The 89,790-nt window shown below is 32.6% G+C and carries 81 protein-coding genes, 5 tRNA genes and 1 pseudogene (1 of these 87 running past the window's edge); 7 read left to right on the forward strand and 80 right to left on the reverse strand.

Going from position 1 to position 89,790, the window contains the following annotated elements; genetic code table 11:
• The 13 genes from DFR78_RS00805 to DFR78_RS00865 all read right to left on the reverse strand — a co-directional run.
• Nucleotides 1–607: the 5' portion of a TIGR00282 family metallophosphoesterase gene (locus DFR78_RS00805; RefSeq protein WP_114456945.1), read on the reverse strand. 170 nt of this gene lie to the left of the window's left edge; the window shows 607 of its 777 coding nt (coding positions 1–607); the start codon lies at nucleotides 605–607; its stop codon lies beyond the left edge, outside the window.
• An 88-nt stretch (nucleotides 608–695) separates the two neighbouring features.
• Complete coding sequence (gene rny, locus DFR78_RS00810; protein WP_114456946.1) at nucleotides 696–2,240, reverse strand: ribonuclease Y; 1,545 nt, start codon at nucleotides 2,238–2,240, stop codon at nucleotides 696–698.
• A 219-nt stretch (nucleotides 2,241–2,459) separates the two neighbouring features.
• The gene (locus DFR78_RS00815) at nucleotides 2,460–2,909 is read right to left on the reverse strand and encodes a regulatory protein RecX (RefSeq protein ID WP_114456947.1); all 450 of its coding nucleotides are present in this window, start codon (nucleotides 2,907–2,909) and stop codon (nucleotides 2,460–2,462) included.
• Nucleotides 2,910–2,914: 5 nt separating this feature from the next.
• Nucleotides 2,915–3,955 carry a recombinase RecA gene (gene recA, locus DFR78_RS00820; protein WP_147267741.1) on the reverse strand — a complete coding sequence of 347 codons (1,041 nt, stop codon included), beginning with the start codon at nucleotides 3,953–3,955 and terminating at the stop codon, nucleotides 2,915–2,917.
• 94 nt (nucleotides 3,956–4,049) lie between these two features.
• Nucleotides 4,050–4,616 (reverse strand): RNA 2',3'-cyclic phosphodiesterase, encoded by a 567-nt coding sequence (gene thpR / locus DFR78_RS00825; RefSeq protein ID WP_158531683.1) that lies wholly within the window; start codon nucleotides 4,614–4,616, stop codon nucleotides 4,050–4,052.
• A 25-nt stretch (nucleotides 4,617–4,641) separates the two neighbouring features.
• Nucleotides 4,642–5,805 carry a tetratricopeptide repeat protein gene (locus tag DFR78_RS00830; RefSeq protein ID WP_114456949.1) on the reverse strand — a complete coding sequence of 388 codons (1,164 nt, stop codon included), beginning with the start codon at nucleotides 5,803–5,805 and terminating at the stop codon, nucleotides 4,642–4,644.
• Between the two features lie 38 nt (nucleotides 5,806–5,843).
• Nucleotides 5,844–7,064 carry a competence/damage-inducible protein A gene (locus DFR78_RS00835; RefSeq protein ID WP_114456950.1) on the reverse strand — a complete coding sequence of 407 codons (1,221 nt, stop codon included), beginning with the start codon at nucleotides 7,062–7,064 and terminating at the stop codon, nucleotides 5,844–5,846.
• A gap of 78 nt (nucleotides 7,065–7,142) precedes the next feature.
• Entirely contained in the window at nucleotides 7,143–7,364 is a 222-nt protein-coding gene (locus DFR78_RS00840) for a DUF2905 domain-containing protein (protein WP_114456951.1), read from the reverse strand.
• Between the two features lie 72 nt (nucleotides 7,365–7,436).
• Nucleotides 7,437–7,883 carry a phosphatidylglycerophosphatase A gene (locus tag DFR78_RS00845; protein WP_114456952.1) on the reverse strand — a complete coding sequence of 149 codons (447 nt, stop codon included), beginning with the start codon at nucleotides 7,881–7,883 and terminating at the stop codon, nucleotides 7,437–7,439.
• 12 nt (nucleotides 7,884–7,895) lie between these two features.
• Nucleotides 7,896–8,435, reverse strand: coding sequence for a CDP-diacylglycerol--glycerol-3-phosphate 3-phosphatidyltransferase (pgsA, locus tag DFR78_RS00850; RefSeq protein WP_114456953.1), 540 nt, complete (start codon nucleotides 8,433–8,435; stop codon nucleotides 7,896–7,898).
• Complete coding sequence (gene rimO / locus DFR78_RS00855; RefSeq protein WP_114456954.1) at nucleotides 8,419–9,765, reverse strand: 30S ribosomal protein S12 methylthiotransferase RimO; 1,347 nt, start codon at nucleotides 9,763–9,765, stop codon at nucleotides 8,419–8,421. Before rimO ends, pgsA begins: the two co-directional genes overlap by 17 nt.
• A gap of 67 nt (nucleotides 9,766–9,832) precedes the next feature.
• Nucleotides 9,833–9,909 (reverse strand) — tRNA-Pro (locus DFR78_RS00860).
• Between the two features lie 125 nt (nucleotides 9,910–10,034).
• Nucleotides 10,035–10,328: a DUF2103 domain-containing protein gene (locus DFR78_RS00865; protein WP_114456955.1), complete on the reverse strand. Its 294-nt coding sequence runs from the start codon at nucleotides 10,326–10,328 to the stop codon at nucleotides 10,035–10,037.
• 408 nt (nucleotides 10,329–10,736) lie between these two features.
• Here DFR78_RS00865 and DFR78_RS00870 point away from each other — a divergent pair.
• The 3 genes from DFR78_RS00870 (at nucleotide 10,737) to DFR78_RS00880 (ending at nucleotide 12,588) form a co-directional block, all read left to right on the forward strand.
• Nucleotides 10,737–10,812: transfer RNA gene (locus tag DFR78_RS00870), tRNA-Trp, on the forward strand.
• Between the two features lie 8 nt (nucleotides 10,813–10,820).
• Nucleotides 10,821–10,896 (forward strand) — tRNA-Thr (locus DFR78_RS00875).
• A gap of 288 nt (nucleotides 10,897–11,184) precedes the next feature.
• Nucleotides 11,185–12,588 carry an NAD(P)/FAD-dependent oxidoreductase gene (locus DFR78_RS00880; protein WP_114456956.1) on the forward strand — a complete coding sequence of 468 codons (1,404 nt, stop codon included), beginning with the start codon at nucleotides 11,185–11,187 and terminating at the stop codon, nucleotides 12,586–12,588.
• 76 nt (nucleotides 12,589–12,664) lie between these two features.
• On the opposite strand, the gene DFR78_RS00885 is transcribed toward DFR78_RS00880, so the two are convergent.
• The 3 genes from DFR78_RS00885 to surE all read right to left on the reverse strand — a co-directional run bounded on the left by DFR78_RS00885 (nucleotide 12,665) and on the right by surE (nucleotide 15,468).
• Nucleotides 12,665–13,948 carry a DUF362 domain-containing protein gene (locus tag DFR78_RS00885; RefSeq protein WP_114456957.1) on the reverse strand — a complete coding sequence of 428 codons (1,284 nt, stop codon included), beginning with the start codon at nucleotides 13,946–13,948 and terminating at the stop codon, nucleotides 12,665–12,667.
• 169 nt (nucleotides 13,949–14,117) lie between these two features.
• On the reverse strand, nucleotides 14,118–14,687 hold the full coding sequence (locus tag DFR78_RS00890) for a class I SAM-dependent methyltransferase (RefSeq protein ID WP_114456958.1): 570 nt from the start codon (nucleotides 14,685–14,687) through the stop codon (nucleotides 14,118–14,120).
• On the reverse strand, nucleotides 14,680–15,468 hold the full coding sequence (gene surE, locus DFR78_RS00895; RefSeq protein ID WP_114456959.1) for a 5'/3'-nucleotidase SurE: 789 nt from the start codon (nucleotides 15,466–15,468) through the stop codon (nucleotides 14,680–14,682). Before surE ends, DFR78_RS00890 begins: the two co-directional genes overlap by 8 nt.
• A 193-nt stretch (nucleotides 15,469–15,661) precedes the next feature.
• Between surE and DFR78_RS00900 the strand changes: the two genes are divergently transcribed.
• Both DFR78_RS00900 and DFR78_RS00905 read left to right on the forward strand, forming a co-directional pair.
• A tRNA-Glu gene (locus DFR78_RS00900) sits at nucleotides 15,662–15,737 on the forward strand.
• Between the two features lie 4 nt (nucleotides 15,738–15,741).
• Nucleotides 15,742–15,826, forward strand: a tRNA-Tyr gene (locus tag DFR78_RS00905).
• A 68-nt stretch (nucleotides 15,827–15,894) separates the two neighbouring features.
• On the opposite strand, the gene DFR78_RS00910 is transcribed toward DFR78_RS00905, so the two are convergent.
• The 13 genes from DFR78_RS00910 to DFR78_RS00970 form a co-directional block, all read right to left on the reverse strand.
• Nucleotides 15,895–16,962 (reverse strand): helix-turn-helix domain-containing protein, encoded by a 1,068-nt coding sequence (locus DFR78_RS00910; protein WP_114456960.1) that lies wholly within the window; start codon nucleotides 16,960–16,962, stop codon nucleotides 15,895–15,897.
• Between the two features lie 22 nt (nucleotides 16,963–16,984).
• Nucleotides 16,985–17,764: a DUF3388 domain-containing protein gene (locus tag DFR78_RS00915; RefSeq protein WP_114456961.1), complete on the reverse strand. Its 780-nt coding sequence runs from the start codon at nucleotides 17,762–17,764 to the stop codon at nucleotides 16,985–16,987.
• A 194-nt stretch (nucleotides 17,765–17,958) separates the two neighbouring features.
• On the reverse strand, nucleotides 17,959–18,885 hold the full coding sequence (locus DFR78_RS00920; RefSeq protein ID WP_114456962.1) for an ABC transporter permease: 927 nt from the start codon (nucleotides 18,883–18,885) through the stop codon (nucleotides 17,959–17,961).
• Complete coding sequence (locus DFR78_RS00925) at nucleotides 18,875–19,975, reverse strand: ABC transporter permease (protein ID WP_233486926.1); 1,101 nt, start codon at nucleotides 19,973–19,975, stop codon at nucleotides 18,875–18,877. Before DFR78_RS00925 ends, DFR78_RS00920 begins: the two co-directional genes overlap by 11 nt.
• Nucleotides 19,965–21,488 carry an ABC transporter ATP-binding protein gene (locus DFR78_RS00930; protein WP_114457028.1) on the reverse strand — a complete coding sequence of 508 codons (1,524 nt, stop codon included), beginning with the start codon at nucleotides 21,486–21,488 and terminating at the stop codon, nucleotides 19,965–19,967. The genes DFR78_RS00925 and DFR78_RS00930 overlap by 11 nt, the downstream gene beginning before the upstream one ends.
• A 53-nt stretch (nucleotides 21,489–21,541) precedes the next feature.
• Nucleotides 21,542–23,797 carry a DNA translocase FtsK gene (locus tag DFR78_RS00935; RefSeq protein WP_114456963.1) on the reverse strand — a complete coding sequence of 752 codons (2,256 nt, stop codon included), beginning with the start codon at nucleotides 23,795–23,797 and terminating at the stop codon, nucleotides 21,542–21,544.
• A 36-nt stretch (nucleotides 23,798–23,833) separates the two neighbouring features.
• A complete protein-coding gene (locus tag DFR78_RS00940; RefSeq protein WP_114456964.1) occupies nucleotides 23,834–24,616 on the reverse strand; it encodes an undecaprenyl-diphosphate phosphatase in 783 nt (260 codons plus the stop codon).
• A 115-nt stretch (nucleotides 24,617–24,731) separates the two neighbouring features.
• The gene (locus tag DFR78_RS00945) at nucleotides 24,732–26,408 is read right to left on the reverse strand and encodes a ribonuclease J (protein ID WP_114456965.1); all 1,677 of its coding nucleotides are present in this window, start codon (nucleotides 26,406–26,408) and stop codon (nucleotides 24,732–24,734) included.
• Between the two features lie 179 nt (nucleotides 26,409–26,587).
• The gene (locus DFR78_RS00950; RefSeq protein ID WP_114456966.1) at nucleotides 26,588–27,604 is read right to left on the reverse strand and encodes an aspartate-semialdehyde dehydrogenase; all 1,017 of its coding nucleotides are present in this window, start codon (nucleotides 27,602–27,604) and stop codon (nucleotides 26,588–26,590) included.
• Between the two features lies 1 nt (nucleotide 27,605).
• Nucleotides 27,606–28,532: a DMT family transporter gene (locus DFR78_RS00955; protein WP_233486927.1), complete on the reverse strand. Its 927-nt coding sequence runs from the start codon at nucleotides 28,530–28,532 to the stop codon at nucleotides 27,606–27,608.
• A 17-nt stretch (nucleotides 28,533–28,549) separates the two neighbouring features.
• A complete protein-coding gene (locus tag DFR78_RS00960) occupies nucleotides 28,550–29,689 on the reverse strand; it encodes a class I SAM-dependent RNA methyltransferase (RefSeq protein ID WP_114457029.1) in 1,140 nt (379 codons plus the stop codon).
• A 3-nt stretch (nucleotides 29,690–29,692) separates the two neighbouring features.
• Nucleotides 29,693–30,298 (reverse strand): bifunctional nicotinamidase/pyrazinamidase, encoded by a 606-nt coding sequence (pncA, locus tag DFR78_RS00965; protein ID WP_114456968.1) that lies wholly within the window; start codon nucleotides 30,296–30,298, stop codon nucleotides 29,693–29,695.
• A 49-nt stretch (nucleotides 30,299–30,347) separates the two neighbouring features.
• On the reverse strand, nucleotides 30,348–30,629 hold the full coding sequence (locus tag DFR78_RS00970; protein WP_114456969.1) for an acylphosphatase: 282 nt from the start codon (nucleotides 30,627–30,629) through the stop codon (nucleotides 30,348–30,350).
• Between the two features lie 190 nt (nucleotides 30,630–30,819).
• Between DFR78_RS00970 and DFR78_RS00975 the strand changes: the two genes are divergently transcribed.
• On the forward strand, nucleotides 30,820–31,170 hold the full coding sequence (locus DFR78_RS00975) for a YlbF family regulator (protein ID WP_114456970.1): 351 nt from the start codon (nucleotides 30,820–30,822) through the stop codon (nucleotides 31,168–31,170).
• Nucleotides 31,171–31,208: 38 nt separating this feature from the next.
• On the opposite strand, the gene DFR78_RS00980 is transcribed toward DFR78_RS00975, so the two are convergent.
• The 51 genes and pseudogenes from DFR78_RS00980 to DFR78_RS01230 all read right to left on the reverse strand — a co-directional run bounded on the left by DFR78_RS00980 (nucleotide 31,209) and on the right by DFR78_RS01230 (nucleotide 88,043).
• Nucleotides 31,209–32,438, reverse strand: a complete 1,230-nt coding sequence (locus DFR78_RS00980; RefSeq protein ID WP_114456971.1) for an NAD(P)/FAD-dependent oxidoreductase — start codon at nucleotides 32,436–32,438, stop codon at nucleotides 31,209–31,211.
• A 48-nt stretch (nucleotides 32,439–32,486) separates the two neighbouring features.
• Nucleotides 32,487–33,296, reverse strand: a complete 810-nt coding sequence (locus tag DFR78_RS00985; RefSeq protein ID WP_114456972.1) for a M55 family metallopeptidase — start codon at nucleotides 33,294–33,296, stop codon at nucleotides 32,487–32,489.
• Between the two features lie 4 nt (nucleotides 33,297–33,300).
• Complete coding sequence (locus DFR78_RS00990) at nucleotides 33,301–34,506, reverse strand: MalY/PatB family protein (protein ID WP_233486928.1); 1,206 nt, start codon at nucleotides 34,504–34,506, stop codon at nucleotides 33,301–33,303.
• 31 nt (nucleotides 34,507–34,537) lie between these two features.
• Nucleotides 34,538–35,827, reverse strand: a complete 1,290-nt coding sequence (locus tag DFR78_RS00995) for a M18 family aminopeptidase (protein WP_114456974.1) — start codon at nucleotides 35,825–35,827, stop codon at nucleotides 34,538–34,540.
• Nucleotides 35,828–35,883: 56 nt separating this feature from the next.
• Nucleotides 35,884–37,278 carry a dipeptidase PepV gene (gene pepV, locus DFR78_RS01000; RefSeq protein WP_114456975.1) on the reverse strand — a complete coding sequence of 465 codons (1,395 nt, stop codon included), beginning with the start codon at nucleotides 37,276–37,278 and terminating at the stop codon, nucleotides 35,884–35,886.
• A gap of 129 nt (nucleotides 37,279–37,407) precedes the next feature.
• Nucleotides 37,408–39,204: an oligoendopeptidase F gene (pepF, locus tag DFR78_RS01005; protein WP_114456976.1), complete on the reverse strand. Its 1,797-nt coding sequence runs from the start codon at nucleotides 39,202–39,204 to the stop codon at nucleotides 37,408–37,410.
• On the reverse strand, nucleotides 39,197–39,736 hold the full coding sequence (locus DFR78_RS01010; protein WP_233486929.1) for a methylated-DNA--[protein]-cysteine S-methyltransferase: 540 nt from the start codon (nucleotides 39,734–39,736) through the stop codon (nucleotides 39,197–39,199). The genes pepF and DFR78_RS01010 overlap by 8 nt, the downstream gene beginning before the upstream one ends.
• Nucleotides 39,720–41,567: an FAD-dependent oxidoreductase gene (locus tag DFR78_RS01015; protein WP_114456977.1), complete on the reverse strand. Its 1,848-nt coding sequence runs from the start codon at nucleotides 41,565–41,567 to the stop codon at nucleotides 39,720–39,722. The genes DFR78_RS01010 and DFR78_RS01015 overlap by 17 nt, the downstream gene beginning before the upstream one ends.
• Before the next feature lie 19 nt (nucleotides 41,568–41,586).
• Nucleotides 41,587–42,978, reverse strand: a complete 1,392-nt coding sequence (asnS, locus tag DFR78_RS01020; RefSeq protein ID WP_114456978.1) for an asparagine--tRNA ligase — start codon at nucleotides 42,976–42,978, stop codon at nucleotides 41,587–41,589.
• 203 nt (nucleotides 42,979–43,181) lie between these two features.
• Nucleotides 43,182–43,307, reverse strand: coding sequence for a desulfoferrodoxin FeS4 iron-binding domain-containing protein (locus DFR78_RS01025; RefSeq protein ID WP_114456979.1), 126 nt, complete (start codon nucleotides 43,305–43,307; stop codon nucleotides 43,182–43,184).
• 87 nt (nucleotides 43,308–43,394) lie between these two features.
• On the reverse strand, nucleotides 43,395–44,618 hold the full coding sequence (locus DFR78_RS01030) for an aspartate kinase (protein WP_114456980.1): 1,224 nt from the start codon (nucleotides 44,616–44,618) through the stop codon (nucleotides 43,395–43,397).
• Between the two features lie 96 nt (nucleotides 44,619–44,714).
• Nucleotides 44,715–45,989, reverse strand: coding sequence for a homoserine dehydrogenase (locus tag DFR78_RS01035; RefSeq protein ID WP_158531684.1), 1,275 nt, complete (start codon nucleotides 45,987–45,989; stop codon nucleotides 44,715–44,717).
• Nucleotides 45,990–45,991: 2 nt separating this feature from the next.
• Nucleotides 45,992–46,927 carry a homoserine kinase gene (gene thrB, locus DFR78_RS01040; protein WP_114456982.1) on the reverse strand — a complete coding sequence of 312 codons (936 nt, stop codon included), beginning with the start codon at nucleotides 46,925–46,927 and terminating at the stop codon, nucleotides 45,992–45,994.
• 88 nt (nucleotides 46,928–47,015) lie between these two features.
• Nucleotides 47,016–47,969, reverse strand: a complete 954-nt coding sequence (locus DFR78_RS01045; RefSeq protein ID WP_369834873.1) for an alcohol dehydrogenase catalytic domain-containing protein — start codon at nucleotides 47,967–47,969, stop codon at nucleotides 47,016–47,018.
• Nucleotides 47,970–47,981: 12 nt separating this feature from the next.
• Nucleotides 47,982–49,022 carry an S-methyl-5-thioribose-1-phosphate isomerase gene (mtnA, locus tag DFR78_RS01050; RefSeq protein WP_199505516.1) on the reverse strand — a complete coding sequence of 347 codons (1,041 nt, stop codon included), beginning with the start codon at nucleotides 49,020–49,022 and terminating at the stop codon, nucleotides 47,982–47,984.
• Between the two features lie 111 nt (nucleotides 49,023–49,133).
• Nucleotides 49,134–49,571, reverse strand: coding sequence for a dUTP diphosphatase (gene dut / locus DFR78_RS01055; RefSeq protein ID WP_114456985.1), 438 nt, complete (start codon nucleotides 49,569–49,571; stop codon nucleotides 49,134–49,136).
• On the reverse strand, nucleotides 49,568–49,786 hold the full coding sequence (locus DFR78_RS01060; RefSeq protein WP_147267742.1) for a polysaccharide deacetylase family protein: 219 nt from the start codon (nucleotides 49,784–49,786) through the stop codon (nucleotides 49,568–49,570). The genes dut and DFR78_RS01060 overlap by 4 nt, the downstream gene beginning before the upstream one ends.
• Before the next feature lie 10 nt (nucleotides 49,787–49,796).
• On the reverse strand, nucleotides 49,797–50,708 hold the full coding sequence (locus DFR78_RS01065) for a cell wall hydrolase (RefSeq protein ID WP_114456987.1): 912 nt from the start codon (nucleotides 50,706–50,708) through the stop codon (nucleotides 49,797–49,799).
• Nucleotides 50,698–53,169 carry a helicase C-terminal domain-containing protein gene (locus DFR78_RS01070; protein ID WP_114456988.1) on the reverse strand — a complete coding sequence of 824 codons (2,472 nt, stop codon included), beginning with the start codon at nucleotides 53,167–53,169 and terminating at the stop codon, nucleotides 50,698–50,700. Before DFR78_RS01070 ends, DFR78_RS01065 begins: the two co-directional genes overlap by 11 nt.
• Before the next feature lie 2 nt (nucleotides 53,170–53,171).
• Nucleotides 53,172–53,360 (reverse strand): annotated as a pseudogene (locus DFR78_RS01075) (endonuclease); the annotation flags it as partial.
• Nucleotides 53,361–53,410: 50 nt separating this feature from the next.
• On the reverse strand, nucleotides 53,411–55,501 hold the full coding sequence (locus DFR78_RS01080) for a polyribonucleotide nucleotidyltransferase (protein ID WP_114456990.1): 2,091 nt from the start codon (nucleotides 55,499–55,501) through the stop codon (nucleotides 53,411–53,413).
• 160 nt (nucleotides 55,502–55,661) lie between these two features.
• Nucleotides 55,662–55,928 carry a 30S ribosomal protein S15 gene (rpsO, locus tag DFR78_RS01085; RefSeq protein ID WP_114456991.1) on the reverse strand — a complete coding sequence of 89 codons (267 nt, stop codon included), beginning with the start codon at nucleotides 55,926–55,928 and terminating at the stop codon, nucleotides 55,662–55,664.
• A 100-nt stretch (nucleotides 55,929–56,028) separates the two neighbouring features.
• A complete protein-coding gene (locus tag DFR78_RS01090; protein ID WP_114456992.1) occupies nucleotides 56,029–56,952 on the reverse strand; it encodes a bifunctional riboflavin kinase/FAD synthetase in 924 nt (307 codons plus the stop codon).
• A 41-nt stretch (nucleotides 56,953–56,993) separates the two neighbouring features.
• Nucleotides 56,994–57,890, reverse strand: a complete 897-nt coding sequence (gene truB, locus DFR78_RS01095; protein ID WP_114456993.1) for a tRNA pseudouridine(55) synthase TruB — start codon at nucleotides 57,888–57,890, stop codon at nucleotides 56,994–56,996.
• Nucleotides 57,883–58,845, reverse strand: a complete 963-nt coding sequence (locus DFR78_RS01100; RefSeq protein WP_114456994.1) for a bifunctional oligoribonuclease/PAP phosphatase NrnA — start codon at nucleotides 58,843–58,845, stop codon at nucleotides 57,883–57,885. Before DFR78_RS01100 ends, truB begins: the two co-directional genes overlap by 8 nt.
• Entirely contained in the window at nucleotides 58,835–59,209 is a 375-nt protein-coding gene (rbfA, locus tag DFR78_RS01105) for a 30S ribosome-binding factor RbfA (protein ID WP_114456995.1), read from the reverse strand. Before rbfA ends, DFR78_RS01100 begins: the two co-directional genes overlap by 11 nt.
• Before the next feature lie 12 nt (nucleotides 59,210–59,221).
• Nucleotides 59,222–61,234: a translation initiation factor IF-2 gene (gene infB, locus DFR78_RS01110; RefSeq protein ID WP_114457031.1), complete on the reverse strand. Its 2,013-nt coding sequence runs from the start codon at nucleotides 61,232–61,234 to the stop codon at nucleotides 59,222–59,224.
• Nucleotides 61,235–61,264: 30 nt separating this feature from the next.
• Entirely contained in the window at nucleotides 61,265–61,525 is a 261-nt protein-coding gene (gene rnpM / locus DFR78_RS01115; protein WP_114456996.1) for an RNase P modulator RnpM, read from the reverse strand.
• Between the two features lie 2 nt (nucleotides 61,526–61,527).
• On the reverse strand, nucleotides 61,528–62,697 hold the full coding sequence (nusA, locus tag DFR78_RS01120) for a transcription termination factor NusA (RefSeq protein WP_114456997.1): 1,170 nt from the start codon (nucleotides 62,695–62,697) through the stop codon (nucleotides 61,528–61,530).
• A 17-nt stretch (nucleotides 62,698–62,714) separates the two neighbouring features.
• Nucleotides 62,715–63,185, reverse strand: a complete 471-nt coding sequence (gene rimP, locus DFR78_RS01125; protein WP_114456998.1) for a ribosome maturation factor RimP — start codon at nucleotides 63,183–63,185, stop codon at nucleotides 62,715–62,717.
• Between the two features lie 227 nt (nucleotides 63,186–63,412).
• Nucleotides 63,413–64,228 carry a ZIP family metal transporter gene (locus tag DFR78_RS01130; protein WP_114456999.1) on the reverse strand — a complete coding sequence of 272 codons (816 nt, stop codon included), beginning with the start codon at nucleotides 64,226–64,228 and terminating at the stop codon, nucleotides 63,413–63,415.
• Nucleotides 64,229–64,432: 204 nt separating this feature from the next.
• Complete coding sequence (locus tag DFR78_RS01135; protein ID WP_114457000.1) at nucleotides 64,433–68,662, reverse strand: PolC-type DNA polymerase III; 4,230 nt, start codon at nucleotides 68,660–68,662, stop codon at nucleotides 64,433–64,435.
• Between the two features lie 24 nt (nucleotides 68,663–68,686).
• Nucleotides 68,687–69,322, reverse strand: a complete 636-nt coding sequence (locus DFR78_RS01140; protein ID WP_114457001.1) for a glycosyltransferase family 2 protein — start codon at nucleotides 69,320–69,322, stop codon at nucleotides 68,687–68,689.
• 474 nt (nucleotides 69,323–69,796) lie between these two features.
• Nucleotides 69,797–70,849 (reverse strand): flavodoxin-dependent (E)-4-hydroxy-3-methylbut-2-enyl-diphosphate synthase, encoded by a 1,053-nt coding sequence (gene ispG / locus DFR78_RS01145; RefSeq protein ID WP_114457002.1) that lies wholly within the window; start codon nucleotides 70,847–70,849, stop codon nucleotides 69,797–69,799.
• 27 nt (nucleotides 70,850–70,876) lie between these two features.
• Complete coding sequence (gene rseP, locus DFR78_RS01150; RefSeq protein ID WP_114457003.1) at nucleotides 70,877–71,953, reverse strand: RIP metalloprotease RseP; 1,077 nt, start codon at nucleotides 71,951–71,953, stop codon at nucleotides 70,877–70,879.
• Complete coding sequence (locus tag DFR78_RS01155) at nucleotides 71,944–73,089, reverse strand: 1-deoxy-D-xylulose-5-phosphate reductoisomerase (RefSeq protein WP_114457004.1); 1,146 nt, start codon at nucleotides 73,087–73,089, stop codon at nucleotides 71,944–71,946. Before DFR78_RS01155 ends, rseP begins: the two co-directional genes overlap by 10 nt.
• A 4-nt stretch (nucleotides 73,090–73,093) precedes the next feature.
• Nucleotides 73,094–74,155 carry a sporulation integral membrane protein YtvI gene (gene ytvI / locus DFR78_RS01160; protein WP_114457005.1) on the reverse strand — a complete coding sequence of 354 codons (1,062 nt, stop codon included), beginning with the start codon at nucleotides 74,153–74,155 and terminating at the stop codon, nucleotides 73,094–73,096.
• Between the two features lie 3 nt (nucleotides 74,156–74,158).
• On the reverse strand, nucleotides 74,159–74,971 hold the full coding sequence (locus tag DFR78_RS01165) for a phosphatidate cytidylyltransferase (protein WP_114457006.1): 813 nt from the start codon (nucleotides 74,969–74,971) through the stop codon (nucleotides 74,159–74,161).
• Entirely contained in the window at nucleotides 74,971–75,687 is a 717-nt protein-coding gene (locus DFR78_RS01170) for an isoprenyl transferase (RefSeq protein WP_114457007.1), read from the reverse strand. The genes DFR78_RS01165 and DFR78_RS01170 overlap by 1 nt, the downstream gene beginning before the upstream one ends.
• A gap of 81 nt (nucleotides 75,688–75,768) precedes the next feature.
• Complete coding sequence (locus DFR78_RS01175; protein WP_114457008.1) at nucleotides 75,769–75,963, reverse strand: hypothetical protein; 195 nt, start codon at nucleotides 75,961–75,963, stop codon at nucleotides 75,769–75,771.
• A gap of 1 nt (nucleotide 75,964) precedes the next feature.
• Nucleotides 75,965–76,522 (reverse strand): ribosome recycling factor, encoded by a 558-nt coding sequence (gene frr / locus DFR78_RS01180; RefSeq protein ID WP_114457009.1) that lies wholly within the window; start codon nucleotides 76,520–76,522, stop codon nucleotides 75,965–75,967.
• Between the two features lie 23 nt (nucleotides 76,523–76,545).
• Nucleotides 76,546–77,265, reverse strand: a complete 720-nt coding sequence (pyrH, locus tag DFR78_RS01185) for a UMP kinase (RefSeq protein ID WP_114457010.1) — start codon at nucleotides 77,263–77,265, stop codon at nucleotides 76,546–76,548.
• Between the two features lie 114 nt (nucleotides 77,266–77,379).
• The gene (tsf, locus tag DFR78_RS01190) at nucleotides 77,380–78,282 is read right to left on the reverse strand and encodes a translation elongation factor Ts (RefSeq protein ID WP_114457011.1); all 903 of its coding nucleotides are present in this window, start codon (nucleotides 78,280–78,282) and stop codon (nucleotides 77,380–77,382) included.
• Nucleotides 78,283–78,356: 74 nt separating this feature from the next.
• Nucleotides 78,357–79,091, reverse strand: a complete 735-nt coding sequence (gene rpsB, locus DFR78_RS01195) for a 30S ribosomal protein S2 (protein ID WP_114457012.1) — start codon at nucleotides 79,089–79,091, stop codon at nucleotides 78,357–78,359.
• A 194-nt stretch (nucleotides 79,092–79,285) separates the two neighbouring features.
• A complete protein-coding gene (gene codY, locus DFR78_RS01200) occupies nucleotides 79,286–80,068 on the reverse strand; it encodes a GTP-sensing pleiotropic transcriptional regulator CodY (RefSeq protein WP_114457013.1) in 783 nt (260 codons plus the stop codon).
• Between the two features lie 27 nt (nucleotides 80,069–80,095).
• Nucleotides 80,096–81,496 carry an ATP-dependent protease ATPase subunit HslU gene (gene hslU / locus DFR78_RS01205; protein ID WP_199505517.1) on the reverse strand — a complete coding sequence of 467 codons (1,401 nt, stop codon included), beginning with the start codon at nucleotides 81,494–81,496 and terminating at the stop codon, nucleotides 80,096–80,098.
• Nucleotides 81,486–82,061 carry an ATP-dependent protease subunit HslV gene (hslV, locus tag DFR78_RS01210; protein ID WP_114457014.1) on the reverse strand — a complete coding sequence of 192 codons (576 nt, stop codon included), beginning with the start codon at nucleotides 82,059–82,061 and terminating at the stop codon, nucleotides 81,486–81,488. The genes hslU and hslV overlap by 11 nt, the downstream gene beginning before the upstream one ends.
• A gap of 210 nt (nucleotides 82,062–82,271) precedes the next feature.
• The gene (gene topA / locus DFR78_RS01215) at nucleotides 82,272–84,350 is read right to left on the reverse strand and encodes a type I DNA topoisomerase (protein ID WP_114457015.1); all 2,079 of its coding nucleotides are present in this window, start codon (nucleotides 84,348–84,350) and stop codon (nucleotides 82,272–82,274) included.
• Between the two features lie 24 nt (nucleotides 84,351–84,374).
• The gene (locus DFR78_RS01220) at nucleotides 84,375–84,863 is read right to left on the reverse strand and encodes a DUF494 family protein (RefSeq protein WP_114457016.1); all 489 of its coding nucleotides are present in this window, start codon (nucleotides 84,861–84,863) and stop codon (nucleotides 84,375–84,377) included.
• A gap of 69 nt (nucleotides 84,864–84,932) precedes the next feature.
• Nucleotides 84,933–86,072: a DNA-processing protein DprA gene (dprA, locus tag DFR78_RS01225; RefSeq protein ID WP_233486930.1), complete on the reverse strand. Its 1,140-nt coding sequence runs from the start codon at nucleotides 86,070–86,072 to the stop codon at nucleotides 84,933–84,935.
• 66 nt (nucleotides 86,073–86,138) lie between these two features.
• Nucleotides 86,139–88,043 carry a molybdopterin biosynthesis protein gene (locus tag DFR78_RS01230; protein ID WP_114457017.1) on the reverse strand — a complete coding sequence of 635 codons (1,905 nt, stop codon included), beginning with the start codon at nucleotides 88,041–88,043 and terminating at the stop codon, nucleotides 86,139–86,141.
• A gap of 191 nt (nucleotides 88,044–88,234) precedes the next feature.
• Here DFR78_RS01230 and DFR78_RS01235 point away from each other — a divergent pair, with 191 nt between their 5' ends.
• Nucleotides 88,235–89,698, forward strand: a complete 1,464-nt coding sequence (locus tag DFR78_RS01235; RefSeq protein ID WP_114457018.1) for a TrkH family potassium uptake protein — start codon at nucleotides 88,235–88,237, stop codon at nucleotides 89,696–89,698.
• Nucleotides 89,699–89,790 lie beyond the last annotated feature (92 nt).

Here is an 89,790-nt window from a genome sequence, read left to right on the forward strand (position 1 = left end):
TAACAGCGCCTGTTAAACCTGCATCTGTAATATAAGCTGTTCCACCAGGTAGTATCTGTGCATCTGATGTCTGAACATGTGTATGGGTACCAACAACAGCTGCAACCTTTCCATCAACTGAATGAGCAAAGGTCAATTTTTCTCCAGTAGCTTCAGCATGAAAATCAACAATAATAATATCTGAATTATTTTTAATATCGCTAATTTTTTTCTTAAAAATATGATAGGGAGAATTGTAATTATTCATATATACCTGACCGATTAAATTTACAACGGCAATTTTTAAACTGTTTTTTTCTATAACAGTCCAGCCGTAACCGGGATTGTCAGGAAAATAATTAAGCGGTCTTATAATGCGTCTTTCTTTATCAATAAAATTGAAAACATCTTTGTTATCCCAGGTGTGGTTGCCCATAGTTAAACAGTCTATACCATATCCAAACAGCTCATCGGCAACTTTTTTTGTTATTCCAAATCCACCAGCCGAATTTTCTCCATTGGCAATGACAAGAGATATATCATATTCTTCAATAATTTTATTCAAAAATAGTCTGACTGCTCTTCTACCGGATCTTCCTACAATATCGCCTATAAATAATATGTTCATTTTATCATTCCTCTGTTTAATTTATATATTTTTAATAATATGAATAAAAGGCCCCTCAAATGAGGAGCCCTGTTGTTTTCAGATCTAATTATTTAGCATAATCAACTACCCTGGTTTCTCGAATTATTACCACCTTGATTTGTCCAGGATAATCAAGGCTATTTTCAATTTTCTTTGTAATATCTCTAACCAGTTTACTGGTTTCAATATCATTTATTTTATCCGGTTCAACAATTACTCTGATCTCTCTACCTGCTTGAATTGCGTAAGCTTTTTCTACACCAGAAAAAGATTCACCAATTTTTTCAAGTTCTTCAAGTCTCTTAATATAAGACTCTAAGGTTTCTTTTCTTGCACCTGGTCTAGCTGCGGAAATTGCATCTGCTGAAGCTACCAGAACTGCTTCAATTGAATGGAATTCTACATCACCGTGATGTGCTTCAATAGTATGGAGAACTTTTTCGCTCTCACCATATTTTCTAGCAGTATCAACACCGATTTTGACATGTGGTCCTTCTACTTCGTGATCTATAGATTTTCCAATATCATGTAAAAGTCCACCTCTTTTGGCAAGATTTACATCTGCGCCTAGTTCTGCTGCCATAATTCCTGCTAAATATGAAACTTCAAGTGAATGTTGAAGAACATTCTGGCCATAGCTTGTTCTAAACTTCAAACGGCCAAGTAGTTTAACAAGTTCAGGATTTAAACCATGAACTCCAGTATCAAATGTTGCCTGTTCTCCAATTTCTTTTACATGTTGGTCCAGTTCTTCGCGGGCCTTTTCAACCATTTCTTCTATTCTAGCAGGATGAATCCTTCCATCAATAATTAATTTTTCTAAAGCTATGCGGGCTATCTCACGTCTTATTGGATCAAAACCAGAAATAACAACAGCTTCAGGAGTATCATCGATGATAAGATCAATACCTGTTAGGCTTTCTAATGCTCTGATGTTTCTGCCTTCTCTACCAATTATTCTTCCCTTCATATCATCATTGGGTAAGGATACAACAGAAACAGTAGATTCTGTGACATGGTCTGCAGCACATCTCTGAATAGCAAGAGAAATAATTTCTCTTGCCTTTTTTTCTGCTTCTTCTTTGGCCTGTGCTTCTTTTTCCTTAATCATTTTTGCAAATTCATGATCAAGTTCAGACTCAACTTTGTTAAGAAGATAATCTTTAGCTTCATCCTGTGATAAATCAGAAATTTGTTCCAGTCTTTTTATCTGTTCTTCTTGTAATTTTTTAATTTCCTGTTCATCACGGCTGATATTTTTTTCTCTATCTTTAATACTCTGCTCTTTTCGATCCAGATTTTCAGCTTTTCTATCAAGGTTTTCTTCTTTATGCATCAAGCGATTTTCGAGTTTTTGCAATTCGTCACGTCTTTTTTGGCTTTCGCGATTAGCTTCTTCTCTGATATTATGAGCTTCCTCTTTTGCTTCAAGAGTAATCTCTTTTTTCTTGGCTTTTGCCTCTCTTTCAGCAGTTTCAAGAATTTTTTTGGCTTCTTCTTCTGCTGATTGAATACGAGCCTCAGCAATATATTTTCTAATAAAATATCCTATTAGTAATCCAAGAGGTAGGGCTATTATTAAATACAAAACACCTCCGTTAATATTATTCACCCCCTATTCTATATTCAATTTTTAGTTTTTTTATTTTCATTTACTAATAATATTTTAACTTTTTTATATGTTTCTGTCAAGAAAGTAGAATAAAAGGCGTTTCCTTTAAATTATTTTTTGTAGCATAATTTAAAAAATGAGGAAACTCCTTAGTAAAATAAAGAGCATTATTTAAAATAAAAAAGGACTGTATTTTAAATACAGACCCTGTTATTTACATTAATCTGTTGTTTTATTGATTATATCATATGAAAAACCTTTATTAGAAAGGTAATTTTTAAGTTTTAGGCTGCCTTTATCTTCCTCTTTATGTTTTCTAAGCCATTTTTTAATAAGTGTTTTGGCCATTTCAATTTCCTGTTCTGGGCTTAAATATTTATTTAATGCTTTATCGATTAAACTTCTATTTAACCCTTTTTTTAGCAGTTCTCTATAAATTAATTTTTTCCCCCGCGGATGGTTATTTATTCTGGATCTAATCCACTGTTCTGCAAATCTATCTTCATTGATTAAATCATTTTCGAGCAGATAATTGATTGTCTGTTCAATAACGTCATTATTAAATCCTTTTTTAAATAATCTATCCTGCATTTCCTTTACAGTTCTTTCTCTATATGTGAGAAGATGAAAAGCTTTGTTTTTAGCTTTCTGAATTTCATTTAAATCCATATAATTTAATCCTCTTTTTCTTCTGATTCATCTTCGTTTTCTTTCTCATCACTTTCAGCAAGACCGACTTTTACACGTATTTTATGATCTATTTCTTCTTTGATTTCGGGATTATCATTCAGAAAATCTTTAGAGTTTTCCCGACCCTGACCAAGCCTGACATCACCATAAGAATACCAGGATCCAGCTCTATCAATAACTCCAATTTCTTCTCCCAGATCTATCAAAGATCCGGCTTGAGAAATACCAGTTCCATACATGATATCGAATTCTGCTTTTCTAAAAGGTGGGGCAACCTTGTTTTTAACTACCTTAACTCTGGCTGTACTTCCGATTATTTTGTCTCCATCTTTTATAGTTTGAGAGCGGCGGATTTCGATTCTAACTGAAGAGTAAAATTTAAGTGCACGTCCACCTGGAGTTACTTCTGGATTTCCAAACATAACTCCAACTTTCTCTCTAATTTGATTAATAAATATACAAGCAGTTTTAGATTTACTTATTGCACCAGACAGTTTTCTCATAGCCTGTGACATTAGTCTTGCCTGCAGACCGACATGTGTGTCTCCCATATCACCTTCAAGTTCCGCTTTTGGAACAAGAGCAGCTACGGAGTCGACTATTATCAGATCAACAGCATTACTTCTAACCAGTGCTTCAGTTATTTCAAGAGCTTCTTCTCCATTATTGGGCTGAGATATCAAAAGATTATCTATATCCACCCCTAAATTTTCTGCATAACGCGGGTCAAGTGCATGTTCAGCATCAATAAATGCTGCTATACCATCTAATTTTTGTGCCTCTGCTATAATGTGAAGTCCTAGAGTAGTTTTACCAGAAGACTCGTTACCATAGATTTCAATTATTCTACCTCTTGGAATACCCCCCACTCCTAATGCCAGGTCAAGTGGTAGGGATCCTGTAGGAATTGATTCAACATTTAGTGATGTAGTATCACCCAGCTTCATTATTGAACCTTTACCAAACTGTTTTTCAATCTTTTTTAAAGCCATGTCCAGAGCTTTTTCTTTGTCTTTATTTACCAATATAATCTTCCTCCTCAATTGCTGTTAATCGTTTATCTGTATATTTTATATTTCTAATTCTATTATAGAACAGATGTTTAGTTTTTGCAAGTAATTATTGTAATTTTTTGGAAAATATTTTTTTGTATTCTGGACCTGATGGTTTTAATATGCTTTCATAAAGTGTTACTGTATTTAATTTACTAAAAACATTTATATAATTTTCATCCAGAAATTTTGAATTTTTGTCAGTTAGTTTTTTAATTTGTCTGTTATTTTTTTTGCGGGCTAAAGTTAAATGGGGAATAAATTTTCTCTTTTCTTTTTTAAATCCAATTTTCTGCATAGAATTTTCAATACTATTATTTAATCTGATAAGAGAATTTTTGCCCTGGAAAACACTGACAAAAAGAACTTTAAATGTGCCTAGTTCAGGAAAAGCTCCCAGTTTTTTAAACTGAATATAATTGTGCTGGCAGCTAAAGTCTAATTTCTGCAGCTGTTTTATAACTGCATCAGTTTTATTTTTATCATTTTCCCCTAGAAATTTAACAGTTAGGTGAAAATTTTCTTTTTCCACCCATTTTATATTCTCATTAATTTCTTTTTTTAGCTTTGTTACTTTTTTAAAAATAAGTTCTCGTGCACGTTCAGTTAAATCAACTGCGATAAACAGACGCATAAACCAGTACCTCCAGTGAAAATTATTATTGTTTTTCAATTTCATTCAGCAGTTTTCTTGCGTTTGGATATTTATTGTTTAAATGTAAAGTTCTTTTTAATTCTGCTACAGCAGCTTCTTTCATATCAGCACCATAATAGGCTAAGGCAAGATAATAATGGCTTTCGGCATGTTTGGTGTTTTTCCCAACAGCAATGGAAAATTTAGAAATTGCTTTATAATATTCTTCCCTATTCAAATAAATTTTTCCCTGTTCAAGATAGGCATTTACATAATCTTCATTATATTTAATTGCCTGATCATAATAGTCTAGGGCTGTATCATAATCTTCTAATTTTCTATTTATCATTCCCAGCAGAAAATAGGAGTAATAGGAATGACGATTTATTTCTATTACCTGTTTAAGTACATTTTCTGCTTCATTGTACTTTTCTAAAGCTATATAACTTTCTCCCAGACCTACATAAAATGGTGTAAAATTTTTCTGCAGTTTTATTCCCTGTTTGTAGATCGAAACAGCAGCATTATAATTATCTAATTCCTGATAAAGGTTTCCCAGGTTAAGATAAATAGTCTGTCTGGTCGAATCAATATCAAGAGCAGACTCATAATATTTTACTGCTGTTTCTAAATTACCTAGCTCTTTGTTTAATAAAGCGAGATTTAAATAATCATCAACTGTAGGATTAATTGAAATTATTTCTCCATAAAGTTTTTTAGCTTTTTCTTTTTCATTTAATCCAGTATATGCTGCTGCAAGATCTCGTTTAAATGGGATAGAATTCACTCCAAGTTTTGAAGCTTTTTGTAAATTTTCCAGTGCACTGTCAAAAGAAGCACTGTCAAACTGATGATCTTTGTTCAAAAATAAAGCGCCCAGTTTCCAGTAGAGCCTACCGTTTTCATATCCAAGCTCTTTTAATGTATTAATCTGCTCTATTGCAAGCTGTGTATGGTTATTATCTAAAGCAGTTAATGTATAATAATAAAGAGTATCATGTTTAAGTTCATGATTAATGGAGGGATCATTTAGTATTTCAGAAAAAATTGCTTCTGCTTCTGAATATCTTCCCTGATAATATAAATTGACTCCTCCAGAAAAGTTGTTATAGTTTACATTTTGAGCTTCAGCACTAAAACTGAATACAAAAAATAAAATAATTAAATAAATGCAAAGTTTTTTGTTCATTATTTATACCTCCCTGAATAATATGCGTTACGTCAAATCTAATAGTTTTCCAGCAGTTTCATAATTTTAAACAAAATAATCTGTGTTGCATACCATCTATTCAGTTTTCGATTATAATTTTTGTTCAATTTAAAGGAAAATAATCGCGAAAAATATTTAATTCCAACAAACATTGTTCCTGCTTTTTTTCCTTCCATACTGTCCGGGCCAGCAACACCGGTGGTGGAAACACCTATATCTGCAGCAAAAATATCAGCAATATTACCTGCCATTGCCAGAGCAGTTTCATGGCTTACAGCACCATATTTTTCAAGAATATTAGGATTAATTTTTAAAATATTTTTCTTTGCTTTACTGCTGTATGCAATAATTCCACCTTTAAAATAAGCTGAACTTCCTTCCAGTTCTGTTAGTCTCTTGCCGAGAAGACCACCAGTAAATGATTCAGCAGTAGCGATAGTTAAACCACTTTTTTTGAGTCTGTCACAAAAAATTTCCAGCAAAGACATGTCTCCAGTACCATAAAAGTAATCAGTAAATTTAGTGGAGATGAGATTATCAAAAAATTCAATTGTACTTTCAGCATCATCATTTTCCACCTTCAACCTCAGTTTAACCTCTCCCCGGCCTGCCTGGTAGCTTAAGACAGCATTTTCTGGAATGGTTAATTTTTCAATTTTGTCTGCCAGGGTAGATTCACCAATCCCAATAAAATTATATTCTTTAAAAAAAATGCTGTTATTATTTATCTTTTTTAAGTCTGGATAGATTTGTTCTAAAAACATAGACCGCATTTCGGACGGAACACCAGGCATTAAATAAAAAGTTTTATTATTATGATTTAATTTTATTCCCGGTGCAGTTCCATTATCATTAAGTACTGCTTCTGCATTTTCCGGCAAATAGGCCTGTTTTAAATTATTTTTAGTCATTTTAGAGCTGCTGTTTTCAAAAAAAGAATGAAGGCGCTCGGCCAGCCTATCAGAAAATTTGAGTTTAAGATCAGCAGCTTCTGCAAGTGCATCTCTAGTAAGATCATCTTTAGTTGGGCCAAGACCACCTGTTATAAAAATTAAATCAGTATTTTTAGCAGCAAAATTCAGTTTTTCTTTGATATCAGACTTTTCATCACTGCAGACAATTATATTTTTAATATTCAATCCTATATCAGTTAATTTCTGAGCTAAAAACTTAGAGTTAGTATCCTGTACTTTTCCATATAAAATTTCAGAACCTGTCACAATAATTGAAACATCCATAAACTCACCTCTAAATTATTATATCACAGAGTTGAACAAAAGAAAATCGGCCTTTAGGGGCCGATTTGGTTAAAAATATTATTTAAAAAATTTAAATATCCAGTAAACAATATTTAATATAATACTTATAATAAGCATTGATGTTATAGGAAAGTACAGTTTATAATTTTCTTTTTCTATCTTTATATCCCCTGGAAGACTGCCAAACCAGGAAAAAAATGGTTTGAAAAATAGAGATACAGCTCCAGCTGTGATTAATATCAATCCAATTATTATTAGTATTTTGGAAAATGAATTCATTATCAAAATCACCACTGTATTCAACTTCAGTATTTTAAATTTTTTCTAAAAAATATTACAAAAGGCCAGTTATTATAAGATTCCAAAGTATACTGCTGTTTTCAATATAATTAGAGAAAAAATGCCGGCTGCAATATCATCAGCTATAACTCCCCAGCCAGAGGGAAGTTTTTCTAACTTTTTAATAATTAGAGGTTTTGTAATATCAAATATTCTAAATAAAATAAAACCACTAATCAGTAAAGGTATACCTGTATTTAATGTCATAAAGGTTATCAGCTGGCCGGCAGCTTCATCAATAACTATTTTGCCGCTGTCTTTGACTCCAGTCATTTTTTCTTCATAACTGCAGATGAAAACACCAGAAATTGTTAAAAAACTTAAAAAATAAACATTATTAATGACAGGAAAAACCATTATAAGGACTATCATTAATAAAGAACCCCATGTTCCAGGAGCAAAAGGCAGATATCCTGAAAAAAAACCTGTTGCAAAAAAATGATTTATTTTCTGAAGCATAATTTTACCACCTTAACTGTAATCTACATCAGCTGATGCAAAATAAACATATCCAGAGTAAATAGTGATTAAAACTGCTGCCCAGACAAGAGATGTTATCAAAACAGACGGCAGATTAAACAATATAGGATCAATGATTAGTGCTATTATTGTAATAATTTGAATAGTAGTTTTCCATTTACCCCACATATTGGCTGGAATGATAATTCCCTGTCCTGCAGCAACAACTCTTAAACCTGTAACTGCTAGTTCGCGCCCTATAATAACCAGGGCAACCCAGGCAGATATTTTCCCCAGATCTACAAAAGCTACTAAAGCTCCTGAAATTAAAAGCTTATCTGCAAGTGGATCTAAAATTTTTCCCAGCTGTGTAATCATGTTATATTTTCTTGCATAATAGCCGTCATACTTATCAGTAAGTGCAGCAGCTGAAAATATAATTAAAGCTGTCAGATCACCATAAAACGGGAAATTTGCACTGTAAAGTAATAAAGCAACTATTATTGGAACTAAAAAAATCCTCAACATTGATAATTTATTCGGTAGATTCATTTGAAATCTCTCCTATCAAATCATATTCATAAGCTTCTTTTATTTTACAAATAACAAAATCACCAATTTTTAACCTGCTGTGCTGGTTTGAATTTTTTTTAATATAAATTTGATTATCTATTTCTGGAGCATCATACTTAGAACGGGCAAGATAGTATTCATCTTCGATATCTTCAATAATCACCTCCAGAGATTCACCGATTAGTTTGCGATTTTTTTTTAGAGCAATCTGCTGCTGTAATTCCATTATTTCTTCATAACGTTTTTCTTTAACCTCTTCTGATACTTGATCTGAAAAATTATAGGCAGCTGTATCTTCTTCTCGAGAAAATTTAAATACTCCCAATCGATCAAATTCGTGTTTTTTGATAAAATTTTTTAGCTCCAAAAAATCTTCTTCTGTTTCACCTGGAAATCCAACGATTAAAGAAGTTCTAATAACAATATCTGAAATATTATTCCTCAGTTTATTTATTAAATTAGAGATATCTTCACTTTTTCCTCTGCGGTTCATTAATTTTCTTATTTTATTTACAGAATGCTGGATGGGGAGGTCTAAATAGCTGCATAGTTTATCTTCTCTGGAAATAAGATTTATAAGATCATCTTTAATGAATTCAGGGTAGCTGTAGAGTATTCTAATCCAATGGATTCCTTTTACTTTGATAAGTTTTTTTAGAAGAGGAGTTAGTGCAGAATCTCCATAAATATCAACTCCATACTGTGTTGTGTCCTGAGCTATTATAATTAATTCCTTTATACCTTTTTTGGCAAGTTTTTCTGCTTCCGTTACTATATCTTCTATTTTTCTACTTTTAACTGGCCCTCTTATTTTAGGTATACTGCAGTAAGTACAGTTATTATTACATCCTTCTGCAATTTTTAAATATGCAAAATAATCGTTATTAAGCTTCCGCGGCAGTTCAGAATAATATTCAAATCCCGGTTCTGATACACCTTTATTTTTCTTTCCGGAAAGACTGTTTTTAATTACTTCTACAATTCTGTCAAAATTTCCCGTTCCCAAAACTGCATCTATTTCTGGAATTTCTTTTATAAGATCACTGCTGTATCTTTGAGTAAGGCAGCCTGTAACTATTAAAGATCTGCAGGAATGGTTATCTTTGTATGATGCTGCATTTAAAATAGTTTCAATTGATTCTTCTTTTGCATCTTGTATAAATCCACAGGTATTTATAATAATTACTTTAGCTTCCTTAAAGTCATCAGTTTCTATAAATTCACTGTAATCAGATAAAAATCCTTTCATATGTTGGCTGTCAACTTCGTTTTTAGGACAGCCAAGAGTTATTAAACTGTATTTTATCATTAATTTCTATGCTCCTTTGTTTCTATAAATAGAAAAAAGCCCTGGTGGGCTTTACAAATTCTTTAAATGGTCGGGTTGCCGGGATTTGAACCCGGGACCTCACGCCCCCCAGACGTGCGCGCTACCTAGCTGCGCTACAACCCGCTGTCAGTAGACAATATTATATAAGAAAAATAACTTAATGTCAATGTCAAAATTTAGCAGCTAAGAGTTTTTTATATAATTTCTTTCAGATTAAAAAATATTAAATAAAAAATGATATAAGATTTTCAGTCAACAAAGTCTAATTTTTTGAGATAATCCATAGTTTTATCCGGGTAATCTGTTACAATAAATACTTCCTGCAGAGAAGAACTGTTTTTTGCAATTATTTTTATACCACTTGTAGTATTGTATTTTAGCTGCAGGTAAGCTGGAACACCACTTCCCTTTCTTCTACTAATCCTACCTGGAATTATACTTTTAATTAATTTAGAACGAGAAATTTCCAGTAAAAAAGGAAAAATATCTTCAATTATTGTATGTTCCTGTTTTATTTTATTATCTCTGTATTTATTACTCATAACATCACATCCTTATTACATTATAACACTGACAAAATTTTAAGGCAAATAATAACAATATGGTTTCCTCAAATTCATTTTAAATATGTAAAAAAATTTTTATCAGCACCTAAATCTTTAGATTCATTTAAAGATCAATCCCTTTTTTTATCTTTTTCTTTTTTATAATATAAAATATTATAAAACTTTTAAAGAAATAAAGTATTCTGCTGTAATTATTTAAATATATTAATTATTTTAGTAATAATTGATGACAGAAAACAGTTTAAATTAAAGATATTATAAGAAAAATAAAGAATAAAATGTTTAATTTAATTTCAGCACTAATATAAACAAAAAAAATACTTGACCTATCGATAGTACTTGGTTATAATAAGTAGTGCTTGAGCAAAAAGCTCAATAATATTTAGGGGAGTAGCTCAACTGGCAGAGTAGCGGACTCCAAATCCGTTGGTTGCGGGTTCAATTCCTGCCTCCCCTGCCAAAATATAGGCTGATGTAGCTCAATTGGTAGAGCAGCTCACTTGTAATGAGCAGGTTACCAGTTCAAGTCTGGTCATCAGCTCCATTGAATTTTACAGGAGTCGATTTTTTCGGCTCTTTTTTTAATTTATCAGCATTTATTTATCAATCGATTATTTAAAAAATTAAAAGAAAATTTTTCTTATTACTTTATTGTGATTTTAAAGAGAGAAGTTTAAAATATATTTTGTATAATATTAAGTTTTCTCACATTTTTTTATTTAAAATGAGAAAACTATTTTTTTGCAGTATAACTTGAAATAAATTAGATTATGTATTATTATTATAATATCGTAATATCCAAATATAATGATATAAATAAGGTGGTTATAATATGAAAAAGTATGATCTTATTGTTATTGGTATGGGTCCTGCTGGAATGGCAGTAACTGCTATGGCTTCAAATATGGATTTAAATGTTTTAGCCATAGAAAAGCATAAGGTTGGTGGAGAATGTTTAAATTACGGCTGTGTGCCGAGCAAAGCACTTCTTAAAGCCGGAGAAGTAAATGAAATTACCGAAAACTTGCGTCAGTTCGGTATTCAATTTAATGGTGATACTGAAATTGAAAATCCCCTTGAAATTGTTAGAGAAAAAGTGGGAGAAATAAGTGGAAATAAAACAATGAAAGCCTTTGAAAGAGCTGATTTGATAATAGATAAAGGGGAAGCAAAATTTGTTGATAAAAAAATTGTAGAAGTTGATGGAGAAAGATATACTGCAGATAAGATTTTTATTGCAACAGGAACTGAACCACTTGTACCTCCTATTCCAGGTCTTAAAGATGTATCTCTATTAACAAATTTAAATATATTTGCACAGGAGGATATTCCGAAGAAATTAACCATTATTGGTGGTGGGGCAATTGGTTCAGAAATGGCTCAGGCTTTTTCCAGACTTGGTTCTGAGGTAAATATGTTTCAGATTGATGATCATCTTGTTCCTATTGGTGATGAAGAAGCCGGACGGGTGCTGGAAGAAAAGTTTAAAAAAGAAGGTATTGGTGTATATAATAGTACAGGTATCAATAAAGTGGAAGAAAAAGATAGGAAAATAATTATACATACTGAGGCTGGAGTTTTTGAATCTAATGAAATTCTTGTTGCTACAGGTAGAAAAATAGTACTGGATTCTTTAAATCTCGAAAATGCCGGAATCGAATACGGTAAAGGTGGAATAAAAGTTAACCGAAGATTGGAAACAAATGTTAAGGGAATATATGCAGTTGGAGATTGTAATGGAAAAGCTCTCCTCTCACATGCAGCAATGCATCAGGGGATGATTGCTTTAATGAATGCCATTAATCCTACTCCAATAAAACAGTTTAATTATGATGACTTTTTAGTACCCTGGTCTGTTTTTACAAAACCCGAAATAGCTCAGGTTGGAGTTACAGAAAAAGAAGCTGAAGAAAAAGGTCTGGATTATCAGATAGTAAAAGAAAATTATTCTGATTATGGTAGAACGATTGCAGATGGGAAACCTGAAGGTTTTGTCAAAGTTATTACAAATTCAAAAGGAAAAGTCTTTGGAGCTACCATTGTTGGGGAAGCTGCAAGTGAATTGATACATGAATGGATTCTGGCCATACAGCATGATATTGGACTATTTGATATTATGATGACACAGCATTCATTCCCAACTATTTCTTTAATGAATAAGCGAGTTGCAGAAAAATGGATGATGGGTAAAACTAATTCTGGTTTTATTTCTAAACTTGCTAAAAAATTTATATAAAATAAAGTTCAAATAATTTATAATTGGAATTATTAAAAAAAGAGGGGTAAGCTACCCCTCTTTTTTATGTTCAATATTACAGTGCCTGCAGATCAGTATTAAGCTGAGCAAAAACATATATTGGTGCACAGCCAGGATATTCTGTCACAGTTTTTGCAGCTTTCATTGCTTTTTCAACTTCTTCTCTGGACTCAAACTTTTTCCAGCAGTCTCCTACCACAAAAAGATGTTTTCCTTCTGCATCAGTATAATCTAATGATGGAACCCCTCCAGCAATTATTAGTGTCTCTCCTTTTTCTTCCACAAATTTTTTAGTATCAATATCCAGCTTAAAGCTGTCTAAAGCACCGCGGATATATTTATAACAGCCAGGACATGTCTGCTGAATTAAAACATTTATTCCAGGGATAAGGCCAACAGGATTGTTGGCTGGTCTTTTAAAGAATGTTCTTACACTTTCAGCAGATACTCCCTTAACTTTAATTTTATCAAGACACATTTCTCCTAAACCCTCTGAAAAAGCAATCTGAGTGGAAGGAACTTCATGTGGTTCATATCCCATTATATAAGAAGTTAAAGCATCAACTGCTACAGTATCCTGTCCGGCTATAAGTAAATTCATTTCTTTTGGAGTGCCGGCATGGGGACCCTGCCCTTCCATAGCAATAATACCGTCTATTAAAGTTAGGTCAGCTTTTCTTATTCTTAAAAGATCCGAAATCTTCTGGTCTAGATCAATTCTATGGGTATCCTGCTGTTGACCTGATGGATGAACATTGGGAATAATGCCCTGCCAGTTTTTAAGTCCTAAAGTAACCGTTCCACCCAAATGAGTTTTCATTTTGGGAAGATTTATTAGTACATCAGCATCCAGAATAGGTCTAAACACAGAAGCTTTTTTAAATACTTTAGCCATTGGAATATCAACTTCTATTGAAGATTCTTCATCAAAATATAGGACTTTGTCAGCACCACCTCTATAAGCAGCCTGTTCCATTTCTGCTGCTTTAAATGCAGGTCTTGCTCTTCCGACATGTTTACCTAGTGATGGATTGTCTCCAACCCAGACTTCACCTGCTTTAGATTCCTCTTTTAGAAAAGAAACCAGTGCTTCTATTACTCGTGGATCAACTACAGAAAAACTTTCTGGTGGAGCTAAAAAAGCAAGATTAGGCTTAATTAAAACTCTATCACCCTTTTTAATAAGATTATCAATATCTCCAACAGCAAGGCTAATAACTTCTCGCAAAGAATCTTTAATCTCTTTAATATCCTGCTCATGTCTTTCAAAATGGCCGTCTATAAATTCTTTATTACCTTTTAAATTATCAACTTTTACAATAGATACATCTGTACTCATTTTAATCCCCTTTCTAGTTATGTTATTAGAATTTTTCGACAACTAAATATAAAGCAGTATTTATTCCTATTTTCACCTCCCTCTTTAAGTGAAAGAATAAAAAGACATACAACCACACTCATCTTTGTATGTGAAAAACATCAGCAAAAAAGTTTATTCAGTAAAAATTTTACCTTTTTATTAAAGCAAGTAATTCCGGTGAAAAATCAGGTTGATTAAGATAAGAATACTTAATAACATTATATCTTTTGTAATTAAGATCTTTAAGAAAGTTTAAGACAGCTTCTTTTTCTTCTACTCCTCCTCTATGTCCACTGTAGACTACTAAAACTATTATACCACCTTTTTTTAAAAAATTCATACTTTTCTTTACTGCAGTAACTGTAGAAGAAGCTTTAGTTTTAATAGTTTTATCTCCGCCCGGAAGGTATCCAAGATTAAATATAACAGCCGATACATTGGTCTCTTCAAGATAATTATCTATATTTTCATGACTGTCATTAAATATCCTAACTCGATCTAAAAAAGAATAATCATTAAGTAGTTTAATAGTGTTTGCAACAGCTTCATCCTGAATATCAAAAGAGTAAACTGTACCTTTTTCTTTAACTAATTCTGCCAGAAATAGAGTATCATAACCATTTCCAGCAGTTGCATCTACAGCAGTGTCTCCCGGCTGAACATGTTTATTTAAAAGAAAATGAGAAAATTCTACCGGTGTCAAAAAATCATTATTCATGATTTTCACTTCCCTTTCTGTAGTTTTTCAGAAAGTTTTCTTGAAGGTAAATCAACTGCTTGCTGTCAGTTAAATCAATTTTCAGTGGGGTAATAGATATATTTCCGGATAAATAGGCTGCAATATCAGTTCCATCATCTTTTATATCCTTATTACTTCCTGACAGCCAGTAATAAGTATTGCCCATTGGGTCAGTACGTTCATCGAATGTATCACTGTAAAGGGTTTTACCCAATTTTGTAATGCAAATTTTACTGTTATCATCAAGCTTTTCTGGGAAATTTATATTCATCAAAAAACAGCTGTTTAATTTAAATACATCCTTTGATTTAATAAATTTTGCAATATATTCGGCAGCTTTTTTGAAATTATTTTCTTCATTATATGCCATAGATACTGCCATAGAAGGATAACCAAGCATCCATCCTTCTATGGCCGCTGAAACTGTTCCAGAATAGAAAATTTCAAAACCAAGATTTGGACCATGATTAATGCCGGAAATTACTAAATCAGGTTCAAAATTTATCAGTTTTTCTAAAGCAAGTTTTACACAATCAGCTGGAGTTCCACTCACTCTAAATAATGGCACATCAGGAAGAGCTGATCGCACAATTTTTCTGGCACGCAGGGGGTCGTTAATTGTTATTGCATGACCTGAAGCACTTCGTTCTCTGTCCGGTGCCACAAGCACAATAGTATGTCCTTCATCTACCAGTTTTATTCCTAATTCTGTAATTCCATCAGCATAAATACCGTCATCATTAGTTAATAGTATTTTCATTTTACCACCTCACTCCAAATATATCGTTAATTTATATTTTGAGATTAAAACATGAAATATTATGGTGAATATTTATTTAAAACGGAGTATAAAAGATTTTATTTTATATAAAGATTAAAAAAAGCAAATAAATACAATTGACGAATTTATTTATTTAATATATACTAATTCATGTGCTTACGAAAAAAAGATTGCCCTCATCGTCTAGGGGTCCAGGACACCAGGTTTTCATCCTGGCGGCAGGGGTTCGAATCCCCTTGAGGGTGCCAATATGGAGGGGTGCCCGAGTGGTTAAAGGGAGCAGACTGTAAATCTGCCGGCGATGCCTACAAAGGTTCAAATCCTTTCCCCTCCACCATTTTAAACAAAAAGAACACCTTTAAAAATGTGGTCTTTTTTTTAATGAACAATTTTAATGAACAATATTTAATCACGAAGATTATCAACTGTTATTTCTCCATCTTTTATTTTTATTTCAGCTTCAGCAATTTCACCACTACCGCCCCAGGGACCGTAGTCTGTTCCTTCAACTTCAGCTGTTACAGCTGCACCATTACCAATTTTTATATATAGATTATCATTAGGAAAAAATTTTCTTTTATCTCCTTCTTTTAACAGACCTCTAAAAATATTTTCTCCATCAACATCTACCCTAACCCATGCTAAATCTGATGCTTTAATTATAACTGGAAGTTCTAATGTTTTATCTGTTATTTCTGAATCAGTAGTTTGCTGTTCTTCTAAATTAAGCTGGTTTGTGTTATCAGTACTGCTGACAGCGGTTTCTTCATTTACGGCAGTCTCTTCAGTTTTTGAAACTGTTTTTTGATCTGTAAGCAGTGTTTCATTTTCACTATTTTCTACACTATCTTCAGTATTTGTACTATTTTTACCATCGGAATCCGTACTTTCTTCACTTTCTTCCGGTATTTTCTGTGGATCAACTATATTTAGCTCATTTAAGCTGCTCTCTTCAGCAGCTGAGGGAGAAATGGTTTCTTCTTCCGATATGTTATTAGTACTGTCATTTGATTCAGAAACAGTATACTGACTGCTGTTTGACATATTATTAACAACATTATTAATACTATCCGAAAGAAAAAAATACTGATATATAAAAAAGGCGGTAGCTGCCGCAAAAAGTGAAATAAATATTATGATTATAATTTTTAAAAATTTTGATTTTTTCTTGTTGTGGAAGGGCTGATATTTAAATTTTCCATCTGGTAGAAGATCTTTGTTGAACGATGTATCAGCTTCACTGTTTTCCTTTAAAATTTCGTATTCTTCTATTAAAGAACTGTAGTCAAGACCTACCTGTCTTGCATAGCCTTTTATGAAAACCTTTACATAAACATTTCCAGGTATAATATCGAAATTATTATTTTCTATTGCTTCAAGATATTTTTTGCGGATCTTGGTCTGCTCCTTAATATCATCTAGAGTAAGGCCTTTTTCCATTCTAGCTTCTTTTAATAATGTCCCAAGCTCCAATTTTTAGCCTCCTTCAAAATTATTAACCTATGTCAAAACTTGAATAATTGTGCAGATATCTGTTTTTGTCATTACTGCTGTGATCTGGATTAATAATTTCAATTAAAAAATCAAAATCCAACCAGGTATATTTGCTTTCTCTTACCAGAACATCCGGATGTTCTATAATAAGTAAAAGTTTTTTTTCCAGAATATTTTTTATAAATTTAATATGTTCTGCACGTGAGCGGTGAAAAGTTGTAAGAGCATCGATAATAAAAACAAAATTTTTATTAAGATAATCATCTGAGATTCTTGTTCGTGTTATTTTTCTTAAAAGAGTTGTAGATAAAAGCTGCCAGTATTTATTTGCGTGAACTGAAGCACTTATTGCTGTTTCTGTTTTTCCTACTCTTGGTTCACCTATTAAACCAATAAAACAGGAGTCTTTAGTTTTTAAATGAGCACTTAAAAAATCAATTAAAAGGTCGAGGTCTGTTTTTTGAAAACGGTAATAATTTTTGTTTTCATAAATATCTGTTTTTCTGGAAATGATTTTTTTGCCGTGTTTCATTGCCAAAAAATCATTGAGAGATGGTTTTCGAATTGAACATAAATCTATATTTTTTACGGTTTTTAGAGAATTCATTATTATATTTTTTTGTTTTTCATTTTTAATTTCAATCAAAAATCCTCTTAGATTACCTTCTATACTGGCAATTTTCAGTATATTAATATCCATTAATCCCAGCAGTGAAGCAACATCTCCCAGTAATCCAGTTCTGTTTTTTATAATCTTATATTCTAAAAAATATACTGACATAGAGACTCCTCCATTATTAAATTCTATAAGAAAATACAAATACCTTTTTTAATAAAAAGTTTCCCCATTTTTTAGTTTTAGATGAATTTAAAAATCTTATTTATGACGAAACTTTTTTGTAACTATAAAAATAATTTTCGGGGAACTCTTTTTTGTTTAATATATTGAATTTAGTGTTTGGAAAATTAAAACCGCTATTCTTTTTCATATGATTCTCCATCTGCTGCAGGAGGATTGGCACTACCTATTACCCCTGCCAGGGCCAGTATTGTAAGAATATATGGAGCCATCAGTAAAAACTGCCTAGGAATAAATGATAATCCCATTGTTTGAGCCAGCATCTGTAATGCATCTGCAAATCCAAATAAAAGGGCAGCCAGCAGTGCTCCCTGAGGTGTCCACTTACCAAAAATCATTGCCGCTAGAGCAATAAATCCTCTACCTGATGTCATATTTTCTACAAAAAGATCAAGCAGTCCAATCGAAAGGCTTGCACCTGCCAGGCCGGCAAAAAGTCCACTCATAATTACAGCAATATACCTAATTTTGTAGACATTTATACCAACACTGTCTGCTGCAGCAGGATGTTCTCCTACAGATCTAACCCTGAGGCCAAATGGTGTTTTAAACAGCAGCCAGTAAGAAAATACAACCAGAATTAAAGATATATATACAAATGGTGTATGTTTGCCCAGAATATCTCCTAAAATGGGGATATCATTAATTATCGGCAGAGTCCAGTCTTTAACTTTAGTAACACTTGGAGATTGGCCCGCACTTTCGAACATAACCCTCAGCATAAAGCTTGTAACTCCTGCTGCAAAAATATTGATAGCTGTACCGCTAACAACCTGATTAGCTTTTAAATGTATAGAAACAAAGGCGTGTACTGCTGCTACAAGACCACCAAAAAATACAGCGGCCAATACCCCAATCCATGGGTTTCCAGTTAGATAAGAGCCTACCATAGCCATAAATGCACTTATGAGCATAATACCTTCCAGGGCAATATTTATAACACCTGACCGTTCGGAAAAAACTCCTCCCAGAGCTGCTAGTATAAGTGGAGCTGCCATTCTTAAACTTGTATTCAATAAAGAAATAATATTATTAATTAACATCTGAAGTCTCCTTTCTGTATTTTTTAATTCTATTAGAAAGAAGTGTAAATAAATATTCTGCAGCTACAAAGAGTATAATAATTGCCTGTATTATTTCAATTACTTCTTTTGGAACTCCTGCAATACTCTGCATCAGCATTGACCCCCGCTGCAGTATACCAAAGAGAAATGCTCCCAGGACCACACCAGCAGGATGATTTTTACCCAGCAGTGCAACTGCTATACCTGTAAAACCATAACCAATAAATCCAAAAGGCTGGTAGGCTCTAAATTCCAAACCAAGTGACTGGGTTACACCTGCCAGACCGGCAAGACATCCACTTATAAACATAGCCAGTATCATGTTTCTGGCAGCTTTAATTCCTCCATACTCAGCTGCATTAGGATTTAATCCAACAGCTCTAATTTCGTAACCTAAAGTTGTTCTCCACAAAATATAATAAACTATATAAGCAGCAACAAGAGCCACAATAAAACCTGCATTTAATCTTCCAAAAGGAAGCAGACGCATTAGTTTGGCTGTATCAGCTATTTTAGGAGTAGCCGGCATAAATCCACTTGCTTTTAGTGGACCACCGGTTAAATAAGAGACAAGATATAAAGCTATATAGTTCATCATAATAGTTGTTATAACTTCATGTACGCCCAGCTTTGCTTTAAGTAAACCTGCAAATCCTCCCCACAGTCCTGCTGCTACCATTCCACCAAGTAGAGCCAGAGGAAGATGTATAAATAAAGGCAGCTGAAAGAAAAAGCCCAACCAGGTAGATGCGATATATCCGATTAAAAACTGACCATCACCACCAATATTAAAAAGTCCTGTGCGGAAGGCAAATGCTACCGCAAGGCCTGTAAAAATTAGTGGTGTAGTATTAACAAGTGTTTCTGCAAATCCGTTTAAACTGCCAAACGCACTGTTAAAAAGAACAATATAAGCCTGGACAGGGTCTCTTCCAATTGCAAGCATAAATATAGCACCGACTAAAAGGCCTGTAATAACAGCCAGTACAGGAATAATCATACTGGCCAACCATTTATAATAGCGGTTTTCTTCTTTTTTTTCTGCCACTATTTTATCATTATCGGCCATCTGTATCATCTCCCTTAGCTTTATCATTTTCTGCTCCGGCCATCATTAGACCAAGTTTTTCTTCTGTGGCTTCTTCTTGCTCAAGGATATCAACAATTTCACCTTCATATATAACTGCAATTCTATCACAAAGTGAAAGAATTTCATCAAGTTCCAGAGATATAAGAAGAACTGCCTTTCCTGCATCTCTCTGTTCTATTAATTTGCTGTGGATAAATTCTATTGCACCTACATCAACACCTCTTGTTGGCTGTGCAGCCAGTAGAAGATCAGGATCTCTGGCAAATTCTCTTGCCAGAATAACTTTCTGCTGATTTCCTCCAGAAAGAGATTTTGCCATTACATTTTCACTAGGAGTCCTAATATCAAAATCTTTAATTAATTTTCGGGCAGATGCCTTAATTTTATTGTAATTCATTTTTCCATTTTTTGCATAAGGGAATTTGTAATGATTACCAAGTATTAAATTTTCAAAAATAGTAAACTCCAGTACAAGTCCTCTTTTCTGACGGTCTTCAGGAATATGCCCCACACCATTTTCAATAATATCTCTAGTACTAAAACTGGAAATATTTTTTCCTTTTAATTTTACAGCACCTTTTTCTAGTTTTCTTAAACCTGTTAAAACTTCAGTGAGCTCACTCTGACCGTTTCCTTCAACACCAGCTATCCCCAGAATTTCCCCTTTATGTACATTAAAAGAACACCCATTTAAAGCAGTAAGACCTCTATTGTTTTTGGCATACAGATCAGCAGCCTCAAGAATGACTTCCCCCGGTTCTGCTTTATCTTTATCAACTTCTAAAATTACTTCTCTTCCAACCATCATTTTCGCAAGTTCATTAGTAGTAGTATCTTTAGTATAGACAGTATCTATTAATTTTCCGTTTCTAATTACTGTAACTCTATCAGCAATAGCTTTAACTTCTTTAAGCTTATGGGTAATAAAAATTATAGATTTTCCTTCATCTGTTAGGCTCTTCATTATATCTATTAGTTCATCTACCTCCTGGGGTGTTAAAACTGCTGTTGGTTCATCTAGTATTAGTATATTTGCTCCCCTGTAGAGGGCCTTCAAAATTTCAACTCTCTGCTGCATTCCAACCGAGATATCCTGTACAGCTGACTGAGAATCGACATTTAATCCGTACTGTTTTGAAAGAGAATTAACTTCTTCAACAGTTTTTTTTCGATCTATCATAAAATTTTTTGTAGGTTCACTACCCAGTACAATATTTTCAGCGACTGTAAATGGAGGTACAAGCATAAAATGTTGATGAACCATACCAATTCCATATTTAATTGCAATATTGGGTGAACTTATCTCCACTTTTTTGCCGTTAATAAATATCTGACCTTCATCATGCTGATAAAGTCCATAAAGACATTTCATTAATGTTGATTTTCCTGCACCATTTTCCCCGAGTAAAGCATGAATTTCTCCTTTTTTTAACTGAAAATTAATTTTATCATTTGCTGTGACACCCGGAAATCTTTTTGTGATATTTATCATTTCAACTGCAAAATTAGCATCTTCATGCACTAAAATCCCCCCTCAAAATTGAATTAGATATTGTTAAAATTATCTTCTATTATTTGATCCAGATCATCTTCCTCTATTAGTACTTCACGTGGTTTACTGCCAGCATAAGGGCCGACAATACCGTCTTCTTCCATTTGATCTATTAATCTAGCTGCCCTGGAATGACCGATATGTAATCTCCTCTGAAGCATGGAAATAGAAGCTCTATATTTTACCACTAATTTAACCGCTTCTTCATATAATGCATCCTGTTCATCATCTAAAGAAAGTTCAACATCCTTTATATCTTCAGTTTCTATTTTATAATCTGCTGAAGCCTGATTTTTTACAAAATTAGTGATTTTATTGATTTCTTCATTTGTTAAAAAAGCCCCCTGTATGCGGAGCGGTTTCTGTATTCCTACAGGGGCAAAAAGCATATCACCTTTACCCAGCAGTTTTTCTGCTCCCCCCATGTCCAGAATAGTTCGAGAATCAGTTTGAGAAGATACTGCAAAAGAAATTCTGCTCGGTATATTAGCTTTTATTAATCCAGTAATTACATCAACTGAAGGCCTCTGAGTTGCAATAATCAAATGAATGCCGGCCGCTCTGGACATTTGGGCAAGCCGACAGATATTGTCTTCTACCTCACCGGGTGCAGCCATCATTAAGTCAGACAGTTCATCTATAATGACAACAATATAAGGGAGTTTTTCTTCTTCAATTTCACACTGTTTATTATATGATTCTATACCCCGACTGCCTGTTTCAGAAAACAGCTCATAGCGGCTTTCCATTTCATCGACCACCAGTTTTAGAACATTTGCTGCTTTTTTCGGATCGGTTACCACTGGTGTCAGCAGATGGGGCAGCCCTCTATATGTATTTAATTCTACTTTTTTAGGATCAACCAGCAGCAGCTTAACTTCATCAGGATGCGATCTGTACAAAATACTGCTTATCATTGTATTGATACATACACTTTTTCCTGAACCCGTAGCACCAGCTACCAGCAGATGAGGCATTTTACTTAGATCAAAAACTATTGTTTCCCCATCTATACCCTTACCCAGAGCTAAAGTTAGCTGTGCATCTGCATTTTGAAATTCATTAGAAGCAATTACATCTCTAAAAGATACATTTACATTTTTACCGTGGGGTACCTCTATTCCAACAGCAGCTTTACCAGGAATAGGTGCTTCAATACGTACATCACGAGCCGCTAAAGCAAGAGCTATATCATCTGATAGATTTACGATTTTGCTTACTTTGACTCCTGTAGCAGGCTGTATTTCGTATCTTGTAATTGTTGGACCGTGATTTACATTAATTACTTTTGCATTAACTCCAAAGCTTGCCAGAGTTTCTTCTAAAAGTTTGCTTTTATTTTCAAGTTTAATTTTTTTCTTGCCACTGCTGTTTAATAGTGAAATCCCCGGAAAATTATAATTTCCTCTTTTTTCTCCCTTTTCTTTAATGTTTTTAGACTGATCTTTTGTCAAATCAAAGTCTTCAATCAGTTTCTTTTTTGATAATGTTTTTTTAGGCTTAATTTTATTTTCTTCTTCCATTACATCAGAATTGTTATAAGATTCCAAACTACTTTCAGAAGTATCTTCTGTAATATCTAAACTATCTCTGTTAATTTGATTTTTTTGTCTGTTATCTTCCTTTTTCTTCCTACTTTGAGATATATTTTTAATTTTATTCATTGTATTATAATAAAATATTTTTAAACTGTCGGCTTCATTTAAAAATTTATTTTTTATTTTTGCAGATAATTCTAATGGAAATAAAAATGCTTTTTTAATTTTTGCAAATAAGCTGTCCAAAAATATATCAAACCAGAGAAGTATACCTGTAAAAAGAACTATTGAAAGAACTGTATATGCTGCTGTTTTCCCAAATAATTTAAATAAAAACCAGCTTACAGATTGACCAATAATACCACCACTGCTGTCAGCAGCTTGTTCGATATTATTAAAATTTCTGTCAGTTAAATTTATTATACTAATTACAGCTATTATAGTTATAAAAAAACCGGCAGAACGGAGAGAAAATTTAATTTTTTCCGATTTAATAAATTTAATTCCAAGATATACAAAAATAATGGGAACTGTATAGGCTCCATAGCCGAGCAAATAGTAATATAATCTGGAAATAAAACTTCCGAGCATTCCTGCTGAAGAGCTTAATAGAGAAATTCCGCTGATTATACCCAGGGTAATAAAAAAAATGCCCAGAATCTCGTTTTTTCTTTTTTCTATATGATTTTTGTTGTTGGTGTTTCGGCTCACCCTGAGTCCTCCCTTCTATCAATAATAATTCTTTAATTACTTTAATAATCCTGCAGATATAATTACAAATATACCTATTATCCAGCAGTAATAACTAAAATAGACCAATTTTCCTTCTTTTAAAATTTTTAATAAAAATTTTATGGCAAAAAAGCCTGATAATGCAGCAGAAATAATACCTGCCAAAATTGGGATAACATTTAAGCTGCCCAGTCCAGCTGTAGGAATATCCTTAAGCTGTAAAATTCCTGCACCGGCAATGACAGGTATAGAAATAAGAAATGAAAATCTGGCTGCAGATGTTCTGTTTAATCCCTGTAGAAGTGAAGCAGCAATTGTAGAACCAGAACGAGAAATTCCAGGAATTATTGCACCTGATTGAGCCAGTCCAACAATAACAGGCTGCCAGAATTTAAGATTTTCTATCTCTTTATCACCACTACTGTATTTTTCAGTAATATATAAAATAATTCCAGTAATTATTAGCATAAATCCTGTTACAATAGGATTGGAAAATAAGCTTTCAAAAAAATCTTCAAATAAAATGCCGATAATTCCTGTTGGTATTACTGCCAATAAAATAAAAATAGTTTCTCTGTGTCGATTTTTTTTTAATAATAATATTTCTTTTATTTCAGTCCAAAAAATAATAAAAATTGGTATGAGTGTACCTAAATGTAAAAAAACATTAAAAAGCATCTGCTTTTCTTTTATTTGAAAAAAATACTGAAATAATACAAGGTGACCTGAACTGCTGATAGGCAAAAATTCTGTTAATCCCTGTATTAATCCCAAAAAAACTGCCTGAAAAAATGACATTTATTCTCCAACTCCTCAAAATTTATTTACTTATCTATTATTCTATATTATGCAGTAAATATGTGCAAACATATAAAACCAGCTGTTTTTAAGCAGCTGGTTAAAATCAAAATAATTATACTTCCATTATTATTGGTAAAATCATTGGATTTCTCTTAATTTTCTTATATATATAATTATTTAATGAATTGCGGATAGTATTTTTAAGCACAGACCATTCTGTAATATTTTTTTCTTCACATTCTTTTAGAGAATCCTCAACACGCTGTGTTGCTGCTTCGATTAGTTCTTCAGATTCCCTAATATAAACAAATCCTCTTGTTATAATATCCGGTCCAGCAAGTATATTACCTTTTTTGTCGATTGTAACAACAACAATGATAATACCGTCCTCAGATAAAAGTCTTCTGTCTCTCAGTACAATATTTCCGACATCTCCAATACCAAGACCATCTATTAGAACATCCCCGGACTGAACACTGCACTCTTTACTGACCGAACTGTCAGTAAATTTAATTTTATCACCAATTTCTGCAATATAGATATTCTCTTTAGGTATACCATTTTTCTCAGCTAGGTCTGCATGTTTGTAAAGATGTCTAAATTCTCCATGTGTTGGCACAAAAAACTTTGGTTTAACAAGATTTAACATTAACTTAAGTTCTTCCTGACTGGCATGTCCGGAAACATGGACACCGGATACATTTTCATAAATAACATTTGCTCCGCGCTTAAATAATTTATTTATAGTTTCACCTACAAATTTTTCGTTGCCCGGTATTGCTGAAGCAGAGATCATAACTGTATCACCATCTTTAATATTTATATGGTAATGATCACCTCTTGCCATTCTAGTTAAAGCAGCCATAGGTTCTCCCTGACTCCCTGTTGTAAGCAGTGTAACTCTACTGTCAGGCAGATTTGAACATTCTCTAATATCTACAATCATGTCATCAGGAATCTGCAGATATCCAAGTCGACGGGCAATATCAACATTGTTTATCATACTTCTGCCGGTAAAGGCAATTTTTCTATCATATTTAAAAGCCGCATCTACAACCTGCTGTACACGGTGAATATTAGAAGCAAATGTTGCAACAATAATCCTTTCTCGCGCCCCTCTAAAAATTTCATCTACTGTTTTACCGACAACTCTTTCAGAAAGAGTATATCCTTCTCTTTCAACATTGGTGCTGTCAGAAAAGAGGGCCAGCACCCCCTGCTCACTATCACCAAGTTCTGCAAGTTTGTGATAATCAGCAACTTCACCATCTATAGGAGTCTGATCAAATTTAAAATCACTTGCATAGATAATTGGACCTAAAGGAGTATGAAGAGCCAGTGCACATGTATCAGCAATACTGTGATTTACCCGTACAAACTCTACAGTAAAACTGCCGACATTGATTTTTTTACCTGGATGCACAACTTTGAGCCTTCTATCCTTTAACAGCTGATGTTCTTTTAACTTCCCTTCCAGAAAACCGAGAGTTAATTTAGTTCCATAAACAGGGACATCCAGATCCTTAAGCAGATATGGGAGTCCTCCTATATGGTCTTCATGTCCATGTGTTAAAACAATTCCATTAACCCTGTCTTTATTATCCAGGACATAACTGAAATCAGGAATAACTAGATCAATCCCTAAAAGATCATTTTCCGGAAATTTAACACCTGAATCTACAATTAACATTTCATCCCCGATTTCAAGTACCATCATATTCTTTCCAATCTCTCCCACTCCACCGAGAGGAGTCATCGTAACTTCACTTATTTTATTTTTCTTACTCATTTATAAAACAAAACACCTCCAAAATATTTAAAAAACAAACATTTTCATCAAATTAAAACAACAACTACCATACTTAAAATAAAATATAATTAACGACAAAATAATACATATCCGTTCTCAAAGCGTTATTACTATTATACATTGATGATGATAAAAAAACAAGTGGCCAAATAGTTTTCTTAACTTATTAAATTATTTTCAATTAAGTATTCAGCAATCTGAACAGTATTTAAAGCAGCACCTTTGCGGAGATTATTAGCAGCTATCCAGAGATTAACAGAATTTTTTTGAGAATAATCTCTTCTAATACGTCCCACCAAAATTTTATCTGTTTTTTCAGTATCAGTCTGCAAAGGATAAAGTTCTTTTTCTGGATTATCTACTACTTTAATATTTTTAAAATTATTTAATTCATTTTTTAATTCCTCAAGATCAAATTCGCGTTTAAGTTCCACATTAACTGATTCAGCATGTCCGAATATTACAGGAGTTCTTACACAGGTTGCTGTAATGGACAGTTTGTTCTCATTTAAAATTTTTCTGGTTTCATTTACCATTTTTATCTCTTCTTTTGTATAATTATTTTCCAAAAAATCATCAATTTGAGGAATAGAATTAAACGCTATCTGATGGTTAAAATTTTCTTTTTTAATTTCTTCATTATTTAAAAATGATCTACTCTGAGAAAGCAGTTCATCTACTGCCTTTTTACCGGCTCCAGAAACAGCCTGGTATGTACTTATAACCAGTCTTTTAAGACCATATTTTTTTAATAGTGGCTGTAAAACAACTACCATCTGTATGGTAGAACAGTTTGGATTAGCAATTATTGACACCTTATCAGTAAGTATACTGCCGTTTACTTCAGGTACTACCAATGGAACATCTTTATTCATCCTAAAAGCACTGCTGTTATCAATAACTACACCACCATTTTTTGTAACTAGAGGTGCAATTTCTTCAGCAGCACTGCTGCCTGCACTAAAAAGTGCTATGTCGATATTTTTAAAAGAATTTTCCTCTACCTCTTCTACTATTATATCTTTCCCTAAAAATTCTAATTTTTTTCCTGCAGAGCGGCTGGAAGCAAATAAGCGGAGAGTATTTATCGGGAAATTTCTTTCTTTAAAAATTTTAAGCATTTCTCTGCCAACAAGTCCAGTGGCACCAACTACAGCTATATTATAATTTTTCAAATTATAATTCCTCCTTCTTTAATTTTACAGGTTTTGCAAAATAATTTGTTCCCCAAACTCCAAGTATAATCATAAAAGCACCAATACCCTGAAAGAAATAAAAACTTTCATCTCTAAAAAAAACACCGGCAATTATTGAGACAACTGTAGTTAAATTGGCAAATACAGCAGCCTGAGCTGCATTGATTCTCGAAAGAGTGTAATTCATCATAAAAAATGCAATTACTGATGAAAATATACCAAGATATATAACAGCACTTAGCACCTTTATATTGGTTAATGGAGTAAAATAATTGCTTAAAGAAAAATTTTTATTAACTAAAGATATAAGATTAAATAATATGGCTCCAAACCACATCATAATATAAGTAATTTCTACCGGACGAAAATGTAGTGATAATTTTCGCGAAAGGACATTGTATAAGGCACCTGCAGTAACAGCACCACATAATAAAGCCAGTCCTAAAAAATTACCTTCTATTTTACTGCTGCCTCTGTTTAATACTATAAATAACACACCGGCCACAGATAGTATGACAAATAATATCTGCTTGAAAGTGGGTTTTTCATCTAAAAAAATGGCACCTATTATAGTTACAATAACAGGAATTAGTGCGATCATCATTCCGGCTTCTGAAGAAGTAGTATACATTATTCCACTTGTTTCAAATATAAAATAAAGGCCGGGCTGAAACAGTGCCAGAACTAACAGCATTTTAATATTTTTTCCTTTAAAGCTGATATCAATAAATCCAGCTATTTTTAAAATAGTCAGGGAAACTGCTGCAAGTGCAAAACGAAAACCAAGCAGGTGAAAAGGAGATATTATCTCCAGTCCCTCCTTGGTGAACAAAAACGAAAATCCGAATATTATGCTGAAAATAGAGCCTGAAATATAAGGTAAATATGATTTTATATTTTTAAACAAAATTAAGCTCCTTTCAACTAATTTCTCGGCGGCCAGGGGCCGTAATATTGATAATACTGACATTCTATACCACCATTGTATAGTTTGCGTCGTTTGCTGGCTTTTTTTCCGAAAATATCTTCAAAATTAGAGTGTGATGATAGAATATAATAGGACCAGGTTTCAAGAGGAAGAAGTTTTTCTCCCATCTGACGGTAAAGTTCTTCTACCTCTTTACGTTCTGACAGCCTTTCCCCATAAGGTGGATTACAGATAATATAGCCGTACTTTCGACCTGTAGAAAAGTCTTTAAAATCTTTTTCCTGAAAGTGAATCAGATCAGATACTCCAGCATTCTCAGCATTATAACGCGCTGCACTTACAGAATCCGGGTCACTATCATATCCCATTATTAATCTAGCATCTGCAGAATGGTTTATTTTTTCTTCAGCCTCTTTTCTTACTTTCCCCCAGAGTCCATTTTCAAAGATGGACCACTTTTCTGCTGCAAAATCCCTATTTAAACCTGGTGCAATGTTTTTTGCCATCATGGCAGCTTCTATAGGTATGGTACCTGATCCAGCAAAAGGATCAATCAGTATGCGATCTCTGTCCCATCTGCTTAGATAAATCATACCTGCTGCAATAGTTTCCTGCAGGGGAGCTGCTACAGAAGCTTTTCTGTAGCCTCTTTTGTGGAGTCCTGTTCCAGAAGTGTCAATTGTAAGTACTGCTTTATCTTTATAAAGTGCCACTTCTATTGGAAATTCTGCTCCATCTTCTTCAAACCAGCTGATATTATATTTTTCTTTCATACTGTCTACGACAGCTTTTTTGGTGACAGACTGACAGGCAGGTACACTGTCAAGTTTTGAATCAATAGATTTTCCACTGACAGGAAATTCAGCGTTTTTAGGAAGCCACTCACTCCAGGGAAGATTTTTTACTCCTTCATAAAGCTGATCAAAGTTCTCCGCTTTAAATTCTCCCATTTTAATTAATACTCTTTCTGCTGTTCTCAACCAGAGATTGGCTTCTGCTGCTGCCTTTAGATCTCCTTTAAAAGTTGTTCTACCGTTTTTTACTTCAGTAATTTCATATCCTAATTTTTTTATTTCTTTTTTTACAAGTGCTTCCATTCCAAAAGTACTTGTAGCTGTGATTAATATATCATCCAACAATTAAACCTCCCTCTTTAAATTAACACCATTTTCTTTTAAATCATCTGCATGCTGATTAAAATTTTTTTTATCTACAGCTTTTACAGCCGGTAGAAATATATTTGTTTTAAAATTATTATTTACTGCATCTAAAGCCGTATATTTTACACAGACATCAAATGCAAGGCCGCAGATATCTATTTCTTTAATATTTAATCCCTTTAACAGTCCATTTAAGCCCAGGTCTGTACCATCATTATCCTGAAATGCAGAATAACTGTCAACATCATTTTCGGTACCTTTACGCAGTATATAATCAAATTTATTGCTATCTATATCCGGGTGAAAATCAGCCCCATATGTGCCCTGAATACAGTGATCAGGCCATAGTACAGGACCAATTCCCTTTTCTTTTTCATAAGGTGTAAATGCTTCCATATTATGAGTGGAGGCAAAACTCCTGTGGCCGGCAGGATGCCAGTCCTGTGATGCTATAACAATATTATAACTATTATTAGATAGCAGTTTATTTACAGCAGGATTAATTTTAGATGCTTCAGAAACTGCAAGATTACCATTTTCATAAAAATCATTCTGAAGGTCAACAAGTAATAAGGCTTTACGCAAAGTTTTTCCCTCCCTTTTAATCTGTATCTTGATATTTAAGATTTTGTTTTTAAAATCTTATTTCAAACTGTTCAAATTCACCGAGATTTTCATCCTGAATTTCAATATGCTTAACATCTGCAAATGAAGGTCCTTCTTTAATAAAAGAAATCATCTGTTTTATTTTTTCTTTTTCTCCCTGAATTACTATTTCTACTCTGCCATCACGGAGGTTTTTAGCCCATCCTTTTATTTTAAGTCCGGCAGCCTGACTGCGCAAAAAGGCTCTAAAACCAACCCCCTGTACTCGTCCTGATACAAAAATGTGTTTCTGAACAATATTACTGCTCAATTAATACACCTCCATCAGCTTTTCTTTAATCTATTATAATCAAAAATTTATTATATATGCAAATAAGATTTTAAGATATTTTTAGCTCTATTATACTCTATTTTTTTATCGAATACTGCTAATTTGACATTGGCTTATGCAGATGTTAACATAAGTATTGGTTGATAAAACTAAAAAATGAGGTGAAATAATGGCAACAGTAATGAATCATGCCGAAAAACTGGCAGATGCAATTGTAGAATCAAAAGAATTTCAGGACCTGAAAGAAAAGGAATCTAACATGGTAGAAGATAGTGAGGCAAAAGAAATGTTAGATGAGTTAAATGCCAAATATCAGCAGGTACAGATGATGCAGCAGAATGGTAAGCAGATAACTCAGGATCAGCAGCAAGAATTAGCTGCAATGGAACAAAAAATGCAAAAAAACGAACTTATCTCTGATTTTAATGAAGCACAGAAACATTTTAATCAGTTGATGAATTCTGTAAATCAGGTTATTACTAACAAACTGCAGAATTATGACAAAGAAAATGCTGAATAACTCATGCTGAATATAAAGCCACAGCTTTTTAGCTGTGGCTATTCTTTTGCGTTTCTGCCTGCTTTATAGCCTGTTGAAAAGGCAATCTGCAGATTAAAGCCACCGGTTAAAGCTGCACAATCTATTATTTCTCCTGCAAAATAGAGATTTTTAATCAAATTTGATTCCATAGTCTGAGGATCGATTTCTGCAGTAGATACTCCTCCCCTTGTTATAATAGCTCTGGAAAAACTAAATTTGTCCGTTATTGTTAAATTAAAATTCTTTAGCAGATGAACAATTTTTTCTCTTTCCAATACAGTTATCTGGCTGCACTTTTTATCATATGGAATTTTTGATAATTCTACAAAAGTTGGTATCAGTTTCTGTGGTAGTAGAGCATCAAGACCGTCTTTAAATTTTTTGCTGCCATATTTTTTAAAGTCCCTAATCAGTCTTTTATTCAACTGTTCAGTAGTTAGAGCAGGTTTTAAATCTGCTGAAAATGTGTATTTTGGAGATTTGCTGAAATCAATATACATACTTGCTGACAGAACAATCGGGCCGGAAATTCCACCTTTTATAAATTCCATTTCCCCAAAATCTTCATATATTTTTTCTCCACTGTTGCCGTATACATAAACAGCAGTATTTTTTAATTTTAAACCTTTTAAATATTTTATCCACTTTTCTTGTGTGCGCAGCGGTACTAAGGCAGGTTTTGGAGTAATAATTGTATGGCCTAATTTCTCAGCAGACGCAAATCCGTTACCATCTGAACCTGTTAAAGGATAAGCAGCTCCACCAGCTGCGAGTATAATTTTATCTGCCTTTAAGTAACCTCTTTTTTTTAATTTAACTCCGGCAACTTTTTTGTTTTTTACAGTTATTTCTTCAGCAAAATCATTTATTACGGCAATATTGTTCTTTTTAAGTTCTTTTATTAATATATTTTGAACATCCCTGGCTCGATCAGAAGCTGGAAATATTCTGTTGCCTCGCTCTATTTTTAGTTCAAAACCAAGTTTGGAAAAAAAGGAAAATAAAGAATAAGCATCAAATTCAGCAAGAGAGCTGTATAAAAATCTGGCATTATCAACTATATTGTTTATATGTACATTAATATCCGAATAATTACTAATATTGCAGCGGCCTTTTCCTGTATAGAGAATTTTCTGAGCAGGTTTTTTATTTCTCTCTATTATTTTTACATCACTGTTATTAGAAACAGCCTGCAGTGCAGCCATAATACCTGCTGGTCCACCGCCGATAATAATTATCTTTTTCAAATTAATCCTCCTACAAAATTGCTGTTATTCAGCATATTTTTAAATTAGTCAGCTGTTTATATTAATAACTGCTCTAAATAGTTTAAAGACATCTATATAATCTTCATCTTTTATTCTAATTGTTCTCGTATCTAGTTTTTCAATACCAGGTATTACAGCTGCTCTCTCTGCAAATATTGATTTGCTGAATTCAACATCAAAATTAATTTCTCCTTTTTCCATAGTTGGTTTAAATTCATCTATTTGGGATATTGCTTTAGAAATTCCACTTTTTATTTTTTTAGCTACTGCGGAAAAGTCAGATACTATAGCACACTCTCTGCCCAAAGATTTTTTAACTATTATTCCAATATGATCATTTATTTCACTTTTTGCAGTTCTGATAGCAGATTGATCACCGGTCACAGCAATTACAGGCACAGAAAAATATCCTGCTATCCTGGCATTAATTCCTATTTCGCCCATCAATTTTCCATTGACTTTAATATTATGTATTTTACCTGTATAAGTATGATCTAAAATTGCTTCAGATGTTCCAGCTCGCGCGTGATAACCCACAAAAATTGCACCATCAAAGCTTTCATCTATACCTTCCATCATACTCAGTGATTTTTCATTACCAGTAATTAATTCAGCTGCAGAAGAAAGTTCACTGCGTTTGATGTTTTTCATATCACCATGTGAGTCATTGACCAGGATTTCATTAACCCCTTCAGCCTGCAGATATTCTATTACTTTATTAACTTCTTTAACCATTTTCCTGCAGGCAGCAGGATATTTTTTATTTTCTCTGTATGTCTCATCGCCAGAATTTATACTGGAAATACCCTCCATATCAGCAGATATATATATTTTCATAAAATCATCCCCTAATTTTTTTAACAGCCTTATTAATCCTATCCAGCCCTTTTTTTAAAATTGATCTTGGACAGGCTATATTCATTCTCATAAATCCGCTGCCGCTTTCTCCAAACCAAATGCCTGGGTTGAGTCCAACCTCAGCTTTATTATTGAAAAAGTCAATTAAATTTTCATTGTTTTCAAACCCCAAATCTCTGCAGTCAAGCCAGAGCAGATAAGTTCCTTCTGGATAGATCAATTTTATTTCTGGAATCTCTTTTTTTAAATAATCAGCTGTATAATCCAGATTTCCTTTTAAATAATGCTGCTGATTATTAAGCCAGTTATCCCCTTTATTATAGGCAGTTTTTAGTGCATCCAGGCCAAAAGGACTGTTTCCAGAAGAAAAACCGTGTTTAATATCAGTATATTTATCACGCAGCTTTTTATTAGTAATAATTGTATATGAAGTATGTAGTCCTGCAATATTAAAAGTTTTACTGGGAGCCATATAAGTAATAATTTTTTCTCTGTAATTTTCACCTATAAGTGCGGTAGGAAAGTGTTTGATACCTGGATATGTTAAATCACAGTGAATTTCATCTGATAATATATAAATGTTTTCTTTTTCTGCAATTTTTATTAATTTATTTATTTCGTTCTTATTCCAGACTCTTCCTACTGGATTATGTGGGCTACATAAAATGACCGCTTTGACAGTTTTATTATTATTTTTATAATCATCTATTATTTTCTGCAGATTATTAAAATTCATCTCATATTTTCCATTTTTGTAGATTAGGTTATTTTTTATCAGTTCACAGTGATTGTTATCTACTGCTTCAAAAAAGGGCCGGTATACAGGTGGCTGAATAATAACTCCGTCTGATGGATCTGTAATCATGTTTAGAGTAAAATTAAGTGCAGGCACAACCCCTGTATCAAATACAATCCACTCTTTTTTTATTTTCCAGTTATATTTTCTTTCTATCCAGTTTATAATACTTTCTTTTATTTTGTCATCTGCATAGCAGTAGCCAAAAACTCCGTGTTCAGCTCTGCTTTTCAATTTTTCAATAACCTCTGGAACGGTTTTCCAGTCAGAGTCAGCCACCCACATTGGTAAAATATCATCATTATTAAATATTGACTGGCAATTATCCCATTTGACCGATAAAGTATTTTTTCTTTCGACTATTTTATCAAATTTATCAAAAGAATTCTGCAAATATATCATCTCCCTAAATTATTCAAAAATATTAAATATCATAAAAGTTCTGCATAGTTTTAATTATATAGTAATGATCACTACTTCCACCCATTTCTCTAATAGAATGCATGGCCAGTAATGGGCTGCCTATATCTATGCTTTTTATGTTTACCTGAGTTGCTGCAAGTGGACCAATAGTTGAACCTCCTTTTTGATTAGATCTATTAGCAAATGTCTGAAATGGAATATTATTATTTTTCATAATATCTATTAAAACAGCAGCTGTTTCTGAATTGGTGGTATAATTCTGATTTGCATTATATTTTAATACAGATCCTCTATTTAAAAGTGGTTTATTTGTTTCATCATATTTTTTTTCAAAATTGGGATGAACAGCATGAGCCATATCTGCTGATATCAAAAAAGATTTTTCCATAATTTTGTAAAAATCATCACTTTTATTAAGGCTTTTCAGAATTCTATTTATTGTATCAAGCAAAAAAGGAGAATCTGCTCCCTGACGGGTTCTGCTGCCAATCTCTTCATTATCATATAAAATGAGCATTTTAGAACACGACTGATTTTTACTTTCCAGCAGTGCGGTAAGTCCTGCATGTACCATGGACAGATTATCCTGTCTGCCAGCAGAAATATACTGATCATCTGTTCCACAAAAACTTCCCTTCAGCCTGCTGTACAAAAATAATTCAAAATCCAGTATTTTATCTATTTTTTTATCAATTTTTTCTGCAATAATTTCTTTCAGATAATCAGGATTTTTTTTGCTTGCTAAATCAATTACTGCTCTTAAATCTTTCTGCTTATCTATTTTTATACCATTATTAATATCTCTATTCAGATGAATAGCAAGATTGGGAATTACAGCTATGTTTTTTTCTAAATCAATAAGAGAAACTTCTGCTTCAAAAGTAGATTTCCCCTTTGTTACAACTTTGCCTGCAGCTGATAATGGTCTGTCAAACCAGGTATTAAGTATTGGACCACCATAAATTTCTGTATTAAGAAGAATATAATTGTCACTGCTCTGATATATTGGTTCTGGTTTTAGTTTTAAAGATGGACTGTCAGTATGAGCGGAAATCATTCTAATCCCCTCTTCCAACTCATCTTTACCTATGGTAAAGGCTATTAAAGCTGATTTGTTCCTGCTCAAAAAATAACTTTTTCCCGGCAGTAGATCCCAGTCAGATTCTGGATTCAGCTCAAGAAATCCAGCAGCCTTAAGTTTTTCTTCAGTATTTGCAGCAGCATGATATGCAGTAGGTGATTGATTCAAAAAAGAAATTAATTTTTCTGCATATTCTTTTTTCAGGTTCATAATAATCCCTCCTCTGTTTTTAATAAACCTAAAAAAACATTGAATTTTAAAACCAACTATTTTGCACCAGCAATGTCAATTATTGACTTAGCATAAATTGCAGTACTTTTAATTAAATTATCAATGGAAATAAATTCGTCTTTTTGGTGGGCCAGCTCTTTTTCACCAGGAAATAGAGGTCCAAAGGCAACTCCTTTTTTCATTTTTCTAGCATATGTTCCTCCACCAATTGCAATAGGATCTCTATCATCACCTGTAAATTCTCGATAGGCATTCATTAAAGTTACAATAAATGGATCATCTTTTTCTACAAATAGAGGTTTTGCTTCACTATATTTTTTGACAATTAATTTTTTCGGGATACTTTCTTTAATATCATTAATAACTTTATCTCCATCTGAACTTACAGGATATCTAATATTTACATAAAATTTAACTTTATCAGTATCAAGATCAATAACTCCAACATTAAAAGTAAGATCACCGGAAACCTGATCATTATCAGCACAGCCGATTGACTTACCATCAGATTCTAATCCAATTTTTTTGTTGTAAAAATTGATAAATTCAGCAGCAGGGTTGTCATCATTTACTAAAACAGGCAGTAGTCTTAGTAATCTAGAAATAGCATTAACTCCTTCTTGAGGAGTACTTCCATGGGCTGAAACACCTTTATAGCTGGCAGTTAAAATAGAATTGTTTTCTTCTAAATTTAAAGCACCTTTATCATAATCAAGATCTGATAAAAGATTTTCAGCTGTTTTTTTATCAATACCTTCCAATTTTACTTCACAGAAGTCAGGTACCATATTTCTGGCACTACCACCTTTTATAGATAAAATACTGACACTGGAATTACTTTTTTTCAGGGGGTACGTAAATTCAAGATCAAGTATTCCTTTTTCAGCATATATAGCAGGAAAAGTTGCATCAGGACTAAAGGCAAGGTCAGGCATTTTTTCTTTTTTTAGATAATAATCAATTCCTTTCATTCCTGATTCTTCGTTTGTACCAAGTATAAGTCTTACTTTTTTATTTAATTTTATATCCAATTCATCTACAATCTTTAGTGCATATAATGCTGCCACAGCAGGTCCTTTATCATCTATTGTTCCGCGACCGTATATTTTCCCATCATGTATTTCAGCTGCATATGGCGGATATGTCCAGCCACTTCCTTCTGGAACTACATCCAGGTGGCAGAGGACTGCAAGTATATCTTCTCCTTCACCAATTTCTATATGTCCAGCATAATTATCTACATTTTTCACTTTAAATCCCAGCTCTTCTCCTTTTTTTAAAGCAGCTGTAAGAGCTTTGTGTACTTTCTTACCAAACGGCATATTATCAGCTGGTTCACCTTCAACACTTGGGATTTTAATCCATTCCTGAATAGTTGAAACAATATCTTCACGTAAATTTTCAGCTTTTTTTGTAATTATTTCTTTCATATTAATCACTCCTCTATAATTTTACGTTACGTCAAATCTAATAGTTTTTCTAAATCTTGCGAAAAATAATTTATAAGTCTATTTTGCAAAATGCCTGGCTGAATAATCACAGGCCAGGCACGACATGTTTTATATTAATTCCTTAAGCATTTTTAGATAGTGTTCAAATCGATTTACGGATTTTTTGATAGGATCAGGAACTGTCATATCGACTCCTGCTTTTTTTAAAATATTGAGCGGATAATCACTTCCACCTGCTTTTAAAAATTTTATATATTTTTCAGATGCATTTTTACCTTCATTAGATATCTTTTCTGCCAGCGCAGCTGCAGCTGAATATCCTGTAGCATATTTATAAACATAAAAGTTGTAGTAAAAATGAGGAATTCTGGCCCATTCTACATCGAGTTCTTTATCTGTGGTTAATACTTTTCCAAAATATTTTGTATTGAGGTTTTTATATAAATTTTTTAGACTCTGGGCAGTTAATGGTTCAGATGCTTCTACCATCTCATGGATAATTTTTTCAAATTCTGCAAACATTGTCTGCCTGTAAACAGTACCTCTATATCCTTCTAAAAAGTGATTTAAAAGGTACAGTTTTTCTTCTTTTTTATCGGCATTATCAAGCAGATAATCAACAAGAAGATTTTCGTTTAAAGTTGAAGCCACTTCTGCAACAAATATTTTATAATTTGAATATATATAAGGCTGATTTTTGTTGGAATAATAGGTGTGTACTGCATGTCCCATTTCATGAGCAAGTGTAAATAAATTGCTTATATCTTCAGTATAATTTAGCAAAATATAAGGGTGTACACCATAACAGCCACTTGAATATGCACCAGATCTTTTGCCTTCATTTTCATAAACATCAATCCATCTGCTGTTTAACCCATTTTTAACTATATTTAAATAATCTTTTCCCAGTGGTGAAATACTTTTTTTAAAAATTTCTTTTGCCTCTTCATATTTGTACTGTAAATTGACACTGGAAATAAGAGGTGTATAGGTATCATAAATATGAAGTTCATCCAGATTTAAAATTTCTTTTTTTAATGCCATATATTCATGTAGTGGGTCAAGATTTTTTTCTACTGTTTCCAGCAGATTATTATAAACTTTGACATCAATATTATCATTATCAAGTGATGCAGTTAAAGAATCACTATATTTCCGGGCCTTTGCATAAAAAATATCAGATTTCACAGATGAATTAAGTACCGCCGCAAAGGTGTTTTCCAGTTTTTCATATTCCTGGTGCATTGCCTTAAATGCATTTTTGCGGACACTTCTATCCTGTGTCTTTAAAAAATCAATATATCGACCGTGTGTAAGTCTTTTTTCTTCACCTTTTTCATCTTTAATAATTGGAAATTCCAGGTCTGCATTATTCAGCATACTAAAGATGCTTTCTGGAGCTTGAGTTAAATCACCTGTCAGTGCAATTATTTTTTCTTCTTCTTCAGAAAGGTAATGATCTTTTTGCCTTAAAATATTGTCAAAAAAATGCTGATATAGTTTTAGATCTTCTTCTTTATCTTGATAATTATTTAATTTTTTCTCTCCTAATTCCAGTATTTTGGGAACTAAAAAAGATACAAAGTTAGAAAATTGATTATAAAGCATCATGGCTCTGTTATTATAGTTTTGATATTTTTCTTTTTTAGTATTCTGATCATATTTCATATGTGCATATGTATAGAGTCTGGAAATTCTTTTTTCAATATTAAATATTGTTTCCAGACCATTTAAAAGATTTTTTTCATCAGATATAATGTTTGCTTTTATTTCTGTCGTATTTTTTATATCCTGCTGTAGTGTAGTAAATTCTTTTTCCCACTGTTCATCATTTTTATAAATATCTTTCAGATTCCATTTATATTTTTCCGATAATTCACTTCTTTTGGGTAGTTCTTTAGACAAGACAGTTCTTCCTTTCTAGTTTGATACTGTTTTTTAATTCATGTTTTAAAAGCCATTTTTTTCTCCATACACCGCTTGCATAACCGTGCAGGCTTCCATCAGCTCCAATCACTCTATGGCATGGTATTACAATAGCTATAGGATTTTTTTTATTGGCATTACCAACTGCCCGAGCAGCTTTTGGATGGCCTATAGAACTGGCCACTTCACTGTATGCAGCTGTTTTCCCATACGGTATTTTCATTAAATAACTCCATACTTTCATTTCAAATTCTGAACCATCTAAAATAAGTGGTAAATCAAAAATATGCCTTTTACCTGTAAAATATTCATTTAACTGATCAAAAATTAAATTATAATTACGGAGAAGTCTTTTATCCTGATAAAAGTTCGCCTTACAGTTGCTTTTTATTTCTTTAAGTTTTTCCTCAAAATCAATACCAACCAGCCCATAAATATTAAATTTTATTTTCAGCAGTCCTAATGGTGAAGGGTAATATGTAATGTAATTTGAATCAGTCAAAATATTCACCTCTGATATACTTTAGTCTTTCCGGAGTTTCAAACTGATTTATAAAATGACCTGCCAAAATTATTGCTTCCCGCCCTTGGAGCACAGAATTCTTTTTAAAAACATCTCTAATCTCTGCAGGAATAATGTTTAATTTGTCGGCAAGAGCAAAATAATCTTTTGGATTTATTTTCAGAACAGGTCTACTCATGGCGGCTAATAATAGTTTTAAGGCATTTTGAGATGTTAAATTTCTATTTTTACTCAAAGTTTCCAGACTTCCCGGAACCCATTCATATAATAATTCAGTTTCTTTTCTCTGCATCCCCTTAAGAATCATAGCAGTAAATGTTTTTTCATTAATTTTATCTTCTAATTTAAAATCATTACTATATCCTCCAATACTAATTCCCCAGGATAATAATTCGGTTAAATATGGGAGAACCTTTTCATCGCTGATAAGAGGTTTTTCTTGAGGATATTTTTTTAAATCAATATTTAAACTCTGTCTTATTTTTTCTAATATATTTTTGTCATATACAATATCAATTAGTTCCAAGTTATTTTTTACAGCTTCAGCAGCAGCGATACCAGCCGCCTGTCCTGTATTCATTCCTACAGGGATTACACGAGCACTTGATGCTGCCAGTGAACTATAGCCACTGCTTCTTCCAACTATCATTAAATTATTTATGTTGATAGATAATAATGACCTGAGTGGGACAGCATAATATTCTGGATTAAAAAGCACAAATCCAGGATATTGTTTACCAGAAGCCTGATAATCAAGTGGATAAGAAGCAATGGTAATTGTGTCTTTAAATATCCGCTGCATAAACTGATCTTTAACACTGAGCTGATACCTGGTCAAAAAATGACGACTTTCTCTTCTGTAAAGTTCTGATGGAAAATCAGCCAGAACAGCATTAGAAAACCCAGGCAAATTTTCATTTAAATATTTCAAAATATGGTCTGCTTCTCTGTGGGCTCCTATTTTAGCGTTTTCAACTGATTGAGGATCAAGTGGATTAACATTAAAAAGGAGTAAAGCATTAATATATGCTGTTTTTCTATTTTCAGTAAATACTATATTAAGACCTCTTAATTTCAGCATATCATCCACCGGCATATATTTTTTTCCAAAATCAGGAAAACCCCAGGCGTGATTTTCATTAATATAGGTATCAGAAAATTCTTTATTTTTAATACTTTTATATAATTTATGATAATTTATATTTTTAAATTTTAATATCTGAGTAGAAGCCATTACTCTATTTGGTATATTAATATCTTCCTGACCATAAAAGTAGGGGTTTCCTGCTTCTGCTGCCAGTTTTCCATCTTGAGAAGCATCAATAATTATATCTGCTTTTAGCGTTTTTCGTATACCATTTTTAATTATTACTATATTTTCAATTTTATTTTCTTTTACTGTAACTTTTTTTAATCTGGCATTATTTAAAATTTCAATATTGTTTTCATTATTGAGCAACCTCCAAAAAGCTTTTTCTGCTTTTAGAGGATCAAAAGAAATTTTTCCACCTATCATTTTGTGCCATTCATTAAAAAAACCTTTATTAATATTTTTACCATTTTTATTGTAGTTTAAGTCCAGAAAATTGAGCGCTCCATATGTCATTAAACCTCCAGGATTCTCTCTTTCCATAATAATTATTGTATTCATGCCGGCACGGGCAGATGCACATGCAGCAGCAACTCCTTCAGGTTCTCCCCCAAAAACAATGACATTTGACTTAATAGAGTGATTATCTGCGGAAACTGCTGCTGCTATTAAAAAAATAAATATAAAAACTGCTGTAATAATTAGATTGTAGTTTAATTTATTATTCATTACTTTGGACTTCTCCTGACTAAAATTTTGCATTACCGGGTGTACGGGGAAATGGTATAACATCTCTTATATTCTGCATTCCCGATAAATACATTAAAAGTCTTTCAAATCCCAGACCAAAACCTGAGTGTGGCACTGAACCATATTTTCTTATATCTAAAAACCACTGATATTTTTCCAGATCCATATTTAATTCTTTCATTCTATTTTCCAGAACATCATAGCGCTCTTCACGCTGACTGCCGCCTATTATTTCACCTACACCTGGAACAAGACAATCAACAGCTGCAACAGTTTTATTATCATCATTCTGCCTCATATAAAAAGTTTTAATTTCTTTAGGGTAATCAGTAACCATAATTGGCTTTTTAAAATATTGTTCAGTTAAATATCTTTCATGTTCAGACTGCAGATCTACTCCCCAGTAAATAGGATATTCAAAATCTTTACCTGATTTTTCCAGTATATTTACTGCTTCAGTATAAGTTATATGGCCAAAATCTGAATCAATAATATCGGCAATTTTATTTCTTCTTCCTTTATCAATCCACTTATTAAAAAACTGCATTTCTTCATCTGTTTCTTCAAGTGCATATCTAAATAAATATTTAATGAAATTTTCTATAAGTACTTTCATTTCATCTAAATTGCAGAATGCCATTTCTGGTTCGATCATCCAGAATTCAGAAGCATGTCTTGATGTGTTCGAATTTTCCGCTCTAAATGTAGGACCGAAAGTGTAAACATCACCTAACGCAGATGCCATAAGTTCAGCTTCAAGCTGGCCACTTACTGTCAGACCAGTTTCTTCTCCAAAAAAATCTTCTTCAAAATTAACAAGGTTATTTTCTTTTTTGGGAATATTGTTCAGGTCAAGAGTAGTAACCCTAAAAATTTCCCCTGCTCCTTCAGCATCACCAGATGTTATAATAGGAGAATGAATATAATAAAAATCTCTTTCATTGAAAAATTTATGTACAGCAAACGACATTTTGCTTCTAAATCTATTTACAACACCAAAGGTATTTGTTCTAGCACGCAAATGTGCAATTTCCCGCAGAAATTCAAAGCTGTGTCTTTTTTTCTGGAGAATATAATCTGAAGGAGCTTCACCAATTAATTCAATTTCTTCAGCTTTCATCTCTACATTCTGCTCTCTACCTTCAACTTTGTCAATATATCCATTGATTTTAAGACTGGCACCAGTGTTAATATCTTCTAAAGGGAATTTTTCGGGATCCAGAATTACAATCTGCAAATTTTCCAGACTGCTTCCATCATTAACTTCTAAAAATGCTATATTTTTTGAAACTCTTTTTGTTCTAACCCATCCCATAACAGTAACATCATTATAATTTTCAATATTTTCTTTGAGTATATTTTTTATCTTTTCTTTAGAATAATAATCCACCAAAAACCCTCCTGTTTTTTCTTCGAAATATTTTATTCTCGTAATATATTTTATTCTCGTAAGATAAGATAATTCCTTTTTTATAAGAAAAATTTATCATATCAAATTTAATTTTTATTTTCTTAAAAAAAGATATTAGTTAAAAAAATTGTCTTATCAATACAAATAAAAACCCGGAGCTTTTCTCCGGGTAAGTTTAGTTTTTAATTTTCTTGCAGTTTCATTGGCTGACCACAGCAAACAAGTTCTCCTCCACCTACTTCTTTTACTTCAACTACATTACCACAGACTTCACAGCAATAAACTTCACCAGCTTTTTTTACAGCCATTAAAAATTACCCCCTCATATATTTTAATTTTATTATAATCTAAAAAGTAAATTTTTGCAAAATTTAATAATATTCATTTGTTAATTTTTAATCATTAATTTTATCTAATTCAAACTCTTCATGCAGTATGTTGAGTGCTCCATCAACCATATTCCTTTCAATTAAACATGATATCTTTATTTCTGAGGTTGTTATCATTTCAATGTTAATATTATTTTTTCCAAGAGCTTTAAACATTCGGGCTGCAATTCCCGGTGTGGATTTCATACCGGCACCTACAATAGATATTTTTGCAACTTCTGTATCAATTTCTAAATTGTTATAGTTAAGCTCATTTTTAATATCAGCCAAAACTTTTTTGACTTTATTTACATTATTTTTCTTAATAGTAAAAGTTATATCATTTAGATTATCACGCTGAAGGTTCTGAATAATCATATCAACATTTACACCTTTATCAGCAAGAGAAGAAAACAAAAATCCTGCAATACCGGGTTTATCAGGAACTTTTTCAACTGTAATTTTAATATCTTCAAGATCACAGGTTACACCAACTACATTTTTTTTACCTTCCATATCTTCAACTCCTCTAACTACTGTTCCTCTTTTTTTATTAAAGCTGGAAGCAATATATAAATCTACATTATAGATTTTTGCTAGTTCTACAGCACGGGGATGGAGAATATTTGCACCAAGATTGGCCAGTTCCAGCATCTCTTCATAAGAAATATAATTAAGTTTACTGGCGGATTTTATAATTCTGGGGTCTCCAGTATATATACCATCAACATCAGAATAAATTTCACATCTATCTGCTTCCATAGCTGCCGCTAAAGCAACTGTTGTGGTATCTGAACCTCCTCGACCTAAGGTGGTAAAATCATGATTGTCATTTATTCCTTGAAATCCGGCGACAATAATAATTTTATCCTGATTTAATTCTTTTAAAATGCGGCGTGTGTCTATTTCTTTTATCATTGCTCTATTGTGTTTTTCGTCTGTTTTAATTTCAATCTGGCTTCCTGTTAATGAAATTGCAGGATAGCCTAGGGATTGGACAGCCATAGTAAGCAGTGCTATCGAAACCTGTTCTCCAGTTGTAAGCAGCATATCAACTTCACGCGGGTCAGGATCACTGCTAATTTCATTCATCAGATCTATCAGATGATCTGTTGTATTACCCATTGCAGAAACAACTACAATCATCTGATTACCCAATATGTAATTGCTTACAATTCTTTTTGCAACATTTTTAATTAAATCTGTATTTGCAACTGAACTTCCTCCATATTTTTGTACTATAAGAGACAATCAAAACACCTTCCTTAAAAACTTCATTTTCTATAAACTATTTTTTGAAACATCTAATAATATATTTTTTTATTCCGCTCTGTTAAATATAATTTATTATTCTTTTAGTGGTATTATATTGTTTATAGTTAATACACCATTAATATTTTCAACATATTCCATAAATTTTTCGATTTTTTGAATGGAAATTTTTCTGGTTAAAATTATTAGAGGAAGTAGAGGTGTATCTGAACTTCCATCTTTAAGAATCATGTCAGCAAGATTGCTTTCGTCAAACATGCTTTTAATATTTTTTATTATACTATCATTTTTTTCAATTTGAAGTCTAATATAAAAAGACTGTTTAAAATCAGATTTTCGATTAATTTTTATGTTATTAAATTTTTTGCTTCGGCTTTTTTTATAATCACCAAGTAAAAAGCGTGAAGCTTTTATCAAATCAAAAATTACTGCATTTCCAGTTGGAAATTTACCTGCACCGGGTCCTTTTAAAAATAGGTGATTGAGGTTTTCTGATTTAATTTCTAAAGAGTTATCTGCACCAACTGTAGAAGCAAAATCATCATCTTTTTTGATTAGAAATGGACTAACGAAAATTCTTAAGCCGCTGTCCTCTCTTTTAGCAGCTGCAATCAATTTAATTTTATATCCCAATTCTTCTGCATACATAATGTCATAGCTTGTAATACCTTTAATACCCTTACAGTAAATATCTTCTGGATTAACAGCACAGGAAAAGGCAAGATTGGCCAGAATAACTATTTTGTAAAGAGCATCCAATCCTCCCAGATCAGAACTTGGGTCCTGTTCTGCATACCCTAATGCCTGAGCTTTTTTGATGGTTTCTGGCATACTTACAGTTTCTTTTTCCATAACAGATAATATGTAATTTGTAGTTCCATTTAAAATACCGTGCAGCTCATTTATTTTATCTCCTGCAAGATAGTCCTCTACCATATTGATGACAGGTATACCTCCACCAGTACTTGCCTCGAAAAAAATATGAGTTTTGTTTTTTTCAGCCAATTTTATTAATTCCTTAAAATAATTTGCTACTAACAGTTTATTAGCTGTTATAACAATTTTTTCTGCTGATAACGATCTTTTTATATAATCTAAAGCAGGTGTTTCTCCACCAATTAATTCAATAATTATATCTATATTTTCATCAGCTATAATTTTTTCAAAACTGTCGGTTACTATTGTATCAGAAGAAATCTGCTCTCTATTTTTGCTCAGATCATTTACTAAAATATATTTTATAGATACTTTATCATTAATTTTTTCTTCAATTTTTTCTTCTTCTCTTTTTAAAATTTCATAAAAACCGCTCCCAACTGTACCAAAACCGAGCAGAGCAATGCTAATCACTATTAATTACCTCCTTTTTTATTATCAGCTATAATATTTTCAATAATTTTGTACAGGCTAATATTATATCCTTTTAATATATATTTCTCTGCTGTAACATTATGATCTAAAAATGCTGAAATCATACCATCTGCGATAAGATTTTCATTTGAAGTTGTAACAGCAATAACTGTAGGGCCTGCCCCACTTAAAGATGCTCCAAAAGCACCTTCCTTTTTTGCAGTTTTAATTACATGTTCAAAACCAGGAATTAATTTTGATCTAAATGGCTGATGCAGTTTATCTTCCATTGCTTCTGCCAGTAGAGAATAATTTTTTTCTAAAAATGCAGTAATTAGAAGGCTTATCCTGCCCAGATTAAAAACAGTAGAAGTATAATCCAATCTGTTAGGTAATATTTTTCTTGTTTCTGAAGTTTTTAATTCAAAGTCCGGGATAATTACTATGAATTTCAATTCTTCAGGTATATTTATTTTATGATAAGAAAATCGGTCACCTTTTTTATAATTTATATCCAGACCGCCAAAAATAGCAGGAATTACATTATCAGGATGACCTTCAATATCCACAGCCAGGTCAATGAATTCTTTTGCTGAAATCAAAGATTTTGCATTCCAGGCAGCAGAAAAAAGGCCTCCTACAATTGCAGAAGCACTGCTTCCCATTCCCCTTGCTAGTGGTGAGTTCATTTTTTCTGTAATATCGATTCCATCTATTTTTTTGTTTATGTATTCATAGTATTTTAAATAAGAATTTAAAATAAGATTGTCAGCATCATCAAAGTTTACTTTATTATTTTTAGAAATAACCGAAATATTTATTTTTTTATCGGGTCTGCTTCTTACTTCAAATTTATTGAATAAATTTAAAGCAAGACCTAAAGTGTCAAATCCAGGACCTAAATTAGCTGAAGTTGAAGGAACATTAAAGTTAATCATAAGTATTTCCTTTCAAATAAAATTATTTTCAGAGAATCTGACTTAAAATCAAAAAAAGTCTAAAACATTAAAACTTAATCTTTATCATTTAAAACTGCAGAATTATTTTTAGAGGTCCTTTTTCTTCAGCATATTGAAAAGCTTTTAGTGCATTATCAAAATTAAATATTTTTTCAACTAGTTTATGTAACTTTAAATCATGTAGGGAAAGAAGCCGAATAGCAGCTGCAAAAGGACCACATCTGGAACCTATAATTGATAACTCATTAACTGCAATCTGACTGAGGTCAAGAAAAGTTTTATCAGCAACAGTTGTTTTTAAAACAGCTGTTCCTTCCGGTTTAACTGCTTTTAGAGCATCCCGAATGCCGCTTTTACTACCGGTTGTGTCGATTGCAATATCATATTTTTCCGTATTTTCATTTAATAAAAATGCAGGAATATCATATTCAGCAGCTATAGCGAGTTTTTGTTGATGTTTGCCGATAATACTAATATTATAGCCAAGATGATGTAAGGTAACAGCTGTAAGAAGACCAAGCTTGCCATCACCTAAAACAATTATACTGTCTGTCAATTTAATATGAATTTTTTCTGGAATTTCCAAAACAGCTGCCAGTGGTTCAATAAAAACTGCTTCCAGATCACTCACTTTTTCAGGAATAACGTGTAAATTTTCGCGTTTTATTGTCATATATTCAGAAAATGCACCATCTTTATTTAGCATTCCCACAACTTTCCTGTTAACACAATGATTCTTTTTCCCTGATTTGCATAAATAACAGTCATTACAGGGGATATTAATTTCTGCTGTAACTCTTTTATCTGTAAATTTACAGGAGGGATCTTTTTCCACGATTCCCACAAATTCGTGACCAGGTATCCCAACAAAATTTTTATATCCTGCCTGTATTTCTAAATCAGTTCCACAGATACCTGCCATTTTAACTTTTATTAGGACTTCATCTTTATCAGGCTGTGGAATATTTCTGTTTATAAATTCAAGATTTTCTCCATTGTAAAATAGTGCCTTAATTGTTATCTCCTCCTGTTGTTATTTTTTGAATAAAGAATTGATACTTTCTTTAAATGGTTTTCTGGCTATGCCTTTTTCTGTAATTATACCACTAATATTTTCTGCAGGGGTAACATCAAAAGCCGGATTATAAATATTAATTCCCGCTGGGGCAATTTGAACATCCTCAATATGGGTTACTTCTCTATCAGGTCTTTCTTCTATTTCTATTTCATCTCCACTGTTGATATCCCTGTCAATTGTGGAAAGTGGTGCAGCAATATAAAAAGGAACGTCAAATTTATTTGCAATCTCAGAAAGCATATAAGTTCCAATTTTATTTGCACTGTCTCCATTAGCAGCCACTCTATCTGCACCGGTTAAAATAACATCTATTTTTCCATCTCGAATTAGAGTAGCTGCAACGCTATCTGCTATTAATGTAGATGGAATTCCCTCTTCTACAAGTTCAAAAGCTGTTAATCTTGCTCCCTGAAGACGAGGTCTTGTCTCATCTGCAAAAACCTTAATGTTTTTGCCGCTGAAATGTGCCTCTCTGATAACCCCCAGAGCTGTACCATAATCAACAGTAGCCAGTGCACCAGTGTTGCAGTGAGTTAAAATAACAGCACCTTCTGGAATAATTTTATTTCCAACTTCAGCCATTTGTTTATTTATTTTAATATCTTCTTCAGCAATTTGGCAGGCTTTTTTATAAAGAAGATCTACAATATCCTCAACATTCCTGTCATCATTTTCTTCTGTTAACTGATACATAATATTTACCGCCCAGCTTAAATTTACAGCAGTTGGCCTTGCATCAACAAGGAAGTCTGCCGCTTTTTTTAATTCTTTTTTGAAATTATTTTTATCTAAATTAGAAAATTCTTCAGCTGCAAGATAATATCCATAAGCAGCAGCCGCACCTATGGCAGGGGCTCCTCTTACTACCATATTAGAAATCGCAAATTCTACATCCTTATAATTACTGCATTCAAAAAATTTAACTTCTGTCGGCAGTTTTCTCTGATCTAATAAAATTAATTTGTTTTCTTTAAATTCAATAGTTTTATATCTCATAATTCCACCTCTTATCCTATTTTTTATTATAATTCAATTATATGTAATTTAAAAATTATATCAACTAAAGAAAAAAAGAGAAATAGAATCGAATTACAGGCCATAAAAATTCTAATTTTTATGGCCTGTATGACCAAATCCACCTCTACCCCTATTTGTACTGGAGAGGTTATCAACTTCCTCCCAGTCAATGTCAAAAGTGTGGTGAATAATAAGTTGTGCTATCCGATCATTAAAATTAATTTTAAAATCTTTTTTTCCGTGATTGATGAGTATAATACCAATTTCTCCCCTATAGCCAGGGTCAATAACTCCATCAGCATTTAAAACAGTAATTCCGTGTTTAAGAGCTAAACCACTCCTTGGATAAATAAAAGCTCCATATCCTGGCGGTACAGCAATTTTTATACCGGTTTTTACTATTTTATATTCACCTGGAGAAATAACTGTACTTTCTGCTGAATGAAGATCCAATCCACAGTCTTCTCCTTTATGTTGGTATTTAGGGAGTTTAACATCTTTATTAACTTTTTGAACTTTTATTTTCACTTATATTCACCTCCAGAAATTTGATACTGCAGTTCATCAAATGATTTAATTTTATAATCATTTTTAAAAATCAATTCAGACAGAGGAACAATCTGATATCCTGCTTGGCTGGCAATATTTATCAATGTATTATTATATTCACCATATGGTGGACGAAAAAATACTGCTGTTTCCCCAGGTTCCGTTATAAATATAATGTTAATTTTTTTTGACAAAAAATCACCTCTATTTTGTGAAAACATGTTCCCCTATATCAACTATAACTCTTCTGCTTTTAAACCAGGATTTATTTGCAGCTGTTTTAGGGTTATAGAAATACAATGCTCCTTTTGTAGGATCTTTACCATTAATTGCTTCTCTGGCCGCTCTGAAGGCAGTGTTATTGGGCCTTAAATTAATCTGTCCATCTGATACACAAGAAAACTGCCCATTTTGATAAATTACTTCTGCAAATGTATTAGGAAACTGACTGCTTAAAACTCTGTTAATAATTACAGCTCCAACTGCAATCTGACCTATAAATGGTTCACCTCTTGCTTCACCATAAATAGCTCGTGCCAGCAGATTGAGCTCCTGTTTGCTGACAGTTTTTCCTAAAATTTGATGAGGAGTTAAATTATGTACCGGTAATTTTATTTTTTGACCAATTCTTAAACTACTCTGCTGTAGATCATTTAAAGCCATAATAACTCCAATACTCGTATTAAAATCTCTGGCTAAATCATATAAAGTATCTCCACGACTGACATAATAATCAATTAATTTGTCAGCAGGAATATTTACATCAGGTAGTTTAAAACCTGGATCAACGCGTACAGCAAAATGGCTGTTTGTCTGAAAAGATAATTTTTCTTCAGGTGATTTTATATCAGAAAAAATTTTATACTCCCAGTTTCCATTTTTTTCTTTTATCTCTGGAATTATAAGTTCATCTCCCACTTTTATAACAGTATCAGACTCAATATTATTAGATGTTTTAAGTTTTTTAACTGACATTGAAAAATCTTCTGCTATTTCAGAAAGTGTATCTCCATCCTGTACAACATATACAAGTTTAAATTCTAGAGCAGCAGTATAATTAGAGCTAAAAACTAATAAAAAAACAAAAAATACTGTACTAAAATATTTACCCTTCATCTAACTTTACTCCATTTCTGTCTATTTTTTTGCAGATTTCATCAATAGATAGTTCGTTTATAGGACAACCAGCAGGAAGTGACTGCAGAAAAACTCTACCGTATTTTCTATTTATTATTCGCCTGTCAAATAAAATTATAAGCCCTTTATCGTTTTTAGTTCTGATCAACCTGCCAAACCCCTGTTTAAATCTTATAACTGCTTTTGGTAAAGATAAATTATAAAAAGGATTTTGCCCTTTTTCCCTGAGGCGCTTTTCTTTAGCTTTATAAAGGGGTTCTCCCGGTACTGGAAATGGTAATTTGACCATTATTAGGTATTTTAAAAGAGAACCAGGAAGATCGACTCCTTCCCAAAAACTTGAAGTTCCAAAAATAACAGTATTAAAAGAAGAACTAAATTCTTCAATTATAAATTTTCTGCTCAGTTCTGATTGGGAAAGAATTCTTATTCCATTTTCATTAAATTCTTCTTTTAAATTTTGGAAGCAGTAATCCAGCATTTTATAAGATGTAAATAAAACTAAAGTAGAATCTCTGCTTTTTAAAATCAATCTGGATAAATTATCTTTGACAGTATTAAGGAAATTTTTTTTACCGGGTTCGGGATGTTTTTTGGGAATTATTAATTCAGCCTGTTTGGAGTAATCAAAAGGTGAATCCACCTGCAGTTCAGCACAATCATTAATACCTGTATTATTTTTTATATAATCAAATGAATCGGCAACTGTTAAAGTAGCGGATGTAAATATTATATTGTTCATTTTTTTCCACAGCAAATCGGGCAGAAATTTGCCAACTTCTATCGGGGCTGATTGCTGTACAAGCTGACTTTTACCTCTAAAATATCCAGATTCAATCCAGAAAACATAATCACTATCATCACTGTTTAAATTGAAATCTATTCTATTAACGAGATCCTGAGAACGGTCGATTACAGATGTAAGTTTCATTTCGTTTTCATCAAGATTGTCTTCAAGGTTTAAATAAAGTTTATTATATATGAGCTGAAGATATCCTGCAATATTTTTTATAAATCCTGATAATTTTCTTCCATTTGCAACTATTTCTAGCCACTCTTCACTTTTTTTAATCTTTTCATCAACAATTATTTTCATATTTTTATCCTTAATCAAATTTGAAAGAAAATTAAAGTACTGTGGATAAATATCTCGAACTTTTTGTGTTAAAGGAATAATTTTTTGATCAAGCATATTTCTTAATTTTTCTTTTTCCTGATCAGCTGCAAATAAATTAATGTCCTCACGTATGACTGACAGCAGAGAATTTTTTTCTCCACTTAATCTGTTCAGCCATTTTTCTATAACGGCTGAATAAACACTGTAGCTCAGATGATCTGTTGCAATTTCTTCAATATTGTGTGCCTCATCAATAATCAGGTTGTTATAATTTGGCAGTATTCCTCTATCTACTGAACCTGTTTCCTGCTTAAGTCTTGCATCTGAAAGAAGTAAATGATGATTTACAATCAAAATATCTGCTGTAAAAACTTTTTTTCGTGCATTCATAAAAAAACATTTGCTGAAATAGGGACATTTGCTTTTTAAACACAGATCACTTTCTGAAGCAATATCCATCCAGATATCTGACGGGAGTGGAAATTTAATTTCTGATCTTTCACCACTTTTTGTGGTATTTTTCCAGTCTACAAGCTGAACAAATAATTTATCTTTAACGGAGTTTTCATTTTTATTTTTAAAGTCCTTCTTAAAATTTCTGAATTTTCTTAAACATAAATAGTTGCCTCTTCCCTTTACTAATACAGAATTAAAAGAAAAAGGAAGAACCCTGTTCAGCAAAACAAGGTCTTTATTTATCAGCTGTTCCTGCAGATTAATTGTATTTGTTGATACAACAACTCTGGTGCTATTTATCTTATTCCAAAAAAGAGCAGGAATAAGATAGGCAAAAGATTTGCCTGTACCAGTACCTGCTTCTATAAAAGAATATTTGCTGCTATTAAAAGAATCAATAACTTCAGCTGCTGTCTGCAGCTGCTGTTTCCTTTCTGAAAAATTAGTTAGATTATCAGATAGCTTACTGTTTTTTTTAAAAAAAGATAGAATTTCTTCCTCGTTTAGTTGGTTAATTTTTTTTGCTGTTCCAGCTTCTACAACTACATAAATGTTGTCTGCACTATTATTAATTATAGCAAATCCAACTTCTCGCTGAGCCATTCTTGAAGCAAGTCTGATATCTGCAGCTGAAGGTGTTAAATCTCCAGAGGGGTGATTATGAATAATCATTTCTCCAGCCATAAGATTGTTAATTACTGCTGGAGCAGAATAACTATTACCACGTGCCAGCACTTCAAAATCCTCTATTATATCTTTTTTTTCAGATAATTTAGCTCGTATAAAGATTTCATTTCCAGATGCATTATCAATTTCATTTTTAATTTTACCTTTTACATTAATTAATAGTTCAGAGCTGGCCTGCACTTTTATTCCTCCTGACTTTTATTAAGATTTTTTAGAAGAATTCTATCTTCATCAGGTCTATCATTAAACCATGGGGTTTCTAGATTAAATGGAATATTCTTTAATTTAGGATGATTTATAATATTTGCAGATCCATTTCTGCCTATTTTTCCCTCACCTATATGAGCATGTTCATCTTTGTTTTCTCCAATACTACTTCCTGCCCCGGATACATTTTCCAGCATTATTACAGTACTGCTGTTTATTCTTTGTTTTCTAACTCTTTTTTAGCATCTTTAAGTGATAAATTAATTCTATCCTGATTATCTATTTCAATAACTTTCACAGGAATTTCATCTCCGACCGAAACAACATCTCCAACCTCTTTTACATGGTGGTCAGCTAATTTAGAAATGTGAACAAGTCCTTCTTTATTTGGCAGAATTTCTACAAAGGCGCCAAAGTTCATAATTCTTTTAACTTTACCCTGATAGATTTCACCAACTTCAACTTCTTTAGTCAGACGTTCAATCATTTCTTTTGCTTTTTCTCCACTTTCCTGGTTATCAGTCATAATTTTTACCAGGCCGTCATCTTCTATATCAATACTGGCTCCAGTTTCATCAATAATTTTATTAATCATCTTTCCACCAGGACCTATAACAAATCTAATTTTTTCTGGATCAATGTTCATAGTAATAATTGCAGGAGCATTTTCTGATAATTCTGGACGAGGCTCTGGTATAACCTCTAGCATTTTACTCATAATATACATTCTACCTTCTTTGGCTTTTTCCAAAGCTTTTTTTAATATATCAAAGGATAATCCTTTGAGTTTCATATCCATCTGCAGTGCAGTTATTCCATCTTCAGTACCGGCTACTTTAAAATCCATATCTCCATAAAAATCTTCAAAACCCTGAATGTCAGAAAGTATTGCTACATTATCTCCTTCTTTCATAAGTCCCATTGCAATACCTGCTACAGGTGCTTTAATTGGAACACCAGCATCCATTAAAGATAGAGTACTCCCACATATACTGGCCTGTGAAGAAGATCCATTTGATTCTAGCACTTCTGACACAATTCTTATTGTATAAGGAAATTCTTCTTCTGAAGGAATAACTGGAAGCAGTGCTTTTTCGCCAAGAGTACCATGACCAATTTCTCTTCTACCAGGTGATCTCATTGGACTGGTTTCTCCAACACAGAATGATGGGAAATTATAGTGGTGCATATATCTTTTTGTTTCTTTTTCGCCCAAACCAAATAAAATCTGTTCATCACTTGAAGCTCCTAGAGTTAAAACACTTAATGCCTGTGTTTGTCCTCTTGTAAAGACACCGGAACCGTGAGCTCTTGGCACAAAACCAACTTCTGACCAAATAGGTCTAATTTCATCATATTTTCTTCCATCAGGTCTGATACCATCATCCAGAATAAGACTTTTTACTGATTTTTTAATCATTTTTTCGAATGCCAGATCAATCTGAGAATCAATATTTTCATCTTCTTCTGGATTTAATTTTTCTTTAAGTTCATTTTTTAATTTACTGATCATATCATTTCTTTCTATTTTTTCCTTTATTTGTACAGCTTCTTTTAAGCGTCCGTCAAGAATAGATTCTACTTTATCCTGCAGATCTGCTTCAACAGTTGGTTCTTCAAAAGGCATTTTTTCTTTTCCAGCTTCTTTTCTCATCTGATTTTGCAGTTCAATAACTTTTTTGATTTCTTCATGTGCAAGTTCCATTGCCTTTAAAATAATTTCTTCATCTACCTCATTTGCACTTGCTTCTACCATCATAATTGCATTTTTGGTTCCAGCAACTGTTAATTCGAGATCACTAATTTTGTTTTCTTCTTCATTTGGATTAACAATTAATTCTCCATCTACAAGACCAACTTTTACTCCACCAACTGCTTCTGCAAAGGGAATGTCAGACAGCATAAGAGCTGCTGATGCTCCATTTAACGCCAGAATTTCAGGGTCATAATCATCATCTACAGAAAGAATTGTTGCAACTATCTGCACATCATTTCTAAAACCTTTTGGAAATAATGGTCTTATAGAGCGGTCAATAACTCGAGCGGCAAGTGTCGCTTCATCACGGGGTCTTCCTTCTCTCCGGAGAACACCCCCAGGTATTTTTCCAATTGCATAAACTCTCTCTTCATAATTAACTAACAGTGGGAAAAAATTCATTCCCGGTCTTGGTTCATCCATAGTTGCCGTGACGAGAACCTGAGTGTCTCCACAGCGAACTACAACAGAACCATTGGCCTGTTTGGCCAGTTTGCCAGTCTGAATATTTAAATTATCACCGGCAAAGTCTAAATTCCATTCTTTCATATTTTTGCCTCCTTATTTTGTAACCATTACGTCAAATCTAATAGCTTTTTTAAAAATATTAATGGCAACAATTATATTTTATTTGACGTTATCTTTGTAAAATAAAGTTATATTTATTAAATTAAAGAGCGGGAGTCCCCCGCTCTTTAAAAATTCGCCATTATCTGCGAATACCAAGTTCTTTAATTAAACTACGATATCTTTCTATATCATTGTTCTGAAGATATCTCAATAATTTTCTTCTTGTTCCAACCATTTTTAAAAGACCACGGCGAGAATGAAAATCACTTTTATGTTCTTTTAAGTGGTCAGTTAACTGAGAAATTCTTTTTGTCAGCAGTGCAACCTGTACTTCAGGTGAACCAGTGTCACCTTCTTCTCTCTGATATTTTTCAATAATACTTTGTTTTTCTTCTTTACTTAACATTAAAAAATCACCTCCTGGATTATTTATAAACCATAAGCCAAGAAATACGTTGGAGGTACGCATACCTAGCAAATGGTAAATTAAAACTTTCTTTATTATTTTAACACAAAAGATTTCTTGTGTAAAGAATATCCTCTTTCATCTGCTCAATTAAATCATTTCTAGAATCAAACTTAATTTCTGGTCTAATAAATTCAACAAAATCAGCACAAATTCTTTTATTATAAATAGTTTTATTAAAATCAAGAATATTTATTTCAAAATTTATATTTTTTTCTTTAAAAGTTGGATTAAATCCAAGATTTGCTGCCCCTGCATAAGTTTTATCGTTTATATAAACTTTTACTGCATATACACCTGCAGGAGGTAGAGAATAATTTGTTTCAAGAGAAATATTGGCTGTAGGAACTCCCATTTTCCTGCCTCTTTTTTTTCCATGATGTACTTTTCCACAAATTTGATAAGGACGACCGAGTAAATTTTCAGCTTTTGTTAAATGTCCTTTTTGAATCAATTTTCTAATTTTTGTACTGGATATTCTGTCATTATTTGCGTTAAGTTGAGATATTATTTTTGTATCAAAACTATAAATTTCTCCCATTTTTTTTAAGACTTCTACATTTCCTCTGTTCAGATGACCAAAACGAAAATCCTCACCAACAACAACACAGGAAACATTGAGATTTTTTACAAGTACTTTTTTTACAAATTCTTCAGCTTCAAGCTGAGCAAATCTTGGTGTAAATTCCTGCTCGAAATAATAGTCTACATTTAGTTTTTCCAGAATATTTATTTTCTGCTGTCTGGAAATAATAGCAGATGGTATATTTTGACCCGATATAATTTTGAGTGGATGTGGGTAAAAAGAAAAAACACCAGAAACACCCCTGTTTATTTTTGCATTTTCAACAGTTTTATTAATTATTAATTTATGTCCTTTATGCAAACCATCAAATACACCTATTGCTAGATAGGTATTTTTTTTATTATAATTTTTAAAATTGTGGTTGGTAATTACTTTCATTACATATCCTCCATAGCTAAATATCGTTACACTAATATTTGTTATATAAATACTTTTTCTGGTTGATAGACTAATAGATCGTCTTTGTATATTTTTCTGTTAATAGATATAAATTCATCTGTATCAGAAAAGACCAGCAAATTATCATTGATTTTTAAAGATTTGGGAAGTTTTTTAAAATCATTTTTGACAAGAAAATTACCATTAACTGCTTTATTGTGTGCAGTCTGTTTTATTACTGCTTTGGGAAAATCAAGTGGTAAATAAATTGGTTTTAAAACTTTATCCTTTTTATTTAAATCAGAAATTATATGTGAGTCTGCAATATGAAATTTACCTGATTGTGTTCTGAGCAGAAAGGTCATTGTTGCTGAGGAATTTAGAGCTATTCCTATATCTCTTACAAGTGATCTTATATAACAGCCTCTGGATACTACCACTTTAAAGCGTATGACAGGTAATGATATATTTATTAATTTAATATTATAAATTTCAATTTCTCTTTTTTCTCTTTTAACATATATTCCTCTGCGTGCCAAATGATACAGCCGCTGGCCATTGTGATGTAAGGCAGAAAACATTGGTGGAATCTGTTTATGTTTACCTTTTAAACTGCAGAAAAGACTTTCTATCCTATCAACAGTCAGATTACTCCAGTTTAAGTCCTCTTTTATTACATTTCCTTCCAGATCAAGAGAATCAGTTTGAAACCCAAGCTCCATTTCACAGATATAAGTCTTTATACTGTCATCAAGATATGGAATAATCTTTGTTGCTTTTCCCAGACAGATACCGAGTACACCGGCTGCTGCAGGATCTAATGTTCCAGTATGTCCAACTTTTTTTTGATAAAAAATTTTTTTTATAATTCTTATCACAGAAAAAGAAGTTATACCTGGTGGTTTTAAAATATTTAAGATTCCACTGCTGTTAGACATATTTTCCAGCTGCCTTTATTACTTCATATATTGCTATTTCAAGAGGACGATTTATTTCTGCACCAGCAGCACGTGCATGGCCACCACCATTAAATTCTGCTGCCAGTTTATTAACTTCAGCATAATAATTTGAGCGAAAACTAACTCTGGTACTTTTAGGTTTTTCTTCACTAAAGAAAATTCCTATCTCCACACCTTTAATGTCTCTTGCATAATTAACAAGGCCTTCTGTATAATCTGAACCAGCCTCAGATATCATGGATTGATCTACATAAAGCCAGGCAATTTTTCCATTTTTAGTGAGGGTCAGTGTTGACAATGCAAGCCCTTTTAACAGAAGTGATTCATAGGAATAGGAACCAAAAAGCTCTTTGTTTATTCTGTAAATATCTACTCCATTGTCCATCAGTTCAGCCAGTATTCTCAGCACATCTGAACTAGTATTTTCATACCTTAAAGCTCCTGTATCAGAAATAATTGCAACAGCTAGAGCATCTCCAATTTTTTCATCTTTTAAATCTGCATTAATAAATTTTGCCAGATCATATATTATTTCACCAACTGCTGCTTTGTCCGAATTAACCAGATTAATATCTGCAAAATGTGTATTATCTGCATGATGGTCTAAATTAATTGTTAATTTAGCTGTTTTAAATATTTGTTCTTTTAATGCAGCCCTATCAAGTGTACCAGAATCCAGTGCAATTACAACAAGATTATTTGTATTGAGAAAATCATCATCAAATATTTCATCTTTTTCTGCTTTCAAAAAAGAAAAAGAAGCCAGAGATCTGTCATCAAGATAAGCTCTGACATTTTTATTTTGCTTTTTTAAAATTCTTGTTAAAGCAAGCACAGAACCAACACTATCACCATCAGGATCTATATGCCCGGTAATAATAAAGTTCTGATTATCATGCAATTTTTCTGCAATTTTCTTCAAATTATCCTTCATTATTAGACTCCTTGATTTCTCCCTTTTCTTTTAAATCATCAATTATTTTTGATATATGCACACCGTGTTCTATAGAATTATCATATCTAAAAAACAGTTCTGGAGTGTGATAAATTTTAATTCTTTCTCCAACCAGTTTTCTAATAAATCCGGTTGCTTTATCCAGCCCTTCCATTGTTTCTTCTTTTTCCTTATCAGAACCGTAAACACTAACAAATACTTTTGCCTGCCTCAAATCACCTGTGACTTCAACATCTGTGACAGAAACAAATCCAATTCTGGGATCCTTCATCTCCCGCAGAATTATATGGCTTATTTCTTTTTTTAACAATTCTCCAACTCGAGCAGTTCTATTTTTTGCCATAATTTTTCACCTCTATAAGGACCTTTTTATTTCCTTATAAGTATAGAATTCTAATATATCTCCTTCTTTTATATCATTGTAGTTTTCAATTCCAACACCACATTCATATCCGGATTTAACTTCTCTAACATCGTTTTCGAACCTTTTGAGAGAAGAAATTGTCCCTTCATGAATTACAACACCATCACGAATAAGTCTTACTTCATAATTTCTGTTTACAAGTCCATCAGTAATATAAACTCCAGCTATTATACCAGCTCCAGGTACTTTGAATGTTGCTCGAACTTCTGCACGGCCCTTAACAACTTCTTTTAATTCTGGATCCAACAGACCAGCCATAGCATCTTTTATATCTTCTAACGCTTTGTAGATTACTCTGTATAATCTAATGTCAACCTGTTCCTTATCTGCCATAGCCAATGCATTGCTGTCAGGTCTTACATTAAAACCAATAATTATCGCATTAGAAGCACTGGCCAGATTAACATCTGTTTCATTTATTCCTCCAACACCAGTGTGTATTATGTTGAGTGTTACTTCATCTGTTTCCAGACGGAGTAGGGACTGTTTTACAGCCTCAATTGATCCCTGCACATCAGCCTTCAGGATAATGTTGAGTTCTTTTACGTCACCTTCCTGAATTTGCTTATATAGATCTTCTAAGGATACCTTTGCATCCTGCTGAATTTCTTTCTGACGTTTATCGTTCTGCCGCTGATCAGCTATACTGCGTGCCTGTTTTTCATCTTCAAGAACCTGCACAAAATCTCCTGCTTGAGGAACATCATTATATCCCAAAACTTCAACTGCCTCTGCAGGACCGGCTTCTTCTATATTTTCTCCTCTTTCATTAAACATGGCTCTAACCCGGCCATAAGTTGATCCAGTTAAGAGGGCATCTCCAATGTGGAGAGTTCCATTTTTAATCAGCACAGTTGCAACTGCTCCTCGTCCTTTGTCAAGCTCAGCTTCTATAACAACACCTTCTGCCGGTCTATGGGGGTTTGCTTTCAACTCTTCCATTTCTGCAACAAGCAGCACCATTTCCAGCAGTTCATCTATATTTTCTTCCTGCAGGGCTGATACTTCCACACATATAGTATCTCCACCCCATTCTTCAACTACAAGACCGTATTCTGTTAATTCCTGTTTTACTCTTTCCGGTTGTGCATTTGGTTTATCTATTTTGTTTACAGCAATGATAATTGGTATTCCAGCAGCTTTTGCATGATTTATTGCTTCTACAGTTTGCGGCATAACTCCATCATCTGCTGCAACAACAAGTATTGCAATATCAGTAATTTGAGCTCCTCTGGCCCTCATAGCTGTAAAAGCTTCATGGCCTGGAGTATCTATAAAAGTTATTTTTTTGTCATTTACTACTGCTTGATATGCACCAATATGCTGAGTAATGCCACCTGCTTCTCCTGCAGCAACTTTTGTTTTTCTTATAACATCAAGCAGTGTTGTTTTACCGTGGTCAACATGACCCATAACAGTTACTATTGGCGGCCTCATCTGTAGATCTTCAGGCCTATCTTCTATCTGTGGTCCAACTCTTTCTTCTGTAAAATCTTCTTTATCAGTTTTATAGATAAAATAAATTCCAAGTTCATCAGCCAGCAGGTCAAGCACTTCTTCATCAAGTGGGTGATTTACATTGGCCATTATACCCAAATTCATAAGTTCAACAATTATATTATTAGCATTTTTATCAATTTTTTCGGCAAGTTCTCTAACGGTTATTGGTGTTTCTATTTCTATAGCTTTTTCTTCCTCTCCATCTTCTGTTTTATCATTATTTTCTGCTGTATTTTTTTCATTACTTTCTTCATCAGACAGATCTTCTTTGTCACTGTTTTCTTTTTTATCCTTATACATTCCTAATACAAGTTGGGCTGTTTCTTCAGTAATTGTACTCATATGGCTGGATACATCTATATCTAAATCTTTTAGCAGTTCCACCAAATCCTTACTGTCCATATCTAATTCTTTTGCTAAATTATATACTCTTATTTTTCCCATACTTACACCTCCATAATATTCTGCTGTCAATTAATCATGTTTGATCTCCTCCGAAATTTTTTCGTAAATTTCATCTGAAATCTCAAATTTTAATGCATCTGATAGTTTGTTTTTAGACACAGCTTTTTCTAAACAATCCATGTTTGGACAAAGATATGCTCCACGACCGGGCAGTTTTCCGCCTGGATCAATAATAATTTCTCCTTTATTATTAACAATTCTCAATAATTCAATTTTGTCTCTGCGGTCACCACAGCCTACACATTTACGAATAGGTGATCTTCTCTGCAATCTTAATCCTCCTTAAGATTTTTTTCTTCTTCAGCAGTATTTTCTAATTCTTTAACATTTAATTCTAATTCTTCAGAACTGACTTCAGCTGTCTCTGCTTCCAGATTAGCTGCTGTTTCAGATACAGAATCTTCTTTATCATCAAATTCAGATTCTTTTTTAATATCAACTTTCCAGCCAGTTAATTTTGCAGCAAGTCTGGCATTTTGTCCTTCTTTTCCAATAGCAAGAGAAAGTTGGAAATCCGGAACAACCACTTCTGCAATTTTATCCTTTTTATTTATTGTAACATCAACTACTTTAGCAGGATTTAAAGCATTTGCAACAAAAACAGCTGGTGAATCATCCCATTTTACAATATCAATTTTTTCATTGTTTAGCTGATCAACAACAGCCTGTACCCGCATACCTTTAGGACCGACACATGCTCCAACCGGATCAACTTTTTTATCATTAGTAGAAACAGCCATTTTTGATCTATGTCCTGCTTCCCTTGCAACAGCTTTTATTTCAACTATTCCCTGAAAAATTTCCGGTACTTCAATTTCAAATAATCTTTTCAGCAGACCTGGATGAGTTCTAGAAACAAGAATACGTGGACCTTTAGTTGTGGAACTAACTTCAACAACATATAATTTTATTCTTTTCCCAATCTCATATTCCTCACCTTCTATCTGTTCAGAAGGTGGCAGCAAAGCTTCAGTTTTTCCCATGTCTATCAATATATTATTGTTGTGAAAACGCTGAATAGTACCTGTAATTAATTCATCTTCTTTTTGTTTGTATTCTTCATATATTACATCTCTTTCTGCTTCTCTAATTCTCTGCATTACAACCTGTTTTGCCGTTTGAGCAGCTATTCTGCCAAAATTAGCTGGGGTAACTTCGATTTCAACAATATCACCAAGCTCATAATTTGGATTTATTTTTTCTGCTTTTTCTAAAGCGATTTCTGAATGTTCACTGCTGACATCTTCTACCACTTCTTTTCTGGAATAAACTCTTACATCTCCAGTTTTGGCAGAAATATCAACTCTTACATTATCTTTTGAACCAAAATCTTTTTTATAAGCTGAAACAAGTGCTGTTTCAATTGCCTCTATTAAAATATCCTTACTAATTCCTTTATCCTTTTCGATATCATCAAGGGCCTGAATAAAATCTACATTCATTATAACCCCCCCTTTATTTAAATTTCAACAGTCAAATTTGCTTTTGCAATCAGTGAATAATCTATATCTAATGTTTTACCATTTTTTAATTTTAGCTGTATTTTTTCGTCATCTGATTTCTTAAGTATACCTGTAAATTCTTTTTTGCTGTTAATATTTTTATATGTTTTAACATAGATATATTCTCCATTAAATCTCTCATAATCTTTTTTATTTTTAAGTGGTCTCTCCAATCCTGGAGAAGAAACTTCCAGTATATAACTATCTGGAATTGGATCTTCCTCATCTAGAATATTTCCCAGGGCCCTGCTTACTTTTTCACACTGTTCTATAGTTAGATCTCCATCACTGTTTTCGAGAAAAACTCTCAAAATCCAGCTGTTTCCTTCTTTTAAATATTCAACATCAATAAGGTCTAATTTTTCACTGTGAGCAATTGGGAGCACAAATTTACTAACTTTATCAGCTATTTTACCCAAAAAAATCACTCCTCTCTAAATATTAAGTTTTTATTTATATTACTGCTATAATTAAGGAGTGGGAAGCCCCACTCCTTTTTCATCATTATAAACAAATTTTCATTACTTATATAATTTTATCACAGCTTTTTTTTTCTTGCAAGTTAATAATTTTTAAAAGGAGTTTCCCCATTTTGCAACTCTAAAAATAATCTTACTCCAGATATCTTAAACTTATTAATAAAACAGTATTTAAATTAACCAAGAGAAATATCTAAAAACATCATGACTGCAAAACCCAACATTAAACCTGTCGTAGCTAAATCACTGTTGCCTTCTGAGTTAGCTTCGGGTATTAACTCTTCTCCTACTACAAAAATCATTGCACCGGCAGCAAAAGCTAAAGCATAAGGAAGTATAGGTCTAATATAATAAACTGCTGCTGCACCTAAAATTCCTGCTATAGGTTCAACAGCTCCCGAAAGCTGACCATACATAAAACTTTTCTTTGCAGAAAGGCCTTCTCTTTTTAAAGGAATAGATACAGCTGCTCCTTCAGGAAAATTCTGAAGTCCAATCCCCCCTGCCAGTACAACAGCACCAGCAATTGTAGCAGACGGAATACCCGCTGCAGCTGCCCCAAAAGCTACTCCAACCGCAAGTCCTTCTGGAAAATTATGTAAAGTAACTGCTAGAACCAACAAAACACTTCTCTGCCAGTTAGTTTTAATTCCCTCAGGTTCACTTTTAGCTAAAGCTGGATGCAGATGAGGCAAAACCATATCAACCAGACGTAAAAATATTCCTCCCATTAAAAAACCAATTACAGCAGGAATCCAACCTGCTACTCCCTGACTTTCGGAAATTTCTATTGCAGGAGCAAGTAAAGACCAAAAACTTGCTGCTATCATTATTCCAGCAGCAAACCCAAGCATGCTGTCAAGAAGTCTGCGATTAACATTTTTAAAAAAGAAAACTACTGCTGCCCCCAAAGCTGTAACAAACCAGGTAAATAATGTTGCCAGTAAAGCCTGCATTAGGGGTGATAGATCAATTAAAAAATCAATAATCATTATCTCTCCTCCAATATTCTATTGCGTTACGCCAAATCTAATAGTTTTTTAAAAAATATTAATAGTTATCATACTTGTCAGGTTAGTGTACCTGCATAAAATGCAGGAATCCCTCCTCTGGTCTTGTGAATAATAATTGAGTAAGAAATTTTAATATTCCTTTATCTAATTTTGTACAGCATAATTTAAAAATAGGTAACTATTTTAAAAGAGTGAGAGCTGATTTTTTTCGGGTAATCCATCCAGAGAACCATGTTCTCTGAGCTTTTCTATTACAGTTTTAGTAACAGAAGTTCTATTTGAAAGGTCTTCAATAGAAGTGAAATCTGATTTTAACCTTTCTTCCACAATACTTTCGGCAGCACTACGCCCAAGACCCTGCAGACTGATTAGAGGTGGAAGTAGTTTATTATCTATTTTTTTAAATTTAGATGCATCTGATTTATAAATATCAACAGACATAAACTCTATTCCCCTCAGCATAGCTTCTAACACAATTTTTAGTACTGTAAGAGTTCCACTTTCTTTGGCAGTCATATCATTTCCCTTGTCTTTCAAATCTCTAATAGTTTTTTCAACTTTTTGGCGCCCATTACAGGCGAGCTGTGCATCAAAATCATCAGCTTTAGTGCTGAAATAAGTAGTATAAAATGCTGCTGGATAATGTACTTTAAAATATGCAATTCTAAATGCCATTGTGACATAAGCAGCTGCATGTGCTTTAGGAAACATATATTTTATTTTTTTGCAGGAATCAATATACCAGCTGGGAATGTTATTATTTTTCATTATACTTTCTTCTTCTTTGGTCAGTCCTTTTCCCTTTCGAACATGTTCCATAATCCAGAAAGAATCCTGGGGATCAACACCTTTCTGAAGTAAATAGTTCATAATATCATCACGCACAGATATTACCTCTGAAAGTTTAGCTTTTCCTGATTTTATTAAATTTTGAGCATTATTTAACCATACATCTGTACCGTGAGAAAGTCCACTTATTCTAACCAGTTCTGCAAAAGTGGTCGGCCTTGTATCTTCAAGCATCTGTCTTACAAATCCTGTACCAAATTCAGGTATACCAAGAGTACCAACTTCTGTTTTTAAGATATCTGAATTAAGATTGAGAGCTTTCTGATTAGAAAAAATGCTCATAGTTTTTTTATCATCAAGTGGAATAGATTTGGGGTCTATACCAGTTAAATCCTGCAGCATTCTAATTGATGTAGGATCATCATGTCCAAGTAGATCTAGTTTTAAAATTCTGCCGCTGATTGAATGATAATCAAAATGAGTTGTCCTGACATCTATTGACTGGTCATTGGCAGGATGCTGAATGGGAGAAAAATCAAATATATCTTTAGATTTTGGTACAATCATTAGTCCGCCCGGATGCTGTCCGGTCGTTTTTCGCACTCCCGTACATCCATCTACCAATCGATTAATTTCAGTCTGATTAACTTCTATTCCCCTATCATCTAAATAATTTTTAACAAAACCAAAAGCTGTTCTTTCAGCAATTGTAGATATTGTACCTGCTCTAAAAACATAATCACGGCCAAAAAACTCTTCTGTATAATGATGTATTTCACTTTGATATTCACCGGAAAAATTGAGGTCAATATCAGGAACTTTATCACCTTTAAAACCCATAAAAACCTCAAAAGGAATGTCAAAACCGTCTTTTTCATATTGAGAGCCACATTCCGGACATGTTTTTGGAGGCAGATCTACACCTGTACCTATTGATCCATCTTCAATAAATTCATTTTTAAAACATTTAGGGCATCTATAGTGTGGTGGCAGAGGATTTACTTCAGTAATTTCACACATAGTGGCAACAAATGAAGAGCCAACTGAACCTCTGGAACCAACTAAATATCCATCTTCAAGTGATTTTTTAACAAGTTTATGTGATATTAGATATATCACAGCAAACCCATTATCTATTATAGATTTCAGCTCTTTTTCCAGCCTGCTGACAACAAGTTGGGGCAAATTTTCTCCATAAAGTTTGCGGGCCTTTCTGTAAGACATTTTTCTTATCTCCTCTTCTGCACCTTTTATTTCTGGAGTGAACAGCCCATCCGGAATAGGCTGCAAATTATCAATCTGTGCAGATATTTTCTGAGTATTAGTAATAACAACTTCTTCAGCAGCCTCTTTCCCAAGATAGGAAAATTCATCCAGCATTTCTTCTGTTGTTCTATAGTATAATGGTGGCTGCTGATCAGCATCAGGAAATTTTTGTCCTACCTGCAGAATTTTTCTAAATATACTGTCGTGTGGATCAAGAAAATGAACATCAGAAGTTGCTGCAACAGGTTTATCCAATTTTTTGCCAAGGTTATATATTTTTTTATTTATATTTTTCAGATCCTGACTAGAATTAACTTTATCAGGAATTAAAAATTCATTATTTCCTAAAGGCTGTATTTCAAAAAAATCATAGAGAGTAGATATTTTTTCTATTTCATTGATAGGTCTGTTATTAACAAGTGCTTTAAATAGCTGACCTGATTCGCAGGCAGATCCCACCAAAAGTCCTTCCCGATACTGAAGAAGCTTGCTTTTTAAAATTCTTGGTTTTTTATAAAAATTATTTAGATGTGAAATAGAAACCAGTTTATATAAATTTTTAAGTCCTTTTTTATTTTTAGCAAGTAAAACTGTATGAAACGGTCTTAAGTCTTTCCAATCTATTTTGCTGATATAATTATTTATATCCATTAAACTATCATTTTTATCTTCTTTTAAAAGCTTCAGCAGATTGGCCAGTATTTCTGCTGTAGCCAGTGCATCATCAAGAGCACGGTGATGATTTTTTAAGTCAACAGCAAAATAGTCTGAAAGAGTATTTAATTTGTAATTTTTAATATCTTTAACCAGTGCTCGCGAAAGTGATAAAGTATCTAAAACAGTAAACTCATCTTTTTTAATATTCAAATTCTGCAGTGCAGATCTTATAAAACCATAATCAAAATCAGCATTATGGGCTACCAGAACAGAATTATCCGCAAATTCAAGAAATTTATTAACCGCTTCTTTTAAAGAGGGTGCGGCTTTAAGCATCTCTTCTTTAATACCTGTAATTTCAGTTATTTTGGATGGTATTTTATTTTTGGCGTTTACAAATGTATTAAATTTGTCTATAATTTCACCATTTTTAAATTTCACTGCCCCAATTTCAATTATTTCATGCTGAGAAGGATTAAGACCAGTTGTTTCTAAATCAAAAACTATAAATTCCACTTCATCAATTTTTTCAGGGAAAGGTTTGGTAATTATTGGTTCACCATCATCAACTAAATATGCCTCTAAACCATAGATGATTTTAACACCATATTTTTTACCGGCTTTATAGGCATCTGGAAAAGATTGAACCACACCATGATCAGTTACAGCAACAGCATTATGACCCCAATCTGCTGCTCTTTTAACAGCATCATTAATATTAAGTACTGAATCCATAGCACTCATCTGTGTATGGAGATGTAATTCAACTCTTTTTTTTGGATTATTATCCTGTCTAGTTTTTTTATTTATTTTCATCATATCATTAAAGAGAATATTCCAGTCTCTGCTGTATGGATCAAAAGTAACTTTCCCTCTAAGTTTTATCCAGTCACCTTTATTGAGTGATTCAATTTTTTCAATTTCATCATCAGAAAAAACTTTGGCAGAGATAGAGCTTTTGTAATCTGTGATCTGTAATATGTAGAGCAGTTTGCCTTTGCGTGTTTCCTTTTTTTCAACTGAAAAGACTGAAGCTTCTACCACAGCAGATGATATTTCTCTATTGAGCTGATCCAGTGTGTGAGTAGTTTTTTGCTTTATCTTACGGCCGCATATTATATTGGTTTTATTTCTATTTTGTTTATTTTTCTTTTTGTAAGATTTTTTATTGTTGATTTCAGCACTAACACTGCTGCTGTCATCAGTATTATTTTTGTTCATTTCTTCGACAATAAGAGTTTTTTCTTTAATGTCGTCCAGAAAATCGCCATTATGAACAGTAACTTTTTTTATCTGTGGAAGATATTTATTTATGTTTTTTTCCAAGAAAACAATTACTTTTTTCTGAGCGAGAGCTTTTTTTGCTACTTCTGTTTCCATTTTTAGCATCAATTGATTATCTTCCACAAAAATATGGGCTCTTTTAAGCCAGTTAGTAGTAAAACAAAATTCATCTTTAAAATTCCGAATTATATGTGGCCATATCAGTGTTATTTCTTCTTTAAGGCTTAAATTATCTATCACTTCTATTTGATATTTTCTGGTTAAAAAATCTAGTTTTTTTTCTATCAAACTTTTAATTTCTTCTGAAGATACTTTTTTTGTTGATAAAAGCATAATTTTACTATTTTTTTCATCACATAAAATATATTTAAAAGGAGTATTGTTATTGTCTATATTGCAGCATACTGCCTTGTTCATTAAAATACCTCCTAAATTCATAACTCAATTAAATAAATTAAGAAAAAAAGTTCTTATTATATCTAAATACATTTTTAATCTTTTTACAAATCCCTTTAAAAAGCCGAATTTCTTTTCTTTTTTTACATGGCTTACATTATTTAGTTTAACCTGAAAAGATCTACCGTAGTTCTTTACATATTTATTTAAAGCTAATTCAATTCCAAATCCTGATTCTTCTAAATTTTCAATCTGATAAAAGATATGTTTTTTTACTGCTCTTTGCCCAGATAAAGTAGGTGTAATCTGCTGTGCAATTTCTGCAATACTGCTGCTGTTTTCTAAAATACCCACACACATATCTAAATCATCATTTAACATAGGTTCTACCAGTTGATCAATATGTTCTTTTTTTAAGCCGATCAGATCAGCATCCAGCAGAACAACAATTTCACAACTTAAGTGTTTAATTCCTTCCATTACAGCAGCTGCTTTACCTCTATTTTCCTGAAGGGTAATAACTTTTACTCCAAAAGAGGATGCTATTTCGGCAGTTTTATCTTTTGAGCCATCATTTACTACTACAATTTCTTTGAGATAATCAACTTTAATTAATGTAGTTAAAACACCAGATATTTGTTTTTCTTCATTGTAGGCGGGTATTAACGCTGAAATGTCCACAAAAATCACACCTTATACCTAATTATAATTGTCAATTTTGTTATATAATTCTTTAATTTCTTTTAATAATTGTCCAGATTTATCACACAATCTTTATAAGGAGTTTCCCCAAAATTTATTTTCAAGCTGCAAAAAGGGGGCTTTAGTCATCAACGAAATTTTTAGATTTATCTAAAACTCAATTCGGATGTGAAATAGGGCACACTAATCAATGAGTCCTCCTGACTCATGATTAGCTCACTCCATCCTGCAGTTCAACCCTATTTCTTCCTTCATTTCGTTAAGATTCATTGACTAAAAATTTCAATATTCCTGCATCTCCCCTTTTTGCAGCAGTATATAAAAAATGGGGAAAGTCTATAATCTTTATTACTTGACCTTAATTTTGCTTCAATTATTTCTGCTTCAGAAGGCTCTTCTTTTAGGGTTGGTAGATATAATTTTAACATTCGCATATAAACCGTTTTAATTCAGTTAAATATTTTCAATTTCTTTTAAAAGCTCTTCTGAAAGTTTTTCTTCTGGAACTTTCTTTATAACTTTTCCTTTTTTAAAGATAAGTCCCTCCTGTTTCCCTCCCGCTATACCTATATCTGCTTCCTTTGCTTCTCCAGGACCATTGACTGCACATCCCATTACTGCTATTGTTATATTTTTATCAATATGAGAAGTCAATTTTTCCACCCGTTCAGCCAGAGGAATTAAATCAATTTCTGTTCTTCCACAGCTTGGACAGGATACAATCTCCACTCCTTTTTCCCGCAGCTTGAGAGATTTTAATATTTGCCAGCCAACACGAACTTCTTCTTCTGGTTCAGCAGTCAGCGAAACACGGATAGTGTCACCCAATCCACAGCTCAGCAGTGATCCTATACCTATAGAAGATTTAATAGTACCCCCCCAGGAAGTACCAGCTTCAGTAATACCAATATGGAAGGGGTAATCTACCTTTTCAGCCATAAGAGAATAGGCCTCTATTGTTGTAAAAATATCGGTTGATTTAAGTGATATAACAATATCAAAAAAATTATTATCTTCCAGAATACGGATATTCTGCAGAGCACTTTCTACCATAGCCTCTGCTGTAGGACCACCATATTTTTCCAAAATTGATTTTTCTATTGAACCAGAATTACTGCCAACCCTTATCGGTATTTTAGCTTTTTGACAAGCTTCTGCCACTTTTTTTATATTTCTTTCTTTCCCAATATTTCCTGGATTTATACGCAGTGCATCTACACCTGAATTAACTGATTCAAGTGCAAGTTTATAGTCAAAATGAATATCAGCCACGATAGGAATATTAATTTCTTTTTTTAGCTCTTTTATAGCTCGTGCACTTTCTATATCAGGTACTGCTGTTCTAATTATTTCACAGCCTAAATTTTCTAATATTTTTATCTGTTCAGCAGTTGATTTAATATCAGAAGTTTTAGTATTTGTCATTGACTGAACAGATATAGGGGCATCACCACCTACCGGAACATCCCCAAAATAAACTTTTTTGGTTTTTCTTCTCCTATACATCGATTAACACCTCTTCTGACTTTCTTACTAAAATAAACTCCTCATAATATCTTTATAAATAATAAATATCATAAACATAATTAAAATTGCAAAACCTATTAAATGTACAAAATTCTCTTTTTTGGCATCAACAGCTTTTCCTCTTAACATTTCAATTATTATAAATAATATTCTACCTCCATCAAGTGCAGGAAAAGGAAGCAAATTAATTATGCCGAGATTAATACTTATTATGGCTGTCCAGTTTAAAACATTTAATATTCCAACACGAGCCGCTTGACCGACTATCGATGCAATCATGATTGGCCCACCAATGTCTGATGCAGAAGGCTCTGAAACCATCTGAATAAAACCAATAATAGTAAACTGTATTATTCTAAAAGTCTGCAAAATACCAAGTTTTATTGATTCGAAAAATGATATTTTTTCTCTGATTAGCTGTGGATATATTCCGATTATCCCTCCATTAGAATCTTTGCTGTATTCAGGTATTAAAGTTACCTGCTTAATTTTTCCGTTTCTTTCAAATTCAATTTTTATTACTTTAGAAGGATTTTCTCTAATTAATGATGCCATTTCCTCCCAGCTTTTTACCTGTATTCCATTTATAGATATTATTTTATCATTTGGCTGCAGACCTGCTTCAGCAGCTGGTTTTTCTGGAATAATTTCTCCCAGTACAGCTTCATTTGAGCTTGATACAGGAATACCGAAAACAGAAAAAATTAAGATAAATATAAAGCCGGCCAGCAGAAAGTTCATTACAGGGCCCATAAATATTACAGCAAAACGCTTAAAAGCTGATTTTTGATGAAACAGCCTGCCATTTTCTTCTGCTTTTTTGTAAGTTGTTCGTTCCTTTTCTTCCATATCTTCATCATCAGCAGGAAACTCACCAGCCATATTGCAAAATCCACCCAGGGGGATGCTCCTTATGGAATAAACTGTTTCTCCAACTTTTTTAGAAATTAATTTTGGGCCAAAACCTAATGCAAATTCTTCTACTAGTATATCAGATTTTTTTGCTGTTATATAGTGCCCAAATTCATGAATAAAAATTAGAACTCCCAGTACAACAATAAATGTAAATATCGTTAAAACCATTTATTAATAACCTCCAGAGCTGTTTTTCTGGCCCATCTGTCAGCAGCAATAATTTCATCTAAATTTGGATTGGAAATATTTTCGTGCATATCCAGTACAGACGCAGTAACTCTATTTAAAGCTAAAAAAGGAATATTCCCCTGCAGAAAATGTTTTACAGCAACTTCATTGCTGGCATTTAGCGCAGCTGGAAAAGTTCCACCTGCTCTACCGGCAGTATATGCATAATCAAGAGCAGGAAACTTTTCTGTATCAGGTTTATAAAAATCAAGTATTCCTACTTCTTCTAGCTGCAGATCGTCAGTCATAACTTTCTGCCTGTCAGGATATGTTAAGCAGTATTGAATGGGTATTCGCATATCTGCGGCACCCATTTCTGCCATTATAGTGCCGTCAGTGAGGCGAATCATAGAGTGGACTATACTCTGTGGATGAATAAGCACTTTTATTTGATCGTAATTTACATCAAAAAGCCAGTGAACTTCTATCACTTCCAGCCCTTTGTTCATAAGTGATGCCGAATCGATTGTTATTTTATTACCCATTTCCCATGTGGGGTGATTTAATGCATCTTTTACTGAAACATCTTTTAACTGTTCCTGTGTAAAAGAAAAGAATGGCCCACCAGATGCAGTTAAAATAATCTCTTTAAGATCTTTTTGATGATTTTCCATAAGCTGGAAAATAGCATTATGTTCACTATCGACCGGCAGAAGATTAACATCATTTTGTTTCACAGCTTCAGTTAAAATATTACCACCAATAACAAGACTTTCTTTATTAGCCAGTGCAAGATCATTACCTGCCTTTACAGCAGCTATAGAGGGTTTAAGCCCAGCTGCTCCAACAACGGCATTTAAAACCAAATCTGCATTTTCAGAAGCAGCATCAATTAAAGCATTTTCACCTGCTAAAATTTTCGTTTTTACGGTTATTGTCTTTTTTAATTCTACAGCTGCTTCTTTATCGACTACAACAGCATATTCAGGTCTGTATTTTTTGATCTGTTTTTTTAACAGTTCAGTATTTTCATATACAGCAAGTATTTTAACTCTCCAGTTATCCAAATGATCTATTACTTCTAATGTCTGAGTTCCCACAGAACCGGTAGAACCCAAAATAATAATTTCTTTCATCTTTTCACTCCTTTATATCTATAAGTTCAGAGTCAATAATTGCTTTAATAAGTACTAGAAAGGATGGCCCAACAACAACTCCAATTACACCTAGAATTCTAAATCCCGAATATATAGCAGTCATAGTAGCTAAAGGGTGTAGACCAAGATTTGTTCCCATTATTTTTCCCTCTGAAGCTGATCTAATGCCGGCAATAAATGCATGTAAAATAACAAGACTTACAGCAAAAGAAATGTTCTGCATCAAAAAAGAAATAATAATCCAGGGATAAAACAGCATAGCAGGACCAATAATCGGAATAAGATCCAGAACTGCAGCAGCTACAGCAAAAATTACTGCATATTGATTTCCAAGTAAAGTCAGGCCCAAACCTGTAATAATACCGGTGATTGAAATTAATATCAGCATTGCCCTAATATACCCAATAGCAGAAATATTAAGCTGTGAAAAGACATCGGCAATTTTGGGCTGTACTTCCTGAGGAAATAACTTCACAAGAAAAGTTTTGATTTTATCTCTATCTTTACTTATAAAAAAAGTAGCAATAAAACTAATAAACAGAATCATCATCATATTTGGAAATCTGCTCAAAAAATCAAGTAAATTATTTATAAAAGATATAATGGTATTCCTTATTCCATCATAAATCATCTGAAAATTGCTGTTTATAGCATCTTTTACAGGTTCTGATATATCCAGATTTTCCAGAAAAATTTCAAACTGTTTATTCTGATTTACTATCCACTGAAATCTGGTGCCGATACTTTTATAATCAGGCAAATTTTTTAAAAGACGAGTTAATTCTAAATATATTTGAGCACCACCAATTATAAGCATAGAAATAACTAAAATAAGTACTAAAGCAAGAACTAAAATAACAATAAATCCCCTATTAATTGGAATCAAGCTATCAAAGTAATCTACCACTGGATTTATAAGACTGGATAAAACAGCAGCTATGATAAAAGGTGTAAAATAGATAAAAATATACTTAATAATAAACAGAGAAATAAATAAAAATACAAACATCAAAAAATATCTGATATACCATTTTTTTACAGCCATAAATTACACCACCAAAAGAAAATAAAGAAAATAATAAGTAGCCGGTGCCGTAAATATAAAACTATCAAATCTGTCAAGAATTCCGCCGTGACCGGGAATTATGTTTCCGGTATCTTTAACTCCTAAGTTTCGTTTTAAACATGATTCAAAAAGGTCACCAATAATTGCAGCTGCCGGCATTAAAAATGAATAAATAACCCAATAAAAAGAATTTATATTTAAAAAATAACCCACCAAAAGAATAAAAATGGCAGTAAATAATACTCCACCAATCCCACCTGCCAGAGTTTTATTAGGGCTTATTTTAGGAGCAAGCTGCTTCTTTCCAAAGTTTTTTCCTATAAAATAAGCACTTGAATCCGTAATCCAGGTTGCTATTAATACAAACCACAGTGCAAAAGTGTTCTGAAAAGGTGCAAAAGGAAAATCTCTTAAAAAAACAGCAAAAGACATTCCACCTGCAATATATATTATTCCAAAAAATTCACAGCTTAAATTTTTAAGAAAACTTTTGTCATCATAATTAAACAGCAAATCTAAATAAAGTAAAATTGCAATTACAAATAAAATAATTCCATAGGGTAAATTAAAAAAATTATTGACTGCAAAATAACTGTTAATAACCAGCAAAAATCCAGAAAAATACATAACTATCCTGCTGGATTTAATATTAAAAGGTATCATTTTACAGTATTCTTTTAGACCAATAAATACTAATACTGAAACTGTAATTGTAAAAATTAATGAACCATAAAATATAAGCAAAATTAATAGTAGTATACCAATTACAGCACTTACTACTCTTTTCTTCAGCATCATATATCACCATCATTTTTTAGACCACCAAAACGACGCTCTCTAGTTTTAAATTCTTCAACAGCAGCCTCAAGGTCTTTTTCTGAAAAATCTGGCCAGTACTGATCAGTAAAGTATAATTCTGCATAAGCAATCTGCCAGAGCAAAAAATTACTGATTCTTTTATTTCCACCAGTTCTTATTAAAAGATCAACATCCGGCAGATTAGGCACGTACAGATTATCAGCAAAAATATTTTCATCAATTTTATTAAGCATTTCTGTATTTTTAGAAAATTTATTAATAATATTTTTTGCAGCATCAATAATTTCTGCTCTTCCACCATAATTAAAAGCAATATTTAAAGTTAATTTTTTATTTTTTGCAGACTTTTGCTCAATTAATTTTATTTCTTTAATTAATTGAGCAGGAAGATCATGTTTTCTTCCCAAAAAATTAACTTTAACACCATTATCAATCAGTTCCTGCTTTTCCTCCCGCAGTGTTTTTTTTATTAACTGCATAAGAAAATTGACCTCTGTTTTTGGCCGCTTCCAATTTTCTGTAGAAAAGGCATAAACGGTCAGATAGTTGATTTCCGCTTCAGCAGTATATTTTACAATATTTTTCAGAGTTTGAACTCCTTTTTTGTGGCCTTCACGTCTGGGAATACCATTGTATTTAGCCCAGCGTCCGTTTCCATCCATAATAATTGCTATATGATTAGGATTACTCAATGAAAATCATCCCTTCACAATTAATTAATTACCCCCTCATGAGAGGGGGATACTAAAATTTGATAAAAATTATTTAAGTTATTAATAATACTGATATGACCAGATAATTAAATAATGATCTTCCCTTTTTTTTATATTTATTACTCTTTTAATCCCTTTTTCTTCCCTTTTTCTGACCTTGGTCTGCACTAATTTATATTCTATATTATTTGTTTTTAAAAAATTAATTATTTCTGATAGAGAACCGCCCAAAAAATCATCGAAATTAAATTCCATTTTAAACTTCCATGATTTCTTCTTCTTTTTTATTTGTAATAGAATCTATTTTATCTATATATTTATCGGTCAGTTCCTGAACGTTATCAAGACCTCTGTGCATGTTATCTTCAGAAATTTCCCCATCTTTTTCATATTTTTTTAACATATCATTTGCATCACGTCGTATATTTCTAATAGTTATTCTTCCCTTTTCCGCCTTTTCGTGCAGAATCTTTACCAGTTCTTTTCTTCTCTCTTCTGTCAGTTTCGGAATATTAATTCTAATAACATTTCCATCATTATTTGGGTTTAAACCGAGGTTTTCCTGCATGATTGCTTTCTCTATTGCTTCAATATTGTTTTTATCCCAGGGTTCTATTACTATTAATCTAGGTTCTGGAGCAACAATTTTTGCCATCTGCTGAATGGGAGTAGCTACACCATAATTGTTAGCTTTAATATTCTCAACTAATGAAGGGCGGGCACGGCCTGTACGAATTGTGTTTAAATCTTCTTTAGTGGCTTCTAAAGCTTTCTGCATCTTATCTTCTGTATCTTTCATAACTTTATTTAACATACTCAAATCCTCCTTAAGTAAGATTAACTGACAGATGTACCGATTTTTTCACCCAGTACTACTTTTTTAATATTACCTTCTTTTTTAACTCCAAAAACAATCAGTGGAATTTTGTTATCCATACATAGTGATACAGCAGTAAAATCCATTACCCGAAGAGATTTATTTAATAAATCAATATAGCTTAACTGCTCATGTTTTTCTGCATCTGCATTTACAGCAGGATCTGAATCATATATTCCATCAACATTTTTTGCCATTAAAATCGCATCAGCCGAAATTTCTGCAGCTCTCAAAGCAGCAGTTGTATCTGTGGAAAAAAATGGATTTCCAGTACCGGCGGCAAATATTACCACTCTGCCTTTTTCCAGATGGCGAATTGCTCTTCTTCTAATATAAGGTTCAGCAATTTGCCTCATTTCAATAGCAGACTGGACACGAGTTTCAATACCAAACTTTTCTATTGCATCCTGTAAGGCCATAGCATTAATAACTGTTGCCAGCATGCCCATATAGTCTGCTGTACCTCTGTCCATACCGCGTGCACTTCCGGCAACTCCTCTAAAAATATTTCCACCACCAACTACAATTGCCAGTTCAACACCTGTTTCATTTACAACATCATGAATTTCTGCGGCAATTTTTTTTATCATGTCCGGATCAATTCCAAAACCATTTTTCCCGGCCAGAGCTTCTCCACTGATTTTGAGAAGAATTCTCGAATAAATCGGATTTTCTGTCATTATCTAATTAACCTCCATTAAATAATATTCTCGGAATTTTTTCAATATCCTTTAAATAAAAAGGAATATCTTAAAAAAGAGAACACTCTGTTAAAGTGCTCTCTTTTTTAATTATTATTGGCTTTTTCTGGCTTCTGCCATAACTTCAGCAGCAAAATCTTCTTCTTTTCTCTCTATACCTTCACCAATTTCAAAGCGCACAAACTCATTAACAGACATATCTTTTTCAGCTAAAACATCTGCAACACTTTTTTCGTCATCTCTTACAAATGGCTGTTCTAATAGACAGACCTGGGTATAATATTTATTCATTTTACCTTCAACGATCTTTTCTATTATATTTTCTGGTTTGCCTTCATTCAGCATCTGTTCTTTATAAATTTTCTTTTCTTTTTCAATATCACGCTGGCTTACATCTTCCCGGCTTAAGTATTCTGGCTTTAGTGCTGCAATATGCATTGCAATATCTTTTGCAGTTTGTTCTTTTTCTTCAGAAAATTCACCATCAAAATCTACCATAACACCTATTTTACCACCAAGGTGAATATAGCCGTAAAGAAAACCATCACTTTCAAATCTTTTAAATCTTCTTAGATTAATATTTTCTCCGATATTTGCAATAGCTTCCTTTATAATGTCATTAACTGTTTTATTATTATCAAGATGCCATTTTTCTTCTAATAATGTTTCTACATTATCTGACTCACTCTGCAGAATATGTTCGGAAATTTTATCTACCAAACCCTGAAATCTTTCATTTTTAGCCACAAAGTCTGTTTCACTATTAATTTCAACAATAATCCCATTTTTCCTATCTTCAGTAATTTTAAGATTTACAAGACCTTCTGCAGCAATCCTACCGGATTTTTTAGCAGCATCAGCCATTCCCTTTTCTCTCAAGTATTCAACTGCAGAATCAATATTTCCATTCTTTTTATTTAGTGCTTTTTTACAGTCTAAAACTCCAGCACCGGTGCGGGAACGCAGTTCCTTGATATCTTTCATACTTACACCCATCAAAATAACCTCCTTTTTAGTATAAAAAAAGCGCGGCAAAGCAAAAACCTTACCAGCGCTTTATATAAATCCTATTATTCATTAGATTCTACTTTATCTTCCATTTCTTCTTCATCAGCAGTTTGCTGCCCCTGTTTACCAGCAAGCACTGCATCAGAAATAACACTGGTAATTAACTTAACAGCTCTAATAGCATCATCATTACCAGGAATGACATAATCTATCAGATCTGGATCACAGTTTGTATCTAAAATAGAAACTATTGGGATATTAAGTTTCCTTGCTTCAGCAACTGCTATATCTTCCTTTCTTGCATCTGTTATAAAGATTACATCCGGAAGACCATTCATATTACGAATACCGCCAAGGAATTTTTCGAGTTTATCATGTTCTTTATTAAGTTCAATTACTTCCTTTTTGGGCAGTACTTCAAATACTCCCTCTTCTTCCATCTGTTCAAGCTCTTCTAATCTATCAATACGCTTTTTGATTGTCTGGTAGTTTGTTAACATACCACCAAGCCAGCGCTGATTTACATAAGGCATTCCACATTTTTCTGCTTCAGTTCTTATAGTTTCCTGCGCCTGACGCTTTGTACCTACAAATAAAACGGTTTTTCCTTTAGCAGCCTCTTCCTTAACAAAATTATAAGCTTTATCAATTAATTTAACGGTCTGCTGAAGGTCAATAATATAAATGCCATTTCTTTCTGTGAAAATATATTGCTCCATTTTGGGATTCCATCTTTTGGTCTGATGTCCGAAATGAACACCCGATTCTAGGAGTTGTTTCATGTTTACAACTGACATAACTCCTGCACCTCCTTTCCTGGTTTGTCCTCCGACAGTATCAACTCCAAACACAACTATATTTTTATACAGCACCAGTGTTTAGATCAACTGCCGTGTGTATTTTGCCACAAAAAAGTATACCATAGTTTTAAAGAATAATCAACAAAATTTATAAAAAATAAATGTCCTCCAAAATTGAAGGACATTTCAGCTTATGCTTTTAGCTTATCTAGTTCTTCCAGCAGATAATCATTGAGAACTTTAATATAAGTTCCCTTCATACCTAAAGAACGGGATTCAATAACTCCAGCACTTTCAAATTTTCTCAATGCATTTACTATAACTGACCTTGTTATACCAACTCTATCAGCAACCTTACTAGCAACTAAAAGTCCTTCCATACCATCTAACTCATCAAAAATATGTTCAATAGCTTCTAATTCTGAGTAAGAAAGTGTATCAATAGCAATCTGTACAGCAGCTTTTTTTCGGGCTTCTTTTTCTATTTTTTCACTTCTTGAACGTATAATTTCCATACTAACCACAGAAGCACCATATTCTGCAAGCACAAGATCATGATCGTTAAATTTATTACCATATCTGGCCAGAACAAGTGTACCCAAACGGTCACCGCCTCCAATAACAGGAACAATTGTAGTTAATTTATTTTCAAATAGGCAGTCTTCATTTTTTGCAAAAACACACTTTCCTTTTTTTTGCTCTATGTTAGACCTTGTTTCCCGAATTCTCAGCAGGCCTTTGTTATAATCTTCCGGAAATTCACCTTTATCTATTACTTCATTTTCCATAATATCACATTCAAAATCATCTAGAAGACTGTATCCTAAAATTTTTCCCTTTCTACTTGTTACATAAACATTACAGCTTATAGCTTCTTTTAAAACATATGCCATATCATTAAAATCTACAGACTTTCCTCCGGTTCTCTGCAGTAGTCGATTTATTTTTCGGCTTTTTTCTAATAAATTATCCATTTAAATTACCTCCATTTCTAATTTTTATTACAGGATATATCTGCTTAAATCTTTATTTTGCACAACATCCTTTAATTTCTCATTAACATAGTCAACATCAATTTCAAAATTTGATTTATCCATATCAGGTGCTGCAAAAGATAAATCTTCTAACAGCTTTTCCATAATTGTCTGCAGTCTGCGTGCACCAATATTTTCTGTCTCTTCATTTACATCAAAGGCAAAAGCTGCAATTCTTTCTACTGCTTTTTCTGTAAAATTAATTTTTATTCCTTCTGTTTCCAGAAGTGCAATATACTGTTTAATAAGAGAATTTTTGGGAATTAATAATATATCTTTGAAATTTTTCCTGCTTAAACTATTTAAATTTACTCTAATTGGAAATCTTCCCTGTAGTTCAGGAATTAAATCCGAAGGGCTGGAAACATGAAATGCACCAGCAGCAATAAATAGAATATGATCTGTTTTTACTGAACCATGTTTTGTAACTACTGTAGAACCTTCCACAATAGGAAGTATATCCCGCTGAACACCTTCGCGCGAGACTTCAGGGCCTGAGCCGGATTCTCTACCAGCAATCTTGTCTATTTCATCTAAAAAAACGATTCCATCATTTTCTACTTTATTTATAGCTTCAGTTTTAACCTGTTCCATGTCGATAAGTTTTTGAGCCTCATATTCTTTCAAAATATCTTTAGCTTCTGCAATAGATACTCTTTTCTGTTTTTTTTGTCCTGGAAAAATATTCCCCAGCATATCTTGAAAGTTCACTCCCATTTCTTCAACACCAGAACCAGAAAAAATTTCTAACATTTGGGGAGAACTTGCCTCAATTTCAATTTCTATTTTTTTATCATCAAGTTTTCCATCTTTAAGGTTTTTCAGCATTCTTTCTCTTCGCTTTTCTATTCTATTATCAATTTCCGCATCATCTGAGGAAGAAGTATTATCTGAATAATCTTTTTCATCCATTAAAAAGGAAAACGGTTCCTTTTTTTTCTTTTTACTTCCAGGCAGTATTTTATCTACAATTCGTTCTAAAGCAAGCTGTTCAGCTTCTGCTTCTACTTCTTTCATTTTTTCTTCCTTTACCATCCTAATAGCAAATTCTGTAATATCTCTGATGATAGATTCAACATCACGACCAATATAACCAACCTCAGTAAATTTTGTTACTTCAATTTTAATAAAAGGAGCACTGGCTATTTTAGCTAATCTACGTGCTATCTCAGTTTTTCCAACTCCAGTTGGTCCAATCATAAGAATATTTTTGGGAATAATTTCATCTCTTAGATCATCTGCTACCAGTTTGCGCCGATATCTATTGCGAAGAGCAATTGCAACTGATTTTTTTGCTTCATCCTGCCCAATAATAAATTTATCGAGTTCCTTAACTATTTCTTTTGGGGTATATTCTTTATTTATCATTATTATTCTTTTCTTCACCTCCGGTCAAAAGTTCCAGAGTTATATTATTGTTGGTATAAATACAAATAGAAGCCGCTATGTGCAGTGCTTCTCTGGCAATATCTCCGGCATTTAAATTATCAGCATGGTTTAAAAGAGCAGATGCTGCAGCTCTAGCATAAGGACCACCAGAACCAATTGCAGATATCTTTCCATCTGGTTCTATAACATCCCCATTTCCGGAAATAATCAAAATTTCATCCAGATTTGCAACTATTAGCAAAGCTTCAAGTTTTCTTAAAAATTTATCGGTTCTCCATTCTTTAGCCAGTTCCACTGCTGCTCTCTGCAGATTACCATGATATTCTTCCAGCTTTCCCTCAAACTTTTCAAACAGAGTAAAAGCATCAGCAGATGTGCCGGCAAAACCAGCTAAAACTTTATCATTATATAAGCGCCTTACTTTTTTAGCTGTTCCTTTCATAACTGTATTGCCGAGTGTTACCTGACCATCACCTGCCAGAGCAGTACAGTTTTTGTGCCTAATAGCAACTATAGTTGTTGCTTTAAAATCTGTTACCGACAATTTAGAACCTCCTTTTCTTATACTTCTTATAAAACTTATTTTTAAATTGTCATATGATTCAAAATAGTTTTAATCTATTTTTTTAATATTAACATGGATTGATTATAAAAGTCAAGTTTACGAGATAATATTCACAACTTTAAACAAACCAAAAAATATCATATAATACCAGAAAATCATATGATATGGATTATTTGTGAATGAAATTTATTATTCTTCTGCTTTTTCCTCATGACCACATTCCTTATTAGTACATTTATAATATTCACCTTTTGATTTTGACCTTTTTTCTACCATTAAACTGCCGCATTCAGGACAGGGTTTTTTAACAGGTTTATTCCAGGTCAGAAAATTACAGTCAGGATAATTGCTGCATCCAAAAAAGGTTTTCCCTTTTTTAGTTTTTCGTTCAATTATTTCACCATCTTTACAGTCAGGGCAGCTGACTCCTGTTTTAACTACAAAAGGTTTAGTGTTTTTACATTCTGGATATCCCGAGCAGGCCAAAAATTTACCATAGCGTCCATATTTTACAACCATCGGTCTGCCGCAGACATCACAGATTTCATCTATTTCTTCTACAATTTCTATTTTTTCCATATTTTCTCGTGCATATTCTAATCTTTTATAAAACGGTTCATAAAAATCTTTTAATACCTTTTTCCATTCTTTATTTCCATTTTCTATTTCATCAAGTCTCTTTTCCAGTTCAGCAGTAAACTCTATATCAGTAACATCTGGAAAATATTCAGACAGCAGTTCTGTCACTGTTTCTCCAAGTTCTGTTGGATGCAGATATTTACCCTTTTTTTCAACATAATTCCGTGAAACTATTGTAGAAAGTGTTGGCGCATAAGTACTTGGACGGCCAATACCTTCTTCTTCCAGAGTTTTTACCAGACTCGCTTCAGAATATCGTGGTGGTGGACTGGTAAAGTGCTGTTCTGGGATATATTCTTCTGCTCTATATTTATCTCCTTCTTTTAATTCAGGTAAATCAATTACGTCTTCTGTAGATTTCCCTGTTAAAATAAGATGACCAGGGAAAAGAAGTCTTGATCCACTAACTCTAAATTTATATTTATCTCCACTTTTTAAAACAGCAGAAACTGTCTCATAAATTGCAGCACTCATTTGACTTCCTGTAAAGCGATTCCAGATAAGTTCATATAGTTTAAACTGATCATTATTTAAATATTTTTTCATCTTTTCAGGGGTTCTATTTACATCTGTCGGTCTAATTGCCTCATGTGCATCTTGTGCGTTTTTATTATTTTTCTTTGCAGAGGATTTTCGCAAAAATTTACTGCCAAATTTTTCTTTTATAAAATCAACAGCACTATTCCTGGCTTCGGCAGATATTCTGGTGCTGTCAGTTCTGATATAACTGATTAAACCAACTGTACCTTCACTGCCAACATCTATTCCTTCATACAGCTGCTGAGCTAAAAACATTGTCTTTTTAGCAGTAAAACCAAGTCTGTTTGCTGCATTCTGCTGCATTGTACTTGTTGTGAAAGGAGACTTTGCATTCCTTCTTCTTTTGCGTTCTTTAACTTTAATAATTTCAAAATTTTTATCTTTTATATCTGAAATTATTTCATCCATATCTTCTTTATTATTAATATTAAATTTTTTATTATTTATTCTGTAAAGGTCTGCAGTTATTTTATCTTTTCCATTTTTTAGTTTTACTTTTAAAGTCCAGTATTCTTCTTCTTCAAAATTTCTAATTTCTTTTTCACGCTGACATATTATCTTTACAGCAACCGACTGTACTCTGCCGGCACTTAAGCCCCTGCGCACTTTTTTCCATAAAAGAGGGCTTAAACTATAGCCAACCAGTCTATCAAGAAGTCTTCTAGCTTGCTGTGCATCTACCAGATTATAATCAATTGTGCGGGGATTTTTAATAGCTTTCTTAATTGCTGATTTTGTAATTTCATTAAATTCAATTCTAATATTATCTGTATCATCAAGTTTAAGTGCTCTTGATAAATGCCATGAAATTGCTTCTCCCTCTCTGTCAGGGTCAGTTGCAAGAAAAACTTCACTGCTTTTTTTTGATTTTTTTCTTAATTTATTTAATATTTTACCTTTTCCGCGGATAGTAATATAATTTGGTTCAAAATCATTTTCAATATCTATCCCAATTTTACTTTTTGGTAAATCTATAACATGACCCATTGAGGCTTCAACATTATAATTTTCCCCCAAAAATTTGGATATTGTTTTTGCTTTTGCCGGTGATTCAACTATTACAAGATTTTTATTTTTTTTATTTGCCATTAAAGTACATACCTCCAGTAAACATTAGTTTACTATTTGATAGTTAAGTTTCCCATCTTTAAATTCACTTATATTGTCTGCAATATAAATTAACTTTTCTGGTTCTTCTACAACTTCATTTATTAACTGCCAGATTCTATCTGTTTCTAAGAACTCAAAAACTGCTGACTGCATCATTTTTGTAATCAGCATTTCTAATTCATCCGGGGACAGAATCTTAAGATTGTTTAATTTAAAAATAATCCCTTTAGCTATACTGTTAAAATACATTTTTTCTGTTTCTGTAAAAACTCTATTATAACCACTCTGCATACTGCTGTCAAAATAAAAATCACTATCATCAAAAAGTATAGAATTATCAAAAATAAAAGAAAATGCTTCATCTATATCTTCCATATCATAACCAAGATACTGTAATTCTTCAATGATTTCATCTTGATTAAAAAAAATATCTTCATCATCCAGTATTTTTTTAATTAAAAAGCTTATAATTTCAATTAAGTTTTTATCCATTTTATTACAGGTAATATTACCTGCTGTTCTTCCTCCCTCTTTAAATTAAAATCTATAACTAGTATTATATTATATTGGTTTTAATAGATTTTGTAAACCCTTATATATATATTTTTTTCCTTTTTTATGAATTATTAGATTCTTAAATTCCAAACTTACCAGTGTTCGATCCAGTATATCACTGTCAAAACCACTTATACTTTTAATTTGATTGTAGTTAATTTCTACTTCATGCTGAAAAATCTGTAGAAGTTTTTTCTCATTATAATTTAAATCCGGATAAATATCGTCCTTTTTATCTCTGCTGTTTTCTTTCTTTTTATCATATTTTTGTATATATAAATTTAAATGGTCAAGCACATCCTGTACTGATGTGATAACAGCAGCACCATCCTTAATTAATTTATTAGTACCTCTGCTTGTAGGTCTATCAATATTCCCAGGTAAAGCCATTACATCCTTTCCCTGCTCTAAGGCAAAATTTACTGTAATTAGTGAGCCGCTCTTTTCTCCTGCCTCCATAACCAGCACAATATCTGCCAGACCGCTAATAATTCTATTTCTTCGGGGAAAGTTACCTGGAGTAGGACTAATATTTGGGTTAAATTCACTGACAAGCATACCGTTTTGTTTAATTTTCTGGGCCAGCATCTTATTTTCTGAAGGATAAATATATTCAAATCCAGCACCCATAACAGCAGTTGTTTTCTTAAAGTCAGATTTTAAAGCACCTCTGTGTGCAGTCGAATCGATCCCTTTAGCCATTCCACTAATAATATTAATATTTTTATCTGCCAGTTTCCTGGCAATATTATAAGTTACTTTTCTGCCGTATATTGTTGAATTTCTCGACCCCACAACTGCTGCAGAAGGAAGGTCAAATAAATTTTTCCCTTTATAAAATAATACAGGAGGTGGGTCATAAATTTGATGCAGTTTCTGTGGATAATTATCGTCTATAATAGTAACATAGTTAAACTCTCTATTTTTAAAACTTCTGTAAATCTTATTTATGTCCAGTTTTTTTCTGGTTTCAATAAGCTTTCTTTTTTTTCTTCCCTTTATACCAGTGTGCTCCAGTTCTCTGCTGTCCATCTCCCAGAGATACTGGAGTTTAATATTTTGTTTGAGAATCGAATTAATTGTTTTGGGGCCAAATCCGCTGATCCCATTTAATATAACCAGGTAAAATGATTGATCAATATGCACAAGTATTCCCTCCACTGATGTTTTAACACCATTATAAAGGTAATAATTTCCATATGCAAGTTATTTTTACAAATATTTTATTTCTCCAGTTATATCTGTTTTATATCCATCCATTTTTAATATTTTATTTTTAAACTTATCAGAATTAATCAAATTCAGCAGTTTTTCTATTTTTATATCATTTATTTTATTTTTACGAAAAACAAAATCATATCTTTCTTCTTTAACTGGAATAAAATCTAACCCCATAATATCGGCTGCTGCTTTAATTCCCAGTGCAGCATCAGCACCTCCACTTGCTACAGCTGCTGCCGCAGCTATATGTGTATAGACTTCTCTTTTGTAACCATTAAGATTCTCTTTATTAATATTTTTTTGTTCAAGAATATAATCGAGAAGAACTCTTGTTCCTGCACCCTTCTGCCGGTTGATATAATTGAGATCTTTTTTGATTATATCTTCCAGTTCAGAAATTTTATTAGGATTACCCTTTACTACCATTAAGCCCTGTTCTCTTTTTACAAGGTTTACTATTACCATTTCTTCATTATTAAATAGTTTTTTAACAAAACTTTCATTATAACTCCCTGTTTCTGTATCCAGAAGATGTGCCCCTGCAATTTCTGCTTCTCTTCTTTTTAGAGAAGTTAATCCTCCCATACTGCCTGATGTAATATATTTAAAATCAAGACCACTGTGTCCTGAAGAAAATTCATTTTTTATAATATCCAGGGTGAGGTCATGACTTCCAGCTAATAGAAGGCTGTTTTTAATTTGCGCTTCTGATTTAAGAAGTATCACCGGAAGATTTCCTCCAGCTTCTATACCTTCTTTACTACTTTTTATCAGGGCAATTCCATCAGATTTTATAAGAGAATCCATTGCAGCTGCACCACTTTTGCCGGGGATTGATATTAAGTCATTTCCTTCATAACGAAGCAGAACTCTTTTTAATTCATTATTACCAACAGAAGACGAAAATTTTCGACGGGTGATACTGTTTTTAAATTTTATATTAATTTTTTCTTTTGTACAAATATATTTTATTATGCTCTGGCCAAAATAATAGAATGTAAAGATTGCTGAAAGTGGGTATCCCGGTAGTCCAATTACAGGTTTTTTATTAACTGAAGCTAAAATAAGTGGTTTTCCCGGCATCATATCTATTCCATGAGTTAATATTTCACCTTTATTTTCTATAACTTTTCTGCTGAAATCTTCACTTCCTGCTGATGAACCAGATAATATAACAGTTAGATCGTATTTTTCATTATACTCATCAAAAATTTTATTCAACTTATCTTCTCTGTCAGGTATAATATCAGAAATCTTGACATCTGCTCCCCATTTTTCGGCCATAACTTTAATCATCTGAGAATTAAAATCGACAAGCTGTCCTACCTGAGGAGTTTGTTCGGCATCTACAAGCTCACTACCTGTAGGAATAATTCCAATTTTTAATTTTTTATAAACATTTATTTTTGCGACTCCTGCTTCTAAAAATGCACCTATATGATAAAATTTAAGTTGTGTATTAACCGGAGATATTAACGTATCTTTTATAACACTTTCACCTACCATACGAATATTCTGCCAGGGAGAAATAGATTTTTCTATTATTACAGTTTCAGAATCAATTTTATTTATTTCTTCTATTTTTATCACTGCATTAAACTTATCCGGTACAGGATCTCCAGTATCTACCCAGGTGAAATCATCTTTCTTTAAAGTAACAGGGTTTCTTTCATCAGCTCCATAACTATCAGCTGCATTAACAGCAATTCCATCCATTGCAGAAGCATAAAAATTTGGAGCTGATCTTTCTGCATATACTGCCTGAGAAAGAACCCTTCCGTCAGCTTCTGTAACTCGTATTTTTTCTGTATCTAATTTATAATTTTTAAATTTCGCAAGCCATTTCTGCAGCGATTTTTTTGTTTCACTCTTTTTTAAATAAATGTTTCTTTTCATAAAAAGTTATCTCCTTTCAGTATTCAATTAATCATATATTTTCAATCGGTATTTCTGTAAAATTATATATTCACTAAATAAATTTAATCTCTATTCCCTGCCTGCACCTGCCAAAATCTTAAAGGAACTAAACAATTATTCTAGAATAATTATATTAGAAATTTAAATATATCACTTACAGGTGGTGCCATATGTACAGATATAAAAAATACAATACCATATTTTATTATTTAAGTTCTCTGAGTCTGATCTTAGGAATAATAATTATAATTCCCCTCATCTTATCTTTTTATCTTAATGAAGGAAATCAAATCTATCGATCATTTTATTATACATCATTAATTTCTTTTTTTGCTTCAATTTTAATGCGTCTTCCTACTAATAAAGATAAAATATATATAGACCTTACAACTGCAATGCTCCTATGCTCTTTGGGCTGGATTATTGTATCTTTACTTGGTTCTATTCCTTTTATTATTGCCCTTAACAAATCATTTATCGATGCTTTTTTTGAAGCAGTCAGTGGTTTTACAACAACTGGTATAACGGTTTTTGTTAATTTGGATACAATGCCGAAATCAATTTTATTCTGGAGAAGTCTAATGCAGCTTTTGGGTGGGTTGGGTATTCTAACCTTTTTTCTTCTTATATCAACCAGATCTAAGGGACAGATTTGGCAGCTGTTTAGTGCTGAAAGCCACAAAATCAATGTATCCAGACCGGTACCTAATATTTTTAAAACTGTAAAAATACTCTGGTCTATTTATCTTGGATTTATTTTTTTAGAAACTCTTATACTAATGGCCCTTGGACTGAGTGCATTTGATGCACTTACACACAGCTTTACCTCTCTATCTACAGGTGGTTTTTCAGCTTATAATGAAAGTATTGGTAGTTTTGCACAATTAGGTTTTCAAAACTATATTTTAATAGAATATGTCATTATAATCTTTATGTTTTTAGGTGGAGTAAACTTTTTACTGCATTTTCGACTTTTTACAGGAAATTATAGAGAAGTCATAAATAATACAGAATTTAAAACTTTTGTTAAAATTATTTTTTATTCAACATCTATTATAACAGGATTAATAATAATATTAAATACTGCTGCAGAAATTTCAGCAGAAGAAATATTTAGAAAGGTTTTATTTCAGGTTGTTTCCATTATTACAACAACAGGATTTGGTACTCAAAATATTAATTCGGAATTTTTCCCGGCAGCTTCCAGACAAATTTTTCTTGTATTTATGCTTATTGGAGGCTGTGTTGGATCAACCGCAGGTGGATTTAAAATTATGAGAATTAATATATTATCCAGACTGTTTAAAGGAGAGGTTAAAAAAATATATTTACCAGAACGGGCAGTTTTACCTGTAACAATAGATAAAAAAATTATCAGCAGTAAAGAAATTAATAAGGTGTCAGGTATATTTTTGATCTGGTTGATTTTTATTTTAATTGGAGGTCTTATAACTTCTATTTTCTCTGATTTAAACGGCTGGCAGGCTTATTCGGGTATGTTTTCTGCTGTAGGTAATATAGGTCCGTTTTTCTTTTCTGTTCCCAAAATGGCCTCTCTGTCTCCTGTAATTAAGTTTACATATATAATTGGAATGCTGGCTGGAAGACTTGAAATATTCCCTATAATAATATGATTGTAACACAAAAAGCATATAATATTTTCCAATTTACATGTTTCAAATACTAAAATAAGTCTTCTAAACACAACAATAAAAGCATTTAAAAC

This window comes from Halanaerobium sp. MA284_MarDTE_T2, assembly GCF_003337245.1.
In the GTDB taxonomy this organism is placed as follows: Bacteria; Bacillota; Halanaerobiia; order Halanaerobiales; family Halanaerobiaceae; genus QPJE01.

Coding starts and splice junctions, on each gene's coding strand:
- DFR78_RS00815 (WP_114456947.1), bottom strand. CDS start 2,909: ATGGATTTAAATGAAATTCAGAAAGCTAAAAACAAAGCTTTTCATCTT.
- thpR (WP_158531683.1), bottom strand. CDS start 4,616: ATGCGTCTGTTTATCGCAGTTGATTTAACTGAACGTGCACGAGAACTT.
- DFR78_RS00830 (WP_114456949.1), bottom strand. CDS start 5,805: ATGAACAAAAAACTTTGCATTTATTTAATTATTTTATTTTTTGTATTC.
- DFR78_RS00835 (WP_114456950.1), bottom strand. CDS start 7,064: ATGGATGTTTCAATTATTGTGACAGGTTCTGAAATTTTATATGGAAAA.
- DFR78_RS00840 (WP_114456951.1), bottom strand. CDS start 7,364: ATGAATTCATTTTCCAAAATACTAATAATAATTGGATTGATATTAATC.
- DFR78_RS00845 (WP_114456952.1), bottom strand. CDS start 7,883: ATGCTTCAGAAAATAAATCATTTTTTTGCAACAGGTTTTTTTTCAGGA.
- pgsA (WP_114456953.1), bottom strand. CDS start 8,435: ATGAATCTACCGAATAAATTATCAATGTTGAGGATTTTTTTAGTTCCA.
- rimO (WP_114456954.1), bottom strand. CDS start 9,765: ATGATAAAATACAGTTTAATAACTCTTGGCTGTCCTAAAAACGAAGTT.
- DFR78_RS00865 (WP_114456955.1), bottom strand. CDS start 10,328: ATGAGTAATAAATACAGAGATAATAAAATAAAACAGGAACATACAATA.
- DFR78_RS00880 (WP_114456956.1), top strand. CDS start 11,185: ATGAAAAAGTATGATCTTATTGTTATTGGTATGGGTCCTGCTGGAATG.
- DFR78_RS00885 (WP_114456957.1), bottom strand. CDS start 13,948: ATGAGTACAGATGTATCTATTGTAAAAGTTGATAATTTAAAAGGTAAT.
- DFR78_RS00890 (WP_114456958.1), bottom strand. CDS start 14,687: ATGAATAATGATTTTTTGACACCGGTAGAATTTTCTCATTTTCTTTTA.
- surE (WP_114456959.1), bottom strand. CDS start 15,468: ATGAAAATACTATTAACTAATGATGACGGTATTTATGCTGATGGAATT.
- DFR78_RS00915 (WP_114456961.1), bottom strand. CDS start 17,764: ATGTCAGTATATTTTTTAGAATATAAGATTATAAAAAACAGAACTGGA.
- DFR78_RS00920 (WP_114456962.1), bottom strand. CDS start 18,885: ATGTTAATTAATAATATTATTTCTTTATTGAATACAAGTTTAAGAATG.
- DFR78_RS00925 (WP_233486926.1), bottom strand. CDS start 19,975: ATGGCCGATAATGATAAAATAGTGGCAGAAAAAAAAGAAGAAAACCGC.
- DFR78_RS00930 (WP_114457028.1), bottom strand. CDS start 21,488: ATGATAAATATCACAAAAAGATTTCCGGGTGTCACAGCAAATGATAAA.
- DFR78_RS00940 (WP_114456964.1), bottom strand. CDS start 24,616: ATGTCATTTTTTCAGGCAGTTTTTTTGGGATTAATACAGGGATTAACA.
- DFR78_RS00945 (WP_114456965.1), bottom strand. CDS start 26,408: ATGAGTAAGAAAAATAAAATAAGTGAAGTTACGATGACTCCTCTCGGT.
- DFR78_RS00975 (WP_114456970.1), top strand. CDS start 30,820: ATGGCAACAGTAATGAATCATGCCGAAAAACTGGCAGATGCAATTGTA.
- DFR78_RS00985 (WP_114456972.1), bottom strand. CDS start 33,296: ATGAAAATATATATATCTGCTGATATGGAGGGTATTTCCAGTATAAAT.
- DFR78_RS00995 (WP_114456974.1), bottom strand. CDS start 35,827: ATGAACCTGAAAAAAGAATATGCAGAAAAATTAATTTCTTTTTTGAAT.
- pepV (WP_114456975.1), bottom strand. CDS start 37,278: ATGAAAGAAATAATTACAAAAAAAGCTGAAAATTTACGTGAAGATATT.
- DFR78_RS01015 (WP_114456977.1), bottom strand. CDS start 41,567: ATGAATAATAAATTAAACTACAATCTAATTATTACAGCAGTTTTTATA.
- DFR78_RS01025 (WP_114456979.1), bottom strand. CDS start 43,307: ATGGCTGTAAAAAAAGCTGGTGAAGTTTATTGCTGTGAAGTCTGTGGT.
- thrB (WP_114456982.1), bottom strand. CDS start 46,927: ATGATTAACTTTAATGTTCCTTCAACTTCAGCTAATTTAGGTCCTGGA.
- mtnA (WP_199505516.1), bottom strand. CDS start 49,022: ATGAGATATAAAACTATTGAATTTAAAGAAAACAAATTAATTTTATTA.
- DFR78_RS01065 (WP_114456987.1), bottom strand. CDS start 50,708: ATGAAGGGTAAATATTTTAGTACAGTATTTTTTGTTTTTTTATTAGTT.
- DFR78_RS01080 (WP_114456990.1), bottom strand. CDS start 55,501: ATGAAAGAATGGAATTTAGACTTTGCCGGTGATAATTTAAATATTCAG.
- rpsO (WP_114456991.1), bottom strand. CDS start 55,928: ATGTTAAGTAAAGAAGAAAAACAAAGTATTATTGAAAAATATCAGAGA.
- DFR78_RS01090 (WP_114456992.1), bottom strand. CDS start 56,952: ATGAAAGTAATTACCAACCACAATTTTAAAAATTATAATAAAAAAAAT.
- truB (WP_114456993.1), bottom strand. CDS start 57,890: ATGTCTAACAGCAGTGGAATCTTAAATATTTTAAAACCACCAGGTATA.
- DFR78_RS01100 (WP_114456994.1), bottom strand. CDS start 58,845: ATGAAGGATAATTTGAAGAAAATTGCAGAAAAATTGCATGATAATCAG.
- rbfA (WP_114456995.1), bottom strand. CDS start 59,209: ATGGCAAAAAATAGAACTGCTCGAGTTGGAGAATTGTTAAAAAAAGAA.
- infB (WP_114457031.1), bottom strand. CDS start 61,234: ATGGGAAAAATAAGAGTATATAATTTAGCAAAAGAATTAGATATGGAC.
- nusA (WP_114456997.1), bottom strand. CDS start 62,697: ATGAATGTAGATTTTATTCAGGCCCTTGATGATATCGAAAAGGATAAA.
- DFR78_RS01130 (WP_114456999.1), bottom strand. CDS start 64,228: ATGATTATTGATTTTTTAATTGATCTATCACCCCTAATGCAGGCTTTA.
- DFR78_RS01135 (WP_114457000.1), bottom strand. CDS start 68,662: ATGAACAAGGCAGTATGCTGCAATATAGACAATAACAATACTCCTTTT.
- ispG (WP_114457002.1), bottom strand. CDS start 70,849: ATGTATAGGAGAAGAAAAACCAAAAAAGTTTATTTTGGGGATGTTCCG.
- rseP (WP_114457003.1), bottom strand. CDS start 71,953: ATGGTTTTAACGATATTTACATTTATTGTTGTACTGGGAGTTCTAATT.
- DFR78_RS01155 (WP_114457004.1), bottom strand. CDS start 73,089: ATGAAAGAAATTATTATTTTGGGTTCTACCGGTTCTGTGGGAACTCAG.
- ytvI (WP_114457005.1), bottom strand. CDS start 74,155: ATGGCTGTAAAAAAATGGTATATCAGATATTTTTTGATGTTTGTATTT.
- DFR78_RS01165 (WP_114457006.1), bottom strand. CDS start 74,971: ATGCTGAAGAAAAGAGTAGTAAGTGCTGTAATTGGTATACTACTATTA.
- DFR78_RS01175 (WP_114457008.1), bottom strand. CDS start 75,963: ATGGAATTTAATTTCGATGATTTTTTGGGCGGTTCTCTATCAGAAATA.
- frr (WP_114457009.1), bottom strand. CDS start 76,522: ATGTTAAATAAAGTTATGAAAGATACAGAAGATAAGATGCAGAAAGCT.
- pyrH (WP_114457010.1), bottom strand. CDS start 77,265: ATGACAGAAAATCCGATTTATTCGAGAATTCTTCTCAAAATCAGTGGA.
- tsf (WP_114457011.1), bottom strand. CDS start 78,282: ATGGGTGTAAGTATGAAAGATATCAAGGAACTGCGTTCCCGCACCGGT.
- rpsB (WP_114457012.1), bottom strand. CDS start 79,091: ATGTCAGTTGTAAACATGAAACAACTCCTAGAATCGGGTGTTCATTTC.
- codY (WP_114457013.1), bottom strand. CDS start 80,068: ATGGATAATTTATTAGAAAAAAGCCGAAAAATAAATCGACTACTGCAG.
- hslU (WP_199505517.1), bottom strand. CDS start 81,496: ATGATAAATAAAGAATATACCCCAAAAGAAATAGTTAAGGAACTCGAT.
- topA (WP_114457015.1), bottom strand. CDS start 84,350: ATGGCAAATAAAAAAAATAAAAATCTTGTAATAGTTGAATCACCGGCA.
- DFR78_RS01220 (WP_114457016.1), bottom strand. CDS start 84,863: ATGGATAAAAACTTAATTGAAATTATAAGCTTTTTAATTAAAAAAATA.
- DFR78_RS01230 (WP_114457017.1), bottom strand. CDS start 88,043: ATGAAAAGAAACATTTATTTAAAAAAGAGTGAAACAAAAAAATCGCTG.
- DFR78_RS01235 (WP_114457018.1), top strand. CDS start 88,235: ATGTACAGATATAAAAAATACAATACCATATTTTATTATTTAAGTTCT.